The sequence below is a fragment of the Pseudomonas sp. JR33AA genome, from assembly GCF_021378985.1.
Lineage (GTDB): Bacteria > Pseudomonadota > Gammaproteobacteria > Pseudomonadales > Pseudomonadaceae > Aquipseudomonas > Aquipseudomonas alloputida.
Genome location: NZ_JAJSAW010000006.1, coordinates 56,441 through 169,078, shown reverse-complemented (window position 1 = coordinate 169,078; position 112,638 = coordinate 56,441). Strand labels below are relative to the sequence as shown.

At 62.8% G+C, this 112,638-nt stretch carries 108 protein-coding genes, 1 pseudogene and 1 riboswitch (2 of these 110 only partly in view); of the genes and pseudogenes, 48 read left to right on the top strand and 61 right to left on the bottom strand.

From position 1 onward, the window contains the following. The 13 genes from benR to LVS58_RS12300 all read left to right on the top strand — a co-directional run. Positions 1-725: the 3' portion of a benABC operon transcriptional activator BenR gene (benR, locus tag LVS58_RS12360; RefSeq protein ID WP_233691316.1), read on the top strand. It extends 232 nt beyond the left edge of the window; the window shows 725 of its 957 coding nt (coding positions 233-957); the start codon falls outside the window, past its left edge; the stop codon is at positions 723-725. A gap of 94 nt (positions 726-819) precedes the next feature. Next, complete coding sequence (locus tag LVS58_RS25290; RefSeq protein ID WP_442796455.1) at positions 820-1,518, top strand: RHS repeat-associated core domain-containing protein; 699 nt, start codon at positions 820-822, stop codon at positions 1,516-1,518. An 83-nt stretch (positions 1,519-1,601) separates the two neighbouring features. After that, positions 1,602-2,960 (top strand): benzoate 1,2-dioxygenase large subunit, encoded by a 1,359-nt coding sequence (gene benA, locus LVS58_RS12350; protein ID WP_233691315.1) that lies wholly within the window; start codon positions 1,602-1,604, stop codon positions 2,958-2,960. Then, entirely contained in the window at positions 2,957-3,442 is a 486-nt protein-coding gene (gene benB / locus LVS58_RS12345) for a benzoate 1,2-dioxygenase small subunit (protein WP_004374327.1), read from the top strand. The genes benA and benB overlap by 4 nt, the downstream gene beginning before the upstream one ends. Positions 3,443-3,514: 72 nt before the next feature. Beyond that, a complete protein-coding gene (benC, locus tag LVS58_RS12340; protein ID WP_233691314.1) occupies positions 3,515-4,525 on the top strand; it encodes a benzoate 1,2-dioxygenase electron transfer component BenC in 1,011 nt (336 codons plus the stop codon). A gap of 145 nt (positions 4,526-4,670) precedes the next feature. After that, positions 4,671-5,432, top strand: coding sequence for a 1,6-dihydroxycyclohexa-2,4-diene-1-carboxylate dehydrogenase (locus LVS58_RS12335; protein ID WP_233691313.1), 762 nt, complete (start codon positions 4,671-4,673; stop codon positions 5,430-5,432). A gap of 57 nt (positions 5,433-5,489) precedes the next feature. Further along, positions 5,490-6,818 (top strand): MFS transporter, encoded by a 1,329-nt coding sequence (locus tag LVS58_RS12330; protein WP_233691312.1) that lies wholly within the window; start codon positions 5,490-5,492, stop codon positions 6,816-6,818. A 29-nt stretch (positions 6,819-6,847) separates the two neighbouring features. After that, positions 6,848-7,762: a catechol 1,2-dioxygenase gene (gene catA / locus LVS58_RS12325; protein WP_233691311.1), complete on the top strand. Its 915-nt coding sequence runs from the start codon at positions 6,848-6,850 to the stop codon at positions 7,760-7,762. Between the two features lie 99 nt (positions 7,763-7,861). Continuing rightward, positions 7,862-9,061 carry a benzoate/H(+) symporter BenE family transporter gene (locus tag LVS58_RS12320; RefSeq protein WP_233691310.1) on the top strand — a complete coding sequence of 400 codons (1,200 nt, stop codon included), beginning with the start codon at positions 7,862-7,864 and terminating at the stop codon, positions 9,059-9,061. A 54-nt stretch (positions 9,062-9,115) separates the two neighbouring features. Continuing rightward, positions 9,116-10,366: an OprD family porin gene (locus LVS58_RS12315; protein ID WP_233691309.1), complete on the top strand. Its 1,251-nt coding sequence runs from the start codon at positions 9,116-9,118 to the stop codon at positions 10,364-10,366. Between the two features lie 73 nt (positions 10,367-10,439). Continuing rightward, positions 10,440-11,519 (top strand): metal-dependent hydrolase, encoded by a 1,080-nt coding sequence (locus tag LVS58_RS12310; RefSeq protein ID WP_233691308.1) that lies wholly within the window; start codon positions 10,440-10,442, stop codon positions 11,517-11,519. A 68-nt stretch (positions 11,520-11,587) separates the two neighbouring features. After that, positions 11,588-12,499 (top strand): LysR family transcriptional regulator, encoded by a 912-nt coding sequence (locus tag LVS58_RS12305; RefSeq protein ID WP_233691307.1) that lies wholly within the window; start codon positions 11,588-11,590, stop codon positions 12,497-12,499. A 100-nt stretch (positions 12,500-12,599) separates the two neighbouring features. Further along, entirely contained in the window at positions 12,600-13,580 is a 981-nt protein-coding gene (locus tag LVS58_RS12300; protein ID WP_233691306.1) for an LLM class flavin-dependent oxidoreductase, read from the top strand. A gap of 41 nt (positions 13,581-13,621) precedes the next feature. Here the strand turns inward: LVS58_RS12300 and LVS58_RS12295 are convergent, their stop codons facing one another. From LVS58_RS12295 to LVS58_RS12280, 4 genes are all read right to left on the bottom strand, one after another. Continuing rightward, positions 13,622-14,719 carry an alkene reductase gene (locus LVS58_RS12295; RefSeq protein ID WP_233691305.1) on the bottom strand — a complete coding sequence of 366 codons (1,098 nt, stop codon included), beginning with the start codon at positions 14,717-14,719 and terminating at the stop codon, positions 13,622-13,624. A 95-nt stretch (positions 14,720-14,814) separates the two neighbouring features. Beyond that, positions 14,815-15,825: an aldo/keto reductase gene (locus LVS58_RS12290; RefSeq protein ID WP_233691304.1), complete on the bottom strand. Its 1,011-nt coding sequence runs from the start codon at positions 15,823-15,825 to the stop codon at positions 14,815-14,817. Positions 15,826-15,897: 72 nt separating this feature from the next. Beyond that, positions 15,898-17,418 carry an FAD-dependent oxidoreductase gene (locus LVS58_RS12285; RefSeq protein WP_233691303.1) on the bottom strand — a complete coding sequence of 507 codons (1,521 nt, stop codon included), beginning with the start codon at positions 17,416-17,418 and terminating at the stop codon, positions 15,898-15,900. Between the two features lie 177 nt (positions 17,419-17,595). Next, entirely contained in the window at positions 17,596-18,915 is a 1,320-nt protein-coding gene (locus LVS58_RS12280; RefSeq protein WP_233691302.1) for an MFS transporter, read from the bottom strand. Positions 18,916-19,078: 163 nt separating this feature from the next. Between LVS58_RS12280 and LVS58_RS12275 the strand changes: the two genes are divergently transcribed. Together LVS58_RS12275 and LVS58_RS12270 are read left to right on the top strand one after the other, a co-directional pair. Then, positions 19,079-20,176 carry a sugar diacid recognition domain-containing protein gene (locus tag LVS58_RS12275; protein WP_233691301.1) on the top strand — a complete coding sequence of 366 codons (1,098 nt, stop codon included), beginning with the start codon at positions 19,079-19,081 and terminating at the stop codon, positions 20,174-20,176. Positions 20,177-20,316: 140 nt separating this feature from the next. Then, entirely contained in the window at positions 20,317-21,456 is a 1,140-nt protein-coding gene (locus tag LVS58_RS12270; protein ID WP_233691300.1) for a glycerate kinase, read from the top strand. 19 nt (positions 21,457-21,475) lie between these two features. On the opposite strand, the gene LVS58_RS12265 is transcribed toward LVS58_RS12270, so the two are convergent. Beyond that, positions 21,476-22,375, bottom strand: a complete 900-nt coding sequence (locus LVS58_RS12265) for a LysR substrate-binding domain-containing protein (protein ID WP_233691299.1) — start codon at positions 22,373-22,375, stop codon at positions 21,476-21,478. A gap of 127 nt (positions 22,376-22,502) precedes the next feature. On the opposite strand from LVS58_RS12265, the gene LVS58_RS12260 reads away from it, so the two are divergent. Beyond that, positions 22,503-23,543, top strand: coding sequence for an SMP-30/gluconolactonase/LRE family protein (locus tag LVS58_RS12260; RefSeq protein WP_233691298.1), 1,041 nt, complete (start codon positions 22,503-22,505; stop codon positions 23,541-23,543). 36 nt (positions 23,544-23,579) lie between these two features. On the opposite strand, the gene LVS58_RS12255 is transcribed toward LVS58_RS12260, so the two are convergent. From LVS58_RS12255 to LVS58_RS12245, 3 genes are all read right to left on the bottom strand, one after another. After that, positions 23,580-25,907 carry a putative bifunctional diguanylate cyclase/phosphodiesterase gene (locus LVS58_RS12255; RefSeq protein ID WP_233691297.1) on the bottom strand — a complete coding sequence of 776 codons (2,328 nt, stop codon included), beginning with the start codon at positions 25,905-25,907 and terminating at the stop codon, positions 23,580-23,582. Positions 25,908-25,988: 81 nt separating this feature from the next. After that, a complete protein-coding gene (locus LVS58_RS12250) occupies positions 25,989-26,972 on the bottom strand; it encodes an SCO family protein (protein WP_233691296.1) in 984 nt (327 codons plus the stop codon). A gap of 55 nt (positions 26,973-27,027) precedes the next feature. Next, a complete protein-coding gene (locus LVS58_RS12245; protein ID WP_233691295.1) occupies positions 27,028-30,423 on the bottom strand; it encodes an Ig-like domain-containing protein in 3,396 nt (1,131 codons plus the stop codon). 241 nt (positions 30,424-30,664) lie between these two features. Further along, a riboswitch (TPP riboswitch) is annotated at positions 30,665-30,778 on the top strand. A 78-nt stretch (positions 30,779-30,856) separates the two neighbouring features. Between LVS58_RS12245 and LVS58_RS12240 the strand changes: the two genes are divergently transcribed. The 5 genes from LVS58_RS12240 to codA all read left to right on the top strand — a co-directional run bounded on the left by LVS58_RS12240 (position 30,857) and on the right by codA (position 36,121). Then, the gene (locus LVS58_RS12240; protein WP_233691294.1) at positions 30,857-31,504 is read left to right on the top strand and encodes a TenA family protein; all 648 of its coding nucleotides are present in this window, start codon (positions 30,857-30,859) and stop codon (positions 31,502-31,504) included. Further along, complete coding sequence (gene tenA, locus LVS58_RS12235) at positions 31,501-32,166, top strand: thiaminase II (RefSeq protein WP_233691293.1); 666 nt, start codon at positions 31,501-31,503, stop codon at positions 32,164-32,166. Before LVS58_RS12240 ends, tenA begins: the two co-directional genes overlap by 4 nt. A gap of 229 nt (positions 32,167-32,395) precedes the next feature. Continuing rightward, complete coding sequence (gene codB, locus LVS58_RS12230; protein ID WP_233691292.1) at positions 32,396-33,661, top strand: cytosine permease; 1,266 nt, start codon at positions 32,396-32,398, stop codon at positions 33,659-33,661. Then, on the top strand, positions 33,658-34,875 hold the full coding sequence (locus LVS58_RS12225) for a PucR family transcriptional regulator (RefSeq protein ID WP_233691291.1): 1,218 nt from the start codon (positions 33,658-33,660) through the stop codon (positions 34,873-34,875). Before codB ends, LVS58_RS12225 begins: the two co-directional genes overlap by 4 nt. 4 nt (positions 34,876-34,879) lie before the next feature. Next, complete coding sequence (gene codA / locus LVS58_RS12220) at positions 34,880-36,121, top strand: cytosine deaminase (protein WP_233691290.1); 1,242 nt, start codon at positions 34,880-34,882, stop codon at positions 36,119-36,121. Positions 36,122-36,134: 13 nt separating this feature from the next. Here the strand turns inward: codA and LVS58_RS12215 are convergent, their stop codons facing one another. The 9 genes from LVS58_RS12215 to LVS58_RS12175 all read right to left on the bottom strand — a co-directional run bounded on the left by LVS58_RS12215 (position 36,135) and on the right by LVS58_RS12175 (position 45,427). After that, positions 36,135-37,082 carry an ornithine cyclodeaminase family protein gene (locus LVS58_RS12215; RefSeq protein WP_233691289.1) on the bottom strand — a complete coding sequence of 316 codons (948 nt, stop codon included), beginning with the start codon at positions 37,080-37,082 and terminating at the stop codon, positions 36,135-36,137. Then, entirely contained in the window at positions 37,079-38,068 is a 990-nt protein-coding gene (locus LVS58_RS12210) for a threonine/serine dehydratase (protein ID WP_233691288.1), read from the bottom strand. Before LVS58_RS12210 ends, LVS58_RS12215 begins: the two co-directional genes overlap by 4 nt. 93 nt (positions 38,069-38,161) lie before the next feature. Beyond that, positions 38,162-38,767, bottom strand: a complete 606-nt coding sequence (locus LVS58_RS12205; RefSeq protein ID WP_233691287.1) for a helix-turn-helix transcriptional regulator — start codon at positions 38,765-38,767, stop codon at positions 38,162-38,164. A gap of 432 nt (positions 38,768-39,199) precedes the next feature. Then, entirely contained in the window at positions 39,200-40,144 is a 945-nt protein-coding gene (locus LVS58_RS12200; protein WP_233691286.1) for a PDR/VanB family oxidoreductase, read from the bottom strand. Beyond that, complete coding sequence (locus LVS58_RS12195; RefSeq protein WP_233691285.1) at positions 40,141-41,571, bottom strand: amidohydrolase family protein; 1,431 nt, start codon at positions 41,569-41,571, stop codon at positions 40,141-40,143. Before LVS58_RS12195 ends, LVS58_RS12200 begins: the two co-directional genes overlap by 4 nt. A 38-nt stretch (positions 41,572-41,609) precedes the next feature. Beyond that, positions 41,610-42,338: an ABC transporter permease gene (locus LVS58_RS12190; RefSeq protein ID WP_325175981.1), complete on the bottom strand. Its 729-nt coding sequence runs from the start codon at positions 42,336-42,338 to the stop codon at positions 41,610-41,612. Positions 42,339-42,423: 85 nt separating this feature from the next. Then, a complete protein-coding gene (locus LVS58_RS12185) occupies positions 42,424-43,272 on the bottom strand; it encodes an ABC transporter ATP-binding protein (RefSeq protein WP_233691283.1) in 849 nt (282 codons plus the stop codon). Between the two features lie 65 nt (positions 43,273-43,337). Continuing rightward, the gene (locus tag LVS58_RS12180; RefSeq protein ID WP_233691282.1) at positions 43,338-44,363 is read right to left on the bottom strand and encodes an aromatic ring-hydroxylating dioxygenase subunit alpha; all 1,026 of its coding nucleotides are present in this window, start codon (positions 44,361-44,363) and stop codon (positions 43,338-43,340) included. A gap of 38 nt (positions 44,364-44,401) precedes the next feature. Then, positions 44,402-45,427, bottom strand: coding sequence for an ABC transporter substrate-binding protein (locus LVS58_RS12175; RefSeq protein ID WP_233691281.1), 1,026 nt, complete (start codon positions 45,425-45,427; stop codon positions 44,402-44,404). A 656-nt stretch (positions 45,428-46,083) separates the two neighbouring features. On the opposite strand from LVS58_RS12175, the gene LVS58_RS12170 reads away from it, so the two are divergent. Next, a complete protein-coding gene (locus LVS58_RS12170; RefSeq protein WP_233691280.1) occupies positions 46,084-46,890 on the top strand; it encodes a hypothetical protein in 807 nt (268 codons plus the stop codon). Positions 46,891-47,082: 192 nt separating this feature from the next. Here the strand turns inward: LVS58_RS12170 and LVS58_RS12165 are convergent, their stop codons facing one another. Continuing rightward, positions 47,083-48,666 carry a rhodanese-related sulfurtransferase gene (locus LVS58_RS12165; protein WP_233691279.1) on the bottom strand — a complete coding sequence of 528 codons (1,584 nt, stop codon included), beginning with the start codon at positions 48,664-48,666 and terminating at the stop codon, positions 47,083-47,085. Then, on the bottom strand, positions 48,663-49,271 hold the full coding sequence (locus LVS58_RS12160; RefSeq protein WP_233691278.1) for a cysteine dioxygenase: 609 nt from the start codon (positions 49,269-49,271) through the stop codon (positions 48,663-48,665). The genes LVS58_RS12165 and LVS58_RS12160 overlap by 4 nt, the downstream gene beginning before the upstream one ends. A gap of 296 nt (positions 49,272-49,567) precedes the next feature. On the opposite strand from LVS58_RS12160, the gene LVS58_RS12155 reads away from it, so the two are divergent. Next, on the top strand, positions 49,568-50,506 hold the full coding sequence (locus LVS58_RS12155; RefSeq protein ID WP_233691277.1) for an ABC transporter substrate-binding protein: 939 nt from the start codon (positions 49,568-49,570) through the stop codon (positions 50,504-50,506). 58 nt (positions 50,507-50,564) lie between these two features. After that, positions 50,565-51,884, top strand: a complete 1,320-nt coding sequence (locus tag LVS58_RS12150; protein WP_233691276.1) for an LLM class flavin-dependent oxidoreductase — start codon at positions 50,565-50,567, stop codon at positions 51,882-51,884. 97 nt (positions 51,885-51,981) lie between these two features. On the opposite strand, the gene LVS58_RS12145 is transcribed toward LVS58_RS12150, so the two are convergent. From LVS58_RS12145 to LVS58_RS12105, 9 genes are all read right to left on the bottom strand, one after another. Then, a complete protein-coding gene (locus LVS58_RS12145) occupies positions 51,982-53,082 on the bottom strand; it encodes an LLM class flavin-dependent oxidoreductase (protein WP_020193227.1) in 1,101 nt (366 codons plus the stop codon). Positions 53,083-53,222: 140 nt separating this feature from the next. After that, positions 53,223-54,842 carry a dipeptide ABC transporter ATP-binding protein gene (locus tag LVS58_RS12140; protein WP_233691275.1) on the bottom strand — a complete coding sequence of 540 codons (1,620 nt, stop codon included), beginning with the start codon at positions 54,840-54,842 and terminating at the stop codon, positions 53,223-53,225. Next, complete coding sequence (locus LVS58_RS12135; RefSeq protein WP_233691274.1) at positions 54,839-55,747, bottom strand: ABC transporter permease; 909 nt, start codon at positions 55,745-55,747, stop codon at positions 54,839-54,841. Before LVS58_RS12135 ends, LVS58_RS12140 begins: the two co-directional genes overlap by 4 nt. A gap of 1 nt (position 55,748) precedes the next feature. After that, the gene (locus tag LVS58_RS12130) at positions 55,749-56,699 is read right to left on the bottom strand and encodes an ABC transporter permease (RefSeq protein ID WP_233691273.1); all 951 of its coding nucleotides are present in this window, start codon (positions 56,697-56,699) and stop codon (positions 55,749-55,751) included. Then, the gene (locus tag LVS58_RS12125; RefSeq protein ID WP_233691272.1) at positions 56,696-58,144 is read right to left on the bottom strand and encodes an ABC transporter substrate-binding protein; all 1,449 of its coding nucleotides are present in this window, start codon (positions 58,142-58,144) and stop codon (positions 56,696-56,698) included. Before LVS58_RS12125 ends, LVS58_RS12130 begins: the two co-directional genes overlap by 4 nt. Positions 58,145-58,218: 74 nt before the next feature. After that, positions 58,219-59,013 (bottom strand): class II aldolase/adducin family protein, encoded by a 795-nt coding sequence (locus tag LVS58_RS12120; protein WP_233691271.1) that lies wholly within the window; start codon positions 59,011-59,013, stop codon positions 58,219-58,221. 15 nt (positions 59,014-59,028) lie between these two features. Next, entirely contained in the window at positions 59,029-59,973 is a 945-nt protein-coding gene (locus LVS58_RS12115) for a D-isomer specific 2-hydroxyacid dehydrogenase family protein (protein ID WP_233691270.1), read from the bottom strand. Next, positions 59,970-61,103, bottom strand: coding sequence for an acyl-CoA dehydrogenase family protein (locus LVS58_RS12110; protein ID WP_233691269.1), 1,134 nt, complete (start codon positions 61,101-61,103; stop codon positions 59,970-59,972). The genes LVS58_RS12115 and LVS58_RS12110 overlap by 4 nt, the downstream gene beginning before the upstream one ends. Before the next feature lie 192 nt (positions 61,104-61,295). Continuing rightward, positions 61,296-62,186 (bottom strand): LysR family transcriptional regulator, encoded by an 891-nt coding sequence (locus tag LVS58_RS12105; RefSeq protein WP_233691268.1) that lies wholly within the window; start codon positions 62,184-62,186, stop codon positions 61,296-61,298. Between the two features lie 201 nt (positions 62,187-62,387). On the opposite strand from LVS58_RS12105, the gene LVS58_RS12100 reads away from it, so the two are divergent. From LVS58_RS12100 to LVS58_RS12085, 4 genes are all read left to right on the top strand, one after another. After that, on the top strand, positions 62,388-63,353 hold the full coding sequence (locus LVS58_RS12100; RefSeq protein ID WP_233691267.1) for an ABC transporter substrate-binding protein: 966 nt from the start codon (positions 62,388-62,390) through the stop codon (positions 63,351-63,353). 16 nt (positions 63,354-63,369) lie between these two features. Beyond that, positions 63,370-64,326, top strand: coding sequence for an aliphatic sulfonate ABC transporter substrate-binding protein (locus LVS58_RS12095; RefSeq protein ID WP_233691266.1), 957 nt, complete (start codon positions 63,370-63,372; stop codon positions 64,324-64,326). Positions 64,327-64,458: 132 nt separating this feature from the next. Continuing rightward, entirely contained in the window at positions 64,459-65,445 is a 987-nt protein-coding gene (locus LVS58_RS12090; RefSeq protein WP_233691265.1) for a DNA-binding protein, read from the top strand. Between the two features lie 56 nt (positions 65,446-65,501). Continuing rightward, a complete protein-coding gene (locus LVS58_RS12085; protein WP_233691264.1) occupies positions 65,502-65,678 on the top strand; it encodes a DUF6021 family protein in 177 nt (58 codons plus the stop codon). A gap of 79 nt (positions 65,679-65,757) precedes the next feature. On the opposite strand, the gene LVS58_RS12080 is transcribed toward LVS58_RS12085, so the two are convergent. Both LVS58_RS12080 and LVS58_RS12075 read right to left on the bottom strand, forming a co-directional pair. Beyond that, entirely contained in the window at positions 65,758-66,009 is a 252-nt protein-coding gene (locus LVS58_RS12080) for a hypothetical protein (RefSeq protein ID WP_233691263.1), read from the bottom strand. 7 nt (positions 66,010-66,016) lie between these two features. Next, on the bottom strand, positions 66,017-66,517 hold the full coding sequence (locus tag LVS58_RS12075; RefSeq protein ID WP_233691262.1) for a DUF4142 domain-containing protein: 501 nt from the start codon (positions 66,515-66,517) through the stop codon (positions 66,017-66,019). 152 nt (positions 66,518-66,669) lie between these two features. On the opposite strand from LVS58_RS12075, the gene LVS58_RS12070 reads away from it, so the two are divergent. Then, positions 66,670-68,238 (top strand): sensor domain-containing diguanylate cyclase, encoded by a 1,569-nt coding sequence (locus tag LVS58_RS12070; RefSeq protein ID WP_233691261.1) that lies wholly within the window; start codon positions 66,670-66,672, stop codon positions 68,236-68,238. Positions 68,239-68,281: 43 nt separating this feature from the next. Here LVS58_RS12070 and LVS58_RS12065 read toward each other — a convergent pair whose 3' ends face one another. Both LVS58_RS12065 and LVS58_RS12060 read right to left on the bottom strand, forming a co-directional pair. Next, on the bottom strand, positions 68,282-68,791 hold the full coding sequence (locus LVS58_RS12065) for a GNAT family N-acetyltransferase (RefSeq protein ID WP_233691260.1): 510 nt from the start codon (positions 68,789-68,791) through the stop codon (positions 68,282-68,284). Positions 68,792-68,808: 17 nt separating this feature from the next. Further along, positions 68,809-69,522, bottom strand: coding sequence for an MgtC/SapB family protein (locus LVS58_RS12060; protein WP_233691259.1), 714 nt, complete (start codon positions 69,520-69,522; stop codon positions 68,809-68,811). A gap of 396 nt (positions 69,523-69,918) precedes the next feature. On the opposite strand from LVS58_RS12060, the gene LVS58_RS12055 reads away from it, so the two are divergent. Further along, positions 69,919-70,386, top strand: a complete 468-nt coding sequence (locus LVS58_RS12055; RefSeq protein WP_233691258.1) for a sterol desaturase family protein — start codon at positions 69,919-69,921, stop codon at positions 70,384-70,386. A gap of 40 nt (positions 70,387-70,426) precedes the next feature. Here LVS58_RS12055 and LVS58_RS12050 read toward each other — a convergent pair whose 3' ends face one another. Next, positions 70,427-71,320 (bottom strand): bile acid:sodium symporter family protein, encoded by an 894-nt coding sequence (locus LVS58_RS12050; protein WP_233691257.1) that lies wholly within the window; start codon positions 71,318-71,320, stop codon positions 70,427-70,429. Between the two features lie 184 nt (positions 71,321-71,504). Here LVS58_RS12050 and LVS58_RS12045 point away from each other — a divergent pair, with 184 nt between their 5' ends. The 10 genes from LVS58_RS12045 to ku all read left to right on the top strand — a co-directional run bounded on the left by LVS58_RS12045 (position 71,505) and on the right by ku (position 80,211). Next, entirely contained in the window at positions 71,505-72,374 is an 870-nt protein-coding gene (locus tag LVS58_RS12045; protein WP_233691256.1) for a Dyp-type peroxidase, read from the top strand. 82 nt (positions 72,375-72,456) lie between these two features. Further along, positions 72,457-73,368 carry an aldo/keto reductase gene (locus LVS58_RS12040; protein WP_233691255.1) on the top strand — a complete coding sequence of 304 codons (912 nt, stop codon included), beginning with the start codon at positions 72,457-72,459 and terminating at the stop codon, positions 73,366-73,368. A gap of 4 nt (positions 73,369-73,372) precedes the next feature. Beyond that, positions 73,373-74,656, top strand: coding sequence for an NTP/NDP exchange transporter (locus LVS58_RS12035; RefSeq protein WP_233691454.1), 1,284 nt, complete (start codon positions 73,373-73,375; stop codon positions 74,654-74,656). Between the two features lie 147 nt (positions 74,657-74,803). Further along, the gene (locus LVS58_RS12030) at positions 74,804-74,986 is read left to right on the top strand and encodes a KGG domain-containing protein (RefSeq protein ID WP_233691254.1); all 183 of its coding nucleotides are present in this window, start codon (positions 74,804-74,806) and stop codon (positions 74,984-74,986) included. A gap of 58 nt (positions 74,987-75,044) precedes the next feature. Beyond that, complete coding sequence (locus LVS58_RS12025; protein ID WP_233691253.1) at positions 75,045-75,242, top strand: hypothetical protein; 198 nt, start codon at positions 75,045-75,047, stop codon at positions 75,240-75,242. A 20-nt stretch (positions 75,243-75,262) separates the two neighbouring features. Beyond that, positions 75,263-76,594: an iron-containing redox enzyme family protein gene (locus tag LVS58_RS12020; RefSeq protein WP_233691252.1), complete on the top strand. Its 1,332-nt coding sequence runs from the start codon at positions 75,263-75,265 to the stop codon at positions 76,592-76,594. Further along, a complete protein-coding gene (locus tag LVS58_RS12015; RefSeq protein WP_233691251.1) occupies positions 76,594-77,547 on the top strand; it encodes a methyltransferase in 954 nt (317 codons plus the stop codon). Before LVS58_RS12020 ends, LVS58_RS12015 begins: the two co-directional genes overlap by 1 nt. Positions 77,548-77,553: 6 nt before the next feature. Then, positions 77,554-78,660, top strand: coding sequence for a carboxylate-amine ligase (locus LVS58_RS12010; protein WP_233691250.1), 1,107 nt, complete (start codon positions 77,554-77,556; stop codon positions 78,658-78,660). Positions 78,661-78,716: 56 nt separating this feature from the next. Next, positions 78,717-79,304: a phosphorylase family protein gene (locus LVS58_RS12005; protein ID WP_233691249.1), complete on the top strand. Its 588-nt coding sequence runs from the start codon at positions 78,717-78,719 to the stop codon at positions 79,302-79,304. A gap of 85 nt (positions 79,305-79,389) precedes the next feature. Continuing rightward, entirely contained in the window at positions 79,390-80,211 is an 822-nt protein-coding gene (gene ku / locus LVS58_RS12000; protein WP_233691248.1) for a non-homologous end joining protein Ku, read from the top strand. A gap of 29 nt (positions 80,212-80,240) precedes the next feature. Here ku and LVS58_RS11995 read toward each other — a convergent pair whose 3' ends face one another. From LVS58_RS11995 to ligD, 5 genes are read right to left on the bottom strand one after another with little or no spacing between them, the layout of a single operon-like run. Next, positions 80,241-80,900, bottom strand: a complete 660-nt coding sequence (locus LVS58_RS11995) for a glycosyltransferase (RefSeq protein WP_233691247.1) — start codon at positions 80,898-80,900, stop codon at positions 80,241-80,243. Further along, on the bottom strand, positions 80,897-81,496 hold the full coding sequence (locus LVS58_RS11990; RefSeq protein ID WP_233691246.1) for a class I SAM-dependent methyltransferase: 600 nt from the start codon (positions 81,494-81,496) through the stop codon (positions 80,897-80,899). Before LVS58_RS11990 ends, LVS58_RS11995 begins: the two co-directional genes overlap by 4 nt. Positions 81,497-81,507: 11 nt before the next feature. Next, positions 81,508-82,263, bottom strand: a complete 756-nt coding sequence (locus LVS58_RS11985; RefSeq protein ID WP_233691245.1) for a PIG-L deacetylase family protein — start codon at positions 82,261-82,263, stop codon at positions 81,508-81,510. After that, positions 82,260-83,303 (bottom strand): acyl-CoA dehydrogenase family protein, encoded by a 1,044-nt coding sequence (locus LVS58_RS11980; RefSeq protein WP_233691244.1) that lies wholly within the window; start codon positions 83,301-83,303, stop codon positions 82,260-82,262. The genes LVS58_RS11985 and LVS58_RS11980 overlap by 4 nt, the downstream gene beginning before the upstream one ends. 40 nt (positions 83,304-83,343) lie before the next feature. Next, a complete protein-coding gene (gene ligD / locus LVS58_RS11975; protein WP_233691243.1) occupies positions 83,344-85,845 on the bottom strand; it encodes a DNA ligase D in 2,502 nt (833 codons plus the stop codon). Positions 85,846-85,972: 127 nt separating this feature from the next. Here ligD and LVS58_RS11970 point away from each other — a divergent pair, with 127 nt between their 5' ends. Both LVS58_RS11970 and LVS58_RS11965 read left to right on the top strand, forming a co-directional pair. Continuing rightward, positions 85,973-86,437 (top strand): phosphotransferase system, HPr-related protein, encoded by a 465-nt coding sequence (locus LVS58_RS11970; protein WP_233691242.1) that lies wholly within the window; start codon positions 85,973-85,975, stop codon positions 86,435-86,437. Continuing rightward, the gene (locus LVS58_RS11965; protein WP_233691241.1) at positions 86,434-86,658 is read left to right on the top strand and encodes a metallothionein; all 225 of its coding nucleotides are present in this window, start codon (positions 86,434-86,436) and stop codon (positions 86,656-86,658) included. The genes LVS58_RS11970 and LVS58_RS11965 overlap by 4 nt, the downstream gene beginning before the upstream one ends. 89 nt (positions 86,659-86,747) lie before the next feature. Here the strand turns inward: LVS58_RS11965 and LVS58_RS11960 are convergent, their stop codons facing one another. Genes LVS58_RS11960 through LVS58_RS11940 form a run of 5 tightly spaced genes read right to left on the bottom strand, consistent with a single transcriptional unit; the run spans position 86,748 to position 91,032 of the window. Beyond that, positions 86,748-87,164 (bottom strand): hypothetical protein, encoded by a 417-nt coding sequence (locus tag LVS58_RS11960; protein ID WP_233691240.1) that lies wholly within the window; start codon positions 87,162-87,164, stop codon positions 86,748-86,750. Positions 87,165-87,192: 28 nt separating this feature from the next. After that, positions 87,193-88,146 carry a lysylphosphatidylglycerol synthase domain-containing protein gene (locus tag LVS58_RS11955; RefSeq protein ID WP_233691239.1) on the bottom strand — a complete coding sequence of 318 codons (954 nt, stop codon included), beginning with the start codon at positions 88,144-88,146 and terminating at the stop codon, positions 87,193-87,195. Further along, on the bottom strand, positions 88,146-89,348 hold the full coding sequence (gene clsB / locus LVS58_RS11950) for a cardiolipin synthase ClsB (protein WP_233691238.1): 1,203 nt from the start codon (positions 89,346-89,348) through the stop codon (positions 88,146-88,148). The genes LVS58_RS11955 and clsB overlap by 1 nt, the downstream gene beginning before the upstream one ends. Then, a complete protein-coding gene (locus tag LVS58_RS11945) occupies positions 89,345-90,118 on the bottom strand; it encodes an endonuclease/exonuclease/phosphatase family protein (protein ID WP_233691237.1) in 774 nt (257 codons plus the stop codon). Before LVS58_RS11945 ends, clsB begins: the two co-directional genes overlap by 4 nt. Next, positions 90,115-91,032: a DUF72 domain-containing protein gene (locus LVS58_RS11940; protein WP_233691236.1), complete on the bottom strand. Its 918-nt coding sequence runs from the start codon at positions 91,030-91,032 to the stop codon at positions 90,115-90,117. Before LVS58_RS11940 ends, LVS58_RS11945 begins: the two co-directional genes overlap by 4 nt. Positions 91,033-91,291: 259 nt before the next feature. Here LVS58_RS11940 and LVS58_RS11935 point away from each other — a divergent pair, with 259 nt between their 5' ends. Next, the gene (locus LVS58_RS11935; RefSeq protein ID WP_233691235.1) at positions 91,292-91,843 is read left to right on the top strand and encodes an ATP-dependent Clp protease proteolytic subunit; all 552 of its coding nucleotides are present in this window, start codon (positions 91,292-91,294) and stop codon (positions 91,841-91,843) included. Position 91,844: 1 nt separating this feature from the next. Here LVS58_RS11935 and LVS58_RS11930 read toward each other — a convergent pair whose 3' ends face one another. Further along, on the bottom strand, positions 91,845-92,243 hold the full coding sequence (locus tag LVS58_RS11930) for an NUDIX hydrolase (protein WP_233691234.1): 399 nt from the start codon (positions 92,241-92,243) through the stop codon (positions 91,845-91,847). Positions 92,244-92,478: 235 nt separating this feature from the next. Here LVS58_RS11930 and LVS58_RS11925 point away from each other — a divergent pair, with 235 nt between their 5' ends. Next, positions 92,479-92,688, top strand: coding sequence for a general stress protein (locus LVS58_RS11925; protein ID WP_233691233.1), 210 nt, complete (start codon positions 92,479-92,481; stop codon positions 92,686-92,688). Between the two features lie 167 nt (positions 92,689-92,855). Next, positions 92,856-93,125 (top strand): DUF6555 family protein, encoded by a 270-nt coding sequence (locus tag LVS58_RS11920; RefSeq protein WP_233691232.1) that lies wholly within the window; start codon positions 92,856-92,858, stop codon positions 93,123-93,125. Between the two features lie 78 nt (positions 93,126-93,203). Here the strand turns inward: LVS58_RS11920 and LVS58_RS11915 are convergent, their stop codons facing one another. The 16 genes and pseudogenes from LVS58_RS11915 to paaF all read right to left on the bottom strand — a co-directional run bounded on the left by LVS58_RS11915 (position 93,204) and on the right by paaF (position 109,083). Continuing rightward, entirely contained in the window at positions 93,204-93,374 is a 171-nt protein-coding gene (locus LVS58_RS11915) for a hypothetical protein (RefSeq protein WP_233691231.1), read from the bottom strand. 239 nt (positions 93,375-93,613) lie between these two features. Further along, entirely contained in the window at positions 93,614-95,668 is a 2,055-nt protein-coding gene (paaZ, locus tag LVS58_RS11910) for a phenylacetic acid degradation bifunctional protein PaaZ (RefSeq protein WP_233691230.1), read from the bottom strand. Between the two features lie 37 nt (positions 95,669-95,705). After that, complete coding sequence (locus LVS58_RS11905; protein WP_233691453.1) at positions 95,706-96,938, bottom strand: OprD family porin; 1,233 nt, start codon at positions 96,936-96,938, stop codon at positions 95,706-95,708. A gap of 39 nt (positions 96,939-96,977) precedes the next feature. Next, a pseudogene (locus tag LVS58_RS11900) lies at positions 96,978-98,546 on the bottom strand (cation acetate symporter); the annotation flags it as partial. Beyond that, positions 98,537-98,845, bottom strand: coding sequence for a DUF485 domain-containing protein (locus LVS58_RS11895; RefSeq protein WP_004374508.1), 309 nt, complete (start codon positions 98,843-98,845; stop codon positions 98,537-98,539). The pseudogene LVS58_RS11900 and the gene LVS58_RS11895, both read right to left, overlap by 10 nt. Positions 98,846-98,975: 130 nt before the next feature. Then, a complete protein-coding gene (gene paaE / locus LVS58_RS11890; protein ID WP_233691229.1) occupies positions 98,976-100,052 on the bottom strand; it encodes a 1,2-phenylacetyl-CoA epoxidase subunit PaaE in 1,077 nt (358 codons plus the stop codon). A gap of 15 nt (positions 100,053-100,067) precedes the next feature. Next, positions 100,068-100,601 (bottom strand): 1,2-phenylacetyl-CoA epoxidase subunit PaaD, encoded by a 534-nt coding sequence (gene paaD / locus LVS58_RS11885; protein ID WP_233691228.1) that lies wholly within the window; start codon positions 100,599-100,601, stop codon positions 100,068-100,070. Further along, positions 100,588-101,346: a 1,2-phenylacetyl-CoA epoxidase subunit PaaC gene (paaC, locus tag LVS58_RS11880; protein WP_233691227.1), complete on the bottom strand. Its 759-nt coding sequence runs from the start codon at positions 101,344-101,346 to the stop codon at positions 100,588-100,590. Before paaC ends, paaD begins: the two co-directional genes overlap by 14 nt. An 8-nt stretch (positions 101,347-101,354) precedes the next feature. Beyond that, positions 101,355-101,636, bottom strand: a complete 282-nt coding sequence (gene paaB / locus LVS58_RS11875; RefSeq protein WP_004374528.1) for a 1,2-phenylacetyl-CoA epoxidase subunit PaaB — start codon at positions 101,634-101,636, stop codon at positions 101,355-101,357. A gap of 25 nt (positions 101,637-101,661) precedes the next feature. Continuing rightward, positions 101,662-102,651: a 1,2-phenylacetyl-CoA epoxidase subunit PaaA gene (gene paaA, locus LVS58_RS11870; protein ID WP_233691226.1), complete on the bottom strand. Its 990-nt coding sequence runs from the start codon at positions 102,649-102,651 to the stop codon at positions 101,662-101,664. Positions 102,652-102,876: 225 nt separating this feature from the next. Then, positions 102,877-104,196, bottom strand: coding sequence for a phenylacetate--CoA ligase PaaK (gene paaK, locus LVS58_RS11865; RefSeq protein WP_233691225.1), 1,320 nt, complete (start codon positions 104,194-104,196; stop codon positions 102,877-102,879). 121 nt (positions 104,197-104,317) lie between these two features. Then, positions 104,318-105,538 carry a 3-oxoadipyl-CoA thiolase gene (gene pcaF / locus LVS58_RS11860; RefSeq protein ID WP_233691224.1) on the bottom strand — a complete coding sequence of 407 codons (1,221 nt, stop codon included), beginning with the start codon at positions 105,536-105,538 and terminating at the stop codon, positions 104,318-104,320. Continuing rightward, positions 105,531-105,971, bottom strand: coding sequence for a hydroxyphenylacetyl-CoA thioesterase PaaI (gene paaI / locus LVS58_RS11855; RefSeq protein WP_233691223.1), 441 nt, complete (start codon positions 105,969-105,971; stop codon positions 105,531-105,533). Before paaI ends, pcaF begins: the two co-directional genes overlap by 8 nt. Next, entirely contained in the window at positions 105,964-107,481 is a 1,518-nt protein-coding gene (gene paaH, locus LVS58_RS11850) for a 3-hydroxyacyl-CoA dehydrogenase PaaH (RefSeq protein ID WP_233691222.1), read from the bottom strand. The genes paaI and paaH overlap by 8 nt, the downstream gene beginning before the upstream one ends. Positions 107,482-107,483: 2 nt before the next feature. Next, on the bottom strand, positions 107,484-108,275 hold the full coding sequence (paaG, locus tag LVS58_RS11845; RefSeq protein ID WP_233691221.1) for a 2-(1,2-epoxy-1,2-dihydrophenyl)acetyl-CoA isomerase PaaG: 792 nt from the start codon (positions 108,273-108,275) through the stop codon (positions 107,484-107,486). A 34-nt stretch (positions 108,276-108,309) separates the two neighbouring features. Next, the gene (gene paaF, locus LVS58_RS11840) at positions 108,310-109,083 is read right to left on the bottom strand and encodes a 2,3-dehydroadipyl-CoA hydratase PaaF (protein ID WP_233691220.1); all 774 of its coding nucleotides are present in this window, start codon (positions 109,081-109,083) and stop codon (positions 108,310-108,312) included. Between the two features lie 345 nt (positions 109,084-109,428). Between paaF and paaY the strand changes: the two genes are divergently transcribed. Both paaY and paaX read left to right on the top strand, forming a co-directional pair. Then, on the top strand, positions 109,429-110,028 hold the full coding sequence (gene paaY, locus LVS58_RS11835) for a phenylacetic acid degradation protein PaaY (RefSeq protein ID WP_233691219.1): 600 nt from the start codon (positions 109,429-109,431) through the stop codon (positions 110,026-110,028). Between the two features lie 77 nt (positions 110,029-110,105). Next, positions 110,106-111,029: a phenylacetic acid degradation operon negative regulatory protein PaaX gene (gene paaX, locus LVS58_RS11830; protein ID WP_233691218.1), complete on the top strand. Its 924-nt coding sequence runs from the start codon at positions 110,106-110,108 to the stop codon at positions 111,027-111,029. 35 nt (positions 111,030-111,064) lie between these two features. Here the strand turns inward: paaX and LVS58_RS11825 are convergent, their stop codons facing one another. Further along, positions 111,065-111,886 (bottom strand): helix-turn-helix domain-containing protein, encoded by an 822-nt coding sequence (locus LVS58_RS11825; RefSeq protein ID WP_233691217.1) that lies wholly within the window; start codon positions 111,884-111,886, stop codon positions 111,065-111,067. Positions 111,887-112,108: 222 nt separating this feature from the next. Here LVS58_RS11825 and LVS58_RS11820 point away from each other — a divergent pair, with 222 nt between their 5' ends. Next, a protein-coding gene (locus LVS58_RS11820) for a universal stress protein (RefSeq protein WP_233691216.1) crosses the window boundary here: on the top strand, positions 112,109-112,638 show its 5' portion. 397 nt of this gene lie beyond the right edge of the window; only the first 530 of its 927 coding nucleotides appear in the window; it begins with the start codon at positions 112,109-112,111; its stop codon lies off the right edge, out of view.

Genomic DNA, 112,638 nt, shown 5'->3' with positions numbered 1-112,638 from the left:
TGCAGGTGTTGCTCAATGGCAACTGCCTGTGGCGCGGACACAAGCGCGAGCAGCACCTGGTGCCGGGCGAACTGCTGCTGATCAACCCGGACGACCCGGTTGACCTGACTTACTCGGAAGACTGCGAGAAGTTCATCCTCAAGGTGCCGACCCGGCTGCTGGACTCGATCTGCGATGAACAGCGCTGGCAGCGGCCTGATGGGGGCGTGCGGTTCTTGCGCAATCATTACCGGCTGGATGAACTGGATGGCTTCGTCAACCTGCTGGCCATGGTTTGTCATGAGGCGGAAGTGAGCGATTCGCTGCCAAGAGTGCAGGGCCATTACAGCCAGATTGTCGCCAGCAAGCTGCTGACCCTGATGAGCACCAATATCCGCCGCGAGAGCCTCAGTGCCCCGCAGGCCGGGCTAGAGCGCATTCTTGATTACATCGAACGCAACCTGAAACTGGAATTGTCGGCTGAAGTGCTGGCAGAGCAGGCTTGCATGAGTTTGCGTTCGCTGTATGCGCTGTTTGAACAGCACCTTGGCACCACGCCCAAACATTACGTGCGCCAGCGCAAGCTTGAGCGCGTGCATGCGTGCCTGAATGACCCGACTTGCGGTGTGCGCAGTGTGACGGAGCTGGCCCTGGATTATGGCTTCCTGCATCTAGGGCGTTTTTCCGAGGTGTATCGGCAGCAGTTTGGTGAGCTGCCTTCGCAGACGCTCAAGCGGCGTGCATGACGCGCGTTGCCGTGGTCACCTGATATTTCTGCCAGTTGTTTACATTTTATGCACAAGCCACCCTTAGCTTCATCTCGGGTAGAAGGTGGCAATCATGTCGACTTCATTGCAGTACACCATTTATGGGCATGACGGATGCGATCAATACGCATCAGTGTTGCGCTTCAACGGACAGAGAAAAGAATACGCCACAGGGCACTACCTGCTGGGGAACGGATACCGTGCGTTCAATCCCGTTTTGATGAGATTCCACAGCCCTGACAGTTTGAGCCCAATGGGTGCTGGAGGATTAAATTGCTATGCCTACTGTGCTGGGGATCCCATTAACAATGTGGACCCGACTGGGCACATGCTTAAATCAATACTCAATCGGCCAGCGCGCCGCGCACAGGCACCAAAACCTTTCAACGTCCCTGTATCTGATGCGCAACGTGATTTCAATCAGCTCATGTCTTCCAGGCTGCAAGAGCATGGGAAGCTCGTTCAGGAACGTCGCGTGAATAATTTTGAGCACTCAGGTCGCTTTACGGCGAACGGTATGGGGCGCGAAATCGAACGGATATCTCAGGCTGACAACTGGTCCCAGCAGGAGCACAATCTAGTTGAAGTCTACAACTTGAACCTGCATAGAAATTTCGACAAATTAGATTCAACTGATAGGGGGGTTTTGAAAATCACCACTTCACTCATGAAGAAAATTTCCGTTAACTTGCCCGCAAAGGCAGAAAAAGAGACGAAAGTGCACTGGAAACTGAATGAAGACGGAAAGCACGTCCGTGTAACAACTGGATAGCACTCTGCACAATCCGGATAGTCCCCCGCCAGCCGTCTCCCTAACCTGACCAGGTCTAAACAATAACAAGGGAGACCCTGGCCATGTCCCTGGGATTCGACTACCTCAATGCCATGCTCGAGGACGACCGTGAAAAGGGTATCTACCGCTGCAAGCGGGAGATGTTCACCGACCCACGGCTGTTCGACCTGGAGATGAAACACATCTTCGAGGGCAACTGGATCTACCTGGCCCACGAAAGCCAGATCCCCGAGAAGAATGACTTCCTCACCCTGACCATGGGGCGCCAGCCGATTTTTATCGCGCGCAACAAGGACGGTGAGCTCAATGCCTTCCTCAACGCCTGCAGCCACCGTGGTGCCATGCTGTGCCGGCACAAGCGCGGCAACCGCTCCAGCTACACCTGCCCGTTCCACGGCTGGACGTTCAACAACAGCGGCAAGCTGCTGAAGGTGAAAGACCCCAGCAACGCCGGCTACCCCGACAGTTTCAACTGCGACGGCTCTCACGACCTGACCAAGGTGGCACGCTTCGAGTCGTACCGGGGCTTTTTGTTCGGCAGCCTGAACGCCGACGTGAAGCCGCTGCTCGAGCACCTGGGCGAGTCGGCGAAGATCATCGACATGATCGTCGACCAGTCACCTGAAGGTTTGGAAGTGCTGCGCGGTGCCAGCTCGTACATCTACGAAGGCAACTGGAAGCTCACCGCCGAAAACGGCGCTGACGGCTACCACGTGAGCTCCGTGCACTGGAACTACGCCGCCACCCAGAACCAGCGCAAGCAGCGCGAGGCGGGTGACGAGATCAAGACCATGAGTGCTGGCGCATGGGCCAAGCAGGGCGGCGGCTTTTACTCCTTCGACCACGGCCACCTGCTGCTGTGGACCCGGTGGGCCAACCCGGAAGACCGCCCGGCCTACGAGCGCCGCGACCAACTGGCGGCCGACTTCGGCCAGGCCCGTGCCGACTGGATGATCGAAAATTCGCGCAACCTGTGCCTGTACCCCAACGTGTACCTGATGGACCAGTTCAGCTCGCAGATCCGCGTCGCCCGGCCGATTTCGGTGAACAAGACCGAAATCACCATCTACTGCATCGCGCCGAAAGGCGAGAGCGCCGATGCCCGCGCCAAGCGTATCCGCCAGTACGAAGACTTCTTCAACGTCAGCGGCATGGCCACCCCGGACGACCTGGAAGAATTCCGCTCGTGCCAGACCGGCTATGGTGGAGGCACCGGCTGGAACGACATGTCCCGCGGCGCGAAACACTGGGTTGAAGGCGCCGATGAGGCGGCCAAGGAGATTGAACTCCAACCCCTGCTGTCTGGCGTACGCACCGAGGACGAAGGACTGTTCGTGCTGCAGCACAAGTACTGGCAGGACACCATGATCCAGGCCCTCAAGGACGAACAGCAGCTGATCCCCGTGGAGGCCGTGCAATGAGCCTGTATGAAACCGTGCGCGACTTCCTGTACCGCGAAGCGCGCTACCTGGACGACGCCCAGTGGGACCAGTGGCTGGAATTGTATGCCAGCGATGCCAGCTTCTGGATGCCGAGCTGGGACGATGACGACACCCTCACCGAAGACCCACAAAGCGAAATCTCGCTGATCTGGTACGGCAACCGTGGCGGCCTGGAAGACCGCGTGTTCCGCATCAAGACCGAGCGCTCCAGTGCGACCGTGCCCGACACCCGCACTTCGCACAACATCAGCAACATCGAGATCGTCGAGCAGGGCGAGGGCAGCTGCCAGGTGCGCTTCAACTGGCACACCCTGAGCTTCCGCTACAAGACCACCGACAGTTACTTCGGCACCAGCTTCTACACCCTTGACCTGCGCGGCGAGCAGCCGCTGATCAAGGCCAAGAAGGTGGTGCTGAAGAACGACTACGTGCGCCAGGTCATCGACATCTACCACATCTGATACAGGGTTTTGCGAGCATTGCCCGGTGCGTCTGGTGACGCGCCGTGGCCCGGCTCGCCCGCGAGGTGCAACATGAGCTACCAGATCGCACTGAATTTCGAAGACGGGGTTACCCGCTTCATTGAAGCCACCGGTCAGGAAACCGTGGCCGACGCCGCTTACCGCCAGGGCATAAACATTCCGCTGGACTGCCGTGACGGCGCTTGCGGTACCTGCAAGTGCAAGGCTGAGTCCGGTCGTTATGACCTTGGCGACAACTTCATCGAAGACGCCTTGAGCGAAGATGAAATCGCCGAAGGCTACGTGCTGACGTGCCAGATGCGCGCCGAAAGCGACTGCGTCATCCGCATCCCGGCTTCGTCGCAGCTGTGCAAGACCGAGCAGGCCAGTTTCGAGGCCGCCATCAGCGATGTGCGTCAGCTGTCGGTCAGCACCATCGCCCTGTCGATCAAGGGTGAGGCCCTTAGCCGTCTGGCCTTCCTGCCGGGGCAGTATGTCAACCTCAAGGTGCCGGGCAGTGAGCAGAGCCGGGCCTACTCGTTCAGCTCGCTGCAGAAGGACGGTGAAGTCAGCTTCCTCATCCGCAACGTACCGGGTGGGCTGATGAGCAGCTTCCTGACCAACCTTGCCAAAGCCGGCGACAGCCTGAGCCTGGCCGGGCCGTTGGGCAGCTTCTACCTGCGGCCGATCCAGCGCCCGCTGTTGCTGCTGGCCGGTGGTACCGGCCTGGCACCGTTCACCGCGATGCTGGAGAAGATCGCCGAGCAGGGCAGTGAACACCCGCTGCACCTGATCTACGGCGTGACCAACGACTTCGACCTGGTCGAGCTCGACCGCCTGCAAGCGTTGGCAGCACGCATCCCCAACTTCACCTACAGCGCCTGCGTGGCCAACCCGGACAGCCAGTACCCGCAAAAGGGCTATGTCACCCAGCACATCGAGCCACACCACCTTAATGACGGCGACGTGGATGTGTACCTGTGCGGGCCACCCCCCATGGTGGAAGCGGTCAGCCAGTACGTGCGCGAACAGGGCATTACCCCGGCCAACTTCTACTACGAGAAGTTCGCAGCGGCGGCCTGATTCCTTTCATTTCAAACATGACACCGCCCCTGTAGGAGCGGGTTCACCCGCGAAGAGGCCGGCCGGTACAGCAGCGTTGTCTTGTCGGACGCATTCGCGGGTAAACCCGCTCCCACAGGGAGCACGGGAAGGCGGAGATTTGCATATGAACAACAGATTCCAAGGCAAGGTCGCCCTGGTCACCGGTGCCGCCCAGGGCATCGGCCGGGGCGTGTGCTGGCGGCTCAAGGCCGAAGGTGCGCAAGTGGTGGCCGTAGACCGTTCCGAACTGGTCCACGAGCTGGCTGGCGAAGGCATGCTTACCCTCACCGCCGACCTGGAACAACACGCCGACTGCGCCCAGGTCATGGCCCGCGCGGTGGAAACCTTTGGCCGCCTCGACATTCTGGTCAACAACGTCGGCGGCACCATTTGGGCCAAGCCCTTCGAGCACTACGATGTCGAGCAGATCGAGGCCGAAGTACGCCGTTCGCTGTTCCCGACACTGTGGTGCTGCCATGCGGCGCTGCCGTACATGCTTGAACGCAGCAGCGGCGTCATCGTCAACGTCTCTTCCATCGCCACCCGCGGCGTCAACCGTGTGCCCTATGGCGCGGCCAAAGGCGGCGTCAATGCGCTGACCGCCTGCCTGGCCTTCGAAACGGCTGGCCGCGGGATCCGTGTCAACGCCACCGCGCCGGGTGGCACCGAAGCGCCGCCCCGGCGTGTACCGCGCAACAGTGCAGAGCAAACCGAGCAGGAAAAGCGCTGGTACCAGCAGATCGTCGACCAGACCCTGGACAGCAGCCTGATGCACCGCTACGGCAGCATCGACGAGCAGGTGGGGGCCATTCTGTTCCTCGCCTCCGACGAAGCCTCGTACATCACCGGTGTGACCCTTCCGGTAGGGGGCGGCGACCTCGGCTGAAACGCAACCTCAAGGCAAAAGCTTTCTTCCAAAACAAAAAAAAGAGCGACAGATGCCATGCGAACCCTTGACGTACACCCGATTATCGACAAAGCGCGCTTTACCCCGTTTCACTGGATGGTCATGGCCTGGTGCGGCCTGCTGCTGATCTTCGATGGCTATGACCTGTTCATCTACGGTGTGGTACTGCCGGTCATCATGAAAGAGTGGGGCCTGACCCCGTTGCAGGCCGGAGCACTGGGCAGCTATGCGCTGTTCGGCATGATGTTCGGCGCCCTGGCCTTCGGCAGCCTGGCCGACCGCATCGGGCGCAAGAAGGGCATTGCCATCTGTTTCGCCTTGTTCTCGGGGGCGACCATCCTCAATGGCTTTGCCAGCAGCCCGAGCGAGTTTGGCATCTACCGCTTCATCGCCGGCCTGGGCTGTGGTGGCCTGATGCCCAACGCCGTGGCACTGATGAACGAATACGCGCCCAAACGCCTGCGCAGCACGCTGGTGGCGATCATGTTCAGTGGTTATTCGCTGGGCGGCATGCTTTCGGCAGGTGTCGGCATTTTCATGTTGCCGCGTTTTGGCTGGGAGTCGATGTTCTTCGCCGCAGCGGTCCCGCTGCTGCTGTTACCGGTGATTCTTTACTACCTGCCTGAATCCATCGGTTTTCTGGTGCGCCAAGGCCGTATCGAGGAAGCACGCACGCTGCTCAAACGGCTGGACCCGGACTGCGACGTCCAGGCCGATGACGTGCTTCAGGCGACCGACCGCAAGGGCAGCGGCGCTTCGGTGCTGGAACTGTTCCGCAATGGCCTGGCGATTCGCACCCTGGCGCTGTGGGTTGCGTTCTTCTGCTGCCTGCTGATGGTCTACGCACTGAGTTCCTGGCTGCCAAAGCTGATGGCCAACGCCGGCTACAGCCTGGGCTCAAGCCTGTCATTCCTGCTGGCACTGAACTTTGGCGGCATGGCCGGGGCGATCCTCGGCGGCTGGCTGGGCGACCGCTACAACCTGGTCAAGGTCAAGGTGGCGTTCTTTATTGCCGCCGCACTGTCGATCAGCCTGCTGGGGGTGAACAGCCCGATGCCGGTGCTGTACCTGCTGATCTTCATAGCCGGCGCCACCACCATTGGTACGCAGATTCTGCTGTATGCCGGCGCTGCGCAGATGTACGGCCTGTCGGTGCGCTCTACCGGCCTGGGCTGGGCCTCGGGCATCGGCCGCAACGGCGCCATCGTCGGCCCGCTGCTGGGCGGTGCGCTGATGGGCATCAACCTGCCACTTCAACTCAACTTCATCGCCTTCGCCATCCCTGGCGCCATCGCCGCGCTGGCCATGGCCGTGCACCTGGCCAGTGGTCGGCGCCACGCCCAGACCCTGGCGGCGCAGGCCTGAACCGAACAGAACAAGACGAGGTAACCCACATGACCGTGAAAATTTCCCACACCGCCGAGGTACAGCAGTTCTTCGAGGAGGCCGCAGGCTTTGGTAATACTGCCGGCAACCCACGCCTCAAACGCATCGTGCAGCGGCTGCTGCAGGATACCGCGCGGCTGATCGAAGACCTGGACATCAGCGAAGACGAGTTCTGGCACGCCGTCGACTACCTCAACCGCCTGGGGGGGCGCGGCGAAGCCGGGCTGCTGGTGGCGGGGCTGGGCATCGAACACTTCCTCGACCTGCTGCAGGATGCCAAGGACCAGGAGGCAGGGCGGGTTGGCGGTACTCCACGCACCATCGAAGGCCCGTTGTACGTGGCTGGCGCACCAATTGCCCAAGGTGAAGTGCGCATGGACGACGGCAGCGAGGAGGGCGTCGCCACGGTGATGTTCCTGGAAGGCCAGGTGCTGGACCCGCACGGACGCCCGCTGCCGGGTGCCACGGTCGACCTGTGGCATGCCAATACCCGTGGTACCTATTCGTTCTTCGACCAAAGCCAGTCGGCGTACAACCTGCGTCGGCGCATCGTTACCGATGCCCAGGGGCGCTACCGCGCGCGCTCCATCGTGCCGTCGGGCTATGGCTGCGACCCGCAGGGGCCAACCCAGGAATGCCTGGACCTGCTGGGCCGTCATGGCCAGCGCCCGGCGCATGTGCACTTTTTTATCTCGGCGCCAGGGTATCGACACCTGACCACGCAGATAAACCTGTCGGGGGACAAGTACCTGTGGGATGACTTTGCCTATGCCACACGGGACGGGTTGGTCGGGGAGGTGGTGTTCATCGAAGGGCCGGATGGTCGGCATGCCGAGTTGAAGTTCGACTTCCAGTTGCAGCAGGCCCAGGGCGGTGCGGATGAGCAACGCAGCGGGCGGCCGCGGGCTTTGCAGGAGGCCTGACCCACCGAGTGGGTTGTTTCGCGGGCAAGCCCGCGAAACAGCCCACACCAAAAACAAGAGCCCGCCACAAAGGCCGGCCGCTGCCTTGCGAGAAGCTTCATGAAAACGCTGATCAAGGACTGCTCTGTATCGGCCATCGTCGCCGGCGGCATTGCCACGACGATCTCCTACGCCGGCCCGTTGGTGATCATTTTCCACGCCGCCGAAGCGGCCGGCCTGTCGCACCAGCAGTTGTCGTCCTGGGTCTGGGCCGTGTCCATGGGCAGTGCCGTGCTCGGTGCGCTGCTCAGCCTGCGCTACCGCGTGCCGGTGGTGATCGCCTGGTCGATCCCGGGGTCGGCCCTGTTGGTTACCGCCTTGCCGCAACTGGGCCTGCAGCAGGCCGTGGGTGCCTATCTGGTGGCCAACCTGGTCCTGTTGCTGATTGGCATCAGCGGGGCCTTCGACCGCATCATCGCGCGCCTGCCGGGTTCTATCGCTGCCGGTATGCAGGCCGGGATCCTGTTCAGCTTTGGCATCGAGGTGTTTCGCGCCTTGCCGGTGCAACCGCTGCTGGTACTGGCGATGTTCGTCACCTACGTGCTGATGCGTCGGGTGCAGCCGCGCTATGCAGTGGCTGCGGTGCTGGGGGTGGGCATGCTGGTGACTGTGGCCTGCGGTGCGTTGCGCAGCGAGGCACTGGTGCTGGAACTGGCTTCACCCCAGTGGATCACCCCCCAGTTCAGCCTGTCGGCGGTATTCAGCCTGGCGCTGCCGATGGTGCTGGTGGCGCTGACCGGGCAGTTCATGCCGGGTATGGCGGTACTGCGCAATGCTGGCTACGCCACGTCGGCCAGCCCACTGATCAGCGCCAGTGCCCTGGCTGGGGCGCTACTGGCGCCGTTCGGTTGCCACGGGCTGAACCTCGCGGCGGTTACCGCCAGCCTGTGCACCGGCCATGAAGCCCATGAAAACCCCCAACGACGCTATGTAGCGGCGGTGGCTGGCAGTGTGTTGTACCTGCTACTGGGCATTGCCGGGGCCACCTTGATGTCGCTGTTCGCCGCCTTTCCCGCCGTACTGATCGCTGCCCTGGCCGGTTTGGCCCTGTATGGCGCCATCAGCGAAGCCTTGGTCCGCAGCCTGGCAGAACCGGCCGAGCGCGACGCCGGCCTGTTCACCTTCCTGGTCACCGCGTCGGGGGTGGCTTTCCTGGGCCTGTCGGCGGCGTTCTGGGGGCTGCTGTTCGGCCTGCTGGCGCACGCGCTGCTGAGGCTGCGCCAACCCCGTGCCCGGGAGGTGCTGCGCCGTACCCCATGAACTGCCGTGTTTCCAACGCTTTACCCATAAAAACAAGATCAAGAGAGCTTCGGAATGAACCACACCCCTTGCGTTGCCCTGGGCCTGACATTGCTCAGCCAGCCACTGCTGGCTGACGAAGGCGGCTTCTTCGACGACTCGAAGGCCACCCTGAGTGCCCGTAACTACTACTTCAGCCGCGATTTTTCCGACATAGTCGGAGCCAACAAACAGTCCAAGGCCGAGGAGTGGGCCCAAGGTTTCATCCTCGACTTCAAAAGTGGCTACACCCCGGGCCCGGTCGGCTTTGGCGTGGACGCCCTGGGCTTGCTGGGGATCAAGCTGGACAGCAGTCCAAACCGTACCAACACCGGCCTGTTGCCGGTGCATGGCGACGGCCGTGCTGCCGATGAGTACAGCCGCCTGGCGCCGACCTTCAAGGCCCGGATATCAAAAACCGAACTGCGTGCAGGTGAACTGCAACCCAACCTGCCGGTGCTGACGTTCAGTGACATTCGCCTGTTGCCACCTACCTATCAGGGCGTGAGTTTGAGTTCTTCGGAAATCGACGGGCTGACCATGCAGGCCGGGCACTTGAAAAGCACCCACCTGCGCAACGAAGGTGGCGACGGCAAAATGAACGCGATGCTCGGCCATGTGCCGATGCGACAGGCCGAAAGCGACGCGTTCAACTATGTGGGTGGGGATTATGCGTTCAATGCCAACCAGAGCAGCGTCAGCCTTTGGTACGGTGAACTGGAGGACAACTACCAACAAGGCTTTGTTGGCCTGAAGCACAGCAAACCCGTCGGCGACTGGGTGCTCAGCGCCAACCTGGGTTATTTCACCGCACGTGAGGAAGGCGACGCGCTGCTGGGCAACATCGACAACCAGGCGTTCTTCTCGATGTTCACTGCGCGGCATGGCGGGCACAGCTTCCACGCAGGCTACCAGGGCATTTATGGCGACAGCCCGTTTCCACGGGTGTTCGCCAACATCTCGCCGCTGGGCAACGAGGTGCCGACCTATGAGTTTGCCTACACCGATGAACGCTCTTACCAGGTGCGCTACGACTACAACTTCGCCGCCATGGGCGTGCCGGGCCTGACAGCGACCGTGCGCTACATCACCGGCAACAATGTCGATACCGGGCTGGGGTACGAGGGGCGTGATCGCGAGCGTGATCTTGATATCGGCTATGCGGTGCAGAGCGGGGCGCTGAAAGGGTTGGGGATACGGGTGCGCAACGCCATGGCGCGCTCCAACTACCGCAGTGATATCGACGAGAACCGCCTGACGCTGGTGTACACATGGCAGCTGTTCTGAGTCATCCAGGAGAATTGCGCATCAGGGGTGGATAAGGGTAGCTTGCGCAAACGACGCTTTCAGGAACACCACCTTGGACTCCATCACCCAAGCCTTACTCGGCGCGGCCCTGCAAGGGACCGTGCTGGGGCGCATCCAGGGACGGCGCTCGCTGCTGTATGGTGCAGCACTGGGCACGTTGCCGGACCTGGATGTGATCATTCGCTATGCCGACCCGGTGTCGCAGATGACTTATCATCGCGGCTTCTCCCACTCGTTGTTCGTGCTCACCAGCCTGGCCTTGCTGTTGGCCTGGCTGGTCAACAGGCGCTGGCCTGGCAAGGGGTATACCTTGCCCCGGCTTTTTGTGGCGTTCTGGCTGGTATTGGTAACCCATCCGGTGCTCGACGCCTTCACGGTTTACGGCACGCAGTTGTTCTGGCCCCTGCACACCACCCCGCAAAGCTGGGCGGCGGTGTTCATTATCGACCCGGTCTACACCGTGCCGCTGCTGGCTGCGGTGATCTACACCCTCATGAAGGGCGTGACCCGCAGGGCTACCCGCCTGCTGACCATGGCCTTGGTGTTCAGTACCTGCTACCTGGGTTTCGGCCTGGCGGGGCGCATGGCTGCCGAGCAGCGCTTGCAGTCGGCACTGGACCAGCAAGGTATCGTCGTGAGCGAGGTGCGGGCTGTGCCGATGGCATTCAACAGCCTGGTCTGGCGGGTGCTGGCCAAGACCCCGGATGGCGATTACTACGAAGGCATCAGCAGCGTGCTCGACCAGCAACCACCCGAAATGCAACGCTTGTCGCGCCACCTGGAACTGGCGCAAGCACTGAAAAATGACCCTTTGCACCAGCGCTTGCGCTGGTTCACCGATGACTGGCTGCGTTATGACCAGATTGGCGACGCACTGGTGGTCACAGACCTGCGCATGGGGATCCCGGGCAATTACACCTTCCGTTTCAACATGGCTCACCGCGATCATCAAGGGCAGTGGATTGTCGGTGTACCGTCGCCGTGGCGAGGCAGCGGGCCTGGCTCACTGTTCAACGCTCAAGAGCTGGTGCTTATCAGGCGACGCATTGTCGACCAGCAGCCGCCACTGCCGCTGGCCAGCTGGACAGATCGCTACCTCGGGCAGACTGAAGCTGCAAGGCAGCCCCAATAGACCAGGAACCTTGCATTGCCTGAAAGTGCACCCATCTATGGCGGTTCGATCAGCGTCAGGAAAACACCATGGAACCCAACCGCTTCGGCGACATCGCCGCTTTCGTCAGTGCCGCCAAGGCCGGTAGCTTCACCGCTGCGGCTGCCAGCCTGGGCCTGACGCGTTCAGCGGTGGGCAAGAGCATCGTCCGCCTGGAAGCCCGCATGGCGGTGCGCCTGCTCAACCGCACTACACGCAAGCTGAGCCTGACCGATGAGGGCCTTGTGGCGTTCGAGCGTTGGCGGCAGATTCTGGATGACCTGGACGAGGTCGAAAGCACCATGGCCCAGCGCCGGGGCAAGCCTACTGGCACCCTACGCCTGACCGCGCCGCTGTCGCTCGGGCAGCGCCATGTATTGCCTATCCTCGACCAGTACCTCAAGCAATGGCCCGAACTGCGGGCGGATATCCGCTTCACCGACCGCTTCGTTGATCTGGTCGAAGAGGGCGTGGACGTCGCCGTGCGCATCGGTGCACCTAAGGAAGATTCGCAATTGCTGACGCGTACCGTCGCCTGGCAGCAGTTCGTGACCTGTGCATCGCCTGCGTATCTGGAAAAGCGCGGTGTACCGCAGGTACCCGGCGACCTCTATGGCCATGACAAGATCGCCTTCCTGGCGGGCGAGAAGGCCATGCCCTGGCGCTTTCACACTGAAGCGGGGCTGCACCTGTGCGAAGACCCCGGGCGGCTGAACATCGACAGTTCCGAGGCCATGCTCGACGGCGCCCGGGCCGGTTTCGGTCTGATTCACCTGCCTACCTATATCACCGGTGACGATCTGCGCGCTGGCAATCTGGTGGAAGTACTGCACGCCTACCGGCCCCCGGCAGACCCCATTCGCATCGTTTACCCAAGCAAGCGCCACCTGTCCCCTCGGGTACGCGGCTTCATCGACTTGTTGGTGGCCAGCTGGGAGCCGGGCGTGCCCTGGGAATACTGATTGGGGAATGCCAGGCCCCGATGCCGGGCCTGAAACTGGGTTTATCGCTGGCGGAGCAGCATGGAAACTGGCAGCCACTGATAATCCCTCTGGAGACCCCATGACTGCACTGTCCGTACTGGATCTGGTCATGATCGGCGAAGGCAAGACCTTCGCCGACGCGATCGAAGAATCCCGCCAGCTGGCCCGGCATGTCGAGCAGCAGCACTACAGCCGCTACTGGATCGCCGAGCACCATGACATGCCGGGCATTGGTTCGGCTGCCACTTCGTTGGTGATCAACGAAATCGCCAATGCCACCCAACACATTCGGGTAGGTGCCGGCGGCATCATGTTGCCCAACCATGCGCCGTTGGTGGTGGCCGAACAGTTTGGCACCCTCGATACGTTGCACCCGGGCCGTATAGACCTGGGCCTGGGCCGTGCGCCAGGCACATCCGGGCCGACCGTGCGGGCATTGCGCGGAGCCGCGCCAGAGCGTGATTTCAGCCAGGACATCGCCGAGCTGCGTGATTACCTGGCAGACAACGGCAAACGCAGGGTGCGCGGCGTACCGGGCGCACACGATGTACCGGTGTGGATCCTCGGCTCCAGTTTGTTCGGTGCTGACCTGGCGGCGAAGCTGGGCCTGCCTTATGCCTTCGCCTCGCACTTTGCCCCGCGTTACCTGCTGCAGGCCATTGCCCATTACCGCGCCAACTTCCAGCCTTCCGCGCAACTGGCCAAACCGTATGTGATGGTGGGCGTGAACCTGTTCGCCGCTGCCAGCGATGCTGAGGCGGACTACCTGGCCAGTTCTCACCGCAAGTGGATGCTGGACCTGCATGTCGGGCGCTTTGGCTTGCTGCCCAGGCCGCAAGAGGGTTACATCGAACGCTTGCCGGACCACGAACGCGCAGTGCTTGAGCAGGTGATGGCCTGCACCGTAGCCGGAGGACCTGAACGGGTGCAGGAAGGGCTGCGCTCACTGATCGAGCAGACTGGGGCGGACGAGCTGATGATCGACTGTCGCATCCATGACCCGCTGGCGCGGCAGCGGTCACATGCCTATGCCGCGCAGGCGCTGGCTGAACTGGGCTAACACGAAAAAAACGGGCGCCCCCATGAGCGCCCGTTTTTACATCAAGCCTGCTTCAGGAACGGATAATCCGTATACCCTTCAGGCCCATTGGCGTAATCGAACTTCGCCCGGTGCTCATTCAACGGCGCCTGCAGCCGCAGACGCTCCACCAGGTCGGGGTTTGCAATGTAGGCGCGCCCGAACGCCACGGCATCGATCAAACCCCGACCGATGAGGTCTTCGCCTTTCTCGGCGGTGTAGGCACCCGCCGCGATGATCACCCCGGGGTAGGCGGCGCGAATTGCCTGGCGGAACTCGTCACGCAGTGGCTTGCCACCGGCCCAGTCCGGCTCGGACAGGTGCAGGTAGGCGAGGTTGCGCTTGGCCAGTTCGCCGATCAGGTACAGGCCGGCGGCTTCCTGGTCTTCGCCATTGTCCACACCATTGAAACCACCCAACGGGAACACGCGAATACCGATTCGGTCGGCGCTCCAGTTGGCAATGGCCGCGTCCACCGCCTCCAGCACGATGCGCGCACGGTTTTCCACGCTGCCGCCGTAGCGGTCTTCACGCTGGTTGGCACTTGGGGTGAGGAACTGGTGCAGCAGGTAACCGTGGGCGGCGTGCAACTCGATGAAGTCGAAGCCGGCTTCACAGGCGTTGATCGCGGCCCGGCCAAAGTCGGCGACGATGTCGGCAATCTCCGCTTCGCTGAGCGCCCGGGGTGCGGAGGTTTCCACGCGCGTCAGGTTGCCTTGCGCGTCACGCAGGGTGGTGCGTGCATCCGCTGGCAGTGCCGAAGGGGCCACGGGCGCCTCGCCACCAGGTTGCAGCGAGGTATGCGACACCCGCCCGGTGTGCCACACCTGCACGGCGCTGTGGCCGCCATCGGCATGGATGCCTTCGTTGATGTGCTTCCAGGCAGCGATCTGTTCGGCGCTGTGAATGCCGGGCGAGCCAGAATAGCCCTTGGCCTGGAAGGAGATTTGCGTGGCTTCAGTGATGATCAGGCCAGCACTGGCGCGCTGACGGTAGTACTCGGCCATCAGCGCGGTGGGTACGTCACCCGGCTCCAGGCTGCGCAGGCGGGTGAGGGGAGCCATGAATACGCGGTTGGCCAGGGTGATTGGGCCGATTTGCAGCGGTTGCAAGAGTTTCATTGCAGCTCCAGAGGTGGAAAACCAATGGTGCGCACGATACCGAGGTGATTGGGGAAAGGGGGGACCGGGAGCCCGGCTCAGGGCTCCCCAATGCGTCAGCTACGTGCCAGCCGGCCACTTACATAATGCGCCACGTCATTGAAGCCCGGCGTGGACGCATGCCCCGGCGTCACCAATGAGTCGATGAAGGTTTCGTCCTCGGCCGTGATCTTCACGGCCAATGCACCGCCATAGGTATCCCACTGCTCCTCGGTCCGCGGCCCGACAATCGCCGAACTGACCCATTGGTTATTCAACACCCAGGCAATGGCGAACTCGACAATACCCACCCCCTTGGCCTCTGCATACGCCTGAATCTGCCGGGCAATGGTCAGCGACTCCTGGCGCCATTCCACTTCCATGATGCGTTTGTCCTGCCGCCCTGCGCGGCTACCGGCGTCCGGCACCGCGCCCGGCGCATACTTGCCACTGAGCACGCCTCGGGCCAGCGGGCTGAAGGGTACTATGCCCAGACCATGGGCGGCGGCGGCGGTGAGCTGTTCGGGCTCGGCCTGGCGGTTGACGATGTTGTACAGCGGTTGGCTGACTACCGGCCTGGGCACGCCAAGGCGCTCGGCGACATTACAGACCTCGGCAATGCGCCAGCCACGGAAATTGGAAACCCCCCAGTAGCGGATCTTGCCCTGGCGCAACACGTCGCCAATGGCCTGCACGGTCTCCTCCAGCGGTACCTTGTGGTCTTCGCGGTGCAGGTAGTAGATGTCAAGGTAGTCCATGCCCATGCGGGTCAGCGTGGCCTCCACGGCATTGAAGATGTGCTTGCGCGACAACCCGCTGCGGTTAGGCAGGCCGTCGGCCGGGCCGAAGCCGACCTTGCTGGCGACGACCCAGTCATGGCGGTGGCGTGCCACGGCTTCACCGACGATTTCTTCCGAGCGCCCGGCATTGTACACGTCGGCGGTGTCGATGAAGTTGACGCCTTGGTCCCAGGCCTTGTCGATGATGCGCAGGGCATCCTCGGTACTGGTCTGCTCGCCGAACATCATGCTGCCCAGGGTAAGGGCGGAAACCTGCAGGCCACTGTGGCCGAGAGGGCGGTAGATCATGCGCGTGGGTCCTTATGCAGTCGGCTGTCCTCCCTGTTTTACACACAACCGGGATGCATTGAAAGGCGCCCATCAGCCAATGAGCGCCAACGCCTCCTGCAGGCTCAATGGGCGCTTCAGGCGTTGTGACAGCGTTGCCATGGCATCGGAGTAACCCTTGGCGATAACGGCCTCGACGCGTTCATCCACACACTGCAGGGCAACGAAATCGCCTTTTTCCGGCGCGCCGACGAATTCGATCCGGTTCCAGTCCCTGGCATGGCCTAGCACTTCATAGGTGCGGCCATGCTGGTAGGTCCAGAAGAACGGGACATCGGCATATCGGCGCTGTTCGCCAAGCATGTTGGCGGCGGCGATAACCCCGTGCTGCTGGGCCAGGCGCCAGTGCTCGATGCGCACCGGGCGCCCCGTGAGCGGGAATGTGGCGATATCACCTGCGGCCCACAAACCGTCTGCTGCGCGCATTTCTGCGTCGACCCTTACCGATTTGTCTTCGCCAAGCGGCACGCCTTGAAGGAAAGCGGTGGCGGGCTTTACCCCGGTGCCGAGCAGCACCAAGGGGGTCTGCAGCCGTTCACCATTGGCCAGTTGCACCGCTTCGACCTTGTCCTGGCCTTCGATCCGCTCGACCTCGGTGGGGCCGTGGAAGGTGATCCCTTTTCGTTCATGCAGCTCGCGAATGCAGCGCCCGATCCGCTCGCCCAACTGTCGGGCCAGAGGGACTTCGTGGCGCGTGACCACGTGTACCTGCAAGCCATACTTGTGCAATGCCGAGGCTGCCTCCAGGCCGATGAAGCCGTCACCGACGATAACCACAGGTTGGCCAGGCTCGGCTGCATCGATCAACTGTGCAGCATCTTCCAGTGAGCGGAGGGTGAACACCCCGGGCAGGTCGGCGCCGGGAATGTCTGGGCACAGTGCTTTACCGCCGGTTGCCAGCAGGCAGGCGTCGTAATCGATCTGCTGACCATCGGCGAGGGTGACCTGGCGCTTCTGGCTGTTCAGGGTGCGCACCTTGCCGTACTTGCGCTCCAGCTGACCCTTGCGCAGGGCGCCGGCTTCGAGCAGTGCGGGGACCTCATCGGGCGGCATCTGCCCGGCAATCACGAATTTGCTCAGTGCTGTGCGATCGTAGGCCGGCTGGCGCTCCTGATCGATCCATACCAGCCGGCCCGCGAAGCCATGAGCCAGCAGGGTGGCAATGGCGGCGCTGCCGGCGGCACCAGCGCCGACCACCACGAAACAGCGGGCATCGCTGTGCCTGGGCGGTTCGGTTGCCGGCAGGGGCTGGTCATCGACCCAGATTTCATCGCCCTTGATCCACGCCTTGTAGCGGCGTAGGTCGGCGAGTGCAGGCGGCTCACAGACCACGCCGTCGTCAACGGCGAACGCCGCTTTGTGCCATGGGCAGACCAGCAGGCCCCCGCAGACGACGCCCTCGTCGAGTGGCGCCCCGGCATGGGGGCAGTTGCCCTGAAAAGCGTGTACCTGCTTTCCTTGGCGGACGAGAATGAGTTCTTCGCTACCGGCCTGCACGCGCAGGGGGCGGTGTTCGTCGAGCTGGGGCAAGCGTGCCACGGCGTGCTGGGTCATGGGGGCTTCTCCAAAAGGGCCATTGGAACCATTTGACGCCTGGGGCGGGGAGGGGATGCGTTGAGCTGACGATCGGTGGAAGGGTGTGGATTTCGTGTGGCTTGGGTGGGTCTCCTTGCAGGTTTGCCCCCTCCCACAGGCTTGAAAACGTGTGGGAGGGGGCAGCCTGCGAACGACTCAACTCGTCCGTGCAGTACTCAGCGAACCCGCTCGCGTTACACGCAAGGCCACCAGGCTACCCAATACGATCAACGCCGCGAGCGAATACAATGCGGCATCGGTTGAACCGGTCTGGTCCTTGATGAACCCGACCAGGTACGGGCTGAGGAACCCTGCCATCTGGCCTACCGAGTTGATGATCGCCAGACCTGCCACGGCGGCTCCGGCACTGAGCAGCGCGGTGGGCATTGGCCAGAACATCGGTAGGCCGGTCAGCGCGCCCATGGTGGCGATCGACAAGCCAACAATGGCAATGCTCGGGTTGCCGGCGAAGTTCACCGCTATCAGCAGGCCGACGGCGCCCATCAGCATTGGCACCACGAGGTGCCAGCGGCGCTCGTTGCGCAGGTCGGCCGAGCGCCCGCAAAGTATCATGAAAACGCCTGCCAGCAGGTACGGGATGGCGCTGAGCCAGCCGATCAGTAGCGGGTTGTCGAAGCCCATGCTCTTGATGATCGAGGGTAACCAGAAGTTGATCGCGTAAACGCCGCTCTGGATGCAGAAGTAGACGAAGCCGAAGGTCCAGATCAGCGGGTTGGTCAACACGGCCAGCACGCTGTCGCTGGTGGTGCTTGGTTTGCTTGCGGCATCGGCCTGCAGGTCGGCAGCGATCAGTTGACGTTCAGCCGGGCTCAGCCAGGCGGCTTTCTGGTAGCCGTCACTGAGCAGGAATACCGCCAGTACGCCCAAGGCCACGGTTGGCAGGCCCTGGATCAGGAACATCCACTGCCAGCCGGCCAGGCCGGCGGCAAAATGTTCGAGGATCCAGCCGGAAAACGGCCCGCCAAGCAGGCCCGATACCGGGATCGCCGACATGAAAAGGGCCATGATACGGCCGCGCCGGGCCGCCGGGAACCAGCGCGAGAGGTACAGCACCACACCCGGGAAGAAACCGGCTTCGGCAGCGCCGGTGAGCAGGCGCAGGGTGTAGAACTCGGTGGGGGTGGTGACGAACAGCAGGCAGGTGGACAGGCTACCCCACGCGATCATCATCAGCGCGATCCAACGCCGTGGGCCGAAGCGATTGAGGGCCAGGTTGCTTGGCAGGCCGCACAGTACGTAACCGATGAAGAAGATGCCGGCGCCAAGGCCGTACACCGTTTCGCTGAATTTCAGGGCGTCGAGCATCTGCAGCTTGGCAAAGCCGACGTTGACGCGGTCCAGGTAGTTGAACAGGTAGCAGATAAAAATGAACGGAATCAGCCGCAAGGTGATACGCCGGTACAGCGCGTTGCGGGTGGTGTCCGTGCCTTGGTCAGGGGCGGGGCTGTGTGCCATGATCGGGTTCTCTGTTGTTATGGTTTTCGCCGCGTCGCCTGTTCCGGCGCTCGCCCTGACGAGTCTCGGGGACTGCGGCTAGCCTGTCTTTGTGCTTTTGCACAGCGTTTGGCCCAGGCTGCTGTGCCCGAGCCCAAACGCCAAACGCCTAAAGGACCACGCAATGTTCGAACTCGACCATGACCTGGCGCAGGATATCGTTGACCGGGCAATGGCCATCTTGCCTTGCAACGTCAACGTCATGGACAGCCAGGGATTGATCCTGGGCAGTGGTGAGCCGGAGCGCATCAACACTCGTCACGAGGGCGCGCAGCTGGTCTTGGCCAATGGCCGGATCGTCGAGCTGGATAGCGACGCGGCCAAGTGCCTGAAGGGCGTGCAGCCCGGGGTGAACCTGCCATTGATGCTCGATGGGCGGCTGATGGGTGTGCTGGGCCTGACCGGCGACCCGCAGCAGGTGCGCACGTATGGCGAACTGGTGCGCATGACGGCCGAAATGCTGCTGGCCCAACGCAATCTACAGGCTGACCAGCAATGGCGAAGGCAGCGCTGCGACGACCTGCTGGCGCTATTGCTCGGCGGCAGCGGCAACTCCCCGCGCTTGCTGGACGAAGCCCGTCAGTTGGGCTTGAAACCTCAGCTACCGCGGATACCGTGCCTGTTCGAGATTACCGCGGGGCCACCTGCCGAGGCGCTGGCCGCATGGTTGATGAGCCGTTATCCGGACAGCTGGTGCGTCAGCCCGGCCCGCCAGTCGTTGCTGTGGTGCCGCCCGGCTGGCGTGGCCCTGGATGAACTGCGCCTGCTGGAACGCCTGCAACGCCACGGTTGGGACATTGAGCGACTGGCCCTGGGGAGTGCAGCGCAGAGCCTGGAGCAGTTACGCCGTGGTTACCGCCGGGTGCGTGACTTGCTGGCCTATGGCCGCGAGGTACTGCCCAGCGAACGATTGCTGAGCCTGCAGCGCTACCGGCTGCCGGCGCTGCTGTGGCGCCACCGTAATGACGACGCGCTGGACGAGCTGCTGGAGCCGTTGCAGCGCATTCGCGCCAAGGACAGCAGTGGCCAGTTACTCACCACCCTGCGTGCCTGGTGTGCACATGACGGCCAGAGCCAGTCCTGTGCCGATGCCCTGGGTATCCACCGCAACAGCCTGCGCTATCGACTGGAGCGGATAGCCGAGCTGGGTGAGGTCGACCCGCTGCGCCTGGAAGGCATGCTTAGCTTATATCTGGGATTACAACTGTTGCCAGCTGAGTGAAGAATTCACTGGCCGGTGATTGGGCCGGACCAGGCAAAAAGGCATCTGCCCAAACAACCCGGCCGGCGCTTTGTGCATTTGACCGAGGCCACCAGGGCAGCCACCTGTCAGCATGCCGCTCATCAGACAGGAGAAACCCCATGAAGATCGTCATTGCCCCGGACTCGTTCAAGGACAGCCTCGACGCGGCCGGTGTCGCCCGCGCCATCGCGGCGGGCCTGAGCGAAGCGTGGCCGGAGGCTGAACTGGTCGAGTGCCCGATGGCCGACGGTGGCGAAGGCACCATGGAGGCGATCCTGGCCGCCAGCCAGGGTGAATTGCGCCACCAGGCTGTGCGCGGGCCATTGGGGCAAATCGTCGAGGCTGGCTGGGGCTGGTTGCCGCAAAGTCGCACCGCCATCATCGAAATGGCCCAGGCCAGTGGTTTGCAACGGGTGCCAACCAGCCAGCGCGATGCCTGCCGCAGCAGCACCGGGGGTACCGGCGAGCTGATTGTCGCCGCCCTCGACGCCGGAGCCCAACGTGTGGTGCTGGCCATCGGTGGCAGCGCCACCAACGATGCCGGCAGTGGCATGTTGCGAGCGCTTGGCCTGCGCCTGCTGGATGCTGACGGGCAAGCGCTGGAGGAGGGCGGCCTGGCCTTGGCCAAGCTGGCTCGTATCGACGCCAGCCGCCTCGACCCGCGCCTGGCCGGGGTGCAGTTTGAAGTCGCAGCCGATGTCGACAACCCACTGTGTGGCGCCAACGGCGCATCGGCGATCTTCGGCCCGCAGAAAGGTGCCAACCCGCAGCAAGTGGAGGCGCTGGACCACGCGCTGAATCATTTTGCCGACCATTGTGCGCTACTGTTGGGCGAGGATGTGCGCGACTACCCTGGTTCTGGCGCCGCCGGTGGCATGGGCTTCGCTGCCCGGGCATTCATGGCCGCACAGTTCCGCCCTGGGGTGGAAGTCGTGGCTGAGCTGGCTGGCCTTGACGCCCTGGCACAGGGGGCAGATCTGGTGGTGACGGGCGAGGGGCGTTTCGATGCCCAGACACTGCGCGGCAAGACGCCGATGGGGGTGGCGCGGGTTGCCAAACGCCATGGCGTGCCGGTGGTGGTGCTGGCCGGGACCTTGGGGGAGGGGTATCAGCAGTTGTATGCCCATGGGGTCGACGCTGCATTTGCACTGGCCAGTGGACCGATGAGCCTGGAGCAGGCGTGTGTAAATGCTGCCGAGCTGTTGCAGGCCAGGGCCTGTGATATAGGTCGGCTGTGGCGCTGTGCGAAGCGAGGCTGAACACCCGGTAGAAAGGGCCTTATGGCTGCGTCTCGAACATGGCAATGAAGTTGGCCAGCGCTGGCGAAGCATTCTGGGCGCTCCATTTCATGTACAGCCCAAGCCCTGGGGCGGGCTGGTCATCGACAGGGCGGATGGGGCAAAACCGAACGCGTTCGCGCGGTGTTGAGCCGACGAACGACTCCGGCACCAGGGCCACGCCAAAGCCGCAGGCCACCAGTCCAAGCAGGGTGTGGATCTGCGCCGCCTCCTGCACGACCTTGGGGTAGAACCCGGCCGATTCGCACAGCGCAACCAACTGTGCGTGGTAGCCCCCGCCCAGCGCCTGCGGGGTGAACACGAAGTCCTCATCGGCAAACTCGCGCAAGTCGACAGCCTCGTGCCGCGCCTTGGGATGGCTGGCGGGCAGCGCCATGACGATCTGCTCGTCAAGCAACAAGCGCGCCTCCAGGGTACCGGCCGGCAGCGGTAGCCTGCGCATGAAGCCGATATCCGCCTCACCGGCCAGCAGGGCCTTGGCCTGGGAGGCAGATGGCATCTCGCGGATGGTCAACTGCACGTTCGGATAAGTCTCCCGAAAGCGGCGCAAGCGGTTGAGCAGCGAGTCGTAATAGGCGATGGAAATAGCCGTGATGGTCAATTTGCCGCTGACCCCCGCTGAAACGCTGCGCGCGTACTCGATCCCTTGCTCCAGTTCAGCAAGCGTGCGGTAGGCGGTGTCGAGAAACGCGGCACCCGCTGCGGTCAGCTGCACCAAGCGCTTGTTGCGCCGAAGCAGGCCGAAGCCCAGCTTTTCCTCAAGCCGGTTGATCGCCTGGCTCAGCGGTGGTTGTGCCATGTGCAGGCGCTGGGCGGCCTTGTGAAAGTGCAGCTCTTCGGCTACGGCGATGAACTGCCTGAGCAAACGTGTTTCGATCATCCAGCATCCCTGCAGCGCGGCGACTCGGCGGTGATATCCAAGAGATATCAAAGTTGCATGCTTTTAATATTAAGCCATTGTTTTTTTTGTTGATATCGTAATAAAGGAGAATTGAAGGTAGCCAGAAATGCCCGTTACTCACCTGGCCGGTGCGCTGTGCCAACCCACTGATTACACCTTGCGCACCAGCAATGGCCAGCACATCGCCACGCGCTGCAACGAATACAGCAGTGTCAGCTACCCTCCCGACCTCGGCCGTGTGCAGGTGGCCGAGCGCTGGAACCGCATCCAGGCATGCAATTACGTGCCGGTCAAAGTGGCCAACACGCGCGCGGACCTTGGTGAAAGCCTGGTCTGGGATGAGCGCAGCGGCATCCTGTACTTTGTCGATATCTCTGGCGGGCGCATCAACAGCCTGGCACCCGATGGCGACGTCGAGTGCCTTTACGAATCTGCGGCGCGCATTGGCGCCCTGGCGCTGACCGACCGGGGTAACCTGATTTTCACCGAGGATGCCAGCGTGGCCATCTTCAATGTGCCAACACGCAAGGTGAGCCAGCATTCGGCATCGGTCCATCCGCGCTCGACTTACCGCTTCAACGACGGCGCCTGCGACCCGCAGGGACGCTTCGTCACTGGCCTGATGGACGAGGCCCTCAGTGGCAATACCGGTGCGCTTTTTCGCTTTGACCGGCAATTGAGCGACCAGGTAATCCATGATGACATGGCTTTGCCCACCGGCCTTGCCTGGTCTCAGGACGGCCACACGGTGTACTTCGTCGATTCCGCGGCGCGTGCGATCTACCGCGCCGAGTACCTTATCGAAGGTCGTTTGGGCGCCGTTACGCTGTTTGCCGAAACCCCCGCGGAACTGGGCCGGCCGGATGGCCTGGCGCTGGACCGCGAAGGCGGGCTGTGGGTGTGCCAGTACCATGGCAGCTGCCTGCTGCGCTACGACCGCCACGGGCACCTGACCGACCAGGTGTTGATGCCGGTACCGTGCCCCACCAGCTGCTGCTTTGGCGGGCCCGGGATGAACACCTTGTACATCAGCACCGCGCGTTACGACATGACGCCAGAAGACCTGCACCATTATCCGGACGCTGGCGACCTGTATGCCATCCGCCCGGAAACTGGCGGCGTCGCCAAGCACAGTTTCAAGGAATAGGCGGTTGCGACCTCAGTGCCCAGCCTGCCGTTGCGCTCAGTACACGCATTCCTTGTCCTCGATACCGTTGAAGGGCGGGTAGGCCCACAGCTGCGGCAACGACAGTGGCCGGCTGAAGTGGTAGCCCTGGGCGATGTCGCAGCCGGCGAGCTTCAGGTACACCACCTGTTCACGGGTTTCCACCCCCTCGGCCACCACTTCCAGGCCCAGGCGCTTGGCCAGGATGATGGTAGAGGACACGATAGGGCTGTCGTCATGGCTGTTGGACAGCACCGCGATCAGCGAACGATCGATCTTCAGCTTGCTCAGGGGCAGTGAATGCAGGTGGGCAAAACCGGCGTAGCCACGGCCAAAATCGTCCAGAGTGATACCCAAACCTGCGCCGCGCAACGTATGCAAGTGTGTCACCGCCGTGCCCTCGGGGTCGAGGATGGTGGTTTCGGTAATTTCCAGCTCCAGTTGCTGTGGCGCGATGCCATGTTGCTGCAATTGGCTCACTAGCCGATCAGCGAAGTCGGCTTGACGCAGCTGCAGGGCGGAGACATTGACTGCCAGCCGTGTCTTGCGGCCCTGGGCATTCCAGCTCGACAAGGCTTCACAGGCCAGCCGCAGTACCTCCCAACCCAGTTCGACAATGAAGCCACTGCGCTCGGCCAGGCCAATGAAGCGGTCAGGGTACAGCAGGCCGAACTCGGGGTGGTCCCAGCGCACCAGCGCCTCGTAGCCCAGTACCTGATGGGTATCCAGGCGCATCTGTGGCTGGTAGTGCAGCACGAACTGGCGCTCGGCCAAGGCACTGCCGAACGCTTGTTCAAGGGTGAAAGCCTCTATATCGGCCAGGTTCAGCGAGGGGTCGAAAAAGCGATACTGCGCGCGGCCTGCCTGCTTGGCCGAGTACATTGCAGCGTCGGCACTGCGTATCAGGCTGTCGATGTCCTGGCCATCACGCGGGCAGATACTTACCCCTACGCTGGGGCTGGTGTTGACCTCTTGGCCATCCAGGGCGTACGCGGTCGACAGTTTCTGCACCAGGTCGTGTACCCAGGCGTCGATCTGCTCCTCGCTGCGCTCGCCGGCCAGCAGCACCACGAATTCGTCGCCGCCAAAGCGCGAAGCCTCGTCGCCGGGCTCCAGCAGGCGTTGGATACGCCCGGCCACAGCCTGTAGCAGCAGGTCACCAATCTTGTGTCCAAGCGAGTCGTTGATCGACTTGAAGCGGTCCATGTCAATGAACAGGATCGCCATCAGTCGGCGCTTGCCACGTTGCCGAGTCAGCGCCTGGCTGGCCACCTCGACGAATTGTCGGCGGTTGTGCAGGCCGCTGAGGTGGTCGGTGGCGGCGGCGTGGCTGCTGCGTCGGTGTTCGTCCTCCAGGCGCACGATCAGTTGCTGATTGACCTGCTGGGCATGTTCCAGCGCGTCGAAGGCCTCCTGACGTTTGCGCAGCAGGCGCAAGGTCCATAGCAGGCTGGCCAGGATCATCAGGGTCATGCTCATGTTCAACCAGAACTGCCGGGAATAGGCCAGCGTCGAGGGTGCGAGGATTTCTGCCTGGCGCTGGCTGATCACCACGCTGAAGCCTTGCTCGGGTACATGGTGGTACACGCTTTGGTAGGCATCGCCCCCTACGTACTGGGTCAGCATGCCCGCTTCGGTGTGCAACGCCTGCAGCGGGGGCTGCAATAGGTCGCCGGCAGTCACCACGCCGCTGTTATCGATGCGCAGCCGTTCCAGGCCGTCATCCTGCAGCAGACGCACCAGGCCACTGATACCCAGGTCGATAGGCTGAAACAGCACCGACAGGTAGCCGACGTCCACTTGCACCATCAACAGGTTGTCGATTTCCCGGCCGGTGGAATTGGTCAACGGCAGCAGGAAGGGCAGGCGCCCAGTGGGCAGGTCAGCGGTTTGGCTGACAGGCTGAAGGCTCGGCAGGAAAGGTTTGAAACCGTAGCGGTCTATGTGCCGCTGCAGTTGTCGCAGCCAGTCTGCCGGCAACTCGGCGGCCTCATCGGTATGGCTGGACGACAGCAGCCGGCCTTGTCGGTCGTACAGGCTCAAGCGCTTGAACACTGGGTCTGCGGCCAGGCTGGGTACCAGGCTGAAGTTGCCTTGGCGCAGCGCTTTCATGTCGCCCTGGGTAACACGACCCACCGCCTGGGCGCGTTCGACAAGCTGTCGCAGGTTTTCGCCCACGATGCTGGCCAGGCTCAAGTGCTCGATGGCCTTGGCCGCCAGGGCACCCTGTCGGGCGGTGGCTTTCTGCGTGACGTGGAGCCCCCAGAGAAAGGCCAGGGTCGCGGCACAGAGCATCAGGATCAGCAGTCGCAGAAGGCTGGAGGAGGAAAGCGAACGGCGAATCACTGCTGATAGTTCCCGACCCTGGGTGATGCTCGGAAAATACGACAATAAGATGACAGCCTGATGACTGGTGGCCAATAGCCGTTAGGGGATTTCCCTATTAGCCAGGGGGGCTTGCAGGCGAGCCGTTTCCTCTTCGAGGTAACTCATCAATGCGCTGACTTCGGCATCGCCCAGGCGCATGTTGGGCATGGCCAGGCGGTTGTATTGTTCGAACAGCAGCATGGCCAGGGGATCTTTTTCGGCCAGCATCTGGTCGGGCGCCTTCAGCCAGCGTGCCAACCAGTTGGCGTCACGCTGACGGGTCACGCCCAGCAGGTCGGGGCCGATGCCTGGCTGGCCTGGCTCGGTGTTGCCCACGGTATGGCAGGACGAGCAACGGGTACGGAATATCTGCTCGCCGCTGCTGGGTGAGCGGATTTGCGGAGCCTGGGCGTAGTCATTGCTCATGGCGTTGGCCTGCTTCCAGTTGTGCAGGCTGTTGCCCAGGCGGTCGGCGAGGATGTACGGGCTTTCGAAAGGCGAGGCTTTCATCCAGCGGCCGGTGGCCTGGTTGCCGATGATGAGGCTCAGGTTGTGGTCTTTGGAGCGGCCGTTTTCCAGACCATCGATCCATAGCCCCAGACTGCGGCGTAGTTGCTCGATGTCGTCGGCGTCGCCGGTCAGCAAGGTCCAGCCTGGGCCAATGCCGAACTTTTCTGCATAACGCTTGAGGGTGGCGGGGGTGTCGTTGTAGGGGTCGATGCTGATGGAGTAGAGGAAGATGTCCTTGCCGACCCGGTCACCGAGGATTTTCTGTACCTGGCGCAGGCGAGCGGTTTCCACTGGGCAGGAATCGGAGCAGCCGGTAAAGATGAAGTTGATGGCGACCACCTTGTCCTTGATCAGGTCGTCGAAGAAATGCACATTTTCGCCATCCTGGGTGAGCAGGGGGATGTTGGGGAAATAGCTGGCCCCCCAGGGAGAGGCCGCTGCTTCGGCCACCGTTGGTTGGGGTTGCAGTGGCCAGAACGGAATGCTGGCGGCGAACAATGCGAGTACCAGCAGGAAACGCCATGAGCCGGCCATGATGCGGTCCTCGTGGGTTGGCTGATAGGGGCCGCCTAGCGGCCCCGATTTGCACTCACTTGAAGGTGACTGGCGCTGTCACCGTCTGGCCCAGCGTCGATTTCACCGTGACCGTTGCTGGCGTGGCCGGGCCAAAGCCGGTGGTGGTCACCGCTACCCGCCAACGGGCACCCGTAGTCGTGGCCGTCAGCGTCGCGTTCCCCAGGCTTACCGGACCACCGGTGGTCGCTGCAGTCACGCTGATGCTGTTGCCCGTGGCCACCGTGGTAGTCCCCTGCACATCCCAGGTGAAACGGTTGCCGCTACGCAGTTGCACCGTGGCACTGGTGACCTTGAGCTCGTCGGCCGCCGCTGCTGGGGTTACGGCGATGCTGACCGTGGCGGGGGTCACCGACTCGGCCCCCTTGGTATCCCGCGCCGTGTAATTGAAGCTGGCCGTGAACGGCGTGGCGACCGTAGCGGGTGGGGTGTACGTCACTGTGCTGCCGTCCGTGCTGACCGTTCCCTGGCCGGAGTCCGGCTGGCTGAGGCCGGTTACCGTGAGCGGTACGTTGCCGTCCGGGTCGCTGTCGTTGGCCAGCACGTTCAGGGTGATCGACTTGCCTGCAGTCGTTGCGGCACTGTCGTTGGCCACGACAGGTGGTTTGTTGGCCGGGTCGTCATTGTCGTCAAGGGTTCTGGTGCGGAACGTTGGCAGGCCTACCGAGGCCATGTAACGCACGCCATCCCATCCTGGCAGCGGGGTGGGCATCACCTGGAACTGCCCCGGGTGTTCAATGTCCCAGCGCAGCAGCATCGAAGAGTCCTCGTGCTGGGTGTTGTGGCAGTGCTCCATGTAGGTGCCGGCGAACTCACGGAAGCGGATCGCCATTTCCACCTCTTCCGACGAATCGGTATCCGGCCCGATACGGTACACATCCTTGCGCGCCCATTTTTCCCATTCTGGCGGGGCCTTGCCGTCGCGGGTAAGGATCACGCCTTCCTCGAAGTGCACGTGTACCGGGTGGCTCCAGCCATTGCCGCCGTTGACGATCTTCCACACCTCCAGCGTGCCGTCGCCGCTGAAGCCGCCGTCGGTGGACTGGTTGGCCAATTGCGGTGCGGCACTGATGCGGCGTGGGTCCATGCTGTAGCCAAAGCCACCGTCGGTCTTGATGGTCCACGGGGTGGTGTCCGTGCCGTCCGAGCGGCCAAAGATGAACTCGCGGTGGCGGGCATCCTTGAGTTTGGCCTGGTCGGCTGCGGCGTTGCGGTCAATTGGCAGGGGCAGCATTTTCAGGCCTGCAGCCTTGCCGGGCTTGGCCGGCTCATAGGCTACCGGGTCCATGCTCAAGTCCTGGCCGGTGTACGGCTGCACCCACAGTTGCAGAAACTTGCCGATTGCCGGGTCGCCGTTGTCCCACTGCGGGCCTTTGCTGGTCTGCTTGATCACTGCCTTGTATTTTTCCGATAGCACGTCGGCCAACGGCACAGCTTGCTTCGGACCTTTGCCGGAGTCGTGCTCCATCAGGTTGACGAAGTACAGCTTGTCGCCTGCCTTGATACCGTTCTTGGCGAAGTTGATGATGATGTCGTAACGCTCGGCAATGCCCTGCAGTGGCAGGATGCCGTTGTTGTCTTGCAGGTTGCCGTCAGCATTGAGGTCCATCGTGCCGTCGAAGGGCACCGCGTGTTCCATGATGTTGCCGTCGTTGGCGATCATGTGGAACGGCACCCGTGCATACGACACATTGGAGCCGGAGGGGCCTTTGAACTCACCACTGGTACCGGCAATCTCCCGCACCACGGCGAACTTGAAGTAGCGCGACACCGAGCCGTTGAGGATACGGAAGCGGTAACTGCGCGCACGCACCTTGAGCCTGGGCTGGTACTGCCAGTTGACCAGAATCTGGTCACCGAGGAAGCCGTCCGTGTTGAACGGGTTGAACCACAGCTGGCCATTGGCATCCCAGGCTTTGTCGGCAATCACCAGGTTGACGTCATAGTCACGGTTACCCCAAGGCATGGCCGAACCGCTTGGGAAGCGCAGGTTGACACCGTCCTGCAGGGCCTCGTTGCCGCGGTCCAGGGCGCTGTAGTAGTTCATCATAACGGCGTTGCCCTTGTAGACGTTCTGCGCCGTGAAATCCATCATATGGTCGTGGAACCAGTGGGTACTCATGGTTTCGCGCCAGTCGCCACGAATCTTGATACTGCCGTTCTCGCAGGTTTTCAGGCCTGGTGAACCATCGTTGACGAACAAGGTTTCACCCGGCGAACAGGGGAAGGCTGCACGCGGGTCCTGGGCACGGGTGTTGATGGTGTCGTAGCCGGCCAGCTGCACCGGCCAGCGGTAGTCGTAGTACTGGCCGGGGAAGAAGTACGCGTTGGCAAAGCCATCGCTTTCGGCCGGGGAGTGGCCATTGTGCTCGTGGGTCGAAATGGTATGCAGACCAAAGCCACCGTTGGCCGACGGGTCAATCGGCAGGGCGTTGTAATGGCGCATCAGGATTGGCTGGCCGTAGCGCACCATCAACAGCTTGGGCGGGAAAGTGCCGTCGAAGGTCCACAGCGATTTGTGGTTTTGCAGCGGCATGTTCGGGTGGAAGCGTGTGTCGATGCCCTTGGTGGTGCCCAGCGTGGTCGGAATGTCGGACGTCTGGTAGTACAGGCCTCCCGGCGCAAATTCACCGATGGCATAGTTGTGCAGTTGCTTACGGTCGCGCAGGCCGAGGTTGATGCGCGCGCCGGCCTGGGCGGTCTTGAATGCTGCTTGTGGGTAAAACTCGTTCCAGCGTTGGTGCGACCAGCCTTTTCCTGGTGGCCGGCCTTCAGCGGGCGAGCCGACCGGCTGGCGGTTGAGGAACATCTCGATCTGCGCTTTCCATGGGTTACGGTCCAGCACGTTGGCGTACTGGGTCGGGAACGGGTACAGGCCGGGTTGCTTGAGGAACGCTTCCAGTGCGCTGCCACTTGGCCCGCTGCGTGCCACCACGTTGGGGTCTTGCGCGGGGGCCGCACCGAGGGTAGGTACCGGGAAGGTCAGGTCGGGCGCAGGCGTGGTCGGGTCGAGCTTCTCTGGCCCGAATTCTTCGAACAGCAACAGTTGCTGGGTGAAAGGTTGTGCACCGAACAACGGGCTGGGTTTGCCGTTGGTAGGGTACTTGTCCGACGTTTGCAGGGCAGGCGGCAGCACGTTGTCGGTGCGTACCGTGTTGCGGTCGCCATACATGCCATCGGTCAACTCCAGCGAGCCTTCGTTGGCCTCTGGCAAGGTGTTCAGCTCAAGCAAGGCAGGGGTCGGGTCATCCGGCTGGTCGGTGTAGGCCGACGGGTCGGTTGGCGGGGGCATGCTGTTGTCGTCGAGGGGGGAGGCCATGGCTGTGATCAACCCGAGGCTGATCATCAGCGCAGTGACAGAAGTCAGTTGGAACGCGCGTCTGGACGCGTGGCTCACAGCAGGTGTTTTCATTGGCTTAAGCCTCTTTTGCGGCCTGAGGGCCTTAGGCCATCAATGGCGTTTTGCCCGTTAAATGGCCATCAGCAACAGCTATGCCAACAGATATTTCAGTAATGCTTTGACATACAAAACCTTGCAGCGTCTGGCGTGCACTCAGAGATGGCGCGTCAAGAATGGGGACAGATACCCACTAGCGGGTCACCATTGCCCACAGTTTGGGGAGTGACAGGCGTGGCGCCCTCGGGTATACCTGAGCGCTACCAAGGGGAGCCCGGCAATGGGCTGAGAAACCGCTGAACGTAAAGCGCGGTGACCCTTCGAACCTGATCCGGATCATGCCGGCGAAGGGATGGGGCTTGCTACCTGCCTTTTTGCCGGCCTCACTGCGAGGCCAGTCCATGTCAACTTTCAAGGTCTCGCTGTCACCCTCATCAAGGACAGCTACATGACCGAACGTTTCAGCCAGTCCCTGCGCCGCCAGAGCGAGCCGACCTGGTCGGCGGCCGTTGGCCACCGTTTCGTGACCCGATTGTGCGACGGCAGCCTGCCTGACCCGATCATGGTCGACTACCTGGTTCAGGACCACCGTTTCCTCGACAGCTTCCTGACCCTGCTGGGCGCGGCCATCGCCACCGCTGACACGTTTGAAGCCCGCCTGCGCTTCGGCCGCTTTGCCGGGATGATCTCCAGTGACGAGAACACCTACTTCCTGCGTGCCTTCGAGGCCTTGGGTGTCAGCCCGGCGCAACGCAGTGAACCGGCCGATACCGCGCCTACCGCAGGTTTCAAGGCGATCCTGCGCGAAGCGGCAGCCACCCGTTCCTACGCAGCGGCGCTGGCGGTGCTGAACGTCGCCGAAGGCCTGTACCTGGATTGGGCGCTCAAGGCGCCGAAACCGATGCCGGACAACTTCGTCCATGCCGAGTGGATTACCCTGCATGACAACCCGGCATTCCAGGCATTCGTCGCTTTCCTGCAGGCCGAACTGGACCGCGTCGGCCCGCAGGAGGCCGCCTTGGCAAGTGACTTCTACCAGCGCACCGTGGCGCTGGAGCTGGCTTTCTTCGATGCTGTGTACCCGGAGGGCAAATGAGCATGGATATCTTCGAGCGCCTCAAGACCGCTGCCACGCCACAATGGAACCGCTACGTAGACCATGACTTCGTACGTCAGATGGGCGCAGGCACGCTGAGCGAGGAAGCGTTCCGGACCTACCTTGTGCAGGATTACCTGTTCCTGATCCAGTTCGCCCGCGCCTGGGCGTTGGCCGCCTACAAGAGCCGCCGCCCGGCCGACATTCGCGCGGCGCAGGCCGGGCTGGCGGCGATTCTGGATGAAACCGAGCTGCACCTGCGCCTATGCGCGCGCTGGGGTTTGACCCAGGCAGATATCGAAGCCGCGCCAGAACACCCGGCCACGGTGGCATACACCCGTTATGTGCTGGACTGTGGCGCAGCTGGCGACCTGCTGGAGCTGCATGTGGCACTGGCACCTTGCGTGATCGGCTATGCCGAAATCGGCCGGACCCTGGCCGAGCGCATTGGCGACTTGAGCAATCACCCTTACCGCGAGTGGATTGGCGAGTATGCCGGGGAGGGCTACCAAGGGGTGGCAGCAGCAGCGCGCAAGCACCTGGATGAACTGGCGGCGCGCAGCATGTCCGAGCAGCGGTTCGCCGAACTGGCGGGGATTTTTGGCCAGGCATCCAGCCTGGAGGCTGATTTCTGGCAGATGGGGTTGAACGGGGCCGTGTGAACCCGCCGTGGGCTGGGTGATTACTACCCAGCCCCGGCCCGCTTTGGTGCATGCATGCCTCAAAAAAAGTCATCAAGCACACTCCATATCGTCAGATTGCAGCTTTAATGTGCACAGTGCATATGGATTTCTGGGCGACCCGCCCGATTTCTTCCGGGTGGCGGCGCAGGAAAAAGCGGCCCGCATATTGCTCTTTCTGCTCCCAACTACACACCCGGAGCCCCGTGCAATGAGCTCACCCAGCGAATTTCCCCTCAGCGAAGCCCCGCAGTCCGCCCGCAAGGGCCTGCTGCCGATCGCGATGGTCTTGTTCAGCTTCACCTTCTTTACCGGCACGATGTTCGCCGGCGGCAAGCTGGGCATGGCATTCAGTTTTGTCGACATGCTGTGGGTGGCTACCCTCGGCAACAGTTTGCTTGCCTTGTATGCCGCCGTGCTGGCCTTGATCGCCTCACGCAGCGGGCTGAACACCGTGTTGATGGGGCGCTTCTGTTTCGGTGAAGCGGGGAGCCGGCTCTCGGATTTTCTGCTGGGTTTTGCCGAACTGGGCTGGTACGCCTGGGGCACGGCCACGGTGGCCATCGTGCTGGTCAAGTTGCTGGGGCTGGCGGATGGCTTCGGCATACCTTTGATGGTGCTGTTCGGCCTGGGTTTCAGCATTACAGCCATTATCGGTTTCAAGGGGCTGGACCTGTTGTCGCGAGTGTCGGTGCCTTTGATGTTCGTGCTGCTGTTGGTGTCCATGTACATCGCCACCCGCGATGCCGGTGGCTTTGCCGGCCTGGCTGCAGTAGTACCGCATGAAACCATGACCTTTTCGGCGGCAGTGACCATGGTCTTCGGCACCTTCGCCAGTGGCGCCACCCAGGCCACCAACTGGACGCGGCTGGCACGCAGTGGCCGGGTAGCGGTGATCGCCAGCGTGGTGGCATTCCTGCTTGGCAACGGCCTGATGGTGGTGGCCGGGGCGTGGTGCGCGATGGTTTACCAGCAGGCGGATATCGTCGATGTGATGATGCTGCAGGGCCTCTCGTTCGCGGCCGTGGTGATGCTGTGCCTGAACCTGTGGACCATTCAGGGGCCGACCATCTACAACGTGTCAGCTGCCGCCTGCCACTTGTTGCGCAGCGAGCGCCGGCGCACGGCAACGCTGCTGGCGGCCGGGGTTGGCATCGTGCTGGCGATGGGTGGCATGTACGAAATGCTGATCCCGTTCCTGGTGCTGCTGGGGTCGATCATTCCGCCGGTGGGTGGGGTGATCATGGCTGATTTCTGGTACCGCCACCGCGGCAAATACCCGGCACTGGGTACGGCAAACCTGCCACGCTACAACCTCACCGGGCTGTTTGCCTATGCCGTGGGCGCTGTACTGGCCTATGCCTCACCGTGGGTCGCGCCACTGGTGGGCATCGCCGCCTCGGCAGTGTGCTACATCGCCATTCTAGAGCTGGGGGCACGCCGCCGCGCGCCCGGCCAGGCGGGCGTCGAGCCGTGAGCCTGGCGCTGGACGAGATCCTGCATTTGCCCGGGCTGCACGAAATGAAGGTGCGGGCCGGAGCGCGCAACCTGCAACGGCGGGTACGCTGGCCTTACGTGGCGGAGAACGAGGGTATCGCCGAATGGGTGATGGGTGGTGAACTGGTATTCGTCACCGGCATCAACCACCCGCGCGGCGAAACCAACCTGCTGAGCCTGGTGGAGGATGGCGACGCCGTGGGCATCGCTGGCCTGGTGATTCTCACCGGCGGCAGTTTCATCCAGAGCATCCCGGCGACCGTGATCGCGCGCGCCGAGCAACTGGGCTTGCCGCTGATCGAACAGCCCTACGCGCTGAAGATGGTGGTGGTCACCCACCTGATCGGCACTGCACTGGTGCAGATGAGCCAGGTACGCCGCTCGCGTAACGACATCCTTGGCCAACTGCTTACAGGCGACTATCCGAGCCTGGCGATTGCCCAGCAGCGGGCAGCACACCTGCAACTGGCCCTGGATAAACCGCGGCGCCTGCTGGCTTTGCGCCTGACGGACGTGGACGCCTTGTTCGAGCGCCACGGGGTGGCGCACGGAGAGCGTACCTGGCAAGCCACCCGGCAGGCCCTGGAAGACCAGCTCGAAGCCTGGTGCCGCCAGCGCCACGGCAGTGTGACGGCGCAGTTGCCGGGCGACCTGTTCGTGGTGCTGCTGGCCGATACATACGACTTACCCGAGACGTTGGCCGCACTGTACCGGCAGTTGCAAGCCGTGACAGATGAACTGGGCCTTTACATGGGCTTGTCGAGCCTCGCTGACGATTGCGCGCACTACCGCCAGGCCCTCAACGAGGCGCGCCAGGCGCTGGATGTGGCGCAGCATCTGCGCCCCGTCAACGGTTATTGCAACTTCAGCGAGCTCGGCGTATTGCGCCTGCTGCAAGGTATTGTCGATCGCTCGCTGATCGACGATTTCGTCAGCCGCACCCTCGGCCCGCTGATCGCCCCTGGGCGCAAGCACGCCAATGCTTTGGTGCATACCCTCGACGCCTTGCTCATGGAAAATGGCAACGGGCTCAAGGCCGCACAGCGTCTGGGGCTGCACCGCAACACGATCAATCAGCGTATCCAGCGCATCGAACAACTGAGCGGGCAATCGCTGGACGACCCGCTTTTTCGCATGAATGCTTCAGTCGCCATGCTGGTATGGCGCATGAGCGAAGCCCACGGCAAGGAGTAACAGCATGAACATTATCAACGCACGCCTGCGCGGCAAGCCTGGCCTGTTCCGCGTCGAACTGAACGGCGAGCACATTGCCGCCATCGTGCCCCAGACCGACGTCGTGGCGACCACTACGGTCAATGACCTGGACGCCGGGCAAAACCTGGTGGTCGCGCCATTTGTCGAGCCGCACATTCATCTTGATGCCACGCTGACCGCCGGTGAGCCGAAGTGGAACATGAGCGGCACGTTGTTCGAGGGCATTGAGCGCTGGTCGGAGCGCAAGGAAATCACCACCCACGAGGACATCAAGACCCGTGCGAAAAAAACCATCGGCATGCTGGTGGACCACGGTATCCAGCATGTGCGCACCCATGTCGATGTGACCGACCCGAAACTCACCGCGCTCAAGGCCATGGTCGAGGTGCGTGACGAAGTGCGTGAGCTGATCGACCTGCAGATTGTCGCGTTCCCGCAGGAGGGCATCGAGTCGTACGCCAACGGCCGGGCGCTGATGACTGAAGCCGTGGCGATTGGCGCCGACGTCGTCGGCGGTATTCCGCATTTCGAAAATACCCGCGACCAAGGGGTATCGTCGGTGAAGTTCCTGATGGACCTGGCCGAGCGTACCGGCTGCCTGGTGGACGTGCACTGCGACGAAACCGACGACCCGCAATCGCGCTTCCTCGAAGTGTTGGCCGAAGAAGCGCGGGTGCGCGGCATGGGGCCCCGGGTCACGGCCAGCCACACCGTGGCCATGGGCTCGTATGACAATGCCTACTGCTACAAGCTGTTCCGCCTGCTCAAGCTGTCGGGCATCAACTTCGTGTCGTGCCCGACCGAAAGCATTCACCTGCAAGGGCGCTTCGACAACTACCCGAAACGTCGTGGCGTTACCCGAGTGGCCGAGATCGACCGCGCCGGCATGAACGTGTGCTTCGGCCAGGACTCCATCGTCGACCCGTGGTACCCACTGGGCAATGGCAATATCCTGCGTATTCTCGAAGCCGGCCTGCACATCTGCCACATGCTCGGCTATGAAGACCTGCAGCGCTGCCTGGACCTGATTACCGACAATAGCGCCCGCACCCTGAACCTGGGCGAGCGCTATGGCATTGAGGTGGGGCGGCCGGCGAACCTGTTGCTGCTGTCGGCGCCGGATGATTACGAGATGGTGCGCAGCCAGGGGCACGCGCTGGTGTCGGTACGCAATGGCAAGGTGCTGATGCAGCGCACGCCTGCGCAGGTGCAACGTTTGCGCTGACGCTGTCGTCGCCTCAGGTGCTCAGGGCTGCCAGGGCATAGCTTGCGACTTGTGCATCCTGCACTGCCACACCGGTCAGGTCTGCCAAGGTAATCTGGTGGTCGTGCTCACGCCCCTTGGCACGGCCAGCCAGCAGCGTACCCAGCTCGACCAGCTGGCTAGCGTCGATCCGGCCACTGCCGAGGGCATGGGCCACTTCGCCGTACTGGCTGCACTGTGCGATGGAGTCGACGATGATACGGTCTGCCCTTGCCACCAGTGCCGGGTCCAGTTCCTGCTTGCCGGGCGCATCGGCACCGACGGCGGTGATATGCGTACCCGGCTGGACCCACGCGCTGTGTACCAGCGCCTGGCGGGAAGGTGTGGTGCAGACGATCAGGTTTGCAGCACCCGCAACTTCGGCAGCATCCTGCGTGCTGTGAACCTCAAAGCCCAGTTCGCGGGCAAATGCCGTATAGGCCGCAAGCCCGCGTTCATGCCTGCCCCAGACAATTACCTGGCGGCAATCGGTCACCGTGCGAAGTTGCTCAAGCTGCATCTGCGCCTGCATGCCGGTGCCGAGGATGCCAATGGCCTTGACTTGGGCCGGCGCCAGCAGCCGGGCGGCGATACGCCCGGCCAAAGCGGTGCGCATGGCGGTCAGCCAGCCTTGGTCCTGCAGCATTGCCAGCGGCTGACCGGTGTGTGCAGACAACACAAGCATCAGGCCGTCGTTGCTTGGCAGGCCCTTGGACGGGTTGTCGTAGAAGCCTGTCGAAAGCTTGACCGTGAAGCTCGGGCTGCCTTCGATGTAGGCCGACTTCACGCAACAGTCACCGTTCGCGCCCTTGAATACGAAGCCCTGCACGGGCGGCACCTGCACCTTGCCTTCGGAATAGGCGATGAAGCCTTCCTCCAGTTGGCTGACCGCCAGCTCGGGGTTGAAGCGGGCGATGATTTGCGCCTTGCTGAAGACCCTCATTGAACGGCCTCGAGGAACTTTTCCAGCAGGATGTTACGGCCACACAGGATCACCGCGACACGCTTGCCCTGGTAGCGTTCGGCGAGCTTCTGCATGCCGGCGACCGCAACCGCTGCAGCGCCTTCGATGATCCAGCGCTCACTGCTGGCGATATCGCGCATGGCGCAGCGGATTTCGTCCTCGCTGACCAGCACGGTATCGGTGAGCAGCGCCTGGCAAAGCGGGAAGGTGATCGAGCCTGGCTCGACGCCGCCAGCCGTGCCATCGGACAGCGTTTCGCAGGCCTCCAGTTCGATAATTTCACCGGCCTTGAGAGATTGCTGCAGCGTTGGGTCATTCGCCGGCCAGCAGCCAATAATTTCGGTGCCTGGCTTGAGTACGCGCAGGGCGGCACCGATGCCGGATATCATCCCGCCACCACCCACGGCGACGAACACCGCGTCCAGGTCTGGCGCCTGCTCGAACAACTCCATGCCTATGGTGCCCTGGCCGGCAATGACTTGCAGGTCGTTGTAAGGTGACACGAAGGGCACGCCGTGGGCCTTGGCTTGCCTGGCTGCTTCCAGTTCTGCACTCAGCGGGTCGGTGGGCAGGCACACCACTTCGGCGCCCAGTGCGCGCATTGCCTCGGTTTTGTATGCCGATGCGCCCGTGGTGGTGTAGACCTTCACCGGCACGCCAGCCATCTTGCCGGCCAGGGCCAGTGCCTGCCCATGGTTGCCGGAAGAGGCGGCTATCACCCCCTGCTTGCGCGCCTCGGCCGGCAGCAGGCGCATCTTGTTGCTGGCCCCGCGAAACTTGAATGAACCGGTGTGCTGCAGGTGTTCGCATTTGAGCAGCACTTCACAGCCGGTCAGTGCCGATAAACGAGGGCTGTGCAAGAGCGGGGTAATGCTGACGGCCGGGCGGAGCGCCGCATGGGCGTCCTGAATGTTTTGGTGCAATGTATCAAGGAACTGGGCATCAACGGGCGGGGTGGCTGGCATGACGGGTCCTTGCAGACGTATGGATAATTTGTCCACAATAGAATTATATTCCACGAATAGCAAGGGCGTGTGCCTACAGCCAGGCAATACCGCCTAGGCCCTGACTTCCTTCAGGTATTTGTACACGGTGGCCCGCCCCATGCTGAGGACGTTGGCAACGTAATCGGCGCCGCTGCGCCCCTCGAATGCACCCTCGGCGTGTAAGGCCAGGACGAGGTTGCGTTTGTCTTTCATCTTCAAGGTCTGCAGCGACAGGTTATGCGCTTGCAGCCAGGCTTGCAGGAAGGTGTTGATACGCTCCTGCCAATCGTTGCGGAACAATGCATCCGGTTGCGGCTCCAGCCGACTCATCTGGAAGAACGCATCCAATGCTACACGCGCCTGCTCCAGCACCGACACGTTCAGATTGATGCACATCAGATACTCGGCTTCGCCTTGCGGATTGTGCAGCAAAGCACTGATCGAGCGGACCTTCTGACCGTTCCAGTTGAGCTTCTCGTAGGGTCCAAGGTTGGTACCCTTCAAAAGGTCCCCCAGTTCTGAACCGAGTGCCGAATCATCGCCGAGCTTGCGATGTGAGAAATTATTGGCGATATGAACGATTGTCTGGCCGCGTATCTCATGAATGACGACTTCCGCGTGGGGATACAGCAGCAGGGCAATGCTTTCAGCGATTGCCTGGTAATTTTCCAGTGTCATGCAGTAGCCAATGGTCTGTTGAAGAATGCCTATGGTGGCCCCGGAGAATACTGGGCACAAGACGGATCTTCACAGCGTCGGGATCACGTCCTGGCTGCGAGCCGCTCGCCTAGCCATTGACTGCGTCTAACGTTTTTTCCAGGGGATGGGCGAGTCGTCAGTCAAGCGCACGCTGGGAATGACAGCCGCATGCATCGTGAGCGGCGATACCAGCCAGTGTGAAACGCGAATGCTCTTCGCGTATAAGCCCTACATGCGCTATCGACGTCTTGATCTCAACTTGCTAGTCGCCTTGGATGAACTGTTCGAGGAACGCAGCGTCAGCCGGGCCGCGATCTTCGATTAGGGACAAAGCCATGGGCCGCGAGGAGGGGGCGTGCGCAGCTGCCGTCAGCCGTTGGCCGTTGACCGTCGGGCAGCTGCTGGCGTTGGTCAAAAGTCCAGTACCAACCGGGCGCTGTGGCAGCCCGATACGCAAGGCGTTATCCATTCTCCGCTGTTGCGCTGGGCATCGCTGAGGTACTCGTCGCGGTGATCAGGCTGCCCCTCGATGACCCGGCTGACACAGGCGCCGCAGATACCCATTCCACATGACACGGGTAGCTCCACGCCCGCCCGCGATGCCGCCTGTACCAAACTTTCGCCCGGTTGCACCTCGATCTGAAGACGACTGCGCTGTAGCACCAGCGTGCAGTGACGCTCGACGTGCAAGGTGGGCGCTGCAGCCTGGAAATGCTCGCGGTGAAGCGCCGTGGTTGGCCAGCCGCTTGCCAGCGCGACCTGTTCGACACACGCCATGAAACCGGCAGGGCCACAGCAATAGAGGCTTGCGCTGCCGTCCCAGGCCGGCAAGTGTTCTTCCAGGTACCCGGCGATCATCGGGGCGCGCAAGCCTGCATGAACCTCGGTATTCGCATCGAGGTACTGGACAAATGGCACCTGTTTGGCATCGCGGGTGAAAAACAGCAAGCGCACCGACCGACCTTGCGCTTGGCATTGCCGGTACATGGCGAGCAGTGGCGTGATTCCTATGCCTGCGGCCACCAAGAAGACTTGTCCTGTGCCAGGTTGCAGGCTAAAGAGGTTGCGCGGCAGCCCCACCTCCACCCGGGCCCCCAGCCGCAGTTGCTCGTGCAGCCATTGCGAGCCGCCGCGGGAGGCTTTATCGCGCTTGATGCCCAGGTATACATGACCGTCCTCGGGCAGGCTGACCACTGAGTATTGGCGTACCGCGCCATTGCCCAGGCGCAGGTCCACATGAGCACCGGGTGCCCAGTCGAAGGGTAGGGGAGCTGGACCCGGCGGGGCCAGTTCCACACCCAGCACGTCGTCGGCTTCGAGGCGCAGGGCCCGCACCTGCAGAGGCGTCCAGCTCATGCGCGTACCCCCGCGGCCTGTTGCAGACGAAGTACAGCTTGGCGTGCCTGGCTGCCCAGTTCGGCGAGGTCCAAGCCAGGAAGCGCATCGTTTTCCACGCTCAGGCGGCCGCCTACCAGCAATGCCCGCAGCGTCGGACGGCCACCGCCTACCACTGGCGCGATACCCAGATCGTGCAGACCGAAGTAGCGGGGTTGATCGAGGCGGTAGATGGCCAGGTCCGCCGCCATGCCGACCTGCAGCGTGCCGATGGCGTCCAGGCCTAGCACCTGGGCGCCACCTGCTGTGCCCCAGCGCACAACGTCCTCCACGGTGGCGACATGGGCACCGCCCTCCAGATCGCCGCCAGCATGGCGGGCCATGGCGCGTTCGCCGGCCTTGGCCCTTTGCATCAGCCAGGTGGCGTGGGTTTCGCTGATCATGTCGCAGGCTTCGTTGGAGGCAGCGCCATCCACGCCGATCGAAACCGACATGCCTGCAGCCTCCATGGCAACGATATCTGCGATACCACTGCCAAGCCGGCCATTGCTTTGGGGGCAGTGGGCGATGCCGGTGCCGGTGGCGCCCAGCAGCTGGATTTCTTCGGCGCTCAGCTTGACCAGGTGCGCGAACCACACGTCAGGCCCGAGCCATTCCTGCTCCGCGCAGAACACCACGGGCGAGAGGCCGTGGCGATCATGGACTTCGTTCTGGTACTCCACGGTTTCGCTCAAATGGCTGTGCAGGCGGATGCCCAGGCGGCGCGCGGTGCGGGCGGTCTCGCGCAGGTGCTCGGGCGGCATGGAGTAGGGCGGGCTGGTCGGCGCCATTACCACACGGCGCCAGGCATCGTCGGCAGGATCATGGTAGACCTGGACCAAGCGCTGAACATCGTCCAGGTACTGCGTGAGGGTCTCAGGTCCGGCTGTCGCGGAGCCTTGCGCCTGACGTACCTGGGTTGCGCCGCCCCGGCAAAGGACGAAGCGCAGCCCCAGACGCTCGGCCTCTTCGAAGAGGATCTGTGCGCTGTCGAAGGCCATGCCTGGCAAGTACAGGTAATGATGGTCGGCCACCGTGCTGCAGCCGGAACGGGCCAGTTCCACCAGCCCGACCCGGGCGGCCAAGCGGAAACTGTGCTCATCGAACAGCCCGCGATAGCGATAGGGCACGGCCCCCAACCAGGCACCGAGGCTCTGGTCGATGCCAGCGGGAATGCCCTTGAGCAAGGACTGGAACAGATGATGATGGGTGTTCACCCAGCCTGGATACACCACGCAATCGGTGGCATCGAGCACTTGCTCACCTGGTAACGGTTGCAGCGAGCCCAGGGCGGCGATACGCCCCTGGGTGATACGGATGTCCGGCCCCACATGGCGCGCGGCGCCGCCGCGCAGGCCAGTGAGGATGGCGCTGGCGTTACGGATCAGCCAGCTGTTGGTGTGATTCATGTTCGTCTCCATAGCCAGGATGGCCTTTCGCAAGGAACTCAGTCCATTTCGCTTTCGTGCCAGTGGCGCAGGCTCAACCGAGCCAGCAAAGCCATCAGGCTGAACAGCGCCACGCCGGTCAGGGCGATCAACACCAGGGCGGCGAATAGGCGGGGGATGTTGAGCTGGAATCCCGCTTGCAGGATCTGATACGCCAGGCCCGCGCCCGTGCCACCCGTACCGGCGACGAACTCGGCCACCACCGCGCCGATCAATGCCAAGCCGCTGGCGATGCGCAGGCCAGCGAAAAAGCACGGTAAGGCGCTGGGAATGCGCAGGCGCAACAGCACTTGCCAGCGGCTGGCGCGGTTCAGGTGGAACAGGTTGAGCAGGCCAGGGTTGACGCTGCGCAGGCCCAGGACGGTGTTGGCGATGATCGGGAAGATCGCCACCAGCGTGGCGCAGATCACCAACGCCAAGGTCGTGTCGCTGCACCAGATGATGATCAGCGGCGCGATGGCCACCACCGGCGTGACCTGCAGCAGAATCGCGTAGGGAAACAGACTGGCCTCCACGACGCGGCTCTGCACGAACACGAACGCCGCCAGCGTGCCGATGACCACGGCGAGGGCGAATGACAGGAAGGTGATCTTCAGCGTCATCCACAGTGCCACCAGCAGCATCGGGCCATCGGCGACCAGGGTGCGGCCGATATCGGCCGGTGACGGTACCAGGTACACCGGGACTTTCCAGGCGATGCATGCCAGCTGCCAGACGCCGAGCAGCAAGGCGCCCACCAGTAGCGGTGAAGCGATACGTAGTACAGAAGGGTGGCGTAGCCAGGGAGTAGAGGGTCGGCTCATGATGATGCTCTCAGGAAGGGTCGCCATTGGCCTGGGCCAGGAGGCGGGACAGGTGCGCGCATTGCTCGATGAACGCCGGTGAAGTGCGATAGGCCTCGTCGCGTTCCAGTGGGCCGTCGATGATTACATCGGCGATCACTCGACCGGGACGCGCGCCCATCACGATCACCCGCGAAGACAGGTACACCGCCTCGAAGATGCTGTGGGTCACGAATACCACTGTCAGGTCGCGCTGGAGCCAGAGCTGGCGCAGGTCGCTATCGAGCTTGTTGCGGGTGAACTCGTCCAGGGCGCCGAAGGGTTCGTCCATCAGCAGCAGATTGGGTTCGGTGGCTAATGCCCGGGCAATGGAGGCGCGCATCTGCATACCGCCGGAGAGCTCCCGCGGATAAACGTCGCCGAACTTGCCCAGCCCCACCAGTTCCAGGGCGGCTTGCACCTTGGGCTGGCTCTGGGCCTTGGGGGCGCCAGCCAAGTCCAGGGGCAAGCGTACGTTTTCGTGCACTTTGGCCCATGGCATCAGGGTGGCTTCCTGGAACACCATGGCCAAGCTGCGCCCCGGTGTGCCCGCGTGGTGGTCCGTACCCGGGGCATCCTTGCCCCACCAGCGCACATGGCCGGCGGAGGGCTGTTCGAGCCCGGCGAACATTTTCAGCAGGGTGCTTTTGCCACACCCCGACGGGCCCAAGAGCGAGACGAACTCGCCGCGTTCGATCGCCAGTTTCACGCGGCTCAAGGCATGGGTGCCATTGCTGTAGGTTTTTTCCACCTGATTGGCGAACAAAGGGGTGTCCACACCGATGGTATTCGGCAGGGCCTGCGGCTGGACGTCGGCCTTGGATAGGGTCTGCATCAACATAGCGCTCTCCCCGTGGGTCATGAGCGGTGGTGAATGCCCCGGCGCACCGGGGCGTTGGGCAAGTGTCAGTGGTTGAGGAACACTTCGCTCTCGCCATGGGCTTCAAGCAGACCCAGTAGTTGCCGGCGAATAACCAACCCAGGCTTGTCCGATGGCATGTGCAGTTCCACCCTGCGGCGGGTGTCGACACAGGCGTCAGGATCGGTAGCCTCCAGGATGTCGCGGTCTTCGGCTGTGATCGCCGCGTCCCAGTCGATCAGTTCCTGGGTCGAGCATCGCTCTTCGCTGTCGTTGCGATACAACCACTGCACAAGCATCAGTCGGTTGTCGTCGATGGGCGTGGCGCAGTTGTAGATGATGTGATGGATGCCGCTGTCCGGATACATGCAGCCAAAGCGCCGGGAGAAGGGCAGGTAATAGCGGTTGAGTAGGTGCCGCTGGGTGATGGGCTCGGTGGTACCGGTGATACGGAAGCTTGCCTCGGGGTTGCGGATCGGCACGCGGGTCTCGGCTTCGAAGCCATAATCGGTTTCGCGAAACTCGTAACTGGCCGGTTGCGGCTGGTCGAACAAGCCGAAATTGGCCTTGTGCACGAAGGAAAAGTGCGAGTTGTCGAAGGAATTCTCCATGACCCGCAGCGGGCTGGTCTTCCACTCTTCGTAAAACTGAAAGATGCGTCGGTAACCGGGGGCGCCGTCTTCCGGGAACTCAGGGATCGGTTGTAGCGGGTCGTCCAGGCTGACCCAGGCATAGCCGTACTTTTCCTGGCAGTGATAAGCCTTCACCGCGGCACCCGGAGGTATAGCGCCGGTGGGATTCTGCGGGATCTTCACGCACGTGCCGGTGCAGTCGTATTCCCAGCCGTGATACCCGCAGGCGATATTGCCCTCAGCACTGACGAAGCCTTTGGACAGTTTGGCGGTGCGGTGGCAGCAGCGGTCCCGCATTGCCACCGGGGTGCCATCGGGACGCTTCCACAACACCAGCGCTTCACCCAGAAGGGTGAATGGCTTGGGGCCGTCTTCGAGGGCTGTCATAGGGAGCAGGGCATACCAGAAACGGCGCAATACAGGTTGTTTGGTAACCAACATAATCAGGATTCCTCACAGCGTTGAGCTTGTTAGGGTGTTCAGCGGCTGCCGACCTGCTCGGCCTCAGGGAGTACCTTCAGGTCTTGCACAAAGCGCGTGGTGTAAGCGTTGCGCCAAGGTGCGTCGGGACCGAGCAGACCCGCCTCGACCATGAAGTCGCGGGTCGATCGCCAGCGGCTGTCATTCATGGTGCCGATCCCCTGGGTTGCGGCTTCTCCACCGGTGACCAGGCGGTACTGCTTGAGGGTCGAGACGCCCCAGGCCAGCAGTTCATCGGTCATGTTGGGGTTGTCGCGCTTGATAAGTGCATTGCCGGCGCTGGGGTCATCCAGATAGCGCTTCCAACCCTCCATGGACGCGCGCACGAAACCTGCTACCCGCGCCGGGTGCTGAGCGATGATGTCTTGACGGGTGACCACGGTGGATCCGTAGGGTGGATAACCGGCATCTGCGAAGAGGAAAAAGTTAGGCGTCACGCCTGCCTTTATCGCCTGGAACAGTTCCGAGCTGGCATACGCCTGCTGTGTGGTTTGCGGGTCGGCTAGAAAGGGTTGCAGGTTGAAGGTGTAAGGCCGCGCCTGGTTGTCTGCCAATTGATATTTACCCTTCAGCCAAGGCCACCAGGTTTGCTGGCCTGACGTGGACACCAGCACAGGCTTGCCGCCGAGAGCATCAAGTCCGCTGACGTCCGCGTGGGTCATCAACCCTTGCGGGTCTCCCTGGAAGGGCGCAGCCACTGCGACCACTGGCAGGCCTTGCTCCACACTTTTTAGAATCTGCAGGTCATAGTTGACGATGAAGTCAGCTTGCTTGCTGACAAGCAGTTGCATGCCATTGACCTGTGGTCCACCCATGCGGATGGACACATCCAGGCCTTCCTTTTCGTACAACCCATCGGCCAGTGCCTGGTAGAAGCCGCCCTGTTCGGCCTGAGCGTACCAAGAGGTCAGTAACACGACTTTGTCGCCAGCGATCGCCAGCGGAGCGATGGTCAGCGTGGTGGGGAGCAACGCTGCTGCAAACAGCGAATGTAACGGGCGAGCCAAGGCAAAACGCGTTTTCATCATGTGTTCTTCACCCCGATTCAAAAAACCGCCGTGCGCCTGATAGCGCGACAGCGAAGGAGCCGGGCGGAGAGAACGTGGGAAGAGAATGGAGTCGCGAAGCAAAAGGGTGTGAACTGGCGACTGACACTGCTCTCTTGCCCGTGGCTGCCATAGCCTCGTTCAAACATCCGCTCGGATGTACGCCCTGAAGGACGCAAGAGCAATGCCCCATGCCATGCCTGGCACTGACCGCTTCTACTCGCTGATACAAGAAGCCAGAAGCATGCCAATTTCATGAAGCCTATGACTTTGCGGTGTAGCGACCCGCACCCGAGGAGGCATGTACTGACGCGTGAGTTGAGAAGGTGCAGAACGTACCGATTGAGCACTAATAAAGTGCGCAATGTTCTGAGTGGATGGTGCTCATCGATGCCTGGGATTGCTCACAATAAACAAATTACGTGTATCCGATTAGTTGGCACGCGCCCTGCTTTGCGCTAAATCGAGTAGAAGCGGTCAGTGCCCAAAGATGGCATGGGACATTGCTCTGGCGGCCTTGCGCCGCTCCCCCGGCAAGGGTGGCGCCTCGGCATGAGCCGGGGCCAGAGGAGAGGTCGTCCGCTGCTGCATACCCTTGCTGGCGAAAACCAACAATCACGACCCAAGGGATGCAAATGAAACCGAACGCTCTTTCCTGGCTGCTTCACAGCGTCGTCCCACTCTGCGCGTTGGCCACCGGCAGTGCCCAGGCGAATCCGCTGATGTGGAGCAACAACAGCCTCAGCTACCTCTACGGTCACGGTTATAAAGTCGATGGCACCGGCAACGATATCCAGCAAACCATCACCTTCGAGCACGCCAGTGGCTGGACGTGGGGCGACATGTTCTTGTTCGTCGATAACAAGTGGTCCAACGGCTTGTCCGGAAACGATGGCTACACCTATTACGGCGAGTTTTCACCGCGATTGTCGCTCGGCAAGATCAGTGGTCACCGTCTCAGCTATGGCATCGTCAAAGATGTGTTGATCGCTGCCACCTATGAGCGCGGAGAAGGGCGCAATCGAAAGTACCTGCTTGGGCCCGCTGTTGACCTGAACCTGCCTGGATTTGATCGTTTTTCACTCAACACTTACTACCGCAAGCCCGATGGGATCACCGGTAAAGCGTCTGGACAGTGGCAGATCAACCCGACCTGGGCCATGACGATACCGCTCGGCCGCTCAGACATTTTGTTCGACGGTTATCTGGAGTGGTACGTCAATGATGTGGGGACGAAGGGTACCTCGAACTATGTAGCCAAGAGTTTCCACTTCAACCCCCAGATCAAGTACGACGTCGGTAAGGCGATGGGGCAAGCGCCGGCGCGTTTCTATGCGGGGATCGAGTGGGACTATTGGTCCGACAAATATGGCATCGAAGACAGCCACGGCTTTCCGACCGATCAGAACGCGTTGAGTGCATTGATCAAGGGGCATTTCTAATGTGATGTTTCAGACCCACCACTGAATACCTGATCCAGGCTCCGTTGATCTTCACTCATCAAGCGTTGTTTATCGACGAGGGCCGACCAGCAACAGTTTTTAACCGTGTAACGCGTCTGGTTCGAAAGCTTTCGGCCGTACAGGCTCGCTTTCGATCCAGCGCGTCGTTTCAAATACCACCGTGGATACGGTTCAAAGCACCCTGAAACCATGAGTGCCATCGCGCTCAAGCTGCGCAATCAGGCCAAATTCCCAGTCCAGGTATCCCTGCATCGCCTCGTGTGGGTTGTCTGTGCCTTCATAGGGACGCCGGTAGCGATCGCTGCGCGGTACGGCAAGGCGGGCCTCACCGCCTTCCAATGGAAGACCGGCGGCGATCCAGCGTGCGGTGCCTCCTGCGAGCACGTAAACCGGCGTGCGGGTCAGCGTCTGCAGGTCGCACGCGGCGAAGCGCGCCAGCAGGCTGCTGCCACAGGTCAACACGTAACGGTGGGCCTCGGGCGGCCGTTCCAGGGCGTCGGCCAGCTGGGCACGGATCGCCCAATACGCACCCGGGATATGGCGCTTGACGTAATTGGCACTGGCGGTGAAGTCCAGCACTACGGTGCCGTCTTCCTGTAGCCAGCTGGCCAGTTGCTCGACGGTTATTTCGCTGGCATCCGGCAATTCGGGCAGCGGCGGTTGCCATTCGCCCCGGTCGCTGAAGTCCGCTGCAGTCAGCCCGTCGACCACAGCGACCTGCCAGCCCATCTGTGCCAGCCACGAGGCGCTCATGTTGGCGCGCACGCCATCGTCGTCCACCAGCGCGATGCGCGCCCCGCGCACACTGGCGACGTGGTCGGTCTCTTGAACCAGTTGCCCGCCGGGCACCGGGCGGCTGCCCGGCAGATGACCGGCGCTGTATTCCTCGGTCGTACGCACATCGAACAGGTAGAGGGTGCGGTGCGTGTCGGCCTGCCACTGGCCCAGCCCGGCGCGATCCAGGCGCAGCACGCCGGCGCGGTCTGCTACCGCCCGGGCCTGGCCGGCGGCGTTGGCGCAGGTAACCGCGGTGACCTCGGCAAAGCGGCGGTCCTGACCATGAGCCAGTTGCTGCCCCGCCAGGGTCCAGCCGATGGTGCCATTGCGCAGGGCGGCCACCGGATTGGGAATGCCGGCATTGATCAGCGACTGGGTGCCGATGATGCTACGGGTGCGCCCGGCACAGTTGACGATCACCTGGGTCGCCGGGTCAGGCGCCAGTTCGGCCACGCGCAGCACCAGTTCGGCGCCAGGCACGCTGATGCCGCCGGGGATGCTCATGGTCTGGTATTCGTCGAAACGGCGGGCATCGAGGACCACAACATTGGCCTGTCCATCAAGCAGCGCCTTGACCTGTTCGGCAGCCAGTGAAGGCGTGTGGCGCACGCTCTCCACCAGTTCGCCGAAAGCTTTGCTTGGTACGTTGACATCACGAAACAACTCGCCGCCCGCAGCGCGCCAGCCGGCAAGGCCGCCCTCAAGCACGGCAACATTGACGTAGCCCAAGGCCAGTAAGCGCTGCGCGGCGACAGCGGCGAGCCCCTCACCGTCATCGTAAACGGTGAGGGCGGTGTCCCGCCGGGGTACGCGGGCGAAGATTTCCAGCTCCAGTTTCGACAGGGGTATGTTGGCCGCGAACAGCGGATGGGCCTGGGCGAAAGGGTCTTCTTCGCGTACGTCGATCAGGGCCAGTTCCTCCTTGGCCAGTAAAGCACGGCGGATGTCGTGGTAGCGGCGGGTGGTGACGGTGCTCATGGGGCAGGGTTCTCTTTGGACAGGTCCCAGATGTTTGGCAGGCGGGTATTGGAATAGCCGGAGACAAACGGTTTTTCGCTGCCATCCAAGGCGTACACCGCGCGCTTGACGGCGCCGATGTTGCCGCCATAGACGTGAATGCTGATCGATACTTGGTCGGCGAACGCATTGCTCACCTGATGAATGTCGCCGATGCGCGGCGACACCGCTTCCACCTGGCCGGGCACCAGACGGATGGGGGCCCCCTCTGGCAACAAAGCGCCCCTGGCGTCACGCACGAAGCCCTGAGCGTGCTCGGCACCGCGCAGCATGCCGATCAGCCCCCAGACCCGGTGGTCGTGGATCGGTGTTTGCTGCCCCGGGCCCCAGACGAAGCTCACCACCGAGAAACGTTGGCGCGAGTCGCAGTGCAGCAGGTATTGCTGATAGCGCTGCGGGTCGGGCTGGGCGAGTTCGGCCGGCAGCCAGTCGTCATGGGCAACCAGCTCGGCCAGCAGGCCTTGGCCTGCGTCGAGCAGGGTGGCTTCGTCAGGCTGTTGGTCAAGCAGCGTGGCGAGGTGGTCGATGAAGTGGCGCAAGCGCTGCGGGCGCAGGGGTTCGGTCATGGCTCAGGCTCTGCTCTCAGGTTTCAGTAAACCCTAGCAAACCTTTTTTCTATTCTCAAAATGCAAAATAAACATAAGCTAATATGCAAAATATGCATTTACAGAATTCACCGTTTGTTTTGAAATTGCCGCAGTGAAAGGCATGAGGATATGCCCAACGTGCATTTCACAGAATGGGTAACACTAATTAGATTATAAAGAATACTCCGTTAATACCTCGGAGCTATAAACAATCACAGACGAGACCGCACGCGCGGATCGCCTCACATGCCCCAAGCGGGTATCTGGAGACGAACGTGCGTTACTTCAAACAGCTGGCCGCCACCGTGTTGGCCACCACTTTCAGCCTTGCCGCCGCCGCCCAGACCCTGGTGGTCGGTGACCAGAGTTACAACGCTCGTGCAGTGATGGAAGCCGCCGGCGTGTTAGAACAACTGCCTTACACCCTGGAGTGGAAGCAGTTCACCGCAGGCTCCCCGGTGGCCGAAGCGCTCAACGTCGGCAGTCTCGATATTGGCCTGCTGGGCGACGCGCCGCCCCTGTTCCTCGGTGCCTTGGGGGCGCCGATCAAGGTGATTGCGGTCAGCCGGCAGAACCTCCAAGGCGTGGCCATCCTGGCGCGCAAGGATTCGCCGATCCACAGCCTGCAGGACCTGCGCGGCAAACGCGCGGCCATCTGGAAAGGCTCGTGGAGCCAGCAGTTGCTGTTCAGTGCGCTGGACAAGGCCGGGGTGCCGCGTGATGCCGTGGAACTGCGTTACCTCAGTGCGCTGGATGCATCCCACGCGTTGGACGGTGGTTCGGTGGATGTGATCGCCACTTGGGAGCCTTACGTCACTCAGCAGGAGCGGCAAGGCGCCCGGGTGCTGGCCACCGCCGATGGGGTTATCCCGGCGCAGAGCTTCGTGGTCGCCAACAGCAAGGCGGTGGAACTCAAGCGTGCGCAGATCGCCGATTTCCTCCAGCGCCTGAAAAAGGCCCGTGACTGGACCTTGAGCGCCCCTGCCAATACCGAGGCCTACGCCGACGCTTGGGCCAAGCTCACCCGTGCTGATCGCGACATCGCCCGTGCCTGGTTCGCCCGCGCACGTACCGACCTTGCGCCGCTGGACCCGCAGGTGATCGCCGATGCGCAGAAAACCGTGGACTTCTTCTCCGGGCTCGGGCTGATCAAGGCATACCCGGCGCAAAGCCTGTTCGATACCTCGTTCAACGCAGCATTCGGCAATAACTAGGCCGCTGCGCAAGGACCGAGGCGGCATTCAGATATGGACCTTCCAACAGGAACTCCCCATGAGCAAACGACAGATCAAACTTGGCGCCCTGACCATGGGCAGTGGCGGCCCGGGCCGGCACAACCTGTGGCTCGACCCCGAACTGCCCGCCGACGCCAGCGTGAACATCGACTGGCACATCGCCATCGCCCGGCAGGCGGAAGCCGCGTTGTTCGACCTGATGTTCATCGTCGACAGCCAGTTCATCACCCCCGGCTCGCCTTCGCACTATCTCAATCGGCTGGAACCGTTGACCCTGCTCTCGGCTCTGGCGGTCAGCACCCGCCATATCGGCCTGGTGGGTACCCTTACCACTTCTTACAACGCGCCCTTCAACGTCGCCCGCCGCCTGGCTTCGCTGGACCTGATCAGCAAGGGCCGTGCTGGGTGGAACGTGGTCACCAGCGGCGATGCCGGCACTGCCGGTAACTACGGGCTCGACGAGCATTATGACTACGACACCCGTTACGCCCGTGCCGAGGAGCATGTGCAAGTCGTGCAGGGGCTGTGGCAGTCGTACGAAGAGGATGCTTTCCCCCGTGATCGGGCCAGTGGCCGGTTCCTCGACCCGACCAAGCTGCATGCGCTCAACCACAAGGGCAAGCATTTCTCGGTCGTCGGCCCGCTCAACATCCAGCGCTCGCCCCAAGGGCAGCCGGTAATCTTCCAGGCGGGCGATTCCGAACAAGGCCGAGCGCTTGGGGCCGCCACGGCTGATGTGGTGTTCACCCACGCCGCCAGCATCGAGCAGGGCCAGGCCTTCTACCGTGACATCAAGCGCCGCGCCGCGCGCCTAGGCCGCGATCCGGAGCAGTTGCTGGTATTGCCCGGCGCGGAGATCTACGTGGGTGACAACGACGCCCACGCCCGTGAGATCGAGCGCCATTACCATCAGGCCGACCACAGTTTCGAACTGGCGTTGAAGGAATTCGGGCGCAACTTCGGCTGGCATGATTTCAGCCAGTACGACCTGGATGCCCCGTTCCCACAAGAGAGCCTGGAGTTTGCACGGAGCAGCTTTTTCACGAATGCCAAGCGTATTGCCGACCAGGCGCGGGACAAGGCCTTCAGTCTGCGTCAGGCTGTTGAGTTTGGCCGTCAATTACGGCCAGGGGCCTTCGTTGGTTCGGCCGAAACCGTGGCGGCGAAGATGGCCGAGTGGTTCGAAGCGCGGGCGCTGGATGGGTTCAATATCTACATTGGTCATCCTGGCCAGTTCCGGCGGTTTACCGAAGAAGTGGTACCGTTGCTGCAGGCGCGTGGGGTGTATCGCACGGCGTATGAGGGCACGACCCTTCGGGAAAGTTTGGGGTTGCCGATACCGCGATCTGGCCGCTAGATCGCCTGGGCCGGCCTCTTCGCGGCTAACATCCGTTCCTACAGGGATCTTCAATCACCTGTAGGAACGTCCTTCACCGCGAAGAGGTCGGTGCAGATCAGGCGCTGCGGGTGCTGCGACCGGCTTCCTGGTCTGCTACCAGCGCCCGAATCCGCGGAATCAGCACCTGCCCATACTCCACGGCATCACGCAACTGATCGAAGCCACGGAACAGGAACGTGCTCACGCCCAGGTCGTAGTACGCCAGCGTCGCTTCGGCGACCTGCTCGGCGGTACCGACCAGCGAGGTGGAATTACCGGCCCCGCCACCCAGAGCGGCAATCTCTGTCCACAGCCGAGTGTCGTGGACCTTGCGCTGACTGGCCAGTTGCACCAGGCGTTCGGACCCCACGTTGCTCTTGCCGAAATTCTTCTCGCGGCGGTTGCCTTGGCGGATGCCAATACGCTGCTGTGCATCGGCCAGGATGCGTTCGGCGCGGGCCCAGGCTTCCTCCTCGGTGGCCCCCAGGATCGGCCGCAGCGACAGGCTGAAGCGAATGTGCTGCTCACGCCCATGGCGAGCGGCGGCCTTGCGCACCTGGGCGATGCGTTCGCGCACCTGTTCCAGCGGCTCGCCCCACATCATGTAGACGTCGGCATGCTTGGCCGCGACTTCCACCGCCGCGTCCGAGGCGCCGGAGAAGTACACCGGCAGCTTGCCCACGGGTTTGACCAAGGTCAGGTTGTCCTCTACCCGGTAGTGGTCGCCGTGGTGGTCGAAGGGCGACGTCTGGGTCCAGGTGTTACGCAGCACATCGAGGTATTCGTCGGTACGTGCGTAGCGGGCATCTTTGTCGAGAAAGTCGCCGTCGCGCTGCAGGTCGCCGCTGTCGCCACCGGTTATCACGTTGATCGAAGCACGGCCGCGGCTGAGCTGGTCGAGGGTGGCGAATTGGCGGGCAGCGAAGGTCGGTGCCTGGAAGCCGGGGCGGTGTGCCACCAGCAGGCCGATGCGCTCGGTGAGCGCGGCCACATAACTGGCGAGAATCATCGAGTCTGGCGCGCTGGTATTCACCGCCAGCAGGGCCTTGTCGAAGCCGGCGTACTCCTGGGCCTGGGCGAAGGCCTTGATGAAACCCAGGTCAACCTGCGGTCCGCGCGGCGCCTGTGATTCGCTGCTTTCATGGGGGCCGATCAGGCCAATGAATTCGAGGCTCATGCAATGGAACTCCTTTTGTGGCCGACGCCGTGGATCATGGCGCCGAGATGGAACTGCCGTTTACTCATGGTCAATACCTCTTTTCAGATGTGCACCAAGGGGCGATCCGTGCAACACGTCAGTGCCGCACGGCACAACCGTTAAATCGCCACGGGCAACACGCTGCGTGAATGCCCTGGTATCGCGTCGATCAGCGCCCGTGTGTAGGCGCTGGCCGACTTGCTGAGCACCTGCAGCGCCGGCCCTTGCTCGACCACCTGCCCGCGCCGTAGCACCAGCACCTGGTCTGCCATGCTCGCCACCACCGCCAGGTCATGGGAGACCAGCACATAGGCCATGCCAAGCTCGCGCTGCAATTCGTTCAGCAGGGCGAGGATCTGCGCCTGCACAGACACGTCCAGTGCACTGACTGGCTCATCGAGCAGCAGCACCTCTGGCTCCAGTGCCAACGCCCGTGCAATCGCCACGCGTTGGCGCTGGCCACCCGACAATTCCCTGGGCAGGCGATCGAGGAACTGCACTGGCAATTGCACCTGTTTGATCAGCTCGCGGGCCTTGCGCTCTAGTGCCTCGCCCCGGAGCAGGCCGAAAGAGACCAGCGGCTCGACGATGCTGTCGAATACGGTGAAGCGCGGGTCGAGCGCGGCGAACGGGTTTTGCTGCACCAGCTGGATACGCCGGCGCAAGGGGCGGAACTGGCTCCAGGTGTAATCGGTGACGTCCTCGCCGGCGAACACCACCTGTCCTTGACTGGGCCTCTCCAGGCCCAGGGCGATGCGCAGGGCGGTGCTCTTGCCCGAGCCTGATTCGCCGACAATCGCCAGGGTCTGCCCGGCATGCAGTTCAAGGCTCAGGTCGTGCAGGGCGGTGTAATGCGCGTTTTTGCCGGGCAGCTCGAACCGTTTGCCGACATGGCTCAGGTGCAGCAGTGGCGGCTGGCCTCGCGGTGCGGCTGGCCTGCGCCGTGGCACGAAGGCCGGCGCGGCATCGAGCAGGGCGCGGGTGTAGGGTTGCTGGGCGCCCCAGAGGATCTGCCGGGGCGAGCCGTGTTCGACCTGCTCACCCTGCTTCATCACCAGCAGGCGGTCGGCGCGGTCACAGGCCATGCCCAGATCATGGGTGATGATCAGCAGCGAGATGCCACGCTCGGCGACTAGCAGTTGCAGGTGATCGAGAATACGCCGCTGCACGGTCACGTCCAGCGCACTGGTGGGCTCGTCGGCGATGATCAACCGTGGCTCGCCGGCCAGGGCGATGGCAATCAGCACCCGCTGGCGCATGCCGCCGGACAGCTCATGGGGGTACTGCCGCGCACGCAGCGCCGGCTCGTCGAGACCGACCTGGTCCAGCAGCGCCAGCACCTCGGCCTCTTGGCCTGGATAGCGTCGTCCACGCGCCAGCTGCAGCGCCTCGGCGATTTGCTGGCCGATCCGTTGGGTGGGGTTAAGGCTGACCATTGGGTCTTGCGGCACCAGGCCGATGGTGCGCCCGCGCAACTGGCGCTTGGCGCGTTCGCTGGCTTGCGTCATATCGACACCATCGACCCAAAACTGGCCTTGGTCGATGCGTGCATTGCCCGGCAACAGACCAAGCAGGGCGTTGGCCAGGGTTGATTTGCCCGAGCCTGACTCGCCCACCACCGCCAGGGTCTCGCCCTGGACCAGGCTCAACGACAACTGACGCAGGGCCTGGCTGCGTTGCCCGGCGAAGCTGTAGCTGACGCTTAGGTCGCGGACCTCGATCAAGGGTGACTGGCTCATCGGGCATGCTCCTCGGCGCTGCGCGCCAAGTGGTTGAGGCTGAACACCACGGCCACCACGAACAGCCCCGGTAGCAGGGATAACCAAGGGGCGGTGATGAGGAAGTGACGGCCGTTGGCGATCAGCGTGCCCCATTCCGCGGCGGGTGGCGCCGCGCCAAAGCCGAGGAAACTCAGCCCGGCCGTGGCCAGGATGGCAGCGCCGAAGTCCAGGGTGGCGAGCACCGCTACCGGGCTCCAGGCATTGGGCAGTACATGGCGCAGCAGGGTGCGTGCCCAGCTGGCACCGCACAGGCGTGCGGCCTCCACAAAGGGCAGGGTCTTGATCCGCAGCACTTCGGCTCGGGTGGTGCGGGCAAAACCGGGCAGGATGCCGACGCCCACGGCGACGGCCACCGGCACGGTGCCGAAGCCAATGGCGGTGACGATGGCTAGGGCCAACAGCAGGCCGGGCAGGGCTAGCAGTACGTCGATCAGGCGCATCAGCGCCGCGTCGACGCGCCCGCCGGCAAAACCGGCCAGCACGCCCAGGCCCAAGCCGCCCAGCAAGGCGATGGCCACCGCCAGCAGGGCGGCGAGCACCGACAGGCGCGCGCCATACACCACCCGGGTGTAGAGGTCGCGGCCCAGTTCGTCGGTGCCGAACCAGTGCGCCAGGCTGGGTGGACTGAGCTTGTCGGCGGGTGCGGTGGCGTAGGGATCGAAGCTGCTGAGCCAGTGCGGGGCCAGCGCGCAAAGCAGGGCGAACAGTACGATCAGCAGCGCCAGGCTGAAACTGGGTCGACGCAGCAGCGGGGCCAACATCTGGTATGCGCGCTGCCAACGCGTGCGACGTCTCCAGGTGGCGGCAGGGCGGGGCTCGGAGGGCGCGGTGTCGAGGGGGGACAGGGGTATGTCGAGGGTCATCTCAGTTCACCTTCGCGGTGTTGGTGATGCGCGGGTCGAGGTAGGGATAGAACAGATCGACGAGCAGGTTCACCACCACGAAGGCCGCAGCCGACGCCCCGACGATCGCCAGCACCACGGGTATGTCCTGGCGCAGCACGGCCTCTTGGGCCAGACGGCCGACGCCGTTGCGCGAGAAGATGGTTTCCACCAATACAGCCCCGGACACGGTATTGCCGACTTGCAGGCCGACCAGCGTCAATAGCGGCAGCGCCGCGTTGCGCAGGCCATGGCGTGCCTGAACCTGGGCCCGGCTAAGGCCCTTGGCGAAGGCGGTGGTGATGTACGGCTCCTGCCACACCCTCTGAAAGCCGCGTTGCAGCACCTGGGCGTACACCGCAGCGCTGGGGATCGCCAAGGTGATGGCCGGCAGCACCAGGCTGGCCAGGCCTTGGCTGCCCGTGGCCGGAAACCAGCCCAACGCGAAAGCGAACACCTGGATCAGCAGCAGGCCCATCCAGAACACCGGCACCGAGAAGCCCAGCGAGGGCAGGCGCGCCAGTGCAGTCTTTAGTGGACGCCATTGCAGGTAGGCGGTCAGACAGGCAAGGCCGACACCCGCCAACAGCGACAGGGCAATGGCGGCACCGGCCAGGGCCAGGGTCTGCGGCAGGCGCTCGGCCAACAGTGCCGCGACCGGTCGGCCCAGCGACAGCGATTGGCCAAGGTCGCCGTGCAGGGCCCGCCACAGCAGGTCGAAATACTGCTCGAACAAGCCTTTGTCCAGCCCATAGTAAGTGCGTGCTTTGGCCAGGTCCTCGGGCGACAGGCCGTCGGCTTCCATGCCGGAGGCGCTCAGCATGATCGCCAAGGTGTCGCCGGGCAGCAGGTAGAGGATGAAGTAGGTGATGGTATAAGCCCCCCACAGCACCAGCAGGGCCTGGCCGACGCGGCCGATAAGGTAGCGTCTCATGGCTGGCCGACCTGGATGTCACTGAGCAGGGCGAAGCCTTCGGCGGTCCAGTGGAAGTGCTTGACTCGTGGCGCGGTGGCGGCCTGCCAGACGCGCTCGTACAGCGGGAACGCCGACGCTTCGTCGACCAGCAGGTCCTGCAGTTGGCCGTAGGCGTGGGCCCGTTGCGTGTCGGCAGTGGCGGTGATACCGCTGTCGAACAGCGCCTGAGCTTTGGCCAGGGTGTCGGGCTCGTAGGTGTTGGTGGCGAGCGTGGCGCTGTTGGCGGCGCGCGGGTCGAGGATGGTCTGCAGGATGATCGGGTCGGCGCGGGTCATGTAGGTGGAGGTGAGGTCGTAGGCGCCTGTCGAGTTGCCGGTCACCCATTCGGCGCGGGTCAGTACGTTCAGCTTGAGGTCGATGCCCACTTTGCGCAGTTGGTCCTGTACCAGCACGTCACCGGCGCTTTCGGCGGCCACCGGGAACGCATTGTTGTAGACAGTGTGCGCGTAGCTGGTGCGGTCTATGGCCTTCTGCAGCGCCAGGCGCACTTGGCGGTCACCGAGCAGGCGGTCGTTGCGGGTGTTGGGGTAGAGGTTCAGCGCCGGGCCTGGCAGCGAACGGCTCTGGATGGTCGCGCCCTTAGACTGAAACAGCTTCAGGTCGACTTCCGAGAACGGGTTGCGTGGCCACAGGATGTCGACCTTGCCTTGCAGGAACAGGCCGTTGCGCACACTCTCTTCGGGGATGTAGCTGATGTCCACGGCATCCAGGTACGCCGGGCCCTGGTTGCGCACATTGGCCGAGGGCCAAGCGTAATCGGCACGCTTGAGCAGGCGTGCGCCGACCTCCGGGGTGTAGTGATTGAGGGTGAATGGCCCGGTACCGATGATCTTGCCCAGCGAGCGTTGCTGCGCGCTCAACTGGTACGAGGCCGGGGCGAGAATGGCCAGGTTGGTGGTGGACGTGGCCTGAAGGAAACCCGCGTTGGGTTTTGCCAGGACCAGGCGCACGGTGAAGTCGTCGATCACCTCGGCGTGGTCGTAGCCGGCCAGGTAAGTGGCACCGAAGGTGGCCGGCAACTGGCTGGCGAACGCTTTGTTGTTGTCGAAGGCAGTTTTCACGGCGTGAGCATCGAAGCGTTCGCCGTTGCTGAAGGTGACGTCCTCGCGCAGGTGGAAGGTATAGCTCAGGGCATCGGCACCGACCTCCCAGGTTTTCGCCAGCCACGGGATGATGCGACCGGTCTGCGGGTCTTGGTCCGTGAGCGACTCGACGACGTTGCGCAGCAGCACGCGGTGTTCGAGCCAGTAGACCTGAAAGGGGTCGACGCTGACCAGCGTGGTGTTGTCACCCCAGAAGGCGATGTTAAGGGTCTTGCTGATCGAGGTGTTGTCGGCCGGTGAGCAGGCGGTGAGGCCCAGGGCCAGGGTGCCGATCGCGAGCAGTTGGTGCAGTGGGGGCATGGGATTGATCCTTCAATGAATGGGGCTCTCCTGTTCCGGCCAGTTCGCCGGAACAGGCAAAAGGTGCCTTGGAGTCAGTCCTGGTAATCGAGGCCCTCGCGATCCAACTGCCGAATCAGCGCATCCCAATGCCGTTGGATACCTTCCCCCTGGCCATCGGAAAACCGCTTGGACTGCTCATGCACCTTGGCAATCGCCGCCTTTGACGCACGTAACAGTTGGTCGTTGCCCCCGGCCTGGGCGGCGACCTGGATGTTGCAGGCCCGCTCCAGCCCGTGCAGCTCACGGAACGCGTGTTCCACGCTGACACCTCCGGTCAGCAGCCCGTGGTTGCGCAAAATAAGAATGTTGCTGTCGCCCAGATTGGCCACCAGCCGTGCTTGCTCGTCCAGGTCCAGGGCGACGCCTTCGTAGTCGTGGTACACCACGCGGCTGTAGTAGGCCAGGGCGTGCTGGGAGATCGGCAGCAACCCGTCGCGCTGGGCGGACACTGCCGCGCCGTCGCGAGTATGGGTGTGCAGCACAGCCTTGAGATCAGGCCGTGCGCGGTGGATGGCGCTGTGAATGACGTACCCGGCCTGGTTGATGCCCAGCCCCAGCGGGTCGTCGATGATCGTGCCGTCGACGTCGACCTTGACCAGGTTGGAGGCGGTAATTTCGTCGAACAGCAGGCCGAAGGCGTTTATCAGAAAATGCTCATGCGGCCCCGGCACGCGGACCGAGAAGTGCGTGTAGATGTGGTCGGTCCAGCGCAGCAGCGCAGCCAGACGGTAAGCGGCGGCCAGCTTGACCCGCACCTCCCACTCTTCGGCGCTGACCCGGTCGCGTACGTTGCAGGTGCTGGGGGTGAAGGCAGACAGTGAACTCATGGGGCTCTCCGGTAATCAGTAGCCGCGCGCCGTGTCGACTAGGTTGGCCAGGGGCGCCTGCTTGCGGTAGCGGTGGAAGTTGGCGATGAAGGCATCAAGAAAGGCCGGGTAACCGTCCTCGGAAATTGCCGAGGTGTGCGGTGACAGGAACACCCGTGGGTGGTGGTACAACGGGTGGCCAGCCGGCAGTGGCTCGGGTTCGGTGACATCCAGGCTGGCCCGGCAGATCAAGCCGCTGTCCAGGGCGTCGAGCAGGGCCTGTTGGTCGAGCAAGCCGCCGCGGGCAATGTTGATCAAATGCAGGCCGGGGCGGGCATAGGCCAGGACCTGGCGGTCGATCAGGCCACGGGTGGCCGCAGTGAGCGGGGCGGCCAGCACCAGATGGTCGCTGCCGGCAAACAGCTGTCGCAGGTCGGCCACACGTTCTACGCCAGGGATGTCTGCGACGCCCTGGCCGGGGCGGCTCAGGGCCAGAACCCGAAGCCCCAGGGCCACGGCCTTGCGCGCCAAGCTCTGGCCGATACTGCCGAAGCCGAGGATGCCCAGGGTGCGACCACGCAAGGGGGCCAGCGGGGTCAGGCGCCAGTCGGCGTCCTTGACCCACAGACCGGGCAGTTGCTTGGCGGCGGCGAACACCAGAGCCAGGGCAAACTCGGCCACTTGTTCGGCGTTGGCGCCTTTGCCGCTGGTTACCGTTGCCCCCTGGAACACCCAGTCGGGGTAGAAGTCGATGCCCGAAGACACCAGTTGCACCCACTTCAGGCCCCAGGGCCACCCGGGTGGCGGGGTGTCTACGCGTTGCCCCCGCACATTGATCGGGCGCAGGATGAACACATCGGCGGGGGCTCCGACAACCAGCTGGTCGGGGGCGATATCAATGACTTCATGGCCTGGCAAGTGTTCGCGCAGGTGCTGGTTGGCCGGGTCGTCGAGCTGGCTGGCGATGATCGAATGGCTCATGCCTGTACCTCCGTCAGCGCGGCACGGCCGACCTGGCCGAACACCATATCGTCCTGTGGAGTGTGGATCCGGCTGCAGAGTACATCGCGGTAGTGGCGCTCCAGCGGGTTGCGCCGCGACAGCCCTGGATTGCCGGCGGCCTCGATGGCCAGTTCCACGGCCTGGATGGCATTGGCGCTGACCAGCTGCTTGAGCTGCCCGGCATGCTGGGGTGAGATGTGCCCGGCGGCGGCACCATCGAGCAGGCTCTGGTTGGCGAACAGCAGGGTGTCGATGCGGCCCAGTACATGCTGGAAGCGTGGCAGGCTGGCCAGCGGCGCCCCCAGGTTGGAAGGTGTGCGCTGCTTGAGAAAGCCCGCCAGCCAGTCGCGCGCGGCGCGGGCCACGCCGTCGTATACAGCCGGCAGTAACACCGCCATCCACAGTAGGCTCTCGCCGTCGAGTTCGGCCTTCGGGGCACTGGCGGGGCTGACGCTGACGGCGTGGTCGAGGGGAATCAGCACATCGTCGAAGCGTACTTCGTGGCTGCAGGTGGCGCGCATGCCCAAGTGGTCCCAGTCATCGATGATCGTGATGCCAGGCGTGTCGCGGTGCACAAGGAAGCCGCCGACCAACGGGTCGTTGTCGTCGCTGCGGCCCCACACCAGGTACCAGGTCAGGCCGTGGCTGCCGGTGGAGTAGATCTTTCGCCCGCTCAAGCGCCAGCCTTCGGCCGTGCGTCGCGCCACGGTGGCGGGCAGGCCACCACGGGCCGGAGTGCCCAGTTCAGGCTCGACGCGCAGTGCGTTGATCAGCGCGCCGTGCCGCACGGCATCGTAAGCCACGCGCTGGCGCAGGGGCTGGGGCCAGCGCGCTTCGTCCTGCAGGCGAAAATGCTGCAGGTATTGCATTACCAGGATCAGCGCGGTGGCCGGGTCACCCTTGCCGACCGCGCCGATCACCCGGCGGGCGCTGGCAAGGTCCGCGCCGCCGCCGCCGAAGGCACGGGGTACGGTGAGGGCGAGCAACCCGTGGCGGTGCAGCAAGTGGAAGTTGTCTTGGGGGAACTGGGCGCTGCGGTCATAGCGCTCGGCGTTTGCCGCGAGGGCCAGCGTCAGCTCGGCGAGAGCGCTGTCGGACGGTTGACTCATGAGGCTCATCCCTGAATGACGGTGCGTTGCTAAGACCGTATTCGTATGGATGAAAGCTGTAAAAGGCTTTTTAGTTCTATGCTAATTATCAGCTTTAATAATTTAGGCTTTTACGTGTTATGCGCAATTTGCATTTATTGCTTGGGCTGCGTTGCAGCCCTTTCGCACGCAAGGCGCCACAGGCCAGTGAGCTCAACCCAACAACCTATGTCCCGCGACCTCACCAAAAAGCTCCACCGGCTCCTGTAAATTACCCAGGTAGCGCGGATGAAACAGCCACAGATCCACCTGCGGCTTGAAATCGCTGATATTCAGTACATCCAGCGCACTGCGGTGCCGGCTGGTCTGCAACAGCGGCTCGGGAACCAGTCCCAGGCCCTGGCCGTTGGCGACCAGCCCCAGTTGCAACTCGGTGCCGAAGGTTTCGAGGTTGATCGACAGGCTCAGCCCTTGCTCACTCAGTGCCCGTTGCAGCCCGGCGCGGAAGCCACAGCCATCCGGGTTCAGCACCCAGCCGCGGGTGTAGCAGTCCTTGAGCTTGTAGCTGCGCTTGCCGGCGCTGCCCTTGGCCGTGACCACCCTCAGCGGCATGCGCGCGATCGACTGGCTGGCGATTCCTTCGGGGAAAATCTTTCCAGGCGGGAACAGGGCCGCGGCAGCGTCCAGCTCACCGTTTTCCATGCGCGTGATCAGGCTGCTGCCCCAGCCGCTGGTGACCTGGGTGCGCAGTTGGGGGTAGGCCTCACGGATCTGTGCCAGGGCGTCGAGCAGCACAACGTCGCCCAATGTCTGCGGCACACCCAGGCGCAAGGTGCCCGACGGCGCGCCGTCGTTGGCTACCAGTTCACGCAGCGAGTCTATCTCGCGCAGGATCGCCTTGCACTGCTCATAGACCCGCAAGCCCATGGGGGTGGGTTTGAGCGGCTTGGTGTTGCGGTCGAGGAGGGTGGCGCCGAGGTCTTCCTCGAAATTCTGCACCCGGCGGGTGATGGCCGGCTGCGTCAGTTGCAGGGCCTCGGCGGCAAGGTTCGTGGACTGGCAACGAATGACGGCGACGAAGGCGTCCATATCATCGATTTTCATAATCGGCGCTCTCTGGGTCGAACGGGAAAAAAACAGGCATCAGCATCATCGCACTGGAGGGTAGTGCCATTGGGAAGACTCTAGAAGAGAAAAACGCATATTAGGTTATTCCTAAAATCAATTTAATTTATTTAAAAGATCTCGCTAGAGTCGCTTGACCCGGGCCGCACGATGCTGCCCGCCAAGACACCGAGGAGCATCATGTCCATCCGAACGAAGCTGCTGACCGTTGCCGTTGCCCTGCTGCTGGCCGGTCATGCCGGCGCCAGCGAGCGCCTGACCCTGCGCATCGGCGACCAGAAGGGTAACATGCGCGCCCAGCTGGAGGCCGCCGACGCCCTGCGCGACCTGCCCTACGACATCCGCTGGGCCGAGTTCCCTGCCGCCGCGCCGCTGGCCGAGGCGCTCAACGCTGGGGCGATCGATGCAGGCATCATCGGCGATGCGCCACTGCTGTTCGTGCTGGCCTCCGGAGCACCGGTCAAGGCCATCGCAGTGGACAAGTCCGACCCTTATGGCACGGCGTTGCTTGTGCGGCCGGAGGCGCCGCTGCGCAGTGCGGCCGAACTCAAGGGCAAGCGCATCGCGACCGGGCGAGGGTCGATCGGGCACCACCTGGCGCTCAAAGCGCTGGCCCAGGCAGGGCTGACCGAGAAGGATGTGGAGTTCCGTTTCCTTGGGCCGGTGGACGCCAAGATCGCCCTAGCCAACGGCTCGGTGGATGCCTGGTCGATCTGGGAGCCTTACACAGCGCTGGCCGAGTTGAGTGGGCAAGGCCGTGTGTTGGTCAACGGTCGTGGCCTGTCCACCGGCAACAGTTTCCTTGCCGCCACCGACAAGGCGTTGGAGGAGCCTGGGCGTCGTGCAGCGCTGCAGGACTATCTCAACCGCCTGGCCGCAGCGCAGGTGTGGGCCAACCAACACCTGGATACCTACTCGAGAACCTTGGCAGCGATCATTGGCTTCCCGGTAGAGGCGGCCCGCTTACAATTCGAGCGTCGGCAGCTGCGCTGGCAGGTGATCGACACGCAAACCGTTGCAGAGCAGCAGGACACCGCCGACTTCTACCACGCCCACGGCCTGATGACCGAGCGCCTCGATGTGGCCCTGACCTTTGCCACCGGTTTCACCCTTCCCGCCGCCGCCAAGCTTGCAGCGCAACCCTGACCCCGGAGACGTACCCATGACCTTTAAACCCCTGCGCCAATTGGGCCTGGCGCTGCTCGCCAGCGCCTTGCTGCCAAGCCTTGCCAGCGCCGAGCAGACCTTGCGCATCGGCTACCAGAAGTCCTCGACCCTGCTGACCCTTCTGAAGGCCCGGGGCAGCCTCGAACAGCGCCTGCAGGCCGAGGGCATTCGTGTGACCTGGCACGAGTTCCCCAGCGGTCTGCCGCTGCTGGAGGCCCTGAACCTAAGCAATGTCGACCTCTCGGCTGACGTTGCCGACACCGTGCCGGTATTCACTCAAGCGGCAGGCGCCCAGCTGACCTATTTCGCCCGTGAAGCACCTTCGCCGACCGCCCAGGCGATCCTGGTGCCGGCGGATTCACCGCTCAAGACCCTGTCCGACCTCAAAGGCAAGCGTGTGGCGGTGACCAAAGCCGCTGGCAGCCACTATCTGTTGATCCAGGCCCTGGCCAAGGCTGGGCTGACCTTCAAGGACATCACGCCGGCGTACCTGATCCCCGCCGACGGCCGCGCTGCCTTCGAGAACCACAAGGTCGATGCCTGGGTGACCTGGGACCCTTACGTGGCCAGCGCCCAGCGTCAGCAGAACGCGCGGATCCTGGCCGACGGCAGCGAACTGGCCAGTTACCAGCGCTATTACCTCGCCGGCAGCGACTATGCCAAGGCGCATCCTGAGGTATTGCAGCAGGTGTACCTGGCATTGCGTGAAGCCGGTGCCTGGACCAAGGCCAACCCCGAGGCCGCTGCCCGGATCCTTGGCCCGCTGTGGGGTAATCTGGACAGCGCCACGGTGCAGCAGGCCAACGCCCGGCGCAGTTACGATGTGCAGCCGGTGAAGCTGGACAACCTGACCGAGCAGCAACGGATTGCCGACGCGTTCTATCGTGAGGGGTTGTTACCCAAGGCGGTGGATACCAGCGCGGTGGACGTGTATCAGCCGCCTAGCAACTGAAATCTGGGTGCTCACATGCGATAAGCCGTGATTATTCCACCTGATGAAATCTTTGCAGGAGGGGTTTGCTGTCGCCATAATTGGACTGTAATTACATGGTACATAACATAATACAAACTCATAGGAGCAAGCATGGCCCGTGGCGGTATCAACAAGGTGGTAGTGCAGCAGGCGCGTCAGGCGCTGATCGCCCGGGGTGAGAACCCCAGCATCGATGCCATCCGTATCGAGTTGGGCAACACCGGCTCCAAAACCACAATTCACCGCTACCTGAAGGAACTGAACGGCCAGCAACCGGTGGCTTCCGAAGGCGGGGTTGCGCTGAGCGATGTGCTGAGCCGCCTGGTCGGGCAGTTGGCAACGCAGCTGCAGTACGAGGCCGACCTGAAGATCGAGCAGGCCCAGAGCACCTTCACCCAACAGCGCGAGAAGCTTGAGGCGCAGCTGGAAATCGCCCAGCAGGCACTGGCTGCAGCGCACCAGCAACACAAGATCGATGCAGCGGCATTGGCTGCAGAGACAGAAAAACTGTTGTCCACGCAAAGCACGCTGCAGGCCGAACAGCTGCGCAGTGCCAGCCTCAACCAGTCGCTGGGGGAGATGCAGGCGCGTCTGGCTGACAAGGACGAGCAGGTCAAATCGCTGGAAGACAAGCACCGCCATGCCCGTGACGCCTTGGAGCTCTACCGCACTGCCAGCCGTGAACAGCGTGAAGAAGACCAGCGCCGCCACGAAGCGCAGTTGCTGCAAATGCAAATGGAATTACGCCAGTTGCAGCAGGGCATGCTCGTCAAGCAGGACGAACTGACCCGTTTGCACCGTGAAAATGAGCGTTTGCTGGGAGAGCATCGTCAGGCGGCCAGTGAATGCCGGGCGCAGGATGATTTGCTGGAACAACGCGATGCGCAGATCCAGGGCCTGCGCACGATCCTGGCCCAGGCACAAGGCGCCAGCGAAGAAATGCGCCGGCAGCTGGATGTGCAAGCCCAGAGCCTTGAAGCCAGGCGCGACGTGTGCGCCGAGCAAGCGCGGCAGTTGCAATGGCTTGAGCAGCAGTTGAAGGCGCGTGACGAGGCGCTGGCGCAGTGTCGGGCGCAATTGGCCTCGGTTGCAGATTAATCAAACTTTTCCTGGCGGGTGGTTTCTTCCCTAGACACTCATCAGAGACAAACGCCATGCCTGGATCTCAACCACCACACAAAGAGGGGCCTCACTCTGCCGAGCAGGCCGATAACACGACAGACCTTGGTTTCGACCCCGATTCCCCGGATGTCGAAGACCCTCAAGTCGACCCACAGGGACCGGCCAAGCCGCCCAGAGACATTGAGAAAAAGGAGAACCCCCAGCCTTGATTACTGGCCTGATCGCCGGCAAGCCATGCGCGATCCCTCGGGACGGGCTTGCCGGCGACAAGGCCAGACCAGGCTTCGCTCAGCCCTCTGCGCGCCTGGCTGCTTCTACGCCCGCCGCCGACAGCTTGATCGGGTAGTTCACACTGATCTGATGATCGCTGCTCACCGCCACGCTACCGTCTTGAATCAAGCCGGCCTCCTGCAGCGTCTTGAGCATGCCGGCCACCGCCTTTTCGCCGCGGTAGTTGTCCAGCACTTCCTTGCCTAGCCCTTCCGGATGCGCGTGCAGCAGGCGGGTAAGTACTTCGGTCTTCAATGCATCGTTACTCATGTGGGCCTCACTTACCGTGCTTGGACTGAAGGGCCTTGGCATGCTCCAGGTGCCGTTCGAGTTTGGGCAGCGTTTCGCTGGCAAAGGCTTTCAGTTCAGCCTTGTCGGACGATGCAGCCTCCTTCTTGAACAGCTCCACTGCTTTTTCATGAGCGTCGACCTGGTTGTTGAGGTACGACTTGTCAAAGGATTCATCGCGCCATTCCAGGATCATTTTCTTGACCTTGTCGGTCATGGCCGCCTCATCTGGCACGGAAATGTCCAGCTTGCGGGCGATGTCGCCGAGTTTCTGGTTGGCCTGGGTGTGGTCGGTGACCATTTGCTGGGCGAACGTCTTGATCTCGGCGGTCTGGCTTTTCTCCTTAGCCAGGTTGCCAGTCACCACCTCGGCAATGCCGGCCTCGGTGGCTGCATCGACGAAATCATCGGAAGTCGCGGCCATTGCGTGCACCGAAGCCAGGCCCAAGACCATGGAAAAACCAACGCGTCTGATGAAGAGGTTATTCATGCTTCACTCCGTTAAACCGTGGCGCGACCTCAATGTCGCATACGGTTGAGGGTGAAGGCGGGGCAAAGGTTTAATCTTTTTTGCCGCCGGTTCCGACCTTTGACGCTGAACTATAGTGAAAGGCGGCGAACGCGGTATGGCCAGGGATTCCAATGGGCGCAGCCAGGAAACAGGACGATGACGGTGTTTTCGCCATAACCGGCGAGGGCCGCGCCGTGGCACTGTTTCGCCTGGTATTGGCGTTCATGCTGGTGGTGATGCTGGCATTTGTGCTGGTGGAAGGCTGGCGCATCTGGCGTGACTACCGTTTCGCCTATAACAACGCCGAAGACATGGTCAGCAACCTGGCACGGGCCACGGCGCAGCACGCCGAGGACGCTATCCGCCAGGTCGACGTCATTACCGCGGCCTTGGCCGAGCGCCTGGAAGGCGACGGTTTCGATCACATCGACCGGCCGCGCCTGCATGCCTTGCTAGCGCAGCAAAAACGCATCATGCCGCAGCTGCACGGGCTTTTCGTTTACGGCCCGGACGGCAGCTGGATCGTCACTGATCAGGCGGCCATCCCGCCAAACGCCAACAACGCCGACCGGGACTACTTCGCCTATCACCGCAGCCATACCGACCCTGGCGTACATATAGGTTCGGTGGTGCGCAGCCGCTCCACCGGCGACCTGATCATTCCTATTTCCAGGCGCCTGGAGTTTGCCGACGGCAGCTTCGCCGGTGTATTGCTTGGCACCATCAAAGTGGAGTGGTTCGTACGTTACTACGGTGACTTCAAGATCGACGAGCGCGGCGCGCTGGTGCTGGCCAAGCGCGACGGTACCCTCCTGGTACGGCGCCCGTTCGTGGAACAGGTGATAGGCCGAAGTCTCGCCAACAGTGAGATCTTCCGCAACCACTTGCCGCATGCCACAGAAGGTGTGGCCGAGGCAGTAGCGGTAGTCGATGGTACACCTCGGCTGTATGGCTACCGCGCGTTATCCAGCTACCCGTTGGTCGTGGAGGCGGGGGTGTCGCGTGAATCCATTGTTGCGCCCTGGCGGTACGACGCGATCAAGTCGGTGGCGGTATTGCTGCTGTTGTTGGTAGGGCTGGCAGCTTTTGGCGGTGTGGTGCTGCGCCAACTGCGCGAGCGGATCGCCATCGAGCGCGCGTTGCTCCAGGCTCACCAGACGCTGAAAGCGTTGGCCTTGACCGACAGCCTGACAGGGCTGGGTAACCGTCGGCGGCTGGATGGGGTGTTCGAACCTGAGCTACGCCGTGCACGGCGCCAAGGCTACCCCCTGGCGCTGGTGATGCTCGACCTGGATTACTTCAAGGCGTACAACGACCGCTACGGTCACCCAGCCGGCGACCTGTGCTTGCGACGCTTTGCCGAGGTGCTACAGCAAGCCCTGAAACGGCCCGCCGATCTGGCAGTGCGCTATGGGGGGGAGGAGTTCACGCTGTTGCTGCCCGACACTGATGGCCGTGGGGCGGAACTGCTGGTGCAGGAGTTACAGCAACTGTTGCGCCGGCAGGCCCTGGAACATGCCGCAAGCCCGTTGGGACGGGTGTCGTTCAGTGCAGGGATCGCGGTGGTCGACCTGGCGCGTGAGGGCGTCACTGCCGACGCGCTGGTGGCGGCGGCGGACGGGGCGTTGTACCAGGCCAAACAGCAGGGGCGGGATAGGTATTGCGTGGCGGGAAGTGCGGTGGCGGGGCAGGATTGCTGACCTGGCTGGCGATCGCGAGGGCGCCGTGCGTCATGATGAAATGCTAAAGACCCACGCACAGACGCATTGCACAACGCCCGCTGAGACCGTGAGCATGCTCGCTTGCCAGGATACTCTGGAGACGTTCGCAAAGCCGGCTTTCCTGAAGCATCTCAAACCCGAAACGTGCATAAAACGGCGCATTCCAAGGCACATCCACAAAGGTGGTCAGCGTCAGCTCGCGTACACCGGCGCAGCGCCCTGCAGCGACCACTTGCTGCAGCAACCGTCGCCCGACACCTTGGCCTTGGGCCTCCTGGCAAACCGATATTTCATGAACGTGCAATGCCTGATCCGCCAGCCGGGCGCAGGCAAAACCCACAATGCGCCCAGCCGTGTCCTGCGCCACCCAACTACCACCTGCCTCGACGAAAGCCCTGTGTGCCGCGCAATCCATGACTTCGCCTTGCGCCAGCCAAGCCAGTGCCGGCCAACTGACAAAAGCCTGGGCTGCCGAGCGCTCGACGTCCGGTAGCCACGGGATATCTCGTTCAAGGGTAGGGCGGATAAGCATGAATCACTCCTGTCGTTCTAATCCGCTGCCAGCACCTGCGGCTGTAATTGCCAGCGCACCGAGCTTACACCTTTCTCCAGGCTGACCCTGCTGACCAGGCGCTCCAGTTGCGCCGGCGCCTGCGCGGTGCCCAACAGCTCGGCGCGCACTTCCAGGTGCGCAGGGTTGTCCAGGTCCTGGCTCTGCAACGACTGCAGGCGCAGTTGTGGATCGCCCAGGCTATGCAACATCAGGCTACGCACCTGGATCTCGTCCTCGCCGCGGCAGACGATACGGACTTCGAAGTGCTGTTCCACCTCGTTGGCCGGTACCACGTCCTGACGGTCCAGGCGCTGGGCGATGTCACGCAACAAGATGTTGGCGCAGAGCACCACCAGGCTACCCAATGCCGCCTCCATCATCAGCCCGAGGCTGCACAGCACGCCGACCGCAGCCGTGCACCACAAGGTGGCCGCGGTGTTCAGGCCACGTACATTGAAACCATCACGCATGATGACACCACCACCGAGAAAGCCGATGCCCGACACCACATAGGCTGCGACGCGCGACGCATCGGCAGGGGCCATGCCCGGCACCGCCTGGGTCATCAATACGAACAGGCAGGCACCGGTACTGACCAGCGCATTGGTGCGCAGCCCGGTCAGGCGTTGACGCAATTGCCGCTCGGCACCGATCAGCGCCCCCAGCACCAGGGCAATGCTGACGCGCAGCAGAAATACTTTCCAATCCATAGCAAACCTCTTCCGCAGGCACACGCCCGCATGAACGCCATCAGTTGGCGCGGTTGAAAAAACCAGAAAATTGCGCAGGACCACGAGGAGGGAAGGAGAAGCGGGGTTACAGGAAACCACCGTCTTGCCAGAGCGGCCAGACAGTGCAGAACACTGCCGGGCTAGCGCGCCACGCGGGCCTGTCGCAAGCGACTGGGGCTACTGTCCAAGGCAGGTCTCCTGTTGAGGAAGGCAAAATTGCGTCGCGGACCATACGCCGCACAGCAGGGCAGGTCAAGGGCAAAAACAGACAATGGCTTCATACGTGAACGGCCTGTAGCCGGTCACGCCCACATGGAAAAAAACCTGGGCAGCCGGTAACCTTGCGCCTCCCTTTGCCATCACCCGGACCGTTCCATGCTGTTCAATCTCGCCGTATTGTTCGGCACCCTGGTGGCCATGGAGGGCGTTGGTACGCTGGCTCACAAGTACATCATGCATGGCTGGGGCTGGTGGCTGCACCGATCGCACCATGAGCCACACCTGGGCATGCTCGAAACCAACGACCTTTACCTGGTAGCCCTGGGGCTGATCGCCACGGCGCTGGTGGCGCTGGGCAAAAGTGGTTGTGCGCCTTTGCAGTGGGTAGGCGGTGGTGTGGCAGGGTATGGGGCACTGTATGTGCTGGCCCACGACGGTTTCTTCCACCGGCATTGGCCGAGCAAGCCGCGGCCGGTCAACCGCTACCTGAAACGCTTGCACCGTGCACACCGCTTGCACCATGCGGTGAAGGGGCGCACGGGGAGCGTGTCGTTCGGGTTTTTCTATGCACCGCCGCTGAAGGTGTTGAAACAGCAGCTGCGCAGCAGGCGCAGCCCATCATGACGCACCCCTGGCAGCCCGTACCTGAAGGGATTGAGTGACCTCAGTTCACAGCTTCACCCTTGGGCTGTGCCGCCACATACCCGCGGCTCACCCACCAGCCAAACCCGGCCGCGGTGAAGAACATGATCAAGCTGTACAACGCAGCCGGCACGGCCATGGTCGCGTTGTTGAGCAGCGAAGGGCTCAACGCCAGGGCAATCGCCAAGGTCCCGTTATGGATGCCAATCTCCATACCAATGGCAATCGCCTGGCGCTTGGGAATGTTCAACAGGCGCGGCACCCAATAGCCCACCGTCAGGCTCAGCAGGTTGAACAGCAGCGCCGCCAGGCCCACCACCGGTGCGTACTCGACCACTGTCTGCCAGTCCTTGGCCAATGCCAGGACGATAGTGAAGGCCAGGAACAGCGCAGCCACCAGCTTCATCGGTTTCTCCATGCGTGCAGCGAACGCCGGGGCGAAATGGCGAATCAGCATGCCCAGCGCTACCGGCAGCAAGACGATGGCGAACACCTGCATGACCTTGGCGAACTGCAGTGGAATAGCCTGGTCCGAGGCCATGAACCAGCTCAGCGACAGGTTCACCAGCAACGGCATGGTCAGGATCGCGATCAGTGAGTTGACCGCCGTCAGGGTGATGTTCAACGCCACATCACCGTGGGCCAGATGGCTGAACAAGTTGGCTGTGGTACCGCCCGGCGAAGCAGCCAGCAGCATCAACCCCACTGCCAGGGCAGATTCCAGGCCAAAGCCGTTGGCAATCAGGAAACACACCAGCGGCAACAGCAGGATCTGGCACACCAGGCCCACCACCACGGGCTTTGGGTACTTCACCACGCGAGCGAAGTCAGCCAGCGTAAGCGACAAGCCAAGGCCAAGCATGATGATGCCCAGGGCAAGCGGCAGAAACGCAGTGAGCAGGGGCGAGGCGGTCATGAATGGTATCTCGGGCGAAGGACCTGAAGCAGTGTAGGTCGGCCTGGATTGATAGCTAATTGCAAAGGGCCAGCTCTTGGTAACCGTTTGTTACCACGCGCAGCGGCTGGCGAGGCTGCATGCCGCATTGCAGCACGCATGCAGGCGAAGTAGCATTCCTTTTTTACCTTAGGATTAGCCCGATATGCCGTTCCAGCAAGGTCTGCTTGCCACCCCGGTGCCGGCCCACGCCCGTCACCTGTTCTTCACCCTGCAGTCGCCCGAGGCGTTGTCTGCCGCTCTGGATGCCTTGCTGCCGCAGGTCGATGGCGAACAGTTGCTGCTGGGCGTAGGCGCCCCGCTGGCCAAGGCCCTGGGCCGGGAAATACCAGGCCTGCGCCCGTTCCCGCTGCTGGATGCCGCAGTGGAGAACCCCAGCACCCAACACGCCCTGTGGCTGTGGCTGCGTGGCAACGAACGCGGCGACCTGCTGTTGCGCGCCCAGGCCCTGGAGCAGGCACTGGCACCCGCTCTGTGCCTGGCCGACAGCGTTGATGGCTTCCTGCACCGGGGTGGCCATGACCTTACCGGTTATGAAGACGGTACCGAAAACCCGGTAGAAGAAGAGGCGGTGCAAGCGGCCATTGCCGCGGATGGCTCCAGCTTTGCCGCGTTCCAGCTGTGGAAGCACGACCTGGAATACTTCAAGTCGCTGCCTCAGGCTGACCAGGACAACATCATCGGCCGCCGCTTGAGCGATAACGAAGAACTCGACGACGCCCCCGAGTCCGCGCACGTCAAACGCACCGCCCAGGAAAGCTTTGAACCCGAGGCGTTCATGGTCCGCCGCTCGGTATCCTGGGCCGACCAACGCGGCGCCGGCCTGGCGTTCGTCGCCCTGGGCAAGAGTTTCGAGGCTTTCGAGGTGCAGCTGCGGCGCATGAGCGGCCTGGAAGACGGCATCATCGATGGACTGTACCGCTTTAGCCGCCCGCTGACCGGTGGCTACTATTGGTGCCCACCGATGAGCGGGACGGGTGTCGATCTGAGCCCGTTGCTGGGGCTTGATCACTAAACATCCAGATACAGAAACCCACCCAGGCGAGCGACAGAGCGGCTAGGCTTGAAAGTTTCCCATTCATGACGGGAGATTTTCCGTGTACGCACGTCGTGAAGTCCTACGCGCAGGTGCCACATTGGGGTTGCTGGCCGCCGCCAGCCCTTGGCTGCACGCTGCCGTGCCGGCGGGTTTGCTGGCCCGTAAAGTCCCGTCCACCGGTGAAGCGTTGCCGGTGATCGGTGCCGGTACTTCGGGCAGTTTCGAGGTAGAAACTGGTTCGCCCCAATACCTTCAGCTCAAAACGCTGCTCAAGGCATTTTTCGAAGGCGGCGGCCGGGTGATCGACACCTCGCCCAACTACGGGGGCGCCGACAGCATTCTTGGCCGGTTGCTGGAGGAGGGCGGTTGGCACCGCCAGTGCTTCCTTGCCACCAAGATCGCCGCCAATAGCCGGGCTGAAGCCCAAGCGCAGTGGGCCGGCAGCCTGAAGAACCTGCGCACCGACAAGGTCGATTTGCTGCAGGTTCACAACCTGCGCGACTGGCAGACCCAGCTGCCTTATGCCCGCGAACTGAAGCAGCAGGGCGGGACACGTTACGTCGGCATCACCCATTACCTGAACAGTGGCCACGACGATGTCGCGCGCATCGTGCGAAGCGAGCCGCTGGACTTCATCCAGATCAACTACTCGGTCAACGCCCCCGACGCCGCCCGCGAATTGCTACCGTTGTGCCACGACAAGGGCGTTGCGGTGTTGATCAATCGGGCCTTCGACGATGGCCGGCTGTTCGCCCGCGTCCAGGGTCAGGCCTTGCCTGGCTGGGCCGCCGAAGCTGGCATTGGCAGCTGGGCACAGCTGTTTCTCAAATTCGCCATCAGCCACCCGGCAGTGACCACGGTCATACCTGCTACCGGTAAGCCTGACCGTCAGCTCGATCATCTCAAGGCCGGGCATGAGCCACTGCTCACCCAGGCGCAGCAACAGGCGCTGATCACGCAGTTTGCCTGACACCATGCAAGCCTGGCGGCGGCGCCTGGATCAAGGGCTGAACATCCAGCCTGGTGAAGGGCCGGCGGTGATCGCCGCCTTGCTGCTGTTCTACCTGCTGTTCACCGGTTACTTCATGCTGCGCCCGGTGCGCGAGACCATGGGCGTTGCCGGTGGCGTGGAAAACCTGCAATGGCTATTCACCGGCACCTTCATTACCACGTTGGCGTGCCTGCCGCTGTTTGGCTGGCTGGCATCCCGGGTGCGCCGCAGGCATATCCTGCCCTGGACCTATGGTTTTTTCGCCAGCAACCTGTTGCTGTTCGCGGCACTGTTAGCCAGTAATCCTGACGATCTCTGGACCGCCCGGGCATTCTATATCTGGCTGTCGGTGTTCAATATGCTGACGATCTCGCTGGCCTGGAGCGTGCTCGCCGATCTGTTTTCCACCGCCCAAGGCAAGCGGCTGTTCGGCCTGCTGGCAGCGGGGGCCAGCCTGGGCGGGCTCAGCGGCCCCCTGCTGGGCACCTTGCTGGTGGCGCCGCTCGGCCATGCCGGGTTGCTGGTGCTGGCTGCGGTACTTCTGCTGGGCAGTATCGGCGCGACCTTGTTCCTGCAGCGGTGGCGAGCACGCCAACCCATTGCGGTGCAAACCGAACATCAGGACTCGCGGCCACTGGGTGGCAACCCGTTTGCCGGCGCCATCGCCGTCCTGCGCTCGCCCTATCTGCTGGGCATTGCTTTGTTCGTGGTGTTGCTGGCCAGCGTCAGCACATTCCTGTACTTCGAGCAGGCGCGGATTGTCAGCGAAACCTTCACTGACCGCACCCGGCAGACACAGGTGTTTGGCCTGATCGACACCGTTGTGCAGGCCCTGGCCATCCTCACCCAGGTCTTTCTTACCGGGCGCCTGGCGCGTCGGCTGGGTGTCGGTGTGTTGCTGGTTGCGGTGCCGCTGGTGATGGCTGCAGGCTTCTTGTGGCTGGCACTGGCTCCGGTGTTCGCCCTGTTCGTGGTGGTGATGGTGGTGCGCCGGGCAGGCGAATACGCGCTGGTACGGCCAGGGCGGGAGATGCTGTTCACCGTGCTACCTGCCGAGGAAAAGTACAAAGCCAAGAACTTCATCGACACGGTGGTCTACCGTGGCGGCGATGCGCTGAGCGGCTGGGTCAAGCGTGGGCTGGACATCATGGGCGAGCACCCGCAATTGGCGATGCTGATCGGCGCGCTGCTTGCCGTGGGCTGGGCCGCGACGGGCGGCTGGCTGGGCCGGCGCCAGGCGCGCCTGGAGAGCCCGCCGCACCACTGACACGCGCGCCAAATATGGCGATGCCGCTTATTTAATGCCACCGGTCCGAACCCTTCGTAATAAAGCGAATCTGCCGATATCGCCGAACTCCGAATCTGTGTACGGCGTCTTGCCGTGCATTCCGAAGTCATATGAGGTTTGAACACCATGGCCACTAAAGACAACAGCCGCAGCGGCAATCAACAAGGCAGCCAAGGCGGTAACAAGAACCCAGGCAATTTCGCCAATGACCGTGAAAAAGCTTCCGAAGCCGGTCGCAAGGGCGGCCAGTCCTCGGGCGGCAGCACGTCCAACGACCGCGAGTCGGGTCACAAGGGCGGCCGTTCGTAACTGACCAAGACGCAGTGCCGGGGTAACCTGGCACTGCAATTATCCAAAGGGGTACTCCATGCGACTGACTCCACTGATCATTCTGATGGGCTCGCTGAGCTTGGTTGGCGGCTGTTTCGACCGCGACAATGACCACCCCGGCAAAGATTCCGACCCTAGCAAGCCTTCGCTGCAAATGCAGCAACCTGATTCCAAGCCTGCACCGCAGCCTGCGCCCGACCCCGAGCCGATGCCGGGGCAAAAGCCGAACGCGTAAGTAGACACAAGGAGCACGGCATGACGGTGATGAACCGCAACACCGCAGGCGCTGCGCGAGTGGCCACCGTATCGACCAGCCTGAGACAACGTTACCAAGCAATGCTCGCAGGCCAGGAGGCTGGCAGCGCCTCATGGCTGGAGGAACAACTGGCGGGTGCCGCGAACATGTCGGATAACTTGCCCGACACACCATCGGAGTTGGCTGCCTGGAGCAGGGAGCATGCTGCCGAAGTTGCCAAGGCCTACACCGATTACCGGACGCAACGCCGTGAAGGCATGCCACGGCGTTACTTTTCCAACCGCGCACACGCTTTGTGGTTCCTGCAACAGGTTGCGCCGACCAAGTCCGTGGACGGCGCCTGGCTGCAGGGCACCCTGCATCACTGGCGCGATCCACGTTACCACGGGCTGATTCGCACTTACCTGGAAGAGCTCGGCAACGGTGACCCACGCTGCAACCATGTGCTGATCTATCAGCGTCTGCTTGGCCGCCTGGGTTGCATGGAGGCCATGCCCCTGGATGACACGAGGTATCTGCAAGGGGCCCTGCAACTTGCCCTGGGGCAGCATTGCGACACTTATCTGCCGGAGGTGATTGGCTACAACCTCGGCTATGAGCAGCCACCGCTGCATCTGCTGATCACCACGTACGAGCTGGCCGAACTGGGCATCGACGGGCAGTATTTTCAGCTACACGTAACCATCGACAATGCCGCCAGCGGCCATGCCCGCCTGGCAATTCAGGCCCTGAACCAGCTAAGCCCCCCGCATGACCCACAGGGGTTCTACGCCAGGGTGCGCTTAGGCTACCGCCTGAATGACCGGGGTATCACCACACCAGACCTCATCGGCCAGTTCGACCTGCAAGGCGAATTGTTTGCGGCCCTGGAACGCAAGCGGGTCTATGGCCAGTTGATGCATGCCGACCATTGCCGCCTGCAGCAGCGCACGATCAATCAATGGCTGGCCGAGCCGGGTGCCATGCCCACATTCGTTGCCGCATTGCAGGCTCAGGGTTGGATCCGCAGAGGGCAGCCGCCAGCAGACAGCCGCTGGTGGAGGCTGATCGAGGGGCCGACTGCGGCGATGTTCGGGGTGTTCAGTGCCTATGAAAAACAGCTTTGGCATGACTGGATCGCCGACGATTGGCAGCCGTCCATCCGCCGTGTGTCCCCGGGCAGTTGGGGGCTGCCCGAGGTGCCTGAAGAAATACCAACCGACGCCTTGAATGTGGCCCCCAAGGCCTTGATCCAGAGGATGGCCGGCAACCGCCACGCCACGCCGGACGGCCTGTCAGCCACGCGCGCCTACATTCGCGCAACCGGGCTGTGCCAGGAGGAACCGACTTGATGATGCTCGCTCACAGGCAAATCGAGGCAGATGAGGCGTTATTGCAACTGGGGCAGCGCCTGCGCGCCGATGGATACCACTTTACCTGCGTGACGCCCGCCACTCATGCGCGCGTCAATGCTCGCGAGGGCTGCGGGCAGGCCGGCACCCTGCGCGATGTATTCGGCTGGAGCCGACCTTTCGCCCCAGGTTTGTTGTCGGCAGATCAGTTGCAGTTGCTCGAACGTGCGCAGGCGTTGGTGGCACAGGGTGAACTGCTGACCAGCACGGTACGCTGGTCCAGCCTGGATGAATTATTGCTGCTGCATTCGGCGTTTCCAACCGACGCCAGCGATGCCGTGTTCTTCGGCCCGGACAGTTACCGCTTTGCCCAGGTCATCCAGGATCACCTTCAGCACTGTCCCGCGCGGGTCGAGCATGCAGTGGATATTGGCTGTGGTAGCGGCGTGGGCGCCGTGCTGATTGCCCGCGCCGCGCCGCACGCACAGGTCAGCGCCGTTGACATCAACCCCCTGGCGCTGCGTTATACGGCAATCAATGCAGCCTTGGCAGGAGTGAGTAACCTGTCGGTAGAGCCCAGCGACCTGCTGAACGGTGTCACCGGCACGTTCGACCTGATCGTTGCCAACCCGCCCTACATGCTTGACCCTAGCGCCCGCATCTATCGTCACGGCGGAGGCGTGCTAGGCGCCGACCTGTCACTACGTATCGTGGAGCAGGCTCGCGAACGGCTGAGCCGCCACGGTACGTTGCTGCTGTACACCGGCGTGGCCATTGTAGAAGGCCGCGACGCCTTGCTCGAAGCCATCCGCCTGCGCCTGGCCGGCCCGGATTGGGCCTGGGTGTACCGGGAAATCGACCCCGACGTATTTGGCGAGCAACTGACTGAGCCAGGTTACGAACAGGTCGAACGTATCGCCGCCGTGGCGCTCACCGTTACCCGCAGCCGCTGAGGCAGCATGGTCCGCTCCTGTACGTTCGGCATCGAGGAAGAATACCTGCTGGTGAAACTGGGCTCGGGTCAGGTTTCGGCCACACCGTCACCTGCGGTGATCGGGCGCTGTCGTGAAGCACTTGGCCGCTATTTCGCCCAGGAGATGTTCCGTAGCCAGATCGAGCTGGCGTCGCCGGTGTTCACCAACCTGTATGAAGCGCGTGAGTTCTTCCAGCGCAGCCGTCAGCGGCTGCGCGTGGCATTGGCCGAAGAGGGGATGGGGCCATACGCTGCGGCAAGCCACCCCTGCGCCGCGTGGCTGCGGCAGAAGCCCGCGGCCCACGTGCATTATCAGCAGCTGTTCGATGACTACCGCCATGTAGCAAGGCGTAGCCTGCTCAATGGCCTGCATGTGCACGTTGGCGTACCGCCAGGGTGTGACCGCATGCAACTGATCAACCGCCTTTTGCCCTGGTTACCGTTGTTGCTGGTGTTGAGCACCTCGTCGCCCCTGTGGGCTGGCCAGCCTACCGGGTACATGAGCTATCGCCGCGTGATCTGCGGTGAGTGGCCGCACATGGGCTTGCCCGAAGCATTGCCGGACTGGGCCGCCTACGAACGCTACCGTGCCTTGTTGCAGCGTACCGGTGCACTGGCCGCCGAGGGCGACTTCTGGTGGGCAATCCGGCCTTCGCGGCGCTATCCGACAGTGGAGTTGCGCATCTGCGATGGCTGCCCGAGCCTGGAAGACGTCCTGTGCATTGCAGCATTGTTTCGCCATCTTGTTGAACACAACATTGCCTACCGCCATGACCCGCTGCCTTGCAGCCGCGAGTTGCGCTGGATCGCCCAGGAGAACTACTGGCGTGCCATGCGCCATGGGCGCCACGCTCAATTCATAGGTTGTCACGAGCAGCAACCGGTCACGGCGCAAGGCTGGCTCGCCCAACTGCAGGAGCAGGTACCCATAGACAGCGCGGACGCCGAGCGCGCCTGCCAGCACGCCCTGCACGTGCTGCGCCACGGCACCCATGCCGACCAGCAATTGCTGTGCCTGGCACAGGCCAAGGCAGACGGGCTCGGCAAAGCGCAGGCGCTACGCGCCGTGGTGGCCGCCGGGACTTGCATTTAGCCTGGGTTGACCGACAATGGCCGCGCCCTTTGCAGCCACTCGGAAACACCTGCTCCATGATGCTGATCAAGCAATTCCCCGACATTTCCCTGGATGACACGCTGTTCGTCTTTGCACTTGAGGCCGAGGCGGGCAATGTCTTTACCGAGGTGAACACCGTGTTCACCGGCATTGGCAAGGTCAATGCCGCTATTGCCCTGACCAAGGCGATCGTAACGCGCAGGCCCAAACTTATCGTCAACCTGGGCTCGGCTGGCAGCCAGCGTCATGGCAGGGGCGAAGTCGTGTGCTGTAACCGCTTCGTCCAACGCGACATGGATGTGACCGCGCTGGGTTTTGCTCGCTATGAAACGCCCTTGTCCGATACCCCGGTGATGCTCGAGCACGGGGTGGCAATTCCCGGCCTGGCTTTGGAAACCTGTGGCAGCGGTGACAGCTTCGAGATCAACCATGGCGACGCGCCTTACGACGTGGTCGACATGGAAGCCTACGTGCTGGCATTGATCGCGCGTGGCGAAGGTATTCCATTTGTGTGCCTGAAATACATTTCCGATGATGCCGGCAGCGATGCCGCGGCGGACTGGGCGGTGCAAGTGCACCTGGCGGCCGAGGCGTTCAAGCGGGTGTTGTTCAGCCAGGTGTGACGGTTGCCGCAGGGCAGGGCAGCTAAACCTTTGTCGCCCGGCGCAGTCACTTCTGGTATCAGCAGGCAACCCTGGGAGTACCCTCATGGCTCGCGCAATCTGGAAAGGCGCCATCAGTTTTGGCCTTGTGCACATCCCCGTGGCACTTAACACCGCCGTGCGCACCGAGCGCGTGGACTTCGACTGGCTGGACAAGCGCAGCATGGAGCCGGTCGGCTACAAGCGGGTGAACAAGGTGACCGGCAAGGAAATCGACAAGGACAATATCGTCAAGGGTGTAGAGTTCGAGAAGGGCCGCTATGTGGTGATCAGTGAGGAGGAGATCCGCAAGGCCCGTCCCGAAGCGACCCAGACAATCGATATCTTTTCCTTTGTGGAAGCGGGCGATATTCCGCTGCAGCATTTCGATACGCCCTACTATCTGACCCCGGACCGCCGTGGCGGCAAGGTGTATGCCCTGCTGCGCGAGACGCTGGAAAAGACCGGCAAGGTGGCACTGGCCACCGTGGTATTGCATACCCGGCAGCACCTGGCGCTGCTGCGGCCGCTCGACGATGCGCTGGTGATGATCACCTTGCGCTGGCCTGAAGAGGTGCGCGGGCTGGAAACGCTGGAGTTGGATTCCAGTGTGACCGACAGCAAGGTGGAGAAGCGTGAACTGGAGATGGCCAAGCGCCTGGTAGAGGACATGAGCGGGCCCTGGAAGCCTGAGGATTATCATGACGCCTTCCGCCAGACGATCATGGACCTGGTGGAAGAGAAGGCCAGCAAGGGCAAGATCGAGGCGGTGGAAAAGGGCGACACAGGCGGGGCCGAGAAAGGTGCAGATATCCTCGACCTTACCGAGTTGCTCAAGCGCAGCCTAGGCGGCAAGAAACCGGTGAAGAAGACGCGCAAGGCTTCCTGAGCAAGGTTTCGCCACCCCTACACACAGCATCAGACCTGCGCCTGCAATCCGGCCAGGTAATCACCAAACCCCTCGCGGGCGCGGCTGTCCCGTCGACTGCTGGTGGCCACACTGTGTCTGGCGGTCCAGACGATCTGGGCGCCGCTGGCCTGCAGGGCGCTGACCAGTTGCACATCTTCATGCGCCGCGAGGGGCTGGAAGCCACCCACGCGCTCGTAGGCCTCGGCACATACACCCAGATTTGCACCGTGCACATGCCGATGCCCTTCGCACGCCTGGTAGCGGCTCCGGTACAACTTGCGCAGCGCGGCTGTCTGCCAGGTTTGCCAGGACTCGACATGCACTGTGCCGCACACCACCTCGGCGCTACAGGCCAGCTGCGACAGCAGCCAGTGTGCCGGGACCTGGCTGTCGGCATCGGTGCACGCCAACCACGTGGCGCCTCGCTCGACCATGTGCGCCGCGCCCACGCGACGCGCCATGCCGACATTACCGGCGTCCACCTCCAGTATGTGTACACCGAATCGCCGTGCCACGGCGCCGCTGCCGTCACTGCAGCGGTCCAGTACCACCAGCACTTGCACGTGCAGGCCGGACTGCTGCGCCTGCCGGGCCGCGATCATCACCGCCCGCAGGCATCGCCCAAGGCGGCGGGCTTCGTTATGCGCCGGGATGACAACAGCAATCATGCGCACGTCTCATCGAGGTCGACAACGCTTGGCTGGCAGGACCAGTACTCCAGCACGAAGTCCGCCTCCTCATGCCGGAACTGTTGATGCAGCGGCAAATGCCGGGTCAACATGCGGTGCACTTCGCGACCGTCCTGCGGGCAACCTGCGATAGGGTGCTTCCAATGGCAGGCCAGTAGGGCACCGTCGTAGCCAAGGCTGGCCACCGATTGTTCGATCACCTGCAGCCAGTCGGTGGGATCAAGGTAGTAGCCCACCTCGCTGAGCACGATCAGGTCAAAGCGGCCGCCCGGCCAGTCGCCCGGTAGCCGGCCCAGTTCGACCGAAGCATTATGCACATGGGCCAGGCGTTCACGGGCCAGGCTTACCGCTGTCGGGTCCAGGTCCTGGCACAACAGCTCGGCGCAACGCTCGGCCAGCAGCGCACTGAGCTCGCCATTTGCGCAGGCTGGCTCGAACACGCGCTGATAGCATTGGCGTGGCAGGCTGGCCATCACCAGTTCGCGTTTGCGCTTCTCGTACCAACGGGTGCGAAAGGCCCAAGGGTCTTCATTGGTGGCGTATAGCTGGGCAAAATACTGTGGATCGAGGCTCATGACAGCTCCATTCAAAGGAACACCAGTTCGAAAGGTTGCAGAAGGCAATCCAGCAGGTGCCGCGGTAGCACCGGCGGCTGCTCGCCGTCCGGCTGCAGCTGGCTGACGTGGGCGGCCAAGGCCTTGCGCTTGCGTGCCAGGCGGCTTTCATCGAGCTGCAGGCGGTGCGCTCGGGGCCATGGCAGGCGCGGGTCGTCAGGCTCAGCCCAGTGCCAGGCCCAGACTGGTACCTCTGCTAATTGCACCCCGCGGGTTGCCGCTGCATGCGCAGCGGCGCGGCCAACGGCCTCGTGATCGCAATGGCCATCACTGCGCCAGGTGGCCATCAGCAGGTCATCGGGTCGCAGTAACTGGGTGAGGTGGCTGGCCAGAAACGCTTCTTCGCGGGGCAACTGGCCGTCCTTCAGGTGCAGCCTGCGCCAGTCCAGGCGTTCAAGGTCCAGATCGAGCTGTTGCAGGGCCTGTCGGCTTTCCTGCGGGCGCTGGCGGCGCAAGCGATGTTCGGTCCAGTGGCTGGAGCCCGGATGGCTGCCTTCGCCGTCGGTGGCAGAGACCAGCACCAGCTCATCCTCGCGTCCTTTGAAGCCTGCCAGCAGGCCGCCGGCCATGAGAATTTCGTCATCCGGATGCGGCGCAATCAATACCAGCCGGCGCCCCGGCGGGCACAATTGGCGTGAGTCGAGCCAGGTTGCACGCGCCAGATGCGCGCTGTGCTGCCAGGCTGCCCAGGGCGTGCCAACGGCGGCCTGGATCAGGTTCTGGCTCATAGTTGCCACACCCCGGCTGGCAATTGGGCCAACTGCTGGCCCAGCATCGCCAGATCACGCTCGGCGTGACTCTGACGCAGGAACACCGGCAGGTCGGCGCTCAGCCGGGCAAAATGACTGCTGCGACAGAACGGCGTGGCCCCCAACGCACGACCGACGTGGCTGATAACCTGCTCTACGGCTTGTTCTACCTGTGCGCGGGTACGGCGAACTTCGAAACTGGCATCCACACCGGGCTGTTGGTCGATCCACGCAGCACATTCACGCAGTGATGCGCGGGCGCCATGCAGCGCAGCATCCACGGCGCCCAGATGCGCATCGGCATGCGGGTCTGGGCGGGGGTTGCGGCAATGTTCACGCAGGTAATCCGCCAGCGCTTCGGCCGCGCCGTACCAGCAGGCGGCGATACCCGCACCGCCTTGCCAGAAGCCAGGGCGCGAGAGGTATTGACCTGGCGTGCCGATGAGCGTGCCTGGGGTCTCGTTGAATGCCACCTCTACACTGGCGGTAGTGGCCATGCCAACGGCCTGCCAATGTTCGATGTTCAGGCCCTGGCTTGGTTGTGACAGCTCGATTGCCACCAGTTGCGGCTGCTGCGCCTCATCCCAGGCGGTAATCAGCGCGCGATCGATCTGCAAGGCACCTGAACACCAGGCCTTGATGCCGTTCAGGCGCACCTGGTCGCCCTCACGCCCCGTGATGTGGACCCGTGCATCGGGCGGCTCTGCTGCCCATACGCCCCAGATGCCGTCGTTGGCGTGGTGCGCGGCGCCGCATTCCGCCAGGATCGCCAAGGCATCGGTATGGCCCTCATAGAGCTTGGCCAGCGCCAGGTCGCAGCCGGCAACCCGTGCCAAGGTCTGCCAGCGACGCAAGGTGTTGCCTTGCCCCGGCAACGGTAGTAGGTCGAGGTGATCAGCTTGCAACGCCTGGATCAGTTGCGGCAATTGGGTATCGAGGTTGAGCGGTAGCTGGCGTTCGCCGAAGGTGCGCAACAGGCGGTCAAGGGTGGTCAGGTTGAAGTCCTGAACGATGCTCATGGGCGGGGCTCCCAGGTCGTGTCCAATCGCAGGGGTGTCATCACTTGAGCCCTAGCTGCTTGCGCATGCGCGCGGTGATCGACTGGCGTACCTTGCCCATGTCGGCCCAAGGGTCGTCGACCTCCGTCAGGCGCTCGCGCAGGTTGGTGATGTTCCATTGGTTGGCGGCTTTTATCTGCGTTAGCTCCTCACGCCAGACGGGTACCGATACAGGTAGCCCGTCACGGGCACGCAGTGAATAGGCGCACGCCGTGGTGGCGCCCTTGCCATTGCGCAGGTAGTCGATGAAGATTCGCCCCACGCGATTTTTCGGCCCTGACACCGCGCTCAGGCGCTCCGGAAACAGTTTGGCCAGGTAGCTGACGATGGCGTGGCTGAAGTCCTTGACCTCGTCCCAGCCGGCTCGCCGGGTCAAGGGCACGACCACGTGCATACCCTTGCCACCACTGGTTTTCAGGAACACCTTCAGGCCCAGTTCGTCCAGCAGGGTGAGGGTCAGTTGGGTCGCCTCCACCATCGCCTTCCAGGGCAGTGCAGGGTCAGGGTCCAGGTCGAGCACAAAACGGTCCGGTTTGTCGAAATCCTTGTCTGTGGCGTTCCAGGTGTGCAGTTCCAGCATGTTCATCTGCACCGCGCCCAGCAGCGTGTCCGGGCGATTGATGACCATCGCCGCCTGGCCTGCCTCGGCCTTTTCATAGCTGAGGACGTTGGGTATGTGCAGCTGGCCTGCGTTTTTCTGGAAGAACAGCTCGCCGCCCAAGCCGTCCGGGGCGCGCACCAAGGCCACCGGGCGGTGCTTGAGCTGGGGCAGGATCCACTGGCTGATGCCGGCGTAGTACTCGGCGACCTCGCGCTTGGTCACACCCGTGGTGGGATCAATGACCCGGTCGGGGTGGGTCAGGCGCAGTTCACCCAGGTGTTCGGAGGCCTTGGCCTGCGCGCTACGGTTGGATACAGTCTTTGCGGGCATGGCACGCTCCAGGTCAATGGCGGTTGCCGCCTTGTCATCGCGCAGGCCGTGGAACACTGAATGGCGCACGATGCCGTCACGGGTCATCTGGGCATAGGCGACTTCCGCCAACAGCTGTGGCCTCAGCCAGTGCACACCACGCGCTTCGGCTCCGGCAGGCGGCGAGGGCAACGCTGGGCTGGCGATTTCCAGGGGCTTGAGCCGCGCGTGGATGCTGGCCAGTGTCGTGGTATTGAACCCGGTACCTACCTTCCCGGCATAGCGCAGCTCGCCACTGTCATTGTCGTGCAGGGCCAGCAGCAGGGCACCGAAGCTGCTGCGGCTGCCTTTGGGGTCGGTGTAGCCAACGATCACGAATTCCTGGCGTTGCTTGCACTTGAGCTTGATCCAGTCTGGGCTACGGCGGCCGCTGTAAAGGCTGCCAGCTCGCTTGCCGATAAGGCCTTCCAGCTTCAGCCGGCAGGCACTGTCGAGCAGTGACTCGACAGGTTGGTCGAAGTCAGCGGAGTACTTGATGACGTCCGAATGGTTGTGCTCAAGCAGTTGGCGCAATGCCTCGCGGCGCGCCTCTAGCGGTACCTGCCGCATGTCTTGACCGCCCAGAAATGGCAGGTCGAACAGGTAATAGGTGATGCGTTCGTCGTGCTCGGTATCGAAGGCGTTCTGCAACGCCTGGAAATCAGCCATGCCATTGTCATCGGCCACCACCATTTCGCCATCGAGCCAGGCCGAGTCGATGCCCAGTGCGCGCAGGGCGGCAACCTGTCGGGGCATCTTGCTGCTCCAGTCATGGCCGTTGCGGGTGAACAGGCGGATGTCCTGGCCCTCGATGCGGGCCAGGATACGGTAGCCATCGAACTTGACTTCGTAGTGCCAGTCACCGCTGGGTGGAGCGTCCACCAGCGTGGCCAGTTGTGGCTGTAGCTGTGCCGGCAAGGGTGCCGCTTGAAGGTTGCCGGGGCGCTTACGGCTGCTGCGCGTTGTTGCGGCTTTGGGTGCAGCGAGTTTGCGTGGCACCAGCGTACGATCGCTGAGCACGCTGTCAGGCAGGGCTTCGACAATGCTGTACTCGGCTTCGCTGCGCGCCTGGGCGTCGTGCGACTTGACCAGCATCCATTGCTCTTTCTTGCCGGCCAGGTGGGTGCGAAACAGGTTCCACACCCCGCCTAGCTTCTCGCCCTGCAGGCGGAAACGCAGCTTGCCCTTGGCGTAGGCTTCATTCGCATCGCCTTCAGGCTCCCAGATACCGCGGTCCCAGACGATCACATCGCCTGCGCCATAGTGGCCTTCAGGGATATGACCCTCGAAATCGGCGTAGTCCAATGGGTGGTCCTCCACATGCACTGCCAGGCGGCGCACCTTGGGGTCCAGCGACGGGCCTTTGGGGATCGCCCAGCTTTTCAGGGTGCCGTCGAGTTCCAGGCGGAAGTCGTAGTGCAAGTGACTGGCGTCGTGCTTCTGGATGCAGAACTGCAGCGCATGGGCCCGCTTGCCACGGCTGCGCTTGCCGCTGGGCTCGGGCGTGGCGTTGAAGTCGCGCTTGCGCGCATATTCCTGCAGGGGCTTGGCCATAGGGGGCTCCGGGCAGATCACAGTCTCTAACGTGGGAGGTGCTGGCCGAGGCGGTAGTTCAAAAAACTCTGAATCTTCCGTGAGCTGGCGTAGTCGACCGAATGAAGCCACCTGATGGAGAACGCACATGGCGCGACCAGATGAACCTAAGCCATACACCCCCACCGAAATCGATGACACCGAAGACCGCATGGGCAGCGTGCATGAGCTGGATTTCGATGAACGCCTCGATGAGCGCGAAGGGCGCGTGGGTGACGAGCGACCGGCCGCCGAGGTCGCCCGTGAGTTTCCACCCCGGCGCGTGGCGCAAAGTGGCATGACCGGCGGCGAGACGCTGAGTGACAGCCTGCATGAGGATAATGTCACCTATGACGATTTGAGCCCGGACACCCTGCTGGACGAAACCGGTGCCCGCGACCCCCACGAGCCGGGTGACAGCGGTGGCCCGGCAGACCAGCGTTTGCGCCAGGTGGATGCCGATGAGATCGGTGCCGGCATTGGCCTGGACGAAGCCGAACTGGCGCGATCCGCGCCGCTGGATGGTGTGCCCTGGACCGATGATGTGATTGACGACGAGGAGAGCAAGCCATGAACGAGCAACGCTGCGCGTGCACGCAATGCTCCTGCACGGTGGATGCCAATGCCTTGCAGCGCGACGGCAAGGCCTATTGCTGCGAAGCCTGCGCCAGTGGCCACCGCAAGGGTGAGCCATGCCGGATGCAGGACTGTCATTGTGGAGAAAAGCCGGCCGAGAGCGCGGTGGACAATGCGCTGGATGAAACCTTCCCAGCCAGTGATCCGATCTCGCCCTGAAGCCGCCAGGGGGCTGGCCTAGCAGGCGATCGCCCCGCCCTTTGAACTTAGGCTGGGAGCAAGCTTGCGCTCGCTCCCAGGCTTTTGTACTAGTGGGTCTGCCAAATCCCGTTGTTTCGCTCACAGTCGCTACGAGCCTGGCCGAGGCTCGGAGTGTCGTAATAGTAAGTGATCACCCGCGCATCCTTGGGCAACGCCGGCTTCTCGCCACCGATTGCTTTGGGATTGGCCAATGCCTCTGCGGTCAGGGGAGCAATGCAGCTGCCGACACTTCCATCGGCACAACGCGCTACCTTGCTCTTTTCGCTATTGAGCATGTCCTTGCTTTCGTTGCTGCATGACCAGTTGATCGCTTCGGCGGGCAAGTTGCTGTAGCTGTAACAGGTGTGCCGTTCCACAGGGGTCACTGCGTCGCTGGAGGAGCGGGTCAGCACATCGCAAGCTTCGGCCCAGGCCTGGCCGCTGGCCAGGCTGGCAACCATCAACATCAGCACAGGAACACGCATTTGCCACCTCCAGGGCACATGGCCCTTTTCAGGTCTGAGCGGGCTTGTCGCGCTGGCGCATGGCCTTGGCGCGCTTTTCCAGGATCAGGTAGGTCACCACCGCCAAAAGCAGCGGAATCAGGTAGTACAGCGTACGGTAGCCGAGCAGGGCAGCCACCAGGGTGCCCTGGGGCATCTGACCGTGCAGCAGGGCCAGAAACACGGCTTCCAGCACGCCCAGCCCTGCAGGAATATGCGCCACCACACCAGCGACGCAGCTGATCAACAGAATGCCAAGAATCGACGGGTAGAACGCTTCGCCCGGCAGCAGCCAGAAGATCAGCAGCGCCATCAGTGCCCAGTTGCTGCCACCCAGCGCCACTTGGCACAACGCCAGACGCAGCGAGGGCAGCGTCACTTCGTGGTCGCGCCAGCACCAGGTGCGCTTCCTGGCAAAACCACAGGCCAGCAGGTAGCCGCCCGCAATCGCCAGCAGCAGCAGGCCGATCAGGCGCAGGCCTGTAGTGCCCACCGCCCAGTTGCCGGGCATCTCGACAAGGCCCAGGGCGAAGACGGTGCCGGCCAGCAGCATATAGCCCATCCAGTTGGTCAACAGCCCCAAGGTCAGGATACGTGTAATGGTCGCGGTATCCAGGCCCAACCGGCCATAGAGCCGGTAGCGCAAGGCAACCCCTCCTACCCAGGTAGTGAAATTGAGGTTGAAGGCGTAGCACACGAACGCGACGGGCAATACCTGGCGGGCAGGGAGCGTGTGGCCGGTGTAAGCCCGGGCCAGTAGGTCGTAACTGGCGAACGTGAAATAGCTGCACAACGCGACCGCCAATCCGATGGCCAGGGTGCCAGGCTTGTAGGCCAGTAAAGACTGGCGCACTTCGTTCCAGTCCAGATTGCGCGCCAGCAGGTATAACAGCACAGGGATCAGAACCACAAACGCGAGCGTGAACAGGCGTTTGCCCCAGGTCTGCCAGCTTTTGCGCATCATCAGGAGTTGCCCTCGTGCAAATTGCCCTGGGGTTCGGCTTGCGGCTGCACCGAGCGCAGACGTTGCCGGTGCGCAGGAAACCAACCCGCAATGCGGGGGAAGTGACGGATCACGTGGAAGCACACGAATATCAACGGTGCTCGCCACCAGTAGCCGCGAATCATCCGCTCCAGGGTGACCGGTTTGCATTGCTCACCGGCCAGTGCCTGCAAATGCTGGTGCAGTTGCTGGTTGAAGGCCCGATCACGAATGAACAGGTTGGCCTCCAGGTTGAACGACAGGCTCAGGGGGTCGAGGTTGCTGGAGCCAACGGTGGCCCATTGGTCGTCCACCAGTGCCACTTTGCCGTGCAATGGCCGCTGGCAGTACTCAAGAATCATCACGCCGTCGCGCAGCAGATAGTTGTACAGCAGGCGCGACAGTGCACGGACCCAGCGCATGTCGGGCTGACCCTGCAAAATCAACCGAACCTCCACGCCACGCCTGGCCGCGTTGCGCAGCTCACGCATCAGCCGGTAGCCCGGAAAGAAATACGCATTGGCAACCACAATGCGTTGCCTGGCTTTGCGAAAAGCCTGAAGGTACTGGGCCTCTATATCGGTGCTGCGCATGCCGTTGTCGCGCTCGATCAGCACAGCGCTGCTGCTTCCGGCGGGCTCGGTAACCGGGCGTACCGCACTGGGGGGCTGCAGCACGGGAGACATCAGGCGCTTACTGGCTGCATGTACCTGCGCCACGACCGGGCCGGTGACGTCCACGGCGTAGTCCTGTTTGGCCATGGCACCAAAGTCGCCCAGATGGTCGGCGCTGTAGTTGATGCCGCCGATGAAGGCCCGCTCCCCATCGACCACCACGATCTTGCGGTGCAAACGGCGAAACAGGTTGGTGCGCATGCCCAACAAGCGGGGTTGTGGATCGAACGCATGAAAGCTGACACCTGCGTCGGTCATCGCTGAAATGAATGCAGGCGGCAGTTCGGCTGTGCCGTAGCCATCCGCGGCCACTTCCACGCGAACACCGCGCCGGGCAGCCTCGATCAACACCTGCTGCAATTGCTTGCCCACTTTGTCGTCGAAGATGATGAAGGTTTCCAGCAATATTTCTTCCCGCGCGTTGGCCATGGCCTCGAACACGCGGGGGTAGTACTGCTCGCCATTGATCAGCAACTGCACGCTGTTGCCGTCTACCCAGGGTCGGTTCACAGGTTGACCTCCGCAGCCAGTGGTGCGTGGTCGGACAAATGCGACCACGGGTATTTGGACAGCACCTGGGCAGCGCCCGACACGGCGTTACGCAAGTAGATGCGGTCCAGGCGCAACAACGGCAGGCGCGCGGGAAAACTGCGCGCCGGGGTGCCGAAGGCTTCTGTCAGGTGTTCGCTGAGCACCGCGTCCGCCTTCAGCCGCCAGTCGTTGAAATCGCCGGCAATGATGACCGGCGCGTTGGGCGGCAGGCTGGCCAGCAGCTCTAGCATCAGCTTCACCTGGCGCTGCCGGTGTACTTCCCGCAGGCCCAGGTGTACGCATACCGCATGCACCTCGTCATGGCCCGGCACCTCCAGCTGGCAATGCAGCAGGCCACGCTGTTCATTGCCCTGCACCGATACATCCAGGTTGTTGAAGCGGCTGATGGGGAATTTCGACAACAGTGCGTTGCCGTGATCGCCATGTGGGTACACCGCATTGCGGCCATAGGCGAACTGCGGCCACATGCTGTCGGCCAGAAACTCGTACTGTGGCGTTTCTGGCCAGGCAGGGTGACGCAAGGCGTGCTGATGGTGACTGCCGTGCACTTCTTGCAAAAACACCAGGTCAGCGCCGGTGGCCCGTACGGCCTCGCGCAACTCGGGCAAGATGAAGCGCCGGTTGAAGAAGGTGAAGCCTTTGTGCACGTTCAGCGTCAACACATTGAGCCGGCGTACAGCGGTCACCTTGTCGATGATGCAGCGTGGGGCGGGCAGGGTCCTGTTCACAAGGCCACCTCCGGCACCACGCCTGGCTCGGTCATCAGCTCATGGTCCAATGACAGCTTTTGCAGCAAGCGCCTGGCGTCGTAGGGTGCGTGAACCTTCTGGTCGTTGTCGAAGTAACAGTACACATCGCGTGTCGCACGCCGAGGCGGCGGCCCAGGCACGATCAGGCGAGCATCGTCCGCCTGGCGGCCTTCACTCCATTGCTGAATACGTTCCTTCCAGCGGCGCAGCGCGCGTGCGGTATAGCCGCTGCTGTACAGCTCTACATCGCCGTGCAGACGCATGTAGACGAAGTCGGCAGTAACGTCTTCGACATAGGGCCATTTGCCGGCGCTGTCGGCAACCACCAAGGCCACGCGGTGCTTGCGTAACAGCTTGACAAACGCTTCGCAAAGGAAGCTCTCGTGGCGGATCTCCACGGCGTGACGCAAGCGTGCGTTACCCTTGATGGCAAGGCTGCCATTACCCTTCAGGCGCTCGGCGCAGCCTTGGGCGCATTCACGGGCCGCTTTGCGGGTGTGCGGTAGCAGCTCCAGAAACCGGGCAAAACGGTCTTCATCGAACTTCATGTTGGGAGGAAACTGCCACAGGAACGGCCCGAGCTTTTCGCCCAACAGCAGCGGCCCGGAGGCAAAAAAGTTGGCCACAGGCTCTTCGATGTCCTTCAGCCGCCGGGTATGGGTGATATAACGCGGCCCCTTGACCGCGAACACGAAGCCATCCGGCGTTTCGTCACGCCAGCCCAGATAGCGTTCGGGCGTTTGCAGGCTGTAGAACGAGCCATTGATTTCGATGCTGTTCACCGCCCGTGAAGCGAATGCCAGTTCATCGTCCTGTCTCAGGCCTTTTGGGTAGAAATCCTTGCGCCAGGGGCCATAGCGCCACCCGGAGATACCGATGCGAATATCGCTCACGCTGCCGTCCTCACTGCCGGTTCCTTGTTCGGTCGCTCTGAAGGTGCGACTGATAAAAACCGGCCAGGGTTCACAACGCTTGACCAATGGAAATGCTGAAGCCGAGTTGAACTTTGCGGCAGCTGGCGTCTCCACCGCATACCCGTTTCATGGAAGGGTGCCAGGAGGACATTCGACCGTTTCTCCCACTGCCAGATGGTCGGGCTGGGCGACGATGTGCAAAAGCACGCGCAATGACCTGCCACCCGTGGAGGCACGCATGGCCAGACATATCATCCACTTCACCGGACCCATCAACTCGTCTACCTGTGGCAACCTGATCACGACCTGCTCACGGGCGTTGCAACAGGGGGCCGAGCTTGTGCAACTGAACATCGCCACCATGGGCGGGGAATGCAGCTATGGGTTTACCCTGTACAACTTTCTGCGGGCGTTACCCGTAGAGGTGCATACCCACAACCTAGGCACGGTGGAATCGATGGGCAACATCCTTTTCCTTGCCGGTGAGCGACGCACGGCTTGCAGTTTCAGCAAGTTTCTTTTCCACCCGTTTCATTGGACCTTGCATGGTTCAGTGGACCATGCGCGGATGTCCGAGTATGCGATGAGCCTGGATTACGACCTGCGCCTGTATGCGCAGATCGTGGCCGAGCGCACAAAAGGCGCAGCCGAGGTCCTGGATGTACCGCGCTATCTAATGGCCTATCCAAGGATACTGGCGCCGCAGGAGGCGCTGGAAAACGGAATGATCCATGCCATCGACGAGATGCCGATCGCGGGGGACGCAGTTCAGTGGAGTGTGCACGCCTAGCTCATCGAACGGACGCCGCAGTGCCCGGGTCACACGCCAGCAAGGAGCGGATCAGGGCCTTGATCTCGTCCTTCACCACAGCCACCTGATCCAGGTGGGCAAAGCGGCAGTCGGAAATCTCGTGCCGGGCCTTGGGCTGCGGTGCTTCGGCAAACTCCGCTGCGAACACGTAATGCGTACGCTCTGGCGTTTCGTGGCGCATCAACAAAATCAGCGATTCGGCTTGTAGCCCGGTTTCTTCCAGCAACTCCCGCTCGGCGGCCTGCATCGGCGTCTCGCCAGGCTCGATCTTGCCGCCTGGAAGGGTCCAGGGTGCTTTGGCCTTTCTTACCCACAACCACTTGTGGCGCTGCTTGCCATGCCGGCAAATGACGGTGGCGCGAGGCTTGACTGGCTTCATTCAGGCTCCTGGGCGATTCCTTTATTGCATGAACTTTCGGCCCTGGCTGGCAATAAACGTTGCGTTGAAGCTGACGAACGGTCAAAGCCGTCACGCAAACATCTTGCCTGCGTGTTTTTCGTGCCACCGGTCAGCTGCTTGTAAAACCATTGAGCACAGCGACAAATCCGGGGCTCGGAAGCTAGGCATGGCACCCATTCATGCGATCAGCCATTCCATCGCAAGGAGAAACGACATGGCGCAGGACCAAGAGCAAACCCGCCAGCGCGGCGGCACCAAGGAAACCAACCCAGGCAACTTTGCCAATGACCGCGAGCGGGCATCGCGCGCTGGCCACAAGGGAGGCCAGGCATCTGGCGGCAACTTTGCCAACGACCGCGAACGGGCGTCGGAAGCGGGCCGCAAGGGCGGCCGTAACAGCCACGGCGCAGGTCGCAGCGAGTGAGGGGGCGCTTTCGCTAAGCGGCAGGTACCCTATAGAGGCCCGGCAGCGAGTCCGGGGTCACCGCCCCGGAGTCGCGCCACGTCATTTTGTTAGACAAAAATTTGAATCTTCTGGCCACGGCCCGATCAATCAGGTTGTCATCCATGGAGAAGAGGAGGCCCCCTGCGATGCCTAGCCCACAGCTGTACATAATCGATTACAAACTGCATGATCAGCCGCGCAGCTTCATCATTCGCCTGGAACGCCTGGACAATGCCGAGGCCTGGCATTGGGCAAGTTGTGATGCAGGCATCGGCATCATTCCCAAGTTCGGTCGCGAGAAGATCAGGAAGGTCAGTCGGCCGATGGCCGAGCGCTACGGCATTACCGCCGTCAGCTGGCGGGTTTCCGGGAGCAAGCCCAACCAGTCGGTGGGCGATCCGGCGGCGATGGTATAGAAACTCGCCTGCAACCGGTCAAAGAAACGGCAGGAGCGGACATCCCCGCTCCTGCAAGGTACGCTGATACACATCGTGTCATGCGCCAGACTCAGGGTCGCTGGCCGGGACGCCAGGCCGGTTTTCCTCGTCATCAGTCACATTGGGGTCGGTATCCGGGTCGTCTGCCCGATCGTTGCGTCGATCCGGTTCCAGCTCCGGCCAGTCATCCTCAACATTGCCGCCACCCATTCGCAGTAGGTAATCCATTGTGCAGTCCTCGTTCATGATCCTCATGAATTGAGAGCGGCAGGTGCACGCCAGCGGTTCACTGAGCATTGGCAGTGGCTGACCAACGGTTTGAGATGCCTGAATATTTCACTGCAGCCACGTGCGTGCAGTGATTCCAATTGCCTTGAGCAGCTACCGGCCTCTTCGCGGGTAAACCCGCTCCTACGCGTACCGTCCAGAGACGGCTTGCCTGAGAAGAGGGCAGTAGCTTCATCACATCATTCCGGTTTTTTCAGCACCAGGGTCAGGATGTCGTAGCTGGCCACCAGTTCACCCAGCTGATTGGTCACTTCCACATCCCACGCTACCACCCCCTGCGGCTGCCCCAACGGGCTGGTCTTGCCCTGGTCGATCTTGCGCTTGCAGGTCAGGCGCGCCTGGATGGTATCGCCAATGCCCACGGGGTTGATGAAGCGCAGGGTGTCCAGCCCATAGTTGGCCAGCACCGGTCCGGCACCGGGCGACACGAACAACCCGGCCGCAGCCGACAGCACGAAGTAACCATGGGCAATACGCTTACCGAACTGCGACGCCTTGGCGGCGATTTCGTCAATGTGCATATAGAAATGGTCGCCTGACAGGCAGCCGAAATTGACCAGGTCAGCTTCTGTCACGGTGCGTCGATGGGTGAGCAGCGACTCGCCGATGCGCAGCTGCTCGAAGTAGCGACGGAACGGGTGCACTTCGGTTTCGATCACTTCGGCGCCGCGCACGTACTCGCCGGTGACCGCCGTGAGCATGCTCGGCGAGCCTTGTACTGCCGCGCGCTGCAAGTAGTGCTTGACCGCACGCAGGCCACCCAGCTCTTCACCACCACCGGCGCGGCCCGGGCCACCGTGCTTGAGCTGCGGCAGCGGCGAGCCGTGACCGGTGGACTCCTTGGCCGCCTGGCTATCGAGCACCAGCAGCCGGCCATGCCAGGCAGCAGCCACCGGGATCGCCTTGGCGGCCACGCTGCGGTCGGCGGTGACCAGGGTCGCCACCAGGCTGCCTTTGCCACGGGCAGCCAGTGACAAGGCTTCGTCGAGGTCGTCATAGGCCATCAGCGTACTGACCGGGCCGAACGCTTCGATATCGTGGGCGCCGCCCTCGGCATGTGGGTCGCGGGCCTGCAACAAGGTTGGTGCGAAGAACGCGCCTTCAGCCACGCCTTCGCCACGCGGGGCAAAGCCATCGCTGGCGCCGAACAACTGATCACAACTCTGCAGCAGGCTGCGCACCCGTTCGCCGACGTCGCGCTGCTGGTCATGGGAGGCCAGGGCACCCATGCGCACACCTTCAAGCGACGGGTTGCCAACCACAACCTTGCTCAAGCGCTCGCGCAGGCGGGTGGCAACGGCATCCAGGTGCCTGGCCGGGACGATCGCACGCCGGATGGCGGTGCACTTCTGCCCGGCTTTAGTGGTCATTTCCCGCACCACCTCCTTGATGTACAGGTCGAACTCTTCGCTGTCCGGACTCACGTCCGGGCCGAGGATTGCGCAGTTGAGCGAGTCGGCCTCGGCGGTGAACGGCACCGAGTTGCGAATCAGGCTGGGCGTCACGCGCAGTTTCGCGGCCGTGTCGGCGGAGCCGGTGAAGGTCACCACGTCCTGCCCCTGCAGGCGGTCGAGTAGGTCGCCGGTGCTGCCGATAACAAGCTGAAGGCTGCCTTCGGGGAGCAGGCCGGAGGCATTCATCAGGCGTACCACGGCCTCGGTCAAATAGCTGGTCGAGGTCGCCGGCTTGACGATGCAGGGCATGCCGGCCAGGAACGTCGGGGCGAATTTTTCCAGCATGCCCCAGATAGGGAAATTGAACGCGTTGATGTGCACCGCAACGCCTGCCCGTGGCACCAGGATGTGACTACCGGCGAAATGGCCTTGTTTGCCCAACGGTATGGCTGGCCCTTCGTGCACCAGGTTACCCGACGGCAGCTCGCGGCCGCCGATGCCGGCATAGGAGAACAGCGTGGCGTTGCCGCCTTCGATGTCGATCCAGCTGTCGGCGCGGGTGGCGCCGCTGTGGTGCGACAGGGCATAGAGCTGCTCTTTGCGTTCGGCCAGGTACAGGGCCAGGGCTTTGAGGCGTTGGGCACGTTGCTGGAAATCCATGCCCATCAGCGAGGCAAGACCGCGCGCACGCGCGTAGTCCACAGCTTCGGCGAAGTCCGGGCGCTCTTCATGGCTGTAGGCCAGTACGTGGCCGTCGAGGGCGCTGCGCAGGGCCTGGGCGCCGTGCTGGCCGAGCCAGCGGCCGGCGATGAAACTTTGCAGAGTAGGGGCGGCAGACATGCTGTTCTCCATGCTGTTCAAAATGTGAGGGGCGCTGTTACCACAGCGCCAGGGTGTAGCCGATGATCAGGCGGTTTTCGTCCACAGCGTTGGTCAGGCCGTTGCCGGAGCGGAAGGTGACATTGCGCCAGCGCAGGCTGACGTCCTTGAACGGGCCACTCTGGATGACATACGTGATGTCGGTGTCGCGCTCGCGCTCGCGGCCATTGGTCACGGTGGCAGTTTCCGCGTGGCGACCGTCGGTGTAGCGGGTCATGAAACTCAGGCCGGGGATGCCCATGGCAACGAAGTCGTAGTCGTAGCGCACTTGCCAAGAGTCCAGCCCGGCGCGGGTGAAGGTGTTATAGGTGACCAGGTTGACGGTGAACGGGTCGCCGCCGTTGACGAACGGGAAGGCGCTGTCACCGGACATTTGCTGCCAGGTGGCGGTGAACTTGTGCGCCCGCACGCCCAGGGTGAACATGGCATTGAAGTTACGGTTGTCGATGGTCCCAGCACGCTCGGCACCGTCGTTGCGGCTATCGAAATAGCGCAGGTCACTGCGCAGGCTCACGCCTTCTGCCAGTGGGCGGGTGTCTATCAGACCGACAAACTGCTGACGGTAGATGTCCTGGAGCTTGGCGTAGTAGTAGCTGACGCTGGTTTGTGGGGTGATGGCGTAGCTGCCACCCCCAAAGTCCAGGTGGTCACTGCTGGCAGCGCCATAGCCGATGTCATCGCGGCCAGAGGAGTCGCGCAGGTTGGCCTTGGTCAGGCGTCCGGCATTGAAGGTGAGGCCATCGAGGTCCTGACTGGTGAGCAAGCCACCCTGGAAGGTGGACGCCAGCAGGCGGGTGTCGTTGTACACCACCACCGGCAGGATCGGCTGCAAGGTGCCCAGCCGCAAGGTGCTCTTGGACACACGTACCTTGCCGGTCAGGCCCAGCTCGCTGTAGTCGTCGACCGGTTCGTGGCTGTTCGGACCAAAAGGCAGCAGGCCGGTGTTGCGACGGTCGCGGCTGGAGTCGAGCTTGATGCCCAACTGGCCCAGGGCGTCGACGCCAAAGCCGATCGGGCCCTCGGTAAAGCCTGATTCGAGCTTGGCGGTAAAGCCTTGGCCCCATTCCTCGGCCTTGGCCTGCGGGGCGTTGCTCTGGCGGAAATCACGGTTGATGTAGTGGTTGCGCAGCTCCAGGCGTGCATGGCTGTCGCCGATGAAGTCGGCCAGCGCAGGCATCGGCAGGGCAATGGTGGCCAGCCAGGCGGCTGACATCAACTGCGTGCGGTTCATTGTTGTTGTTTTACCCGACATGTCTGTTCGTCCTTGAAGTCAGTGTTTGCTGGCGCCAGCCGCGCCGATACCGGTCATGGAGCGGATGAACTGGCCCAGGTAGCGACCACGTTCTTCAACGGCACGTTCGGAGGTGTCGGTAACCGAGAACACCCAGGCACTGAGGAAGGCCAGGCTCATGGAGAACAGCGCGGGGTTGCTGTAGGGGAACAGTGCCGTTTCGTTGTGCAGCACGTTGACCCACACCGCCGGGCCCAGCACTACCAACAGCACCGCCGAGACCAGCCCGGCCATGCTGCCGCACACCGCGCCGCGGGTGGTCAGGCCTTTCCAGAACATGGAAAGGAGCAGCACCGGGAAGTTGACCGAAGCGGCCACCGCCAGCACCAGGCCGGAAAGGAAGGCAATGTTCTGCGACTCGAACATCAGGCCCAGGATCACTGCCAGCAGGCCGATGACCAGCGTGGCAATGCGCGACACACGCATTTCCTCTTGCTCGGTAGCCTTGCCTTTGCGCATCACGCAGGCATACAGGTCGTGGGACACTGCCGATGCCCCGGACAGCGCCAGGCCGGCGACCACCGCCAGAATGGTGGCGAAGGCGACGGCAGAGATGAAGCCCAGGAACAGGTTGCCACCCACGGCCTGGGCCAGGTGCACCGCGACCATGTTGCCGCCACCGATGATGGCGCCAGTGGCGTCGCGGTAGGACGGCTCAGTGCCGACCATGACGATGGCGCCAAAGCCGACAACGATCAGCAGCAGGTAGAAGTAACCAATGAAACCGGTGGCGTAGAACACGCTCTTGCGTGCTTCCTTGGCATCACTGACAGTGAAGAAGCGCATCAGGATATGCGGCAGGCCAGCGGTGCCGAACATCATGCCCAAACCGAGGGAAATGGCGTCCACCGGGTTGGACAACAAGCCGCCAGGGGCCATGATCGCCTGGCCCTTGGCATGCACGGCCACGGCGCTGGCAAACATGGCCTCGGTGCTGAAGCCGAAGTGCTTGAGCACCATGAAGGCCATGAAACTGGTGCCTGATAGCAGCATTACCGCCTTGATGATCTGCACCCAGGTGGTAGCGAGCATGCCACCGAAGGTGACATAGGCAACCATCAGCACACCGACCAGCATCACGGCGTACAGGTAGCTGATGCCGAACAGCAGCTCGATCAGCTTGCCAGCGCCGACCATTTGCGCCACCAGGTACATCAGCGCCACCACCAGGGTGCCGAAAGCCGAGGTCAAGCGCACCGGGGTTTGCGCCAGCCGGTAGCTGACCACGTCGGCAAAGGTGTACTTGCCCAGGTTGCGCAGGCGCTCGGCGATCAGGAACAGGATGATCGGCCAGCCTGCCAGGACACCGAGGGCATACAACAGGCCGTCGTAGCCGTTCATGAACATCATTGCGGAAATGCCCAGGAACGAAGCGGCACTGATCATGTCCCCAGCGATCGCCAAGCCGTTCTGCATGCCGGTCAAGCCGCCGCCGGCGGTGTAGAAGTCGCTGGCCGAGCGGGTGCGCAGAGCAGCCCAGCGGGTGACCAGCAGGGTGAAGCAGACAAACACCATGAACATCGAAATGGCTGTCCAGTTCATTGTGCGCACTCCTGCTTGACCTTGTCGTTGAGCGGGTCGAGCACGTTGTTGGCGCGGTGCACATAGATACCCGTCAGGGCAAAGGACAGCAGCACCATCAGCACACCCACCAGCATGCCGACAGTGGTCACGCCGCCGCTGAGGGACTGGCCGAGGGTGCTGGGCGAAAACGCAACCAGCAGGACGAAGCCGTAGTAGACCACCAGCATGGCCAGGGTCAGGCTGCCGTTGAGGCGGCGTTTGCGCCGTACCAGGTGCTGGAAGTCGGGGTGGTTGGCGATGCTTTCTATGCGTTCGGGTGTCATGGGTTGCGATCTCTGGGTGTTGTAATTGTTTTGTTGAGGTCACGCGGGGGTATTGCGTTGCTGCTCAGGCCCTCTTCGCAGGTGGATGCCCCTGTAGGAGCGGGTTCACCCGCGAAGCAGTCGACGCGGTCTACAACTGGTCGAAGTCAAGCACCACCTTGTCGCTCACCGGGTACGTCTGGCACGACAGCACATACCCGGCCGCCACTTCGTAATCTTCGAGGGCATGGTTGCTGTCCATCTCCACTTCGCCCTCGATCACCCGGCACTTGCAGGTGGAGCACACACCGGCCTTGCACGAATAGGGCAGCTCGGCGCCAATGGCGTTGCCGGCGTCCAGCACGTTCTGGGTGTTGCGCGGCAGGTCGAAGCTCAGTGCCCGGCCGTCGCTGATCACGGTGATATGGCTAAGCGCCGAATCCACCTGGCGTGCCGCCTCACGGGCTTCGCGGCGGGCCTCGCTGCCGGCGGCGGCGAACAGCTCGAAGTGAATGCGTTCCTTGGCCATGCCGTTGGCCTGCAGGCTGTCACGCACGGTCTCGGTCATCGCCTGCGGGCCGCAGATGAATGCCGCGTCCAGGCCGGCAACGTCCAGCCAGCGCGAGAACAGCTGGCCGCATTTGTCGGCGTCGATGCGGCCGTTGTACAGGTCGACATCCTGCTGTTCGCGGCTGAACACGAAAATCAGGTTCAAGCGGTCGAGGTAACGGTTTTTCAGGTCTTCGAGCTTGTCGCGGAACAGCGCCCCCGAACTGGAGCGGTTGCCGTACAGCAAGGTGAAACGGCTGTGCGGCTCGCTGGCCAGCGTCGTGGCGATGATCGACAGTATCGGGGTGATGCCGCTGCCGGCGGCCACCCCCAGATAGTGGCCCTGGCGAGCAGGGTCCAGTGGCACGAAGAAGCTACCCGAGGGCGGCATCACTTCCAGCTGCTGGCCGGCCTTGAGCACTTCATTGGCGAACGCCGAGAAGCGCCCGCCCGGCACGCGCTTGACGGCCACGCGCAGTTCGCCGTCCTGTACGGCGCTGCAGATGGAGTAGGACCGGCGGACTTCCTCGTTGTCCAGCTGGGTACGCATGACCAGGTACTGGCCCTGAGTGAAGCGGAACTGGTCCTGCAGGTGCTCGGGCACATCGAAGGCAATCGATACCGCATCACGGGTCTCATTGCGCACTTGCTTGATGGTCAGGCTGTGAAACTGGCTCATGGTGGTCTCCACGGCTCAAATGCATTTGAAATAGTCGAATGGCTCCAGGCACTCGCGGCAGCGGTACAGCGCCTTGCAGGCCGTGGAGCCGAACTGGCTGAGCAATTCGGTATGCGCGCTGCCACATTGCGGGCAGCACACCTGGGGCGCTTCGCCGAGCAGGCTGCGCTTGCTGGCGCTGCCTTGCGGCGGCGCAATGCCATAAGCGCGCAGGCGCTCGCGGCCCAGTTCGCTGATCCAGTCGGTGCTCCAGGCCGGGGTCAGCCGGCGCTCTAGATCTGGCGCGGTGAAACCGGCCTGTTCCAGCGCCTGGCGGATATCCTCTTCGATGACTTCGGTGGCCGGGCAGCCAGAGTAGGTCGGGGTGACCACCAGGTGCAGGTGCCCGGCGCGCCAAGCGACATCGCGCACGATCCCCAGGTCGACCACGCTGACCACCGGCACTTCAGGGTCCATGACCTGGCCCAGAACGGCCCAGGCGCGAGCCAGGTCGTCGCCTTGCTGTGCCCGTGCGCCGCGGTCGCCGGCAATCAGTTCACCAGGTTGCATCGGGGTAGGCCCTTGGCAGGAACTGCATTTCGGCCAGCAGCAGGCCCAGATGCTCGCTGTGCAGGCCTTTGCGGCCATCCAGGTAGAAGTGGCTGGCGGCCTTGGGCAGCGGCAGTTCGACCGAAGCAAACGTCGCCGTGACCTGCTTGAGCCAGGTGGCGCCGACGGTAGCGGGATCGGCGCCGATACCGCATTCGGCCAGACGAACTTCGTTGTCGCTGCCCGCGGTGAGTTCGACGGTGAAGCGCCACAGTGCCGGGATAGCGGCGAGCATGCGCTGGCGGCTGGCATCGGTACCACCGCCCAGACGTTGTACCCACTCGCTGGACCGGCGCAGGTGGTAGGTGACCTCCTTCAGGGCCTTGGCGGCAATACCGGCTATTTGCGCGTCGCTGGACTCGACCAGCCCCTGCAGCACGGCGAAGTGCCACGCGTCGTAAAGGAACTGCTTGGTCATGGTCACGGCAAAATCACCATTGGGTTGCTCGACCAGCAGCAGGTTGCGGTAGGCGCGCTCGTCACGGCGGAACGCCAGGGCATCGGCATCTCGGCCATCGTCGAGCAGCTCGGCGGCATACTCCAGCCAGTTGCGGGCCTGGCCGACCAGATCGAGGCCGACGTTCATCAGGGCCAGCTCTTCCTCGAGGGCCGGGGCACGGCCACACCACTCACAGAGGCGCTGGCCCTGGACCAGGGCGCTGTCGCCGAGCAACAGCAGATAGGGGATAAGGGCTTCTTTATGCATGGCCCACCTCACATGTGTCCGACTTCGTCGGGCAGCTCGTAGAAGCTGGCATGGCGATAGACCTTGTCGTCCGAGGGGGCGAACAGCGGGTCTTTCTCGTCGGGGGAGGAGGCGGTGATCAGCGCCGAAGGTACCACCCACAGGCTCACACCTTCGCTACGGCGGGTATAGAGCTCGCGGGCGTTCTCGATGGCCATGGCGGCATCGGCGGCGTGCACGCTGCCGACGTGCTTGTGGTTAAGGCCGTGCTTGCTGCGCACGAACACTTCGTAGAGGGTCCAGACAGACATTTTCGCTCTCCGCATCAATCGCCGCTCAGGCGGCGTTCTTGTTCTGTTGCTTGCGCGCATAGGCCACGGCGGCCTCGCGTACCCAAGCGCCGTCCTCGATGGCCTTGCGCCGGGTGGCGACACGTTCCAGGTTGCACGGGCCATTGCCCTTGATCACTTCATAGAACTCGTCCCACTGGATTTGGCCAAAGTCGTAGTGGCCGCGCTCGGCGTTCCACTTCAGCTCAGGGTCAGGCGCAGTGCAGCCAAGCAGTTCCAGCTGCGGCACGGTCTGGTCGATGAAGCGCTGGCGCAGTTCGTCGTTGGTCTGGCGCTTGATCTTCCAGGCCATCGACTGGGCGCTGTTGGGCGAGTGTTCATCGCTCGGGCCGAACATCATCAGTGCCGGCCACCACAGACGGTTGATGGCGTCCTGAACCATCTCGCGCTGGGCTTGGGTGCCCTGGCGCATCATGGTCAGGAGCATTTCGTAGCCCTGGCGCTGGTGGAAGCTCTCTTCCTTGCAGATACGGATCATCGCGCGGGAGTAGGGGCCGTAAGAGGTGCGCTGCAGTACCACCTGGTTGACGATGGCGGCGCCATCCACCAGCCAGCCCACAGCGCCCATGTCGGCCCAGCTGAGGGTGGGGTAGTTGAAGATGCTCGAGTACTTGGCCTTGCCGCTGTGCAGCTTGTCGATCTCTTCGTCGCGGTCAGCCCCCAGGGTTTCCATGGCGCTGTACAGGTACAGGCCGTGGCCGGCTTCGTCCTGAATCTTGGCCATCAGCTGCAGTTTGCGCTTGAGGCTGGGGGCACGGGTAACCCAGTTGCCTTCGGGCAGCATGCCGACGATTTCAGAGTGGGCGTGCTGGGAGATCTGCCGGATGAGGGTGTGGCGGTAGGCCTCGGGCATCCAGTTCTTGGCTTCGATCTTGATTTCGGCGTCGATCTTTTCCTGGAAGTTGCGTTCCTCGGGGGACATTTCTTCCAGCGACTTGACGCGCTTGACTCCGGTTTCCACTAGCTGTGCGTACATGTGCTGCGACTCCTGCTAAGGCATGAGTCATTTGTAAGCGATACAAAACATAACGTCAAACACATTTATGTGTATCAGGTAATATTTCTGTATCACATTGCTGACCAAGGGGCGGTTGCAGCCCACTCTCGGCGCAAGGCTGCGCCTGCATCAGCGCGTGGCCGTGGGGATTCAGGCAAAAAAAAGCCCCGGACAATGCCGGGGCCGAAATGGCAGCCGAATGGGTTAGCTGGCCAACCGTTTGTCGAACACATGACACGCCTTGCCCTCGGAGCGCTTGAGCGTGCCGCAGGGCTGTAGGTGCACCTGGGTGCTGATACCGATGTAGGTCTTGATCTGTTTGGACAACTCCCCGACAACCAGCTTGCGCTGGCCTTCGTCAAGGTGCTGGCACTCTGCGCGCAGTTCCACATGCACCTGGACACTGTCCAAGTTTCCATTGCGATACAAATGTATCTCATAAAGTTCTGAAAGCTGTTTTATTTTCAATACCTGCTCCTCGATCTGGGTCGGGAACACATTGACGCCGCGTATGATCAGCATGTCGTCACTGCGGCCGGTGATCTTGCCGATCCGCCGCATTGGCCGAGCGGTGCCGGGCAGCAGTCGGGTCAGGTCGCGGGTGCGGTAGCGCACCATCGGCAATGCCTCTTTGCTCAGCGAGGTGAATACCAGCTCGCCCAGTTGGCCATCCGGCAGCACCTCACCGGTAGCAGGGTCGATGATCTCGGGATAGAAGTGGTCCTCCCAGATGGTTGGGCCGTCCTTGGTCTCGATGCACTCCATTGCCACCCCGGGCCCCATGATTTCCGAAAGGCCGTAGATATCGAGGGCATTGATGCCCAGACGCTGCTCTATCGAGCGGCGCAGCTCGTCGGTCCACGGCTCGGCACCGAAAATACCCAGCCGCAGCTTGAGGTGGTGGGGGTCGATGCCCTGGCGCTCGATCTCGTCAGCGAGGTTGAGCATGTAGGATGGGGTGACCATGATGATGTCGGGCTGAAAGTCGCGAATCAGCTGCACCTGCTTTTCGGTCTGGCCACCGGACATCGGGATCACGGTGCAGCCCAGGCGTTCGGCGCCGTAGTGCGCGCCGAGCCCGCCGGTGAACAGCCCGTAGCCGTAGGACACATGCACCTTGTCACCTTTGCGCCCGCCGGCCGCACGAATCGAACGGGCAACCACATTGGCCCAGGTGTCGATATCGTTCTGGGTGTAGCCGACCACCGTCGGCTTGCCGGTGGTGCCACTGGAGGCATGCAGGCGCACCACGTCTTCCTGGGGCACGGCAAACATGCCGTAGGGGTAGTTGTCACGCAGGTCGTTCTTGCCGGTGAAGGGGAATTTCGCCAGGTCTTCCAGGCACGTGAGGTCTTCGGGGTGGGCGCCGCATTCGGCAAAGCGCTGGCGGTACAGCGGCACATTGTCGTAGGCGTGCTTCAGGCTCCAACGCAGACGCTCCAGCTGGTGCTGGCGCAGGGCATCCACGCTGGCGGTTTCCATCGGGTCCAGCAGGGCACGATCGGCATCATGGTACATGTTCATGGCTTCACTCGAATTGTTCTTGTACGCCGCGCGCCAGCGGTTGCAGGCCACGCGGTGAGTGTCATGGAGGCAGCATATACGGCTGCGTTCAGTTCGGTAACAAGCGCAGGGCCTGAACCGCTCAGAGGCGCTCGATGATCATGGCGATGCCTTGGCCTACACCGATGCACATGGTGCACAGGGCGTAGCGACCGGCCGTTTCTTCAAGCTCGTGCAAGGCCGTGGTTACCAATCGAGCACCGCTCATGCCCAGTGGGTGGCCCAGGGCGATGGCGCCTCCGTTGCGGTTGACTCGCGGGTCGTCGTCGGCCAGGCCCAGCTCGCGCAACACGGCCAGCCCTTGGGCGGCGAAGGCTTCATTGAGTTCGATGACATCCATGTCAGCCAGTGCCAGGCCGGTGAGCGCCAGCACCTTGCGGGTCGCAGGCACCGGACCGATGCCCATCAGCCTGGGCTCAACCCCGGCCACGGCCATGCCGACGATGCGGCCGCGCGCCTTCAGGCCATGGCGGCGGGCCGCGGCACTGTTGGCCAGCAGCAGGGCGCAAGCGCCGTCATTCACGCCGGAGGCATTACCCGCCGTTACGCTGCCGCCTTCACGAAACGGCGTGCCGAGCCGAGCCAGCTGCTCCAGGGTTGTGTCGCCGCGCGGGTGCTCGTCATGCTCGACCACTTTGGCGGGGCCTTTGCGTTGCGCGATTTCGACGGGCACGATTTCCCGCGCCAGGCGGCCACGGGCCTGAGCGGCTGCGGCCTTGTGCTGGCTGCGCAGGGCAAAGGCATCCTGGTCAGCGCGCGAGATGCCGAACTGCTCGGCCACGTTTTCGGCGGTTTCCGGCATCGAATCGATGCCGTAGGCGGCCTTCATCAGCGGGTTGACGAAGCGCCAGCCGATCGTGGTGTCGAACAGCTCGGCCGCACGACCGAATGCCTGGTCTGCCTTACCCATCACAAACGGCGCGCGCGACATGGATTCCACACCACCGGCCAGCATGAGCCCCGCTTCACCACAGCGCAGCGCACGTGCCGCATTGCCGATGGCATCCAGGCCGGAACCGCACAGGCGGTTGATCGTGGTCCCTGGTACTTCCAGTGGCAGCCCCGCCAGCAGGCTCGCCATGTGAGCCACGTTGCGGTTGTCTTCCCCGGCCTGGTTGGCGCAGCCGAAGATGACGTCATCAATGGCTTTCCAGTCCAATTCGGGGTGGCGCTGGATCAAGGCTTTGAGCGGGATGGCCGCCAGGTCGTCGGCGCGTACAGTGCTCAGGGCCCCGGCATATCGGCCAATGGGGGTGCGCACGGCATCGATGATCAGGGCATCGGCGTGGGTCGGTTCATTCATCTTGCGTCTCCTGCGCCAGCACGGTGCCGCGCACTTTGTAGGATTTGCCATGGAACATCGCCACCAGCTCACCGCGCTGGTTGTCGATGCGCACGTCGTACAGGCCGGTGCGGCCTTTGCGGCTGACTTCGCTGGCGTGAGCGGTGAGCACGTCATCGCGCAGTGCCGGGGCCAGGTAGTCGATGCTGCACCCCAGCGCCACTGTGGCCTGGTCGTAGCTGTTACAGGCGAAGGCGAACGCCGAATCGGCCAACGCGAACAGAAAGCCCCCATGACAGGTGCCATGCCCCTGGATCATGTCGGCACGCACCGGCATGCGCAGGCTGGCCCTCCCCGGGCCGGCATCCAGCAGGCTGATGCCCAGGCCCTGTGTGGCCTGGTCGCGGGCGTACATGGCGTCGGCACAGGCTTGTGCCAGTTGCGCTTCAGTCATACAGGGTGCCTCCTTTGGCTTCGCAGCGGCGTAAGAGCAGGGAAGGGCGATAGCGGCTTTCACCGTAGCTGCGCTGCAGGTTGTCGAGCACGGCCAGGGTGTGAGCAAGGCCAATGTCTGCGGCCCAGGCCAACGGGCCGCGGGGGTAATTGACGCCGGCGCGCATGGCCAGGTCGATATCGGCAGCGCTGCCGACGCCCTGCAGCACCGCATCGGCGGCCTCGTTGGCGAGCATTGCCACAGTGCGCAGTACCACCAGGCCGGGAAGGTCGGCGATGCCGGTCACTTTCAGGCCGGCACGTTGCAGCAGGGCTACAGCCTGGTCGCGGGCGCTGTCCGTGGTATCGGCAGACCAGCTGATGGCAAGGCGCTTGGCGCTGCTGTAGTCCAGCGCCAGGTCGAGCAGCACAAGGTTGCGCAAGCCGTCTTCGCGGGCGCGCTGGCTGGCCAGGCGGCCATCGGACAGGGCCAGGGTGGCATCGCCCACCTGAATCAAGCCACTACCGGCGCGCTGGGTCACAGCAATGCCGCTTTGGCGCAGACGCTCGACCAACGGTTGCATCACCCCCAGGTTGCCCTCGACCACGCAGGCCTCTGCACCGGCGCTGCTATGCAATTCGGCCGGCTGCGGGCGCTCGACGCCTTCGGTGTAGCGATAGAAGCCTTGGCCGGTCTTGCGACCCAGGCGACCGGCGTCCACCAGTTCCTTCTGCACCAGCGAAGGCTGAAAGCGGAAATCGCCATAGAAAGCATCGAATACTGAGCACGTGACAGCGTAATTGACGTCATGGCCAATCAGGTCGGTCAGCTCGAACGCCCCCATGCGGAAGCCGCCAGCATCACGCATCAGCGCATCCAGGCTGACGCAATCGGCGGCACCTTCCTGCATCAGGCGCAGGCTTTCGGCGTAGAACGGCCGCGCTACCCGGTTGACGATGAAACCCGGTGTTGAGCGCGCATGGACCGGCTGCTTGCCCCAGGCCTGGGCAGTGGCATGGATGCGTGCGGCCACTGCCGGGTCGGTTGCCAGGCCCGACACCACCTCGACCAGCGCCATCAGCGGTGCCGGGTTGAAGAAGTGCATGCCGACCACGTGCTGCGGGCGTTCAAGGCCTGCCGCGAGGCTGGTGATGGACAGTGACGAAGTGTTGCTGGCAAGGATACAGTCGGCTGCGCACAGGGTTTCGAGCTGGCTGAACAACGCTTGCTTCACCTGCAGGTTTTCGACAATGGCTTCAATCACCAGGCCGGCATCTGCCAAGGCTTCGAGCGTATCGACCGGGCACAGACGAGCATTGATCGCTTCGCGTTCAGCAGGCAGCAACTTTCCTTTTTCCACCAGCCGGGCCAGTTGGCGATCGATACCCTGGGCTGCCTGGGCGGCAGCACCCAGGCGGTTATCGTAAAGCTTTACAGGGTGGCCGGCCTGGGCCGCGACCTGGGCGATACCGGCGCCCATCGCGCCGGCACCAATCACCGCCACCTGCACATTGCTTGCGAGTGCGTCCATGTTCAGCGCCCCTTGAAGGCTGGCGTACGTTTGTTCATGAAAGCGCTCACGCCTTCGCGGTAGTCCTCGCTGCGCCCGGCCAAGCGCTGCAGGTCGCGCTCCAGTTCCAGTTGCTCCTCAAAGCCGTTGTCGAAACTGGCATTGAGGCTGCGCTTGATCAGCGCCAGGCCGTAGGTGGGCTGGGCGGCGAGGTGGCGGGCGAGGGTGAGGGCTTCGTCACGCAGCGCGGCATCATCCACCACGCGGTGGATCAACCCCCATTGCGCGGCCTGTTCGGCGCCAAGGCGCTCGCCCAGCATGGCCAGCGCCTTGGCCCGGGCCATGCCGACCAAGCGCGGCAGCAGCCAGGTACCGCCGGAGTCCGGCACCAGGCCGATCTTGCAGAAGGCCTGGATGAAACTGGCCGAGCGGGCGGCCAGCACCAGGTCGCAGGCCAAGGGAATGTTGGCACCGGCACCGGCAGCCACGCCGTTGACCGCACAGATCACCGGCAAAGGCAGGTCGCGCAGGGTGCGTACCAGCGGGTTGTAGAACTTGTCGATCGATTGGCCCAGGTCTGGCATCTCGGCGCCTGGGGCGACGTTGCGGTCGGACAGGTCCTGCCCGGCGCAGAAGCCGCGGCCTTCAGCCGTCAGCAGCAGCACCCGCGCTTCACTGCTCTGGCGCACTTGCCTGAGCGCTTCGCGCACCTCCAGGTGCATGGCCGTATTGAAGCTGTTCAGCTGCTCGGGGCGGTTCAATGAAAGGAAGGCAACGCCGTCCTCGATGGAAAACAGGATGTGCTGGAAAGTCATGACAGACTCGCTCCGTCGGTCGAGAGAATGATGATCAGCGCCCCTGGAAACGTGCCTGGCGCTTTTCCTGGAAGGCGCGGATGCCTTCATCGCGGTCGGCGGTGCCAGCCAGCAGGGTGAAGGCATGGCGCTCGAAGCGCAGGCCGCTGGCCAGGTCGGTATCACCGGCCTTCAGTAACGCCTCCTTGGCCAGACGCACGGCCAGCGGAGCTTTGGCGGCAATGCTGCGGGCAACCTGCATGGCGCGTTCTACGGTGAGTTCGGGCTGGGTGATTTCGCTGACCAGGCCGGCCTGCTGGGCCCGGTGGGCGGTGATGGCTTCCCCCGTCAGGACCATCTGCATGGCCAACGGCTTACCGACGGCACGCGACAGGCGCTGGGTGCCGCCAGCACCGGGGATGATGCCAAGGTTGATTTCCGGCTGGCCGAAACGGGCGTCGGTGCCGGCGATGACGATGTCGGCGCACATTGCCAGTTCGCAGCCGCCACCCAGGGCATAGCCGTTGACTGCGGCAATCAGCGGCTTGGCGAATGCGGCGATGCTTTGCCAATACGCGACGCGCGGGTCGTTGAGGATGCCGACCAGGTCGCGATCAGCCATCTCGCGGATGTCGGCGCCTGCGGCGAATGCCTTGGCACTGCCGGTAATCACTGTGGCTCGGACATGCTCGTCTTCCCCGGCGGCCTGCAGCGCAGCAGCCAGTTCCGCCAGTAGCTCGGTGCACAGGGCGTTCAAGGCCTCGGGCCGTTGCAGGGTAATGAGCTGAACGCCGTGTTCGGGCGCCTGCACATCGATATATCGCGGCATGTCGGGTTCCTCTGGCTGCACGCACGGCACATCGCGTGGCCGGCATTTTTTGGAATTGTTTGCAGGGGCGTAATGCGGGATCACGACCAGGTGAGATCAGTATATGCTCCATGTGATACATCAATGCAATATCTGAAATACTTTTACGTATCTCTTTGTTGGTCTTCAGCGAACACGCTCCATGAGCAGTGGAGACAGATAAAACGTTTTAGCTAGGCGTTTTAGCGGGTTTAATCCTGGTTTTCGCTTGGCAATATCAAAGCAATACACGCGATACACGTTTGACGACCGAATAGCTTCTGATACAAGATCGATGGAAATTTCAATCATTTCAGGAGTGATGCCATGCCTTGCTATCGACTGGACGGCCTGACGCCCGTGGTTCACCCGACGGCCTACGTGCACCCCAGCGCAGTCCTGATCGGCGACGTCATCGTTGGACCCCGCTGCTACATCGGCCCATTGGCATCGCTCAGGGGCGATTTCGGCCGCATCGTGCTGGAAGAGGGCGCCAACTTGCAGGACACCTGCGTGATGCATGGTTTTCCGGGGGGCGACACCGTCGTAGAACGTAACGGGCACGTCGGCCATGGCGCCGTGCTGCACGGCTGTCGTGTGGGCGAAGATGCTTTGATCGGCATGAACGCCGTGATCATGGATGGCGCCCATGTAGCACCACGTTGCATTGTCGCGGCCACTGCCTTCGTCAAGGCAGGCTTCGAATGTGCCGAACAGAACCTGGTGATGGGGTCGCCGGCCCAGGTCAAACGCCCACTGAGCGATCAGGAACTGGCCTGGAAACAGCGCGGGACGGCGGAGTACCAGCACCTGGCGCAGCGCTGCATGAACAGCATGGTCGAATGCCCGCCGCTGGCGGAAGCAGAGCCGGGACGCCCGCGCATGGAAGACACCGGGGTCAGGCCCAAGGGCCAGGCGAGCGCATGAGCCTGCCAGCGACACGCAATGGCCAGGCGGCCCACCGCACAGGTATAGTCGGTGCTTTATCCGCGCACAGTTCGCCCATGAGCAATCTCGCCCCACTGAACCACTTGATCACCCGCTTTCAGGAGCAGACGCCCATCCGCGCCAGTTCCCTGATCATCACGTTGTACGGCGATGCCATCGAGCCGCACGGCGGTACAGTCTGGCTCGGTAGCCTGATCAACCTGCTGGAGCCGATCGGCATCAATGAACGGCTGATCCGCACGTCGATCTTTCGCCTGACCAAAGAAGGTTGGCTCACTGCGGAAAAGGTGGGTCGACGCAGTTATTACAGCCTGACAGGCACTGGCCGTCGGCGTTTCGAAAAAGCCTTCAAGCGCGTCTATAGCCCCAGCCAGCCAGCCTGGGACGGGGCCTGGACGCTGGTGTTGCTGTCGCAACTGGAGGCGGGTAAACGCAAGGCCGTGCGTGAAGAGCTGGAGTGGCAGGGGTTTGGTGTCATGGCGCCGAACCTGCTGGGTTGCCCACGGGCAGACCGTGCCGACCTGGTGGCCACGCTGCGTGATCTTGAGGCCAGCGACGACAGTATCGTCTTCGAAACCCACACCCAAGAGGTACTCGCGTCCAAGGCCATGCGCGCACAGGTGCGGGAAAGCTGGCGTATCGACGAACTGGGGCAGCAATACAGCGAGTTTATCCAGCTGTTCAGGCCTCTGTGGCAAGGTTTGAAAGAGCAGCCGTCGCTGGATGCTCAAGATTGCTTCCTGGCACGTACGCTGCTGATTCACGAATACCGCCGCCTGCTGCTGCGCGACCCGCAACTACCCGACGAACTGCTGCCAGGCGACTGGGAGGGAAGGGCTGCGCGGCAGTTGTGCCGCAACCTCTACCGACTGGTGTTTGCCAAAGCCGAAGAGTGGCTGAACGCAGCGCTGGAGACAGCAGATGGCCCATTGCCGGATGTGAGCGAGAGTTTCTACAAGCGTTTTGGCGGTTTGGCGTGAGGGGAGTGCTCGCTTCACAGTGCCGTGGCCAACCTTCACGGCGTTGAGCAGGGCGCCGTCATTGGGCCCTTGACCTCGCTTTCACCGCCACCTTGTTCCAGCGCCATGAGTGCAGGCATATCGAGAATTTCTACCAACCTGCCGTGCAGGTCGACGATACCCAGCGCGCGCAGGCGGGCGACGGATCGGCACACGGTTTCCAGGCGTAACCCCAGGTACGAAGCCATGTCTTCACGAGACATCCGCAACATGAAGCCATGGGCAGAGTAACCGCGGCTGACGAAGCGCCTGGAGAGCCCCACCAGGAAGCTGGCCAGCCGCTGTTCTGCTGTGAGGTTGCACAGCATCAGCACGCGCCCGTGCTCACGCACGATCTCCCGGCTCATCAAGCGATTCAGGCTTTGCTGAAGGTCCGGAAACTCGCGCGCCAGGGTTTGCAAGCGACAATAGGGGACGGGGCAGACTTCGCTGTCCTCCAGGGCAATGGCGTCACAGACATGGTGCTCTGTGGCAATGGCATCGAGGCCCAGTACATCGCCCGGCATCCAGAAGTTGATCACCACGCCTTGCCCCTCGACGGTGTTCAGGCTGGTCTTGAAACTGCCGCAGCGTACGGCATAGAGCTTGGTCAGCGGATCGTTGGCATTGAACAGCGCGGCGCCCTTGCGAACGCGCATCCGTGGGCCTATCAACGCGCCCAGGCACCTGTTGTCGTCAACCGGCAGGCCGGTGGGGAGGCATAGTCCGCTTACCCGGCAATTCAAGCAGTGGTTCACCATCGGTTTCAGGTGAATAGGGTTTGCCTTGTACGACTCGTTGGGCGAGTCGAGCAGTGTGACCTTAAGCTGGCCAGGCATCTTCAGGCCTCCTTCGCACTTCGGCGGCCGCTTTGGGCCCCGCCATGACGCACATCTGGGTACAGGGTGCGCCAGCGAAGTCCTGAGGTATTGATCCGCATCAAGTTCTTGCGCCATGGGTAATGCCATCGGTCGGCAGGGGCCTCCAGTTGATAAACATCAAGTTCGCAAGACGTAGGTGGCAGATGCTTTACCTACGTATCGCAACCTCAGAGGTGTGCCATGGAAACTGCGCAAAGACTGCTGCTGATCGCCTCCCCCCTGATGCGCCGAACCCCGGTCTATGACCGGGCTGCTGCGCTGGCCAAGGCCAAGGGGATGGCGCTGCACATCGTGGCTTTCGACTACGTGGAAGGGCTTGCCACGGCGGGCCTGGTGAATGACCAGGCGCTGGCAGCCATGCGCGAGGGTTACGTGCAGCAGCACCGTGAATGGCTGGAAACCCAGGCGTTGCCGATGCGGCGCAACGGTGTCATCGTCACCACCGAGGTGGTGTGGGTGCAGCAGCCCTTGGATGAGATCCTGATTCACTTGCGTGAGCAGCCGTTTGCCATGCTGATCAAAGAACTCGAGCAGGAGCCTTGGTGGATGCGCGCAATGTTCACCTCGCTGGATATCCAGTTGCTGCGCGAAACGCGAATACCCTTGCACTTGGTACACAAGGCCAGCCATGCGTTGCCACGCAGGATTCTGGCGGCGGTGGACCTGTCCAGGCCTGAGGATCAGTTTGAAGGTTTCAACGACCAGATCAT

Coding starts and splice junctions, on each gene's coding strand:
- LVS58_RS25290 (WP_442796455.1), top strand. CDS start 820: ATGTCGACTTCATTGCAGTACACCATTTATGGGCATGACGGATGCGAT.
- benA (WP_233691315.1), top strand. CDS start 1,602: ATGTCCCTGGGATTCGACTACCTCAATGCCATGCTCGAGGACGACCGT.
- benB (WP_004374327.1), top strand. CDS start 2,957: ATGAGCCTGTATGAAACCGTGCGCGACTTCCTGTACCGCGAAGCGCGC.
- benC (WP_233691314.1), top strand. CDS start 3,515: ATGAGCTACCAGATCGCACTGAATTTCGAAGACGGGGTTACCCGCTTC.
- LVS58_RS12335 (WP_233691313.1), top strand. CDS start 4,671: ATGAACAACAGATTCCAAGGCAAGGTCGCCCTGGTCACCGGTGCCGCC.
- LVS58_RS12330 (WP_233691312.1), top strand. CDS start 5,490: ATGCGAACCCTTGACGTACACCCGATTATCGACAAAGCGCGCTTTACC.
- catA (WP_233691311.1), top strand. CDS start 6,848: ATGACCGTGAAAATTTCCCACACCGCCGAGGTACAGCAGTTCTTCGAG.
- LVS58_RS12320 (WP_233691310.1), top strand. CDS start 7,862: ATGAAAACGCTGATCAAGGACTGCTCTGTATCGGCCATCGTCGCCGGC.
- LVS58_RS12315 (WP_233691309.1), top strand. CDS start 9,116: ATGAACCACACCCCTTGCGTTGCCCTGGGCCTGACATTGCTCAGCCAG.
- LVS58_RS12305 (WP_233691307.1), top strand. CDS start 11,588: ATGGAACCCAACCGCTTCGGCGACATCGCCGCTTTCGTCAGTGCCGCC.
- LVS58_RS12300 (WP_233691306.1), top strand. CDS start 12,600: ATGACTGCACTGTCCGTACTGGATCTGGTCATGATCGGCGAAGGCAAG.
- LVS58_RS12295 (WP_233691305.1), bottom strand. CDS start 14,719: ATGAAACTCTTGCAACCGCTGCAAATCGGCCCAATCACCCTGGCCAAC.
- LVS58_RS12290 (WP_233691304.1), bottom strand. CDS start 15,825: ATGATCTACCGCCCTCTCGGCCACAGTGGCCTGCAGGTTTCCGCCCTT.
- LVS58_RS12285 (WP_233691303.1), bottom strand. CDS start 17,418: ATGACCCAGCACGCCGTGGCACGCTTGCCCCAGCTCGACGAACACCGC.
- LVS58_RS12280 (WP_233691302.1), bottom strand. CDS start 18,915: ATGGCACACAGCCCCGCCCCTGACCAAGGCACGGACACCACCCGCAAC.
- LVS58_RS12275 (WP_233691301.1), top strand. CDS start 19,079: ATGTTCGAACTCGACCATGACCTGGCGCAGGATATCGTTGACCGGGCA.
- LVS58_RS12270 (WP_233691300.1), top strand. CDS start 20,317: ATGAAGATCGTCATTGCCCCGGACTCGTTCAAGGACAGCCTCGACGCG.
- LVS58_RS12265 (WP_233691299.1), bottom strand. CDS start 22,375: ATGATCGAAACACGTTTGCTCAGGCAGTTCATCGCCGTAGCCGAAGAG.
- LVS58_RS12260 (WP_233691298.1), top strand. CDS start 22,503: ATGCCCGTTACTCACCTGGCCGGTGCGCTGTGCCAACCCACTGATTAC.
- LVS58_RS12250 (WP_233691296.1), bottom strand. CDS start 26,972: ATGGCCGGCTCATGGCGTTTCCTGCTGGTACTCGCATTGTTCGCCGCC.
- LVS58_RS12245 (WP_233691295.1), bottom strand. CDS start 30,423: ATGAAAACACCTGCTGTGAGCCACGCGTCCAGACGCGCGTTCCAACTG.
- LVS58_RS12240 (WP_233691294.1), top strand. CDS start 30,857: ATGACCGAACGTTTCAGCCAGTCCCTGCGCCGCCAGAGCGAGCCGACC.
- tenA (WP_233691293.1), top strand. CDS start 31,501: ATGAGCATGGATATCTTCGAGCGCCTCAAGACCGCTGCCACGCCACAA.
- codB (WP_233691292.1), top strand. CDS start 32,396: ATGAGCTCACCCAGCGAATTTCCCCTCAGCGAAGCCCCGCAGTCCGCC.
- codA (WP_233691290.1), top strand. CDS start 34,880: ATGAACATTATCAACGCACGCCTGCGCGGCAAGCCTGGCCTGTTCCGC.
- LVS58_RS12215 (WP_233691289.1), bottom strand. CDS start 37,082: ATGAGGGTCTTCAGCAAGGCGCAAATCATCGCCCGCTTCAACCCCGAG.
- LVS58_RS12210 (WP_233691288.1), bottom strand. CDS start 38,068: ATGCCAGCCACCCCGCCCGTTGATGCCCAGTTCCTTGATACATTGCAC.
- LVS58_RS12205 (WP_233691287.1), bottom strand. CDS start 38,767: ATGACACTGGAAAATTACCAGGCAATCGCTGAAAGCATTGCCCTGCTG.
- LVS58_RS12200 (WP_233691286.1), bottom strand. CDS start 40,144: ATGAGCTGGACGCCTCTGCAGGTGCGGGCCCTGCGCCTCGAAGCCGAC.
- LVS58_RS12195 (WP_233691285.1), bottom strand. CDS start 41,571: ATGAATCACACCAACAGCTGGCTGATCCGTAACGCCAGCGCCATCCTC.
- LVS58_RS12185 (WP_233691283.1), bottom strand. CDS start 43,272: ATGTTGATGCAGACCCTATCCAAGGCCGACGTCCAGCCGCAGGCCCTG.
- LVS58_RS12180 (WP_233691282.1), bottom strand. CDS start 44,363: ATGTTGGTTACCAAACAACCTGTATTGCGCCGTTTCTGGTATGCCCTG.
- LVS58_RS12175 (WP_233691281.1), bottom strand. CDS start 45,427: ATGAAAACGCGTTTTGCCTTGGCTCGCCCGTTACATTCGCTGTTTGCA.
- LVS58_RS12170 (WP_233691280.1), top strand. CDS start 46,084: ATGAAACCGAACGCTCTTTCCTGGCTGCTTCACAGCGTCGTCCCACTC.
- LVS58_RS12165 (WP_233691279.1), bottom strand. CDS start 48,666: ATGAGCACCGTCACCACCCGCCGCTACCACGACATCCGCCGTGCTTTA.
- LVS58_RS12160 (WP_233691278.1), bottom strand. CDS start 49,271: ATGACCGAACCCCTGCGCCCGCAGCGCTTGCGCCACTTCATCGACCAC.
- LVS58_RS12150 (WP_233691276.1), top strand. CDS start 50,565: ATGAGCAAACGACAGATCAAACTTGGCGCCCTGACCATGGGCAGTGGC.
- LVS58_RS12145 (WP_020193227.1), bottom strand. CDS start 53,082: ATGAGCCTCGAATTCATTGGCCTGATCGGCCCCCATGAAAGCAGCGAA.
- LVS58_RS12140 (WP_233691275.1), bottom strand. CDS start 54,842: ATGAGCCAGTCACCCTTGATCGAGGTCCGCGACCTAAGCGTCAGCTAC.
- LVS58_RS12135 (WP_233691274.1), bottom strand. CDS start 55,747: ATGACCCTCGACATACCCCTGTCCCCCCTCGACACCGCGCCCTCCGAG.
- LVS58_RS12130 (WP_233691273.1), bottom strand. CDS start 56,699: ATGAGACGCTACCTTATCGGCCGCGTCGGCCAGGCCCTGCTGGTGCTG.
- LVS58_RS12125 (WP_233691272.1), bottom strand. CDS start 58,144: ATGCCCCCACTGCACCAACTGCTCGCGATCGGCACCCTGGCCCTGGGC.
- LVS58_RS12120 (WP_233691271.1), bottom strand. CDS start 59,013: ATGAGTTCACTGTCTGCCTTCACCCCCAGCACCTGCAACGTACGCGAC.
- LVS58_RS12115 (WP_233691270.1), bottom strand. CDS start 59,973: ATGAGCCATTCGATCATCGCCAGCCAGCTCGACGACCCGGCCAACCAG.
- LVS58_RS12110 (WP_233691269.1), bottom strand. CDS start 61,103: ATGAGTCAACCGTCCGACAGCGCTCTCGCCGAGCTGACGCTGGCCCTC.
- LVS58_RS12105 (WP_233691268.1), bottom strand. CDS start 62,186: ATGAAAATCGATGATATGGACGCCTTCGTCGCCGTCATTCGTTGCCAG.
- LVS58_RS12100 (WP_233691267.1), top strand. CDS start 62,388: ATGTCCATCCGAACGAAGCTGCTGACCGTTGCCGTTGCCCTGCTGCTG.
- LVS58_RS12095 (WP_233691266.1), top strand. CDS start 63,370: ATGACCTTTAAACCCCTGCGCCAATTGGGCCTGGCGCTGCTCGCCAGC.
- LVS58_RS12090 (WP_233691265.1), top strand. CDS start 64,459: ATGGCCCGTGGCGGTATCAACAAGGTGGTAGTGCAGCAGGCGCGTCAG.
- LVS58_RS12085 (WP_233691264.1), top strand. CDS start 65,502: ATGCCTGGATCTCAACCACCACACAAAGAGGGGCCTCACTCTGCCGAG.
- LVS58_RS12080 (WP_233691263.1), bottom strand. CDS start 66,009: ATGAGTAACGATGCATTGAAGACCGAAGTACTTACCCGCCTGCTGCAC.
- LVS58_RS12075 (WP_233691262.1), bottom strand. CDS start 66,517: ATGAATAACCTCTTCATCAGACGCGTTGGTTTTTCCATGGTCTTGGGC.
- LVS58_RS12070 (WP_233691261.1), top strand. CDS start 66,670: ATGGGCGCAGCCAGGAAACAGGACGATGACGGTGTTTTCGCCATAACC.
- LVS58_RS12065 (WP_233691260.1), bottom strand. CDS start 68,791: ATGCTTATCCGCCCTACCCTTGAACGAGATATCCCGTGGCTACCGGAC.
- LVS58_RS12060 (WP_233691259.1), bottom strand. CDS start 69,522: ATGGATTGGAAAGTATTTCTGCTGCGCGTCAGCATTGCCCTGGTGCTG.
- LVS58_RS12055 (WP_233691258.1), top strand. CDS start 69,919: ATGCTGTTCAATCTCGCCGTATTGTTCGGCACCCTGGTGGCCATGGAG.
- LVS58_RS12050 (WP_233691257.1), bottom strand. CDS start 71,320: ATGACCGCCTCGCCCCTGCTCACTGCGTTTCTGCCGCTTGCCCTGGGC.
- LVS58_RS12045 (WP_233691256.1), top strand. CDS start 71,505: ATGCCGTTCCAGCAAGGTCTGCTTGCCACCCCGGTGCCGGCCCACGCC.
- LVS58_RS12035 (WP_233691454.1), top strand. CDS start 73,373: ATGCAAGCCTGGCGGCGGCGCCTGGATCAAGGGCTGAACATCCAGCCT.
- LVS58_RS12030 (WP_233691254.1), top strand. CDS start 74,804: ATGGCCACTAAAGACAACAGCCGCAGCGGCAATCAACAAGGCAGCCAA.
- LVS58_RS12025 (WP_233691253.1), top strand. CDS start 75,045: ATGCGACTGACTCCACTGATCATTCTGATGGGCTCGCTGAGCTTGGTT.
- LVS58_RS12020 (WP_233691252.1), top strand. CDS start 75,263: ATGACGGTGATGAACCGCAACACCGCAGGCGCTGCGCGAGTGGCCACC.
- LVS58_RS12015 (WP_233691251.1), top strand. CDS start 76,594: ATGATGCTCGCTCACAGGCAAATCGAGGCAGATGAGGCGTTATTGCAA.
- LVS58_RS12010 (WP_233691250.1), top strand. CDS start 77,554: ATGGTCCGCTCCTGTACGTTCGGCATCGAGGAAGAATACCTGCTGGTG.
- LVS58_RS12005 (WP_233691249.1), top strand. CDS start 78,717: ATGATGCTGATCAAGCAATTCCCCGACATTTCCCTGGATGACACGCTG.
- ku (WP_233691248.1), top strand. CDS start 79,390: ATGGCTCGCGCAATCTGGAAAGGCGCCATCAGTTTTGGCCTTGTGCAC.
- LVS58_RS11995 (WP_233691247.1), bottom strand. CDS start 80,900: ATGATTGCTGTTGTCATCCCGGCGCATAACGAAGCCCGCCGCCTTGGG.
- LVS58_RS11990 (WP_233691246.1), bottom strand. CDS start 81,496: ATGAGCCTCGATCCACAGTATTTTGCCCAGCTATACGCCACCAATGAA.
- LVS58_RS11985 (WP_233691245.1), bottom strand. CDS start 82,263: ATGAGCCAGAACCTGATCCAGGCCGCCGTTGGCACGCCCTGGGCAGCC.
- LVS58_RS11980 (WP_233691244.1), bottom strand. CDS start 83,303: ATGAGCATCGTTCAGGACTTCAACCTGACCACCCTTGACCGCCTGTTG.
- ligD (WP_233691243.1), bottom strand. CDS start 85,845: ATGGCCAAGCCCCTGCAGGAATATGCGCGCAAGCGCGACTTCAACGCC.
- LVS58_RS11970 (WP_233691242.1), top strand. CDS start 85,973: ATGGCGCGACCAGATGAACCTAAGCCATACACCCCCACCGAAATCGAT.
- LVS58_RS11965 (WP_233691241.1), top strand. CDS start 86,434: ATGAACGAGCAACGCTGCGCGTGCACGCAATGCTCCTGCACGGTGGAT.
- LVS58_RS11960 (WP_233691240.1), bottom strand. CDS start 87,164: ATGCGTGTTCCTGTGCTGATGTTGATGGTTGCCAGCCTGGCCAGCGGC.
- LVS58_RS11955 (WP_233691239.1), bottom strand. CDS start 88,146: ATGATGCGCAAAAGCTGGCAGACCTGGGGCAAACGCCTGTTCACGCTC.
- LVS58_RS11935 (WP_233691235.1), top strand. CDS start 91,292: ATGGCCAGACATATCATCCACTTCACCGGACCCATCAACTCGTCTACC.
- LVS58_RS11930 (WP_233691234.1), bottom strand. CDS start 92,243: ATGAAGCCAGTCAAGCCTCGCGCCACCGTCATTTGCCGGCATGGCAAG.
- LVS58_RS11925 (WP_233691233.1), top strand. CDS start 92,479: ATGGCGCAGGACCAAGAGCAAACCCGCCAGCGCGGCGGCACCAAGGAA.
- LVS58_RS11920 (WP_233691232.1), top strand. CDS start 92,856: ATGCCTAGCCCACAGCTGTACATAATCGATTACAAACTGCATGATCAG.
- LVS58_RS11915 (WP_233691231.1), bottom strand. CDS start 93,374: ATGGATTACCTACTGCGAATGGGTGGCGGCAATGTTGAGGATGACTGG.
- paaZ (WP_233691230.1), bottom strand. CDS start 95,668: ATGTCTGCCGCCCCTACTCTGCAAAGTTTCATCGCCGGCCGCTGGCTC.
- LVS58_RS11905 (WP_233691453.1), bottom strand. CDS start 96,938: ATGAACCGCACGCAGTTGATGTCAGCCGCCTGGCTGGCCACCATTGCC.
- LVS58_RS11895 (WP_004374508.1), bottom strand. CDS start 98,845: ATGACACCCGAACGCATAGAAAGCATCGCCAACCACCCCGACTTCCAG.
- paaE (WP_233691229.1), bottom strand. CDS start 100,052: ATGAGCCAGTTTCACAGCCTGACCATCAAGCAAGTGCGCAATGAGACC.
- paaD (WP_233691228.1), bottom strand. CDS start 100,601: ATGCAACCTGGTGAACTGATTGCCGGCGACCGCGGCGCACGGGCACAG.
- paaC (WP_233691227.1), bottom strand. CDS start 101,346: ATGCATAAAGAAGCCCTTATCCCCTATCTGCTGTTGCTCGGCGACAGC.
- paaB (WP_004374528.1), bottom strand. CDS start 101,636: ATGTCTGTCTGGACCCTCTACGAAGTGTTCGTGCGCAGCAAGCACGGC.
- paaA (WP_233691226.1), bottom strand. CDS start 102,651: ATGTACGCACAGCTAGTGGAAACCGGAGTCAAGCGCGTCAAGTCGCTG.
- paaK (WP_233691225.1), bottom strand. CDS start 104,196: ATGAACATGTACCATGATGCCGATCGTGCCCTGCTGGACCCGATGGAA.
- pcaF (WP_233691224.1), bottom strand. CDS start 105,538: ATGAATGAACCGACCCACGCCGATGCCCTGATCATCGATGCCGTGCGC.
- paaI (WP_233691223.1), bottom strand. CDS start 105,971: ATGACTGAAGCGCAACTGGCACAAGCCTGTGCCGACGCCATGTACGCC.
- paaH (WP_233691222.1), bottom strand. CDS start 107,481: ATGGACGCACTCGCAAGCAATGTGCAGGTGGCGGTGATTGGTGCCGGC.
- paaG (WP_233691221.1), bottom strand. CDS start 108,275: ATGACTTTCCAGCACATCCTGTTTTCCATCGAGGACGGCGTTGCCTTC.
- paaF (WP_233691220.1), bottom strand. CDS start 109,083: ATGCCGCGATATATCGATGTGCAGGCGCCCGAACACGGCGTTCAGCTC.
- paaY (WP_233691219.1), top strand. CDS start 109,429: ATGCCTTGCTATCGACTGGACGGCCTGACGCCCGTGGTTCACCCGACG.
- paaX (WP_233691218.1), top strand. CDS start 110,106: ATGAGCAATCTCGCCCCACTGAACCACTTGATCACCCGCTTTCAGGAG.
- LVS58_RS11825 (WP_233691217.1), bottom strand. CDS start 111,886: ATGCCTGGCCAGCTTAAGGTCACACTGCTCGACTCGCCCAACGAGTCG.